General features: G+C 39.5%; 99 protein-coding genes, 2 tRNA genes and 1 pseudogene (2 of these 102 only partly in view). 65 read left to right on the plus strand and 37 right to left on the minus strand.

The features are described 5' to 3' along the window. From FLM47_RS06195 to FLM47_RS06240, 10 genes are all read right to left on the minus strand, one after another. Window positions 1-1,284, minus strand: the 5' portion of a protein-coding gene (locus FLM47_RS06195; protein ID WP_178955738.1) for an FAD-dependent oxidoreductase. 108 nt of this gene lie to the left of the window's left edge; the window shows 1,284 of its 1,392 coding nt (coding positions 1-1,284); its start codon is at window positions 1,282-1,284; its stop codon lies off the left edge, out of view. Then, the gene (phnX, locus tag FLM47_RS06200; protein ID WP_178955739.1) at window positions 1,284-2,093 is read right to left on the minus strand and encodes a phosphonoacetaldehyde hydrolase; all 810 of its coding nucleotides are present in this window, start codon (window positions 2,091-2,093) and stop codon (window positions 1,284-1,286) included. Before phnX ends, FLM47_RS06195 begins: the two co-directional genes overlap by 1 nt. Then, window positions 2,090-3,421, minus strand: a complete 1,332-nt coding sequence (locus FLM47_RS06205) for a DUF5690 family protein (protein WP_178955740.1) — start codon at window positions 3,419-3,421, stop codon at window positions 2,090-2,092. Before FLM47_RS06205 ends, phnX begins: the two co-directional genes overlap by 4 nt. 44 nt (window positions 3,422-3,465) lie before the next feature. Further along, a complete protein-coding gene (locus FLM47_RS06210; RefSeq protein ID WP_178955741.1) occupies window positions 3,466-6,282 on the minus strand; it encodes a TonB-dependent receptor in 2,817 nt (938 codons plus the stop codon). 169 nt (window positions 6,283-6,451) lie between these two features. Beyond that, a complete protein-coding gene (locus FLM47_RS06215) occupies window positions 6,452-6,895 on the minus strand; it encodes a PA2169 family four-helix-bundle protein (RefSeq protein WP_178955742.1) in 444 nt (147 codons plus the stop codon). Window positions 6,896-7,056: 161 nt separating this feature from the next. After that, window positions 7,057-7,995: a LysR family transcriptional regulator gene (locus FLM47_RS06220; protein ID WP_008468187.1), complete on the minus strand. Its 939-nt coding sequence runs from the start codon at window positions 7,993-7,995 to the stop codon at window positions 7,057-7,059. A gap of 16 nt (window positions 7,996-8,011) precedes the next feature. Continuing rightward, window positions 8,012-9,730, minus strand: coding sequence for a bifunctional isocitrate dehydrogenase kinase/phosphatase (aceK, locus tag FLM47_RS06225; RefSeq protein WP_178955743.1), 1,719 nt, complete (start codon window positions 9,728-9,730; stop codon window positions 8,012-8,014). A 183-nt stretch (window positions 9,731-9,913) separates the two neighbouring features. Next, the gene (locus tag FLM47_RS06230) at window positions 9,914-10,405 is read right to left on the minus strand and encodes a DUF4124 domain-containing protein (RefSeq protein WP_178955744.1); all 492 of its coding nucleotides are present in this window, start codon (window positions 10,403-10,405) and stop codon (window positions 9,914-9,916) included. A gap of 145 nt (window positions 10,406-10,550) precedes the next feature. Further along, on the minus strand, window positions 10,551-12,047 hold the full coding sequence (locus tag FLM47_RS06235) for a DUF3413 domain-containing protein (RefSeq protein WP_178955746.1): 1,497 nt from the start codon (window positions 12,045-12,047) through the stop codon (window positions 10,551-10,553). A 5-nt stretch (window positions 12,048-12,052) separates the two neighbouring features. Continuing rightward, window positions 12,053-12,265, minus strand: a complete 213-nt coding sequence (locus tag FLM47_RS06240; protein WP_008109847.1) for a DUF1414 domain-containing protein — start codon at window positions 12,263-12,265, stop codon at window positions 12,053-12,055. A gap of 63 nt (window positions 12,266-12,328) precedes the next feature. Between FLM47_RS06240 and yejK the strand changes: the two genes are divergently transcribed. After that, on the plus strand, window positions 12,329-13,345 hold the full coding sequence (gene yejK / locus FLM47_RS06245; protein WP_178955748.1) for a nucleoid-associated protein YejK: 1,017 nt from the start codon (window positions 12,329-12,331) through the stop codon (window positions 13,343-13,345). A gap of 374 nt (window positions 13,346-13,719) precedes the next feature. On the opposite strand, the gene rne is transcribed toward yejK, so the two are convergent. Then, complete coding sequence (rne, locus tag FLM47_RS06250) at window positions 13,720-16,842, minus strand: ribonuclease E (protein ID WP_178955750.1); 3,123 nt, start codon at window positions 16,840-16,842, stop codon at window positions 13,720-13,722. Between the two features lie 775 nt (window positions 16,843-17,617). Between rne and rluC the strand changes: the two genes are divergently transcribed. Together rluC and FLM47_RS06260 are read left to right on the plus strand one after the other, a co-directional pair. Then, entirely contained in the window at window positions 17,618-18,577 is a 960-nt protein-coding gene (rluC, locus tag FLM47_RS06255) for a 23S rRNA pseudouridine(955/2504/2580) synthase RluC (protein WP_054200702.1), read from the plus strand. Next, window positions 18,574-19,233: an HAD-IA family hydrolase gene (locus tag FLM47_RS06260; RefSeq protein WP_178955752.1), complete on the plus strand. Its 660-nt coding sequence runs from the start codon at window positions 18,574-18,576 to the stop codon at window positions 19,231-19,233. Before rluC ends, FLM47_RS06260 begins: the two co-directional genes overlap by 4 nt. Window positions 19,234-19,237: 4 nt before the next feature. On the opposite strand, the gene FLM47_RS06265 is transcribed toward FLM47_RS06260, so the two are convergent. After that, on the minus strand, window positions 19,238-19,843 hold the full coding sequence (locus FLM47_RS06265; RefSeq protein ID WP_178955753.1) for a nucleoside triphosphate pyrophosphatase: 606 nt from the start codon (window positions 19,841-19,843) through the stop codon (window positions 19,238-19,240). Between the two features lie 131 nt (window positions 19,844-19,974). Here FLM47_RS06265 and yceD point away from each other — a divergent pair, with 131 nt between their 5' ends. The 14 genes from yceD (at window position 19,975) to FLM47_RS06335 (ending at window position 31,864) form a co-directional block, all read left to right on the plus strand. Continuing rightward, on the plus strand, window positions 19,975-20,499 hold the full coding sequence (yceD, locus tag FLM47_RS06270) for a 23S rRNA accumulation protein YceD (RefSeq protein ID WP_008109862.1): 525 nt from the start codon (window positions 19,975-19,977) through the stop codon (window positions 20,497-20,499). A gap of 9 nt (window positions 20,500-20,508) precedes the next feature. After that, window positions 20,509-20,679, plus strand: coding sequence for a 50S ribosomal protein L32 (rpmF, locus tag FLM47_RS06275; RefSeq protein ID WP_008109865.1), 171 nt, complete (start codon window positions 20,509-20,511; stop codon window positions 20,677-20,679). Window positions 20,680-20,691: 12 nt separating this feature from the next. Next, the gene (gene plsX / locus FLM47_RS06280; protein WP_008467405.1) at window positions 20,692-21,729 is read left to right on the plus strand and encodes a phosphate acyltransferase PlsX; all 1,038 of its coding nucleotides are present in this window, start codon (window positions 20,692-20,694) and stop codon (window positions 21,727-21,729) included. 55 nt (window positions 21,730-21,784) lie between these two features. After that, the gene (gene fabD, locus FLM47_RS06285; RefSeq protein ID WP_178955755.1) at window positions 21,785-22,711 is read left to right on the plus strand and encodes an ACP S-malonyltransferase; all 927 of its coding nucleotides are present in this window, start codon (window positions 21,785-21,787) and stop codon (window positions 22,709-22,711) included. Window positions 22,712-22,722: 11 nt separating this feature from the next. Then, window positions 22,723-23,469, plus strand: coding sequence for a 3-oxoacyl-ACP reductase FabG (gene fabG, locus FLM47_RS06290; RefSeq protein ID WP_010389634.1), 747 nt, complete (start codon window positions 22,723-22,725; stop codon window positions 23,467-23,469). Window positions 23,470-23,719: 250 nt separating this feature from the next. After that, window positions 23,720-23,956: an acyl carrier protein gene (acpP, locus tag FLM47_RS06295; RefSeq protein WP_008109873.1), complete on the plus strand. Its 237-nt coding sequence runs from the start codon at window positions 23,720-23,722 to the stop codon at window positions 23,954-23,956. A gap of 269 nt (window positions 23,957-24,225) precedes the next feature. Further along, window positions 24,226-25,464 (plus strand): beta-ketoacyl-ACP synthase II, encoded by a 1,239-nt coding sequence (gene fabF, locus FLM47_RS06300; RefSeq protein ID WP_178955757.1) that lies wholly within the window; start codon window positions 24,226-24,228, stop codon window positions 25,462-25,464. Window positions 25,465-25,532: 68 nt separating this feature from the next. Then, window positions 25,533-26,330 carry an aminodeoxychorismate lyase gene (pabC, locus tag FLM47_RS06305; protein ID WP_178955759.1) on the plus strand — a complete coding sequence of 266 codons (798 nt, stop codon included), beginning with the start codon at window positions 25,533-25,535 and terminating at the stop codon, window positions 26,328-26,330. Then, window positions 26,330-27,316 (plus strand): endolytic transglycosylase MltG, encoded by a 987-nt coding sequence (mltG, locus tag FLM47_RS06310; protein WP_178955761.1) that lies wholly within the window; start codon window positions 26,330-26,332, stop codon window positions 27,314-27,316. The genes pabC and mltG overlap by 1 nt, the downstream gene beginning before the upstream one ends. Window positions 27,317-27,321: 5 nt before the next feature. Continuing rightward, complete coding sequence (gene tmk, locus FLM47_RS06315; protein WP_010389641.1) at window positions 27,322-27,948, plus strand: dTMP kinase; 627 nt, start codon at window positions 27,322-27,324, stop codon at window positions 27,946-27,948. Window position 27,949: 1 nt separating this feature from the next. After that, on the plus strand, window positions 27,950-28,864 hold the full coding sequence (locus FLM47_RS06320) for a DNA polymerase III subunit (RefSeq protein ID WP_178955763.1): 915 nt from the start codon (window positions 27,950-27,952) through the stop codon (window positions 28,862-28,864). 12 nt (window positions 28,865-28,876) lie between these two features. Beyond that, window positions 28,877-29,203, plus strand: coding sequence for a PilZ domain-containing protein (locus FLM47_RS06325; protein ID WP_010389644.1), 327 nt, complete (start codon window positions 28,877-28,879; stop codon window positions 29,201-29,203). Between the two features lie 17 nt (window positions 29,204-29,220). Further along, complete coding sequence (locus FLM47_RS06330) at window positions 29,221-30,000, plus strand: TatD family hydrolase (protein WP_178955765.1); 780 nt, start codon at window positions 29,221-29,223, stop codon at window positions 29,998-30,000. Window positions 30,001-30,004: 4 nt separating this feature from the next. After that, window positions 30,005-31,864, plus strand: a complete 1,860-nt coding sequence (locus tag FLM47_RS06335) for an alkaline phosphatase D family protein (protein WP_178955767.1) — start codon at window positions 30,005-30,007, stop codon at window positions 31,862-31,864. A 289-nt stretch (window positions 31,865-32,153) separates the two neighbouring features. On the opposite strand, the gene FLM47_RS06340 is transcribed toward FLM47_RS06335, so the two are convergent. The 4 genes from FLM47_RS06340 to FLM47_RS06355 all read right to left on the minus strand — a co-directional run bounded on the left by FLM47_RS06340 (window position 32,154) and on the right by FLM47_RS06355 (window position 36,790). Next, complete coding sequence (locus FLM47_RS06340) at window positions 32,154-33,470, minus strand: O-antigen ligase (RefSeq protein WP_178955768.1); 1,317 nt, start codon at window positions 33,468-33,470, stop codon at window positions 32,154-32,156. 64 nt (window positions 33,471-33,534) lie between these two features. Further along, window positions 33,535-34,080 carry a hypothetical protein gene (locus FLM47_RS06345; RefSeq protein ID WP_178955769.1) on the minus strand — a complete coding sequence of 182 codons (546 nt, stop codon included), beginning with the start codon at window positions 34,078-34,080 and terminating at the stop codon, window positions 33,535-33,537. A gap of 21 nt (window positions 34,081-34,101) precedes the next feature. Then, window positions 34,102-36,108, minus strand: a complete 2,007-nt coding sequence (locus tag FLM47_RS06350; protein ID WP_178955770.1) for an EAL domain-containing protein — start codon at window positions 36,106-36,108, stop codon at window positions 34,102-34,104. After that, the gene (locus tag FLM47_RS06355) at window positions 36,092-36,790 is read right to left on the minus strand and encodes a transglutaminase-like cysteine peptidase (RefSeq protein ID WP_178955771.1); all 699 of its coding nucleotides are present in this window, start codon (window positions 36,788-36,790) and stop codon (window positions 36,092-36,094) included. The genes FLM47_RS06350 and FLM47_RS06355 overlap by 17 nt, the downstream gene beginning before the upstream one ends. A 261-nt stretch (window positions 36,791-37,051) precedes the next feature. Between FLM47_RS06355 and galU the strand changes: the two genes are divergently transcribed. The 20 genes from galU to FLM47_RS06455 all read left to right on the plus strand — a co-directional run bounded on the left by galU (window position 37,052) and on the right by FLM47_RS06455 (window position 60,358). Continuing rightward, window positions 37,052-37,948 (plus strand): UTP--glucose-1-phosphate uridylyltransferase GalU, encoded by an 897-nt coding sequence (gene galU, locus FLM47_RS06360; protein WP_178955773.1) that lies wholly within the window; start codon window positions 37,052-37,054, stop codon window positions 37,946-37,948. A 40-nt stretch (window positions 37,949-37,988) separates the two neighbouring features. Beyond that, entirely contained in the window at window positions 37,989-39,122 is a 1,134-nt protein-coding gene (gene wecB / locus FLM47_RS06365) for a non-hydrolyzing UDP-N-acetylglucosamine 2-epimerase (protein WP_178955775.1), read from the plus strand. 33 nt (window positions 39,123-39,155) lie between these two features. Further along, window positions 39,156-40,406: a UDP-N-acetyl-D-mannosamine dehydrogenase gene (gene wecC / locus FLM47_RS06370; RefSeq protein WP_178955777.1), complete on the plus strand. Its 1,251-nt coding sequence runs from the start codon at window positions 39,156-39,158 to the stop codon at window positions 40,404-40,406. 27 nt (window positions 40,407-40,433) lie between these two features. Then, complete coding sequence (locus FLM47_RS06375; protein WP_256729675.1) at window positions 40,434-41,609, plus strand: VpsD family glycosyltransferase; 1,176 nt, start codon at window positions 40,434-40,436, stop codon at window positions 41,607-41,609. After that, a complete protein-coding gene (locus tag FLM47_RS06380) occupies window positions 41,609-43,018 on the plus strand; it encodes a lipopolysaccharide biosynthesis protein (protein ID WP_178955779.1) in 1,410 nt (469 codons plus the stop codon). The genes FLM47_RS06375 and FLM47_RS06380 overlap by 1 nt, the downstream gene beginning before the upstream one ends. Then, window positions 43,018-44,226 carry a VpsF family polysaccharide biosynthesis protein gene (locus FLM47_RS06385; RefSeq protein WP_178955781.1) on the plus strand — a complete coding sequence of 403 codons (1,209 nt, stop codon included), beginning with the start codon at window positions 43,018-43,020 and terminating at the stop codon, window positions 44,224-44,226. Before FLM47_RS06380 ends, FLM47_RS06385 begins: the two co-directional genes overlap by 1 nt. A 114-nt stretch (window positions 44,227-44,340) precedes the next feature. Further along, complete coding sequence (locus FLM47_RS06390) at window positions 44,341-44,868, plus strand: serine O-acetyltransferase (RefSeq protein ID WP_178955783.1); 528 nt, start codon at window positions 44,341-44,343, stop codon at window positions 44,866-44,868. A 68-nt stretch (window positions 44,869-44,936) separates the two neighbouring features. Then, on the plus strand, window positions 44,937-46,271 hold the full coding sequence (locus tag FLM47_RS06395) for a phenylacetate--CoA ligase family protein (RefSeq protein ID WP_178955785.1): 1,335 nt from the start codon (window positions 44,937-44,939) through the stop codon (window positions 46,269-46,271). 1 nt (window position 46,272) lies between these two features. Further along, entirely contained in the window at window positions 46,273-47,349 is a 1,077-nt protein-coding gene (locus FLM47_RS06400; protein ID WP_178955787.1) for a glycosyltransferase family 4 protein, read from the plus strand. Window positions 47,350-47,351: 2 nt separating this feature from the next. Next, complete coding sequence (locus tag FLM47_RS06405) at window positions 47,352-48,545, plus strand: aspartate-semialdehyde dehydrogenase (RefSeq protein ID WP_178955789.1); 1,194 nt, start codon at window positions 47,352-47,354, stop codon at window positions 48,543-48,545. Between the two features lie 14 nt (window positions 48,546-48,559). After that, window positions 48,560-49,318, plus strand: a complete 759-nt coding sequence (locus FLM47_RS06410; RefSeq protein ID WP_178955791.1) for a WecB/TagA/CpsF family glycosyltransferase — start codon at window positions 48,560-48,562, stop codon at window positions 49,316-49,318. Then, entirely contained in the window at window positions 49,306-50,304 is a 999-nt protein-coding gene (locus tag FLM47_RS06415; protein ID WP_178955793.1) for an acyltransferase family protein, read from the plus strand. The genes FLM47_RS06410 and FLM47_RS06415 overlap by 13 nt, the downstream gene beginning before the upstream one ends. Before the next feature lie 356 nt (window positions 50,305-50,660). Beyond that, entirely contained in the window at window positions 50,661-52,859 is a 2,199-nt protein-coding gene (locus tag FLM47_RS06420) for a choice-of-anchor A family protein (protein ID WP_178955794.1), read from the plus strand. A gap of 110 nt (window positions 52,860-52,969) precedes the next feature. Further along, window positions 52,970-53,368: a 3-phosphoshikimate 1-carboxyvinyltransferase gene (locus tag FLM47_RS06425; RefSeq protein ID WP_178955796.1), complete on the plus strand. Its 399-nt coding sequence runs from the start codon at window positions 52,970-52,972 to the stop codon at window positions 53,366-53,368. Window positions 53,369-53,559: 191 nt separating this feature from the next. Continuing rightward, window positions 53,560-54,963: an undecaprenyl-phosphate glucose phosphotransferase gene (locus tag FLM47_RS06430; protein ID WP_178955801.1), complete on the plus strand. Its 1,404-nt coding sequence runs from the start codon at window positions 53,560-53,562 to the stop codon at window positions 54,961-54,963. After that, complete coding sequence (locus FLM47_RS06435) at window positions 54,947-56,161, plus strand: outer membrane beta-barrel protein (protein WP_178955803.1); 1,215 nt, start codon at window positions 54,947-54,949, stop codon at window positions 56,159-56,161. The genes FLM47_RS06430 and FLM47_RS06435 overlap by 17 nt, the downstream gene beginning before the upstream one ends. Continuing rightward, window positions 56,158-56,679, plus strand: a complete 522-nt coding sequence (locus FLM47_RS06440) for a polysaccharide biosynthesis/export family protein (protein WP_178955805.1) — start codon at window positions 56,158-56,160, stop codon at window positions 56,677-56,679. The genes FLM47_RS06435 and FLM47_RS06440 overlap by 4 nt, the downstream gene beginning before the upstream one ends. Before the next feature lie 24 nt (window positions 56,680-56,703). Continuing rightward, complete coding sequence (locus FLM47_RS06445; RefSeq protein ID WP_178955806.1) at window positions 56,704-58,911, plus strand: polysaccharide biosynthesis tyrosine autokinase; 2,208 nt, start codon at window positions 56,704-56,706, stop codon at window positions 58,909-58,911. A 12-nt stretch (window positions 58,912-58,923) separates the two neighbouring features. Further along, window positions 58,924-59,652 (plus strand): tyrosine-protein phosphatase, encoded by a 729-nt coding sequence (locus FLM47_RS06450; protein ID WP_178955807.1) that lies wholly within the window; start codon window positions 58,924-58,926, stop codon window positions 59,650-59,652. Continuing rightward, window positions 59,645-60,358: a VpsP family polysaccharide biosynthesis protein gene (locus FLM47_RS06455; protein ID WP_178955809.1), complete on the plus strand. Its 714-nt coding sequence runs from the start codon at window positions 59,645-59,647 to the stop codon at window positions 60,356-60,358. Before FLM47_RS06450 ends, FLM47_RS06455 begins: the two co-directional genes overlap by 8 nt. A gap of 875 nt (window positions 60,359-61,233) precedes the next feature. Here FLM47_RS06455 and rsmF read toward each other — a convergent pair. Next, on the minus strand, window positions 61,234-62,673 hold the full coding sequence (rsmF, locus tag FLM47_RS06460; protein ID WP_178956848.1) for a 16S rRNA (cytosine(1407)-C(5))-methyltransferase RsmF: 1,440 nt from the start codon (window positions 62,671-62,673) through the stop codon (window positions 61,234-61,236). A gap of 265 nt (window positions 62,674-62,938) precedes the next feature. Here rsmF and FLM47_RS06465 point away from each other — a divergent pair, with 265 nt between their 5' ends. The 5 genes from FLM47_RS06465 to prpF all read left to right on the plus strand — a co-directional run bounded on the left by FLM47_RS06465 (window position 62,939) and on the right by prpF (window position 69,722). After that, window positions 62,939-63,652 carry a GntR family transcriptional regulator gene (locus FLM47_RS06465; protein ID WP_178955811.1) on the plus strand — a complete coding sequence of 238 codons (714 nt, stop codon included), beginning with the start codon at window positions 62,939-62,941 and terminating at the stop codon, window positions 63,650-63,652. Between the two features lie 119 nt (window positions 63,653-63,771). Continuing rightward, window positions 63,772-64,650 carry a methylisocitrate lyase gene (gene prpB / locus FLM47_RS06470; RefSeq protein WP_178955812.1) on the plus strand — a complete coding sequence of 293 codons (879 nt, stop codon included), beginning with the start codon at window positions 63,772-63,774 and terminating at the stop codon, window positions 64,648-64,650. A 24-nt stretch (window positions 64,651-64,674) separates the two neighbouring features. After that, window positions 64,675-65,799, plus strand: a complete 1,125-nt coding sequence (gene prpC, locus FLM47_RS06475; RefSeq protein WP_138609386.1) for a 2-methylcitrate synthase — start codon at window positions 64,675-64,677, stop codon at window positions 65,797-65,799. A gap of 128 nt (window positions 65,800-65,927) precedes the next feature. Further along, window positions 65,928-68,537 carry a Fe/S-dependent 2-methylisocitrate dehydratase AcnD gene (gene acnD / locus FLM47_RS06480; RefSeq protein WP_178955813.1) on the plus strand — a complete coding sequence of 870 codons (2,610 nt, stop codon included), beginning with the start codon at window positions 65,928-65,930 and terminating at the stop codon, window positions 68,535-68,537. A 12-nt stretch (window positions 68,538-68,549) separates the two neighbouring features. Continuing rightward, complete coding sequence (prpF, locus tag FLM47_RS06485) at window positions 68,550-69,722, plus strand: 2-methylaconitate cis-trans isomerase PrpF (protein WP_178955814.1); 1,173 nt, start codon at window positions 68,550-68,552, stop codon at window positions 69,720-69,722. A 73-nt stretch (window positions 69,723-69,795) separates the two neighbouring features. Here prpF and FLM47_RS06490 read toward each other — a convergent pair whose 3' ends face one another. Next, on the minus strand, window positions 69,796-70,695 hold the full coding sequence (locus tag FLM47_RS06490) for an ABC transporter substrate-binding protein (protein WP_178955815.1): 900 nt from the start codon (window positions 70,693-70,695) through the stop codon (window positions 69,796-69,798). A 345-nt stretch (window positions 70,696-71,040) separates the two neighbouring features. Between FLM47_RS06490 and FLM47_RS06495 the strand changes: the two genes are divergently transcribed. Further along, window positions 71,041-71,964, plus strand: a complete 924-nt coding sequence (locus FLM47_RS06495) for a hypothetical protein (RefSeq protein ID WP_178955816.1) — start codon at window positions 71,041-71,043, stop codon at window positions 71,962-71,964. Here the strand turns inward: FLM47_RS06495 and FLM47_RS06500 are convergent. Next, window positions 71,961-72,776, minus strand: coding sequence for an amino acid ABC transporter substrate-binding protein (locus FLM47_RS06500; protein WP_178955818.1), 816 nt, complete (start codon window positions 72,774-72,776; stop codon window positions 71,961-71,963). The genes FLM47_RS06495 and FLM47_RS06500 overlap by 4 nt on opposite strands. A 311-nt stretch (window positions 72,777-73,087) precedes the next feature. Between FLM47_RS06500 and FLM47_RS06505 the strand changes: the two genes are divergently transcribed. Further along, window positions 73,088-73,585: a transposase gene (locus tag FLM47_RS06505; protein WP_178955820.1), complete on the plus strand. Its 498-nt coding sequence runs from the start codon at window positions 73,088-73,090 to the stop codon at window positions 73,583-73,585. Window positions 73,586-74,002: 417 nt separating this feature from the next. Here FLM47_RS06505 and FLM47_RS06510 read toward each other — a convergent pair. The 4 genes from FLM47_RS06510 to FLM47_RS06525 all read right to left on the minus strand — a co-directional run bounded on the left by FLM47_RS06510 (window position 74,003) and on the right by FLM47_RS06525 (window position 77,134). Further along, window positions 74,003-74,079, minus strand: a tRNA-Val gene (locus FLM47_RS06510). A gap of 359 nt (window positions 74,080-74,438) precedes the next feature. Beyond that, window positions 74,439-74,515 (minus strand) — tRNA-Val (locus FLM47_RS06515). Window positions 74,516-74,751: 236 nt separating this feature from the next. Further along, the gene (locus FLM47_RS06520) at window positions 74,752-75,801 is read right to left on the minus strand and encodes a DUF3080 family protein (protein ID WP_178955822.1); all 1,050 of its coding nucleotides are present in this window, start codon (window positions 75,799-75,801) and stop codon (window positions 74,752-74,754) included. After that, window positions 75,779-77,134 (minus strand): MATE family efflux transporter, encoded by a 1,356-nt coding sequence (locus FLM47_RS06525; RefSeq protein ID WP_178955824.1) that lies wholly within the window; start codon window positions 77,132-77,134, stop codon window positions 75,779-75,781. The genes FLM47_RS06520 and FLM47_RS06525 overlap by 23 nt, the downstream gene beginning before the upstream one ends. Before the next feature lie 190 nt (window positions 77,135-77,324). On the opposite strand from FLM47_RS06525, the gene FLM47_RS06530 reads away from it, so the two are divergent. After that, on the plus strand, window positions 77,325-77,951 hold the full coding sequence (locus FLM47_RS06530; protein ID WP_054200746.1) for a riboflavin synthase: 627 nt from the start codon (window positions 77,325-77,327) through the stop codon (window positions 77,949-77,951). On the opposite strand, the gene FLM47_RS06535 is transcribed toward FLM47_RS06530, so the two are convergent. Next, complete coding sequence (locus FLM47_RS06535; protein WP_008464077.1) at window positions 77,948-78,151, minus strand: CPXCG motif-containing cysteine-rich protein; 204 nt, start codon at window positions 78,149-78,151, stop codon at window positions 77,948-77,950. The genes FLM47_RS06530 and FLM47_RS06535 overlap by 4 nt on opposite strands. A 108-nt stretch (window positions 78,152-78,259) precedes the next feature. Further along, window positions 78,260-79,129 carry a fructosamine kinase family protein gene (locus FLM47_RS06540; protein ID WP_138604918.1) on the minus strand — a complete coding sequence of 290 codons (870 nt, stop codon included), beginning with the start codon at window positions 79,127-79,129 and terminating at the stop codon, window positions 78,260-78,262. 121 nt (window positions 79,130-79,250) lie between these two features. Between FLM47_RS06540 and FLM47_RS06545 the strand changes: the two genes are divergently transcribed. Then, window positions 79,251-79,943 carry a DUF445 domain-containing protein gene (locus FLM47_RS06545; protein WP_178955826.1) on the plus strand — a complete coding sequence of 231 codons (693 nt, stop codon included), beginning with the start codon at window positions 79,251-79,253 and terminating at the stop codon, window positions 79,941-79,943. An 83-nt stretch (window positions 79,944-80,026) separates the two neighbouring features. On the opposite strand, the gene FLM47_RS06550 is transcribed toward FLM47_RS06545, so the two are convergent. Continuing rightward, complete coding sequence (locus FLM47_RS06550; RefSeq protein WP_178955828.1) at window positions 80,027-80,389, minus strand: DUF3718 domain-containing protein; 363 nt, start codon at window positions 80,387-80,389, stop codon at window positions 80,027-80,029. Window positions 80,390-80,832: 443 nt separating this feature from the next. On the opposite strand from FLM47_RS06550, the gene FLM47_RS06555 reads away from it, so the two are divergent. From FLM47_RS06555 to FLM47_RS06565, 3 genes are all read left to right on the plus strand, one after another. Then, window positions 80,833-81,618 (plus strand): hypothetical protein, encoded by a 786-nt coding sequence (locus tag FLM47_RS06555; RefSeq protein ID WP_178955830.1) that lies wholly within the window; start codon window positions 80,833-80,835, stop codon window positions 81,616-81,618. Between the two features lie 100 nt (window positions 81,619-81,718). Then, the gene (locus FLM47_RS06560; protein ID WP_178955832.1) at window positions 81,719-83,101 is read left to right on the plus strand and encodes an amidohydrolase; all 1,383 of its coding nucleotides are present in this window, start codon (window positions 81,719-81,721) and stop codon (window positions 83,099-83,101) included. 12 nt (window positions 83,102-83,113) lie between these two features. Next, complete coding sequence (locus FLM47_RS06565; RefSeq protein ID WP_178955842.1) at window positions 83,114-84,355, plus strand: amidohydrolase family protein; 1,242 nt, start codon at window positions 83,114-83,116, stop codon at window positions 84,353-84,355. 95 nt (window positions 84,356-84,450) lie between these two features. Here FLM47_RS06565 and FLM47_RS06570 read toward each other — a convergent pair whose 3' ends face one another. Continuing rightward, a complete protein-coding gene (locus FLM47_RS06570) occupies window positions 84,451-86,673 on the minus strand; it encodes an NADP-dependent isocitrate dehydrogenase (protein ID WP_178956849.1) in 2,223 nt (740 codons plus the stop codon). Window positions 86,674-87,126: 453 nt separating this feature from the next. Next, entirely contained in the window at window positions 87,127-87,345 is a 219-nt protein-coding gene (gene cspD, locus FLM47_RS06575) for a cold shock domain-containing protein CspD (protein ID WP_138604913.1), read from the minus strand. Window positions 87,346-87,554: 209 nt separating this feature from the next. Between cspD and clpS the strand changes: the two genes are divergently transcribed. Both clpS and clpA read left to right on the plus strand, forming a co-directional pair. Continuing rightward, window positions 87,555-87,863, plus strand: a complete 309-nt coding sequence (gene clpS, locus FLM47_RS06580) for an ATP-dependent Clp protease adapter ClpS (RefSeq protein WP_008110102.1) — start codon at window positions 87,555-87,557, stop codon at window positions 87,861-87,863. A 68-nt stretch (window positions 87,864-87,931) separates the two neighbouring features. After that, window positions 87,932-90,193, plus strand: coding sequence for an ATP-dependent Clp protease ATP-binding subunit ClpA (gene clpA, locus FLM47_RS06585; RefSeq protein WP_008110100.1), 2,262 nt, complete (start codon window positions 87,932-87,934; stop codon window positions 90,191-90,193). A gap of 200 nt (window positions 90,194-90,393) precedes the next feature. Here the strand turns inward: clpA and infA are convergent, their stop codons facing one another. The 5 genes from infA to trxB all read right to left on the minus strand — a co-directional run bounded on the left by infA (window position 90,394) and on the right by trxB (window position 96,366). Beyond that, window positions 90,394-90,612 (minus strand): translation initiation factor IF-1, encoded by a 219-nt coding sequence (infA, locus tag FLM47_RS06590; RefSeq protein WP_002962494.1) that lies wholly within the window; start codon window positions 90,610-90,612, stop codon window positions 90,394-90,396. 90 nt (window positions 90,613-90,702) lie between these two features. Then, window positions 90,703-91,407, minus strand: coding sequence for an arginyltransferase (locus FLM47_RS06595; RefSeq protein ID WP_178955844.1), 705 nt, complete (start codon window positions 91,405-91,407; stop codon window positions 90,703-90,705). After that, the gene (gene aat / locus FLM47_RS06600) at window positions 91,400-92,116 is read right to left on the minus strand and encodes a leucyl/phenylalanyl-tRNA--protein transferase (protein WP_178955846.1); all 717 of its coding nucleotides are present in this window, start codon (window positions 92,114-92,116) and stop codon (window positions 91,400-91,402) included. Before aat ends, FLM47_RS06595 begins: the two co-directional genes overlap by 8 nt. A 179-nt stretch (window positions 92,117-92,295) precedes the next feature. Further along, window positions 92,296-95,109, minus strand: a complete 2,814-nt coding sequence (locus FLM47_RS06605) for a bifunctional aconitate hydratase 2/2-methylisocitrate dehydratase (protein ID WP_178955848.1) — start codon at window positions 95,107-95,109, stop codon at window positions 92,296-92,298. Between the two features lie 306 nt (window positions 95,110-95,415). Then, complete coding sequence (trxB, locus tag FLM47_RS06610; protein ID WP_178955850.1) at window positions 95,416-96,366, minus strand: thioredoxin-disulfide reductase; 951 nt, start codon at window positions 96,364-96,366, stop codon at window positions 95,416-95,418. Window positions 96,367-96,642: 276 nt separating this feature from the next. Here trxB and pssA point away from each other — a divergent pair, with 276 nt between their 5' ends. Then, window positions 96,643-97,968 carry a CDP-diacylglycerol--serine O-phosphatidyltransferase gene (gene pssA, locus FLM47_RS06615; RefSeq protein ID WP_055011831.1) on the plus strand — a complete coding sequence of 442 codons (1,326 nt, stop codon included), beginning with the start codon at window positions 96,643-96,645 and terminating at the stop codon, window positions 97,966-97,968. Between the two features lie 118 nt (window positions 97,969-98,086). On the opposite strand, the gene ald is transcribed toward pssA, so the two are convergent. Further along, the gene (gene ald / locus FLM47_RS06620) at window positions 98,087-99,208 is read right to left on the minus strand and encodes an alanine dehydrogenase (RefSeq protein ID WP_054200757.1); all 1,122 of its coding nucleotides are present in this window, start codon (window positions 99,206-99,208) and stop codon (window positions 98,087-98,089) included. Window positions 99,209-99,347: 139 nt separating this feature from the next. On the opposite strand from ald, the gene lrp reads away from it, so the two are divergent. The 12 genes and pseudogenes from lrp to FLM47_RS06680 all read left to right on the plus strand — a co-directional run bounded on the left by lrp (window position 99,348) and on the right by FLM47_RS06680 (window position 111,712). Further along, window positions 99,348-99,827, plus strand: a complete 480-nt coding sequence (gene lrp / locus FLM47_RS06625) for a leucine-responsive transcriptional regulator Lrp (RefSeq protein WP_008110073.1) — start codon at window positions 99,348-99,350, stop codon at window positions 99,825-99,827. Window positions 99,828-100,023: 196 nt separating this feature from the next. Then, window positions 100,024-102,513, plus strand: coding sequence for a DNA translocase FtsK (locus FLM47_RS06630; protein WP_178955861.1), 2,490 nt, complete (start codon window positions 100,024-100,026; stop codon window positions 102,511-102,513). Continuing rightward, on the plus strand, window positions 102,513-103,139 hold the full coding sequence (gene lolA, locus FLM47_RS06635) for an outer membrane lipoprotein chaperone LolA (protein ID WP_055011834.1): 627 nt from the start codon (window positions 102,513-102,515) through the stop codon (window positions 103,137-103,139). The genes FLM47_RS06630 and lolA overlap by 1 nt, the downstream gene beginning before the upstream one ends. Continuing rightward, a complete protein-coding gene (locus tag FLM47_RS06640; RefSeq protein WP_178955863.1) occupies window positions 103,132-104,475 on the plus strand; it encodes a replication-associated recombination protein A in 1,344 nt (447 codons plus the stop codon). The genes lolA and FLM47_RS06640 overlap by 8 nt, the downstream gene beginning before the upstream one ends. Then, on the plus strand, window positions 104,468-104,848 hold the full coding sequence (gene crcB / locus FLM47_RS06645; protein ID WP_010389726.1) for a fluoride efflux transporter CrcB: 381 nt from the start codon (window positions 104,468-104,470) through the stop codon (window positions 104,846-104,848). Before FLM47_RS06640 ends, crcB begins: the two co-directional genes overlap by 8 nt. 9 nt (window positions 104,849-104,857) lie before the next feature. Further along, window positions 104,858-106,162: a serine--tRNA ligase gene (serS, locus tag FLM47_RS06650; RefSeq protein WP_024601694.1), complete on the plus strand. Its 1,305-nt coding sequence runs from the start codon at window positions 104,858-104,860 to the stop codon at window positions 106,160-106,162. A 499-nt stretch (window positions 106,163-106,661) separates the two neighbouring features. Further along, window positions 106,662-106,823 (plus strand): hypothetical protein, encoded by a 162-nt coding sequence (locus FLM47_RS18785; protein ID WP_218648495.1) that lies wholly within the window; start codon window positions 106,662-106,664, stop codon window positions 106,821-106,823. Window positions 106,824-107,205: 382 nt separating this feature from the next. After that, window positions 107,206-107,571, plus strand: a complete 366-nt coding sequence (locus FLM47_RS06660; RefSeq protein WP_178955865.1) for a hypothetical protein — start codon at window positions 107,206-107,208, stop codon at window positions 107,569-107,571. Between the two features lie 270 nt (window positions 107,572-107,841). Beyond that, window positions 107,842-107,988 (plus strand): transposase, encoded by a 147-nt coding sequence (locus FLM47_RS06665; RefSeq protein ID WP_256729678.1) that lies wholly within the window; start codon window positions 107,842-107,844, stop codon window positions 107,986-107,988. 87 nt (window positions 107,989-108,075) lie between these two features. After that, window positions 108,076-109,173, plus strand: a pseudogene (locus FLM47_RS06670) (transposase). Between the two features lie 489 nt (window positions 109,174-109,662). After that, window positions 109,663-111,030 carry a BNR-4 repeat-containing protein gene (locus FLM47_RS06675; protein ID WP_178955867.1) on the plus strand — a complete coding sequence of 456 codons (1,368 nt, stop codon included), beginning with the start codon at window positions 109,663-109,665 and terminating at the stop codon, window positions 111,028-111,030. A 172-nt stretch (window positions 111,031-111,202) separates the two neighbouring features. Continuing rightward, window positions 111,203-111,712 carry a hypothetical protein gene (locus FLM47_RS06680; protein WP_178955869.1) on the plus strand — a complete coding sequence of 170 codons (510 nt, stop codon included), beginning with the start codon at window positions 111,203-111,205 and terminating at the stop codon, window positions 111,710-111,712. Between the two features lie 746 nt (window positions 111,713-112,458). Here FLM47_RS06680 and FLM47_RS18830 read toward each other — a convergent pair. Together FLM47_RS18830 and FLM47_RS06685 are read right to left on the minus strand one after the other, a co-directional pair. Beyond that, a complete protein-coding gene (locus FLM47_RS18830) occupies window positions 112,459-112,788 on the minus strand; it encodes a transposase (RefSeq protein WP_256729680.1) in 330 nt (109 codons plus the stop codon). A gap of 11 nt (window positions 112,789-112,799) precedes the next feature. Then, window positions 112,800-113,477: a transposase gene (locus FLM47_RS06685; protein ID WP_256729681.1), complete on the minus strand. Its 678-nt coding sequence runs from the start codon at window positions 113,475-113,477 to the stop codon at window positions 112,800-112,802. Window positions 113,478-113,842: 365 nt separating this feature from the next. Between FLM47_RS06685 and FLM47_RS06690 the strand changes: the two genes are divergently transcribed. Then, on the plus strand, window positions 113,843-114,271 hold the full coding sequence (locus FLM47_RS06690; protein WP_178955871.1) for an aspartyl protease family protein: 429 nt from the start codon (window positions 113,843-113,845) through the stop codon (window positions 114,269-114,271). Window positions 114,272-114,643: 372 nt separating this feature from the next. Here FLM47_RS06690 and FLM47_RS06695 read toward each other — a convergent pair whose 3' ends face one another. After that, on the minus strand, window positions 114,644-115,343 hold the 3' portion of the coding sequence (locus FLM47_RS06695; RefSeq protein WP_256872130.1) for a response regulator. It continues 413 nt past the right edge of the window; only the last 700 of its 1,113 coding nucleotides appear in the window; its start codon lies off the right edge, out of view; the stop codon is at window positions 114,644-114,646.

A 115,343-nucleotide genomic window follows, 5' to 3' on the forward strand; every position in this document is an offset into this window, starting at 1 on the left:
ACGTACTAAATATGCACCTGCTGTTCGGATGGGTTCAATAGGAAACTGATTTAGTGATTGATTAACTAAGCCACAGTTTTGCCACTTAGGATCATTATTGAGTACCATTGCACAGAGAATTTTTGCACCCAAATAAGATTGTACAATGCCATTGCCAGAGTAGCCACCTGCGTAAAATACATTTTTTTGATTGTTAAGCTGACCAAAGAATGGAAAGCCAGAAACGCTGCGATCGGAAGCGCCCGTCCACGTTCGTTCTATGGGTAAGTGATGCCTTCCAAAGAAATAATTGAGTGATGATTTTAAAATATCATCATAGCTGCTCGGCAAATCAAACTTTGGATGCACCTTATTACAATAACTAAAAAAGTTTCCTCCTTTACCTAACATTAACCGCCCGTCACTGGTGGTCCGGTAGTAATTAACAAACAGACGAGAGTCAATAATAGCACTGCCGTGATTTAAATTTAGTTGCTCTAAAACTTCTGGGATTGGCTTAGTGATGACCATGTCACTAGAAACCAGTACAACAGAGCGAGAAAATACTTTATGTAAACTAGGTAGCCACGCATTAACCGCAAAAATAACTGTATTGGATAATAGGTTCCCCTGACTTGTATGTACGGTTATTTGTTGATCGCCAAAGTGTTGCATATATTCACATTGCTCTATTATTGTCACTCCAAGCTGTTGCGCGACTCGCTTTAACCCTCTGACGAGCTTCGCTGGTTGTACACTGCCACCATGTGCAGAAAAATGAGCAGTGAGGTTTTGCTTTGAACCGGTTTGTTGTAATTGTTGAGTGTCACAAGAATGCCACGAATTAATTTTAAATTTATCTAAGTAATCAAGCGCGTTACTTAGTCGCCCAATTTGACTCGTGTTGGAGGCTGTATAAAAGCATCCATCAATTCGACAATCACAATCAATAGCATAAGTTAGCGTAAAACGCTTAATATCATGGACGGTTTGCTCAGATTGTTGTACTAAAAAAAGGGCGTTTTCTAATCCTACTAATTTAATCAGACTGGGTAATTTAGTCGACCATGTTAACATCGCACCGCCATTACGGCCCGATGCGCCCTGACCACACAACCCTTGTTCAATAATAGTCACTTTTTTTTGGGGCTGCTGTTGCTTGATTTGAATGGCGGTCCAAAGTCCTGTAAACCCCCCACCGATAATACAAATATCGGTGTGATGATTTTCAGGAAGTTGAGGAAGAAGTCTATCGGCATTCTCCTCTTTTATGGCGTTATCAAACCAAAAAGGTTGATAATTCATTAAGGACGCTCTCCTCGAGCGAGTCTCGCTTCAATTTGCATTAAAACAGGTTCGATATCAGCTAAAGAGTCAATCACGAAATGAGCGCCGGCTTGATATAAATGCTGGTATGCTTCACGAGTTAAAACGGCTTGTTCATCGTTTGAGCACGCTGCCCATTCTTGTTCGGTTAAACCGACTGCATTACCACTTAGGGCAACACCAACAGTCCACATTCCTGCATTTAACCCTTCAGCGATGCCAGGTGCTGAATCGTCAACTTTTACACAGTTCGCAACACGTTGAATGCCTAGTGCATTCACGTTTTCAAGTGCCATCCATGGCCCTGGGCGAGAGCCAGCCGTTAGTTCATCACTACCAACGCTATGATCGGGTTGGTAACCATATTCAGCGGCAGCCACTTCAAGCACGTCCATCACTTGGCGAGGATAGCCTGAACAGCTGCCAATTTTAATACCTTGCTGTTTTAAACGCGCTATTACGGGTAATACGCCAGCAATAGGCATAGCACGATCTGCGACTTTAGCTTTTTGTAATGGCATAAAGGTATTGTAAATATGATCTATTTGCTCATTAGTCATTGAGCAGCCAAATTGTGCCTGCCAACGAGATTCAATTTCCGGTAATTTACCTAGGGTTGCAATATGGTCCCATTTTCCCATGCCCATCGGAATACGCGCTTGCGCCAGCGTAATATCAAAATCAAACGCGGCTTTAAATGCCTCCACAAAAATAGTGGTTGGCGCTACAGAGCCATGGTCTACAACTGTGCCGGCCCAGTCTAAAATGAGTGCTTCTAAATGTTTCATATTTCTTCTCTTATATATGTAGGTGTAGATACAGGGTGTAACCTGCGAACTTGTTTGAAAGGGGATAAGCGCATTACAAAGTAGCTTAGTGAGCACAATACCAAGAATGCAGCGATACAGCCGACCCAGTAACAGGCGTTTATAAAAAAGTTAAGCCAACTAATCTCAGGCATCACAAAGGTGCGATAGAGTAAGATACTCACCGAGCCCAAATAACCAGCTGAGTCTGCTAAGTAAATTAAAAACCCGGCATTAGCGGTTGAGCCAACAGCAGAAATCATACGGTCAAATAAGAAGCAATTGTAGGGGATGTAACTAATATAAAGGCCAGCCCCAAGGAGCACCATCCATGCCTTAGCGTTTAGTAATTGGCTTTCAAACGCAACAGTACTGCCTACGAACAAGCAGGCACCAAACAAAATGAATCCGTGGTTTACATAAAAAGCGGTTTTATTATTTTTTACTAACACCATTGCACCAAGTGCAATCAAGACTATAAATGCCATACGTATACCTGCATAGGCGAATATAGCTGGCTCTTGGCCATATCCCAGTGCTTGCCAAATTTCTGCGGCAAAGTTATCGCGAAAGTCACGAAAGCCAGTAAATAATAAGAAACTCAGAATTAAACAACTAATACCAAACCAGTATTGTTTGAAAAACTGCCAGCGGGCTCTACCATTCATAGGTAAGCGTTGTTGACGCGCCTGCTGATCCTCTGGTGTTGGATTGGGTAACAAGGTTAAACACTTAACACTAAGTAACAACAAGGGTAAAAATAACGCTCCGGTTGCGGCAGGCATCCACAGTTCCGGAACATTGAGATTATCTATCAGCCATTTACCGACACTGCGCACTAAACCTGACGCCAAAATAAAGGTGACACTGAGAATGGCACCGAGTATCTCAGAAGTTCGTCTGCCTTCTAAGAAACTAAATACAATACCCCAAATCATTCCCAACGATAAACCATTAAAAAATAGCCATACTACGTTGACTCCAACAGGGGTCACGGCAAATAAAATTAGCGATAATTCAGCTGCTGTAATCATACCAATGATGGCAAGACCCCGTTGTTGGTGCCGCATTTCTGCAATGACCTTAACACCAATAAATTTGGCGCATAAGTAGCCAAATACTTGTGCCAGTATGAGTGCTATTTTAAAGCTAATTTGCCAACTTGGATCGTCAAACTCTGTATAGCTGTTAGCTGTAAAGGGTTTACGAAATGCATACATACAAAAGTAAGTCATAAATGCAGCGCTTGCTGCAAATAGAACAAACCCAACACCTTGTGCACGATGTAGCCACTTTGGTTGCGTAAACATAGGGTTATCCTTCGCGAGGCTTTCGCCCCGCGTAATACAATAGATTAAAATTGATAATTAATACCGACCATGCCGCGAACACCATAATACTCAACTTGCAGTGGGCGATTTTCATCTCCCAAATAATATTTAAGCGGTTCGTTAGTTAGGTTATTTAATTCAAGATAAACTAATGCATTTTCGTTAAGCTGGTATGACGTAGTAAAATCAACACTAACATTTTCGCCATAATAGCTATCCGATTGCCGATCACTGCCATGCTCTTCGATGTACTCGCCTTTATAATTTAGGGCAACCCGCGCGGCAAAGAAGCTGTCATCGTAATATAAGGTAAAGTTATAGAGGTTATCGGCTTGACGCGGAATCGCTACTTTATCGCCACGATCTGGAATATTCATTTGTGAGTCCATAAAGGTCGCATTCACCATTACTCCAAAGCTATCTAGAGTCGGATTGATGAAGCCCAAATCGCGATTAAAGGCCATCTCAATACCTGCAAGCCATGCGCTGTCGCCATTTTCTGGGCGCACAATATTTACACCACTGTTATCATTAAACTGACCAATTGAGCTACTTTGAAAAATTGGGTCGCTAATGTCCTTGTAAAACAGGCCTGCAGAGACTAAACCAACACGTTCAAAGAAATGCTCAACCATCAAATCAACATTATTTGAGTAAGTGGGTTCGAGTTCGGGATTACCGGTAACAAGTTCGTTATCTGCTTCTAAGTAGGTTGCGCCTGGTGTTAAAGAGCCAAAGTCAGGACGTGAGAACGAGCGGGTTAATGCTAAGCGGTAGTTGGTTTGCTCGTCGCTGTGATAAGTAACATGTAATGCAGGTAACACCGATAGGTAATCATTTTTAGCATGACTTGGTGTAACTCTATCTTCATCAGCCAGGTATATATAACCATTCACCTCAGTATCAGTTTGAGTTAGGCGCAAACCACCTAGTATTTCCCAGTCGTTATTAATTGTATAGGTTGCCATACCATATAGTGAGGTGTGCTGCTCGTTAACATCAAAATTACGTCCTAACGCACCGCCATTTTCAATTAAGGCAGACTCACTTTTATCAAGTACAAATTTGTCTTTATTGGTATTCCAAAACTGCGCTAGATCGCCGGTATCAACAACTTGCGAAAATTGCTGTTGGTAATCAATAGCTAATTCATTTAAAAAATCATTGCGGCCTGGCTGATCTGCCAAAGTAAAGTCACTTAAGCTTGGCGCAGCGCCATAGTTTGCTTCATCCCACGCGTAAAATTCATCGCTAAAGCGGGCGACACGTTCTTTATCACGGTATTTGGCACCTATTTTTACAGTTAAGTTTGCATCTACTTGCCATTCGAAATCGGCACTCGCGACAATTTTATCTTTTTCATTAACGAATATTTTATATAACTCTACCCATGAAAGATTAGTATTAGCAGGATCGAATGAAAAATCACTAGGTAAATGGTTACTGATTGCATTCCATGGATCGCTGCCACCATCAATCGTATTATAAGCGTAATTTTTGCCTGTGCCCCTGTCTTCTAGTCCTTGAAAGCCAACCTGTTTTTGGTCAAATCTGACAACAAAATAACTGTTGTCTTCGCTATTTGGGGTATTGCCATAACGAAATTCATTCTCGTAACTTGATAACTTCCAACTAAGAGTTTTGTCATAACCAAAATAATGCTCAGCCTCTAACTCAAGCCCAGTCATTTCGGTAATTAATTCATTGCGGATATGTTGTACTTCAGCGCGATTTTTATCAAAGCGCATACGGTGCTTATAATGTGTTTCGTCATCAATTAAAGTCCCATACATGGCTGTGGCGCTAATTGTGCCTTGTTCAAGTTGATACTCAACAGCACCATTAAGTCCATAAGTTTCGCGCGTGCCGGTATAATCTCGTAACTCTAAGCGATAAATGCCTAAACCATCATTGCCACGGCGCGGCTCATAGTTATCAGTGGCCCAGTCACGTTGCCACGCAGTCGCATTGATCAAAAAACCTAATTTGTCGTCTAGTAAGCGGTCGCCGTAAAGTAAGTTTGCTGAATAATTAGTGCCATCGGCAAGCTCATTTTGACCAATTGCAAAATTAGTATTAAACACAAAATCATCGGGCGCTTTTTTAGTGATAAAATTAACATTACCGCCAATGGCGTCACCTTCAAGGTCAGGGGTTAGCGCTTTCGACACTTCGACAAATTCAATTAATTCACTAGGGAAAAAGTCAAAAGCTGTTGCTCGACTGGTGGTTTCTTCTTCAGCCGTTGGTAAACGATCGCCGTTGATACTCGCAGAGCTCCACTGTGCCGGTAGACCGCGCACAGCAACAAAACGACCTTCACCTTGGTCACGTTCAATCGACACACCTGGTATACGCTGTACAGCTTCAGCTGCATTTCTATCAGGTAGTTTTCCAATACCGTCAGCAGAAATAATATTTTTAATACTTTTGGCATTTTTTTGGTTATTAGCTGCCGCCATTTCACCGCGCTGAATTTGGCCGACAGCAATTATTTCTTCAATGGCGTTATTATTATTTGCAGCAAAAAGAGTGATTGGTTTTAGCTTTTTTATTTCGCCTTCACCAACAGTAATATCAACAAAATAAGGCTGATAGCCTAAATAAGTCACTTTAAGTTGGTGTTTACCTGGATTTAACTGCGGTAACTCAAATTGTCCCTGATAGTTTGTTACGGTACTTTTACCAGTACCAACTACTGTGATTAATGCGCCAGAGAGCAGTGATCTACTATCTTCTACAGTGCCTACAAATGTAGCGTTACCGGCAACGGCATCTTGGGCAATAAATAACGGGCTAGTACACAGTAATATAGCAGTGGCTATTGCATGTCGTTTCATTATTAGTTTTACCTTAAGTTTATTTTGGTCTAGACCAGATGTTTTAACTAATAATAGTGATGAATTTTTACAAACATGTGACGAAACTAATTTTTTTCACAGGAGGGGATTTTTTTAAGGTAACAAAAAGCCCAGCACTAAGGCTGGGCGGTTATTCTTTGTATTAAACTTAATGTTTTTGCATTTTACTCATTTCAGCATGGCAGCTCTGCATAGTAAGTAATACCTTTGATAACGCTGCTTCACAATCATGGGACTGAGGTTTTTTCAACGCTACTTTAATTTCTTCTAAGGTTTTATCTTCTACTTCCTCAAGCTCTTTAACGTAGGTTTGATCGTTATCGTTAGTAAATTTACTAATCAAAGTTGTGAATGCTCGGCGCGCTTCTACAACAAACGATGAGCCATCTTCGCGCTCACCCTGTTGATTAATTGCGTAAGGTTGTAAACTCTCCACACTGACTTTACGAGCGTCAATCATACGTTGAAATAGGGCACCTATTGCGGGGTCCTTTACTTTATCTTGTGCTGTTTGGTAAAAGTCGATGCCGCTATTCATTACTTGGATAATTTCTGTAATATGATTAATTTCTTGTCCTTGATGGGTGCTCATAATAATGACCTCTGTTAATTTAAAATACTGTCATTACTAAGCAAGCGCTATTCCAAGTAGGTTGTTTTTTTAAGTGTTTGTATTTTATGCTTTTTAATTGTTTAGTAGGCTTGCTAACTGAGCGTTAGCAAGCAAATTTTACATAAAAGTTTGTAAGAAGGTTATTTTAGCTCATCCGCTACTTCAGCTACTTTTTGGCGTAACCAAATATGACTAGCGTCTCTGTGTAATAAAGGGCTCCATATCATATCAAGTTCAAATGGCGGGATAGGAAAGGGGGGCTCCAGTATTTTAAGCCCAGGATCGTCTAAATAAATATTAGCCGCTTTTGAGGGCAAAGTCGCAACTAAATTTTTCTCTTTGGCTAAGTGAACAGCCACATGGTAGTTACGAGTAAAAGTGGCAATATTACGGTGTTTACCAAAATGAGCCAGTGCCTCATCAACCCAGCCCAGCTTTTGCACATCTTTAGGGTCCATCCCCACACCAACACCAAAGCCTGTTTTACTTACCCAAATATGGCGAGCTTTTAAATAGCTATCTAGGCTAAAGTTTTCAATAATGGGGTTATCTGATTTTACTAAACAACAAAAGCTGTCTTTCCAAATACGTTTATGATGAAACGATTGTGGTAAATTTTCAAAGCGGTTAATCGCCATATCAACTTTACCGTTTTCAACATCGTGAAAGGTAACATCACTAGGGGTTAAAATATCTAAGGTGGTGTCGGGCGCTTCTTCGTGTAGTTTCCCTAATAAACGCGGCGCCATGGTACTGGCCGCGTAATCACTGGCCATGATCCTAAACACTCGCTTACTTTGTTTAGCTTCAAACTCACGGTTAGGTGCCAGAGTTTCTTCAAGAGTCATCAAAATTCCACGAATTACTGGCTGCAACTCAATAGCACGCTCAGTCGGCACCATACCATCGCTGGTACGAACTAAAATAGGATCGTTAAAAAGGTTACGTAGGCGTTTAAGTCCGTTACTCATTGCCGGTTGAGTAATACTAAGCTGGTTTGCAGCACGAGTAACATTACATTCGCGCAGTAATGTATCGAGGTAAACCAGTAAATTTAAATCTATTTTACTTATATTCATTGTGTGTCCTTAACGTTTACCAATAATGGATAAAACGCTGTGCTGTAGGATAGGGATAAATGTGACTCACCTTTCCATTTTTTATATTTTGTTGTGCTTGTTTCCAAAAGTTAACATCAAGTAATTCAGGGTGCGTGCTAGTTAAAAATTGTTTATATGTTGGATTGGGCATAACAAAGGTACATAGCTGCTCTGGAAATACATCCTGAGGGGCAACCGAGTAACTTTGTTCATCCGTTAAATAATCGTCATAACTTTTTGCCTTAGGTAGTGCTCTAAAGTTCATGTCTGTTAAATATTGCACTTCATCGTAATCGTAAAAAATAATCCGTTTGTGCTTACTTACCCCAAAGTTTTTTAACAACATGTCGCCGGGGAAAATATTCACAGCAATCATTTCTTTGAGCGCTTGGCCATACTCTTCTATGGCATCGGCGGCACTTTTTTCATCTGCATTTTCTAAAAACAGATTCAGTGGCGTCATTCGCCTTTCAATATATAAATGTTTTATTATTAACCAGTTACCTTCAATGACCATTGATGATCCAATGGTTTTATACAACTGCGCTAACAAGTTACTATCAAAACGCGCTAAAGGAAATACGACGTTTGAATACTCTATGGTGTCGGCCATTCGCCCTACACGGTCGTGGCTTTTAACCAGTTGATAGCGTTTTAATACCGTATCACGACCAAATGGTTTACTTTCGCCAAATTTATCTTTAATAACTTTAAATACATAACCAAACGAGGGGAGGGTAAATACCATCATCACCATGCCGGGTGTACCAGGTGCAATGGTAAATTGGTCATTAGAATGAGTTAAATGATTCAAAAACTCACGGTAAAACTCAGTTTTTCCTTGTTTATGAAAACCAATGGCGTTGTAAAGCTCGGCTAAAGTTTTATTTGGCATGAGTTGGTTTAAAAACCGCACTAACGCTGAGGGGGCGTGAGTTTCTACCATAAAGTAAGCTCGTGCAAAGCCAAAAATAACCCGCATTTGCGATGACTTAGTCAGTAGGGCATCAAGATATAACCCTTTATCTTCATGATGAAGTACCGCAATGATAAAAGGTTGAACGCCGCTTTGCGATACGACACGTCCTACAATATACGCTGCTTTATTGCGGTAAAACGGCGTGTGTAATATATCAAAACGCATTTGCCAATGCTGGTGGTGAGTATCGGGAGCTTGCTTATAAAACGCTTTTACTAATAAACGAATATCACGCTCAAGGTTGACAAAATCGGCTTTAAAATCAAAGTGGTTAATAATACGTTTAATTGTTGGTTTTAAACCATCCACGACGGGGAAGTAACTTCTATATTCAGCCTCTACTGGCACTGAAGGCGCATCTTTGAGTGTCGCTTCAACGAAAATAAAGTCGTTATGAAAATAGCGGCGGTGGTACAAGCGGCAAAATACAGAATTATAAAATGTTTCGGCAAGCTCAGCCTGCGGGTGAAAACATAAAAAATGCTGGTAAATTTTCTTTACTTCAAGCCATAAACTTTCGTTTAGCTGGTCTGTTTGTTGGCGTTCACGTAAGGTTTTTGTGGTTTCGTTAACCCGATCATCGTAATAACTAATACGTAGGCGGCTAATATCATTAATTGCTTGCCAATCTCTTTTAGCAAACGCATGAGGCGCTTTTGCTGTTGTTCTTTGAAACAGCAGGTAATGTTTTTTAAATCCGGTTAATATTAACTCAGCAATTTGGCGTGGTTGCATCAGTACTCCTTAATTGACGCCTTTGGGTGTTTAGTAAAGTGCCGGTGGATACCATTTAATTTGTAAAAGCGGGTCAAAGGAAATTGCACCACTAAACACGCATTAGAGTTTGTACTCTATAGTTGTTAAGGGTATGTTATTTTATGTTTAAAACCAAGCAAATTAAGATGATATTTATTTAAGTTAGTTAGAGTCTGTTTGGTAGGCATCAATCTTTTTTTGTAATTTCTTAATTCGTTTTTCAATTAATTTTTTATCTTTTTTATATTGCTTATCTAAACTTTTTTGCGTTTTTTTAATATCTTTTCTAATTCGTTTTTTATCATCGGCACTTAATATATGATTCAAGCGTTGTTGTTGTTTAAAATCAGCACGGTCTTTTTCTCGTGAAAGTATAGCGAGTTTATTCTGGTTACTGCGCAGCTCTGCCTCTAAGTTAGTAATTATGGTGTCGCGCTCAAGCTCGTTTAACTGCTTAGTGTAGTTTATTTCTTCACCTGTTTGTTTTGGCTCAGTGGCAGTTATTTTATGCATGGTTGCATTGTTACTACAGGGCAATTGTGAAAAGGTAGTCCCTTTTGGGGTTACGCATTTGTAATAGGTAGTTTGGGCTAGTGCAAGAGAGCTAAAGCATAAAAGGCAGGCAGTAATGATCAGATTAATAACGTTGAACATAATGATGATCCTTTGCGCATTCTGATCGAGTTAAAATGTTTTAATCCTAAAAACTATAACTTAGCTGAGGGGGATAGCAAGTGCAAAGGAGCAATAACAGAAACCAAGCGAGTCAGTTTTAATGGCTCGCTCATATTATGAGGTGCTATTGAGAAAACGTTTTAAGCTTTTTAATACTGTGTACTAAAAACGGAATATCAAGTCCTTGCTCAATAGAAAACCCTTCAGCCGCGGAAATGTTTCTAAAGTTTCCATCACGATCAATCAGCGTAATTCTATCTTTTTTATAAGCAATTACGACACCTTGTGAGTAATTAACGCCAATATTATTGCTTTTACTGTATAAGTTTTCGCCTAGCATAGTTTGCTTAGCAAGCGCATTACAGTTTAAGTATTGGCCAAGGCTAGTAGCAATAATATCACTAGGTTGAATTAAGCCATTCACTTTAGAAATAAACTTATCTGAGCTATATAGCGTTGACGTGGTCACTATTTCATTGCTGTTTTGAGACACACTAAATGCAAAAAACTCAGTAGCATCATCACGAACCGTTGCATTTTCAGTCGCTTTAATCACCCTGATTGCACTGTCTTTGTGTGCTTGCTCGTTAATAAAGCTCAGCTCATCAATACCAAATACTTTTACACTTCGACGTTGGCTTTGCCAAACGGGTAAGGTTTGTTGCTCAATAATGTCGGTTTTATAAAATGCAGGCAGGCCATACACCAAACCAAATAGCATGTCGCTCTGATCGGTGGGTTGTAAAAATTGTTGGTTTTTATAAATGCTTTTTTTGCTAGCAACAAATTTTGTTAACTGCTCGTCATTATCAAAAACTAAAATATCAACTTTAGCCGCGTTGTAATCTTCACATTTTGCTAATGGGGTAGGTATTTGGTAATTAATACCTTGGTTATTAATTTTAACATTATGTGCCTGTTCGTAGCTTTCAACATCCAATAAGTCGTTTTTAGCGAGTAAACTTTTGGCTGTAGTAGGGTACGAAAGTGGCAGTACGTTGTCTTGCTTGGTGATATCAAACTTTAAATTTGCATCAGCCCAAATATGAATGCTGTGGCTTAATGCAAAACAAATCACTAAAAAAGAACCTGCATAACGCGCAAATTTAAATTGCTTTAAGCGTGCTAGATGGTGCCAAGTAAAGTTACTAACTGTAAGCTGAAAGCCTAAAATAAGTAATACAATACTTCCTGCTAGCAAGGTAGTGAGCGCCGGTGAATTTGTTAAGCGGTGCCACAACAGCGAAATAATTTCAGGCAGTGCTGAGGCATTTAAGTGATAGCCTAAGTTAAAATACACATAAGCGTCTAAAGTCAGTATTGAAGCACCTATTGTTGCTATCACTGCCGCCATGCCGCGAATATGCTGCGGATAGGGGAACACTAAACTTAAAGGAAAGACCGTCAGCACAAACGCTAAAAAGGCAATAAAGCTGGTGTGGCTTAGCCACGTAACCACCATATAAGTGATACCTATATTAGTGGTGGGTGGCGAGTCGGCAAATAAATAGCTTAAGCTAATTAAAAGCGCCAGACCAATATTGGCAAATGTAAACCAATGGCCCCAACTTAATAATTGACTTGCTTTCGATGAAAACTGGTTATGCTGCGATAAATTCATAGAGTTTATTTAACCGACTGAGCGAGTGCTTTTGCAAAGTTCTCAGTAACAGCTTGTCTTTTCCCTGTTGGTACATGCTCTTTTAAGATATGCGTGATAGAATTTCCTAAACACATAAGACTTAAATCAACCGGCGCATTGTGTTTTGATAAAACATCAATAAGCTGATCGACGATTTGTTCTACTTCTTCATTAGAGTATTTTGATAAGATTGGCATCAGTTGGTTCAATAAAAATAGTTATATTCCCGTATTTTAACACCAGAGGCGTGAAAAACAAAGATGGCAATAGATGTTAAAAAATTAGTCGTGCACTATGTAGACAAAAAAGATGACGACACCCAAATTCACCTTCGCAACGACGAAATGATGATCAACGACAAAGTTGCTGTATTCATTGAGCAATTACACCACGCCTACAACGGCAAGCCAGGCAAAGGTTTTTGTGCTTTTAGTGGTGAAAAAAACAGTATTGTAGCCTCTACTATGCAAAGCTATCGTAATAATGAGCTTGGCTTTTGGCATATGACCGAGCAGGCATCAACGGTATTAAAAGAAGAGTTAGATAAATACGCCTTTAATGAAACTGGCTACTTAGTATTTTGTCATTATCAGTACGTGGCTACTGATTATATGTTGATTGCCATGATCAACATTAAAGAGCACTACTCCATGACTTCAGAGCTTGATTTAGCCGCATCGCGCCATTTAGATATTTCGCGTATGCAATTGGCTGCTCGCATTGATTTAACCGCATGGGATACCCAAGCAGACGACAATCGTTATATTTCGTTTATTAAAGGTCGTGCAGGGCGAAAAGTGGCTGACTTCTTTTTAGATTTCTTAGGTTGTGAAGAGGGCATTGATCCTAAGCAACAAAGCCAAGTAATGCTAAGCGCGGTAGAAGACTACTTATCAGAGCAAGAATTTAATAAGTCTGAAAAAGACGATTTACGTAAACAAGTATTTGATTATTGTAACGACTGTGTCACCACAGGCGAAGAGGCTAATGTAAGTGAGCTTTCAGCAACGCTGACCAAAGGCGACGACAACCCGTTTGAGAGCTTTTGTAAAGAGCAAAGCTATGACCTAGAAGAGTCATTTCCAGTTGATAAGAAAACAGTAACAAGTATGGTTAAGTTTTCAGGCTTAGGTGGCGGTGTGAGTATTAGCTTTGAGCGTAAACATTTAGGTGAACGTGTAACATACAACGAAGCAACAGATACACTGGTAATAAAAGGCATTCCGCCAAACCTTAAAGACCAACTGCAACGTTTCATGGAACAAGAGCAAGATTAAACTCACGGCGAGCTGTGAGCTATGGGTTTCGGGCCCTGGCTCGTAACCCGATCCCCACAGCCCGTTAACCTTCGATTGTAACTTTACCCTCTAAAAGCGCAGCGTCTCTTAGCTCTCTTTGTGCATAATTTTCTTAAGATCTAATTGCACGGAGAGAAGAGAATGAGGATTAAATGAGAAGATAAAACAGGTATTAGCAGATAACTGGTAGACGTAGAGCTTGCTCACGTGTGAAGCGAAGCTTCAAATGTTTTAACCTTAACCCGCTCCTCGCAGCCCGAACCCCGTTGCCAGTTACATAAATATCAGGCAATAAAAAACCGCGTTAAAATCAATTAACGCGGTTTTTTTATGCTTTGAGCTAAACTTAGTGCTTATTCAGCATTAAGTGTTTTAGTCATTGCTGAGCTAGCACGACCTGCAGGTTTTACCGAGCCAGGGCGAAGGCCACTGTCAGGGATTAACTCACGTTTGTCATGTGCCATTGCAACTGATGTATGCTTGATTTCGCTATCAGCTACAGGTGTTGGCTGTGCCATTGGCGCACTTGCATGTCCAGCTGTAATCACTGTTTTAGCGTTAACATTAGTAGAGCTCGCTTGCGACACTGTCACAGGCTGACTTTCAACTACAGGCGCTTCTTTAGCTTCTACAGGTGTTTCAGTAGCACTAACCGGTGCAGTTTCTGCTTCAACAGCGACTTCTTCAGTTTGTACTGGCTCTTCAGATTTCACTGGTTCTTCAGTTTTCACTGGCTCTTCAGTTTTCACTGGTTCTTCAGTTTTAACTGGCTCTTCAGCTTTCACTGGTTCTTCAGCTTTCACTGGTTCTTCAGTTTTAACTGGCTCTTCAGTTTTAACTGGCTCTTCAGCTTTCACTGGTTCTTCAGCTTTCACTGGTTCTTCAGCTTTCACCGGCTCTTCCGCTTTTACTGGTTCTTCAGTTTTCGCTAATTCTTCTTCAACAATATTTTGCTCGACTGCATCAGAGGCATCAACAGCCGTTTTGTGTGCCTTTGCTTTTAGCTCTGCTTCATATTCAGCTGCAGCTTGATCAGCAACGGGTACAAACGCAGGCGCTTCATCAGAAGACTTTTCTTGCGCGTTTTCACCTTCAGGGCGACGACGACGCTGACCTGATGCACGAAGATGACGTGGTGAACGACGTGAACGAGTGCGTGTTTGCTCTTGTTCTTCATCTTGTGTTACTGCGTTATCGTTTGAATCAACAACAGCTTCTGCTTGTTCTTTAGCAGGTGCAGGTGCTTTTTCAACAACAGGCGTTTGCTTTTCAACAACAGGTGCTTGCTCTTTCACTTGTGGCTTTTCTTCTTTCCCCACAGGTTGCTCAACAGCTTGTTCTATTGTTTGAACTTGCTCAGCACTTTCGTCTTGTACGCGAACTTTTTTGCGTAAATTACGACGTTGACGACGTACCTTAGGCTTTTGCTCTTTTGGCTCAGCATTCTTATCAGATTTAGGCGCAGTATCCGCTTTTTGAGTTGCCTCTGCTTTTACTTGCGTTTTATCTTCTGTTTTATGCTCAGGACGTTTACGCGTATTTGAATTACGACGGCGCTTATTGCGGTTTTCATTCTTTTCTTGCGTATCGCTTACAGGTGCTGAGTCATTTTTAGTTTCAGACTCTGTATTACGTTCGTTGCGTGGTTTATTACGTGGGTTATTATTGCGACGACGTTGGTTGTTACGACGACGATTATCATTACCACGGTTGTTATTGGTACGCTCTTGAGATTTTTTATCTGTAGACTCTTGTGTTGTTTGTTCACTTTCGCTTGCAAATAACGACTTAATCCATTTACCAAGTGCAGTAAATAAGCCAATTTCAGCTTTTGCTTCTACTACCGGCGCTGCTTTTGCTGCTGCTTGTGGAGCAGGGCTAGAAGGCATAACGACACCTTTAAGCTTCGGCTCTTCACGTACAGGTGCTGCAGGCGATTTAGACATTTCAAATGCTTCAGGCTCAGGCGCAACAACTTGCTCATAACTTACTGTTTCAAGTGTTTCGTCTTTACGTAAACGCATAACTTCGTAATGTGGTGTTTCCATGTGTTGATTAGGAATAATCACTACATCACATTTATGATGCTTTTCAATGCGGTGAACGCTACGACGCTGCTCATTTAATAAATAAGCGGCAACGGCAACAGGCACTTGTGCGTTTACTTGTGCAGTGTTGTCTTTAATCGCTTCTTCTTCAATCAAGCGTAAAATTGATAGTGCAATTGACTCGTTTGAACGAATAGTACCTTGACCACTACAACGTGGACAAACACCTTGGCTTGCTTCACCTAGTGAAGGGCGTAAGCGCTGACGCGACATTTCAAGTAAACCAAAGCGCGAAATTTTGCCAATTTGTACACGAGCACGATCTGGGCGAGCAGCATCTTTTAAGCGGTTTTCTACTTCACGTTGATGACGTGGAGGTGTCATATCAATAAAGTCGATAACAATTAAACCACCCAAGTCACGTAAACGAAGTTGACGTGCAATTTCATCCGCTGCTTCTAGGTTGGTGTTAAGTGCTGTTTCTTCAATATCACCGCCTTTTGTTGCTTTAGACGAGTTGATATCAATAGAGGTAAGTGCTTCAGTAGGGTCAATAACAATTGAACCGCCTGACGGTAAACGCACTTCACGTTGGAACGCAGACTCAATTTGGCTTTCAATTTGGTAATGCGTAAATAATGGTGTGTCACCTTGATAAAGCTTAACGCGGCTCATAAAGTCAGGACGAAAACGCTCAATGTGCGCTTTAGCTTCTTCAAAAACACGTGGTTTATCAATTAAAATTTCGCCAATGTCACGACGTAAATAATCGCGAATAGCGCGGAAAATAACGTTACTTTCTTGGTGAATTAAGAATGGCGCTTTAGCACTGTCTGCCGCTTGTTGAATGGCTTCCCAGTGGACTAATAATGCTTTTAAATCGTAGTTTAGTTCTTCAAACGATTTACCAACACCCGCAGTACGTACAATTAAGCCCATACCTTTAGGTAGTTCTAAACGGCTTAGCGACTCTTTAAGTTCAGTACGCTCATCACCTTCGATACGGCGAGAAATACCGCCAGCACGAGGGTTGTTAGGCATAAGCACTAAGTAGCTGCCGGCAACACTGATAAAGGTAGTTAATGCTGCACCTTTTTGGCCGCGCTCTTCTTTATCAACTTGTACGATTACTTCTTGACCTTCTTTGATCACGTCGCGAATATTCGGACGACCATGGAAGGTGTAACCTTGCGGGAAGTAAGTACGAGCAATTTCTTTTAATGGAAGGAAACCATGACGATCAGCACCGTAGTCAACAAATGCTGCTTCTAAAGATGGTTCAATGCGTGTGATTTTGCCTTTATAAATATTGGCTTTTTTCTGTTCGTGACCTGGGCTTTCTATATCTAAATCATATAGGCGCTGGCCGTCAACCAGTGCTACGCGCATTTCTTCTTGCTGCGTTGCATTGATTAGCATACGTTTCATAATGTTACTCTACTAGTTTATGTCGCTGACATGACGATGTTTTTCTCGCCTGTTCAGGTGTTCCTATTTTTAGAATGTGCAGCCTCACGACTGGGTCTTTAACGGAACGGCTCTGTATTTTGGTACGCAGTATTTTAAATGCCGGCAAACAATAGGGTGTTATCACGCTATTAAATTCTAAAAGGATTCAAATGTGTCGGCTATTTAGCTCAATACACGTTTTATCCAGAAGTTGGCCTGTCATATCAATCTTATTAAATGCATTCATATTAGGTGCGTAGGGCTCTTTAGGTTCAAACCATAGTTTCGTTTTTAAAACTACCGTTATCTATTTTATGAGCAAAAATCGCTACCGATGTTAATGAACGCTTATTTATTAGATTTTTTTAGTTCTAAATAAGCTGCTGTACGTTACTACTACAATATTTGAGCGAATTCTGAACGGCGTGTTTTTACGCCGTCACTATCAGACAAATTATCTGTTCATTGCTTTTACTATCACATTAAAAATCAATTCATGTTCAAACTTAACCTGCAATATATTACGCGCATTGCCGTTAGTTGTGCGCACGTGTTAACTGGGTATGTATAAAAGCTTTGGAAAACTTAACTCGGATCTGTATGATCGGTTACCCAGAATGTGCATCACGAATGTTTTGTTGTGTTAAAAAGCACCGTTGTTATTTGCAAATACTAAATATTTGCGCTGCTGATTATCCCACTATTATAACCGTGTTAGCAACTAAATTATTTTACTTAAATCAGTGATTAGGCAATGTCAGAAAAAACCGGCTTACAAGTAACTTTTGTCACTATCAACGAAGACCACTTAGGTCAGCGTATTGATAACTTTCTTATTACCCATTTAAAAGGGGTGCCTAAAAGCGCAGTTTACAAAATTCTTCGTAAGGGTGAGGTGCGTGTAAATAAAAAACGTATTAAGCCTGTTTATAAATTGCAGCTAGACGACGTTATTCGTATACCGCCAATTAGAGTGTCAGAGCGTGAAGAGTTTGTACCGTCAAAACTCGATAAAGTAACGCGCCTCGAAGACGATATATTATTTGAAGATAAATACCTGATTGTTATTAATAAGCCCTCAGGCATGGCTGTTCATGGCGGTAGTGGCTTAAGCTACGGGCTTATTGAAGCATTACGCGTTTTACGCCCAGAAGAGCGTAGCCTTGAGCTTGTGCATCGGTTAGACCGCGATACCTCAGGTTGTTTACTTATTGCTAAGCGTCGCTCAGTGCTGACCGCTTTGCATGAGCAATTACGCGAAAAAACCATGGAAAAAAATTACTGGGCATTGGTAGAAGGCCAATGGGACTCGAAAACGAAAAATGTAACGGAAGGTTTGCGTAAAAATACCCTTAAATCGGGTGAGCGCGTAGTACGTGTTGATAACACGGAAGGCAAACCGTCGCATACCCGTTTTAAAGTGCTTGAGCGTTATAACGATTGTTCATTAGTACAAGCATCCCCTGTAACTGGTCGTACTCACCAAATTCGTGTGCACACTCAGTGCCAAGGTCATGCCATTGCCTGTGATGACAAATACGGCGACCAAGGATTTGACGAGTCAATGCGTAAACGTGGTTTAAACCGCTTATTTTTACACGCCCATGATTTAAGCTTCTATCATCCGAAAAACGAAACCACTATGCGAGTAGAAGCACCGCTTGATAAAGCACTATCAAGCTGTTTAGTTAAACTTAGAGCAGCAAAAGCGTGAATGTAACGCCGATTAAAAAATATAAACTGGTGATTTTTGATTGGGATGGCACCATTATGGATTCAATTAGCAAAATCGTTAATTGCATTCGCAAAAGTGCCCAATCGCTTAATATTGAGCCGCCAAGTGATACCGCCAGTAAAAATATTATTGGTTTATCGCTTGAAAACGCAATCGCAACCTTGTTTCCTGACCACCGAGAGCATCACGAAGCGCTTATTGCAGGATATAAACAGCAATATGCACTTGATACCACCCCAACACCGGTGTTTGATCATGTTGCACAGGTACTTACTGCGTTAAAAAGCCAAGGTGTAATTTTGGCCGTGGCTACAGGAAAAAGCCGAGTAGGGTTAGATCGTTTATTAGGTGAAAGTGAACTGAGTCACTTTTTTAGTGCTACGCGAACCAGTGACGACGCTAAATCAAAGCCTGCTCCCGATATGCTTTATCAATTGCTTGAAGAGCTAGGGGTAAGTGTTGATGAAGCGCTAATGATAGGCGACACCCAAATAGATATGGCAATGGCAAAAGCCGCTGGCATGGATAGAATAGGGGTAACCATGGGCGTGCACAACGCTGCGCAATTAAACGAATTAACCCCGATTGCAACCGTTGACAACTATCAGCAGTTGCAAAATATATTACTCGGTTAATCAGTTAATTTGCGCTAGGCATTTGCGCTGCTAATACATCAACACCAAACTCAGCCAATAATTGGCTGAGTTTAATCAGTGGTAAACCAATTAAGCTGTTTGGATCATCACCACTGAGTCTTTCAAATAAACAAATACCCAAGCCTTCACTTTTAAAACTTCCTGCACAGTTATAAGGTTGCTCTGCATCGCAATAAGCACTTATTTGCGCCGTTGTTAACGTTTTAAAGGTTACATTGAATGGCTCAACAATGGTTTTGCATTGCTTAGTATGAATATCGAACACACACAAGCCCGTTAAAAAAGTGACTGTTTGCCCGCTAAATAAGCTCAATTGCTTTATTGCGTTTTCTTTATTGTGCGGCTTACCTAATATTTGACCATCAAATACAGCAACCTGATCGGAGCCAATTGCGAGGCCTTGGTCAAAATGATCGACGGCTGCAGCGGCTTTTAATTCGCTGAGGCGCTTAACAAGCATGGTTGGTGTTTCGTTTTTATGCGGCGTTTCGTCAACATCGGGCGAAAACGTTTCAAACGGCAGATTAAATTTTTGTAATAAAGACTGCCTAAATGGCGAGCTTGAGGCTAATATAAGGGAGTGCTTCATGGCATGTTTTCCTAGCGTAAATCAGATTGAGTTAGGATAAATCAGATCCGTGAGTAAAACACGTGAAAAACAACGTAAAATTGGTTTTTTACTTTGACTAACTTACTAACTATCTATATGATGCAGCCCCTATGCAAAAGGTGAAAATTCCCATCACCCTTCATCCGGGCAAAGCAGCTCAGCATCGTTTAAAGTATGACGGCGTTGTACCGCTTGAGAAACTTCCTCGTTTACGAGGGGTTATCCAGGAAGAAGTAGGTGAAATAGCGGTAAAAATTCATTGCAAAAACGATGAGCAAGGTTTAGTTGTGATTAGTGGCAATTTGTCCACACACGTAACTGTCACTTGTCAACGTTGTAATGGTGATTTAGGGTTGGATTTGGATCAAGACTTTGTGTATTCGCCAGTCGGTTTGGATGCAGAGTCAGATGATCTTCCAGAAAGCTACGACGAAGTAGCACTTGATGAAAATGGTGAAATAGACGTATTTGAGTTAATCGAAGACGAACTTATTTTAGCAGTGCCATTAGTGCCTACCCACAACGAAGCTTCATGCAGTTATACAGCAGAGCCTGCCAGCTTTGGTGTTTTAAAGGCGGAAGATGATAAACCAAATCCATTTGATATTTTGAAACAACTTAAGAAAGATTCTTAGGAGAAGACTATGGCTGTACAAAAAAGCAAAAAGTCTCGTGCAAGACGCGGCATGCGCCGTTCACACGATGCGATCAGTGGTCCAACTTTAACTGTAGACCAAACATCTGGTGAGACTCATCGTCGTCACCATGTGACTGCAGATGGTTACTACAAAGGCGTTCAAGTAATTTCTAACTAAGAGATTGCTTATATGCTGACTAATCTAACCATAGCGTTAGATATGATGGGGGGCGATTATGGCCCCCGTTCATCTATCCCCGCAGCCGTTCGTGCGGTAAATGCTAATGCCAACTTAAAACTCATTTTATGTGGCAACGAGCAAGTAATAGCTAAACAACTAGAATCACTCGATTCACTTTCTCATCCCAGATTAATTATTCGCCATTGTAACGATGTTGTTACCAATGCCTGCGAACCCGCTGTTGCTGTTCGCTCAAAAAAAGATTCTTCCATGCGAGTTGCCCTTGATTTAGTTAAATCGGGTGAAGCGCAAGCCTGTGTTAGCTCTGGCAATACAGGAGCGCTATTTTTTATGGCGCATTACGTATTAAAAATGCTTCCAGGGGTGAAACGTCCCGCACTTATCTCTGCTGTACCTACTGAACGTAAAAATCCCGTTTACTTACTCGACTTAGGCGCTAATGTGCATTGTGATGCGCAAATGCTGTATCAGTTCGGCATTATGGGCTCTGTGGTTGCAGGCCAAGCACTTGGCTGCGATAACCCTAAAGTGAGTTTATTAAATATTGGTGCTGAAGATATAAAAGGCCATGAAGAAATTAAGCAAGCCGCACAATTAATGCAACAAAGCGAGCTGATTAATTATATTGGTTACAGTGAAGGCAGCGATATTTTTTCTGGCAAAGCCGATGTTATTGTCTGTGAAGGCTTTGTTGGTAATGTTGCACTTAAAACCTGTGAAGGCATTGCTAAACTTATCATGAAAAAGTTTACCCGTGCCCTCGAAAAGCACGTCGTTTACAAGTGTATGGCGTTTATGTTGGCGCCAATCATAAAAAAACTCTATAAAAGAGTGAACCCCGACCAGTATAACGGCGCTTCTCTGGTAGGATTGCGCGGTATTGTTGTTAAAAGCCATGGAAATGCCTCAGCTAAAGCATTTCATGCCGCAATCGACGAAGCAGTGAAAGAAGTAGAACGTCAACTTCCAGATAAAATAGCTGCTATTTTCGAAAAAACACATTCTAAAGACACGGCGGTTGAATAACAGTTAACGTGCCGTGTTACACATTATTTATTTTGTTTAATTATAAGAGCAAATTATGGCACAAAAAATTGCACTTCTTTTTCCAGGTCAAGGCTCGCAAACTGTGGGTATGTTACAAGAGCTACTAGCGAGTTCTGACATAGTAAAAGCTACATTTGCAGAAGCTTCAAGCGCACTTGGTTACGACCTAGCAGACCTTGTACTTAACGGTCCAGAAGAAAAACTAAATCAAACACACCGTACTCAGCCTGCACTATTAACTGCAAGCGTTGCTATTTATCGTCATTGGTTAGCTGCAAATCCAGATGCAGACGTCGTTATGGCAGGTCACAGCCTGGGTGAGTACTCAGCTTTAGTATGTAGCGATGTGATCAGTTTAAGCGAAGCCGTAAAATTGGTTGAAAACCGCGGTTTATACATGCAAGAGGCCGTACCTGCTGGTGTAGGTTCTATGGCCGCAATTATTGGTTTAGGCGACGATGAAATTAAAGCCGCTTGTGCAGCAGCGGCACAAGGTGAAGTGGTTTCTCCAGTAAACTATAACTCGCCAGGGCAAGTGGTTATTGCCGGTCATAAAGATGCAGTTGATAGAGCCTCTGTTGCTTGTAAAGAAGCCGGAGCAAAACGTGCACTGCCATTATCGGTAAGCGTACCGTCGCATTGTGAACTAATGAAACCAGCCGCAGAAAAATTAGCCGCCGATTTAGCCGCTTTAACATTTAATACACCTAAGTGTGATGTAATTAATAATGTTGATGTAAAAGCTGAAGGTTCAGCAGATGCAATTAAAGAGGCATTAGTGCGTCAGCTATATAGCCCAGTACGTTGGACCGAAACGGTACAAGCACTGGTTGCACAAGGTGTAACGCAAAGTTATGAATTTGGTCCTGGTAAAGTACTAACCGGGCTTGCAAAACGTATTGATAAAGCGATGGTGTGTGGTTCAGTTAACGACCTTGCATCAATCGATTCAGCTAAATAAGAGTATATAAAATGAGTAATTTATTTTCTTTAGAGGGCAAAGTTGTCCTGATCACTGGCGCTAGCCGTGGTATTGGTAAGGCCATTGCAAACACATTAGTAGCACAAGGTGCAAAAGTAGCGGGCACAGCAACAAGTGAGTCGGGTGCGGCTAAAATTAGTGACTACTTAGGTGATAACGGTAAGGGCTATGCGTTAAACGTAACGGATCCTGCATCGATTGAGGCGACATTAGCGGCAATTAAAGCCGATTTAGGTGATATTGATGTATTAGTAAATAATGCCGGTATTACGCGCGATAATTTATTAATGCGCATGAAAGAAAATGAGTGGGACGATATTATCGATACCAACTTAAGCTCTATCTTCCGTTTATCTAAGGCTGTACTTCGCCCAATGATGAAGAAAAAGAACGGCCGTATCATCAATATCGGCTCTGTAGTGGGTACTATGGGTAATGCGGGTCAAGCTAACTATGCGGCCGCTAAAGCGGGTGTTATCGGCTTTTCTAAGTCACTAGCGCGTGAGGTAGCCTCTCGTGGTATTACTGTAAATGTGGTTGCACCTGGTTTTATTCAAACAGACATGACCGATGATTTGACAGATGAGCAAAAAGCAGCAACGCTTGCAAACGTACCTGCGGGTCGTTTAGGTCAGCCAGATGAGATTGCAGCTGCAGTATGTTATTTAGCATCTGACGCCGCTGCGTATGTATCAGGTGAAACTTTGCATGTAAATGGTGCGATGTACATGGTTTAAGTTCGCAATGCGAATTAAATAAACTATAAATTGCATGCGGGTTTGCTAAAAAATATTGAATTTTTCGCAAACTTGCTTTAAACATACTTGAAATCGCTGTGAAAATAAGCGATAAAAGATAAAATAAACACTCAAGAGGTTTGACCAGCAAATTATTTATGGTCAAAAGATTGAATCAGAGAATTATCGGACGTAAACTACGCCGCAATCTGAAAATAACGCATTGGCGTTTTTAATAAAGGAAAGAAGAATGAGCGATATCCAAGAACGCGTAAAGAAAATTATCATCGAACAGCTAGGTGTTAAAGAAGAAGAAGTTAAAAACGAAGCTTCATTCGTTGATGACCTAGGTGCAGACTCTCTTGATACTGTTGAATTAGTAATGGCTCTTGAAGAAGAGTTCGACACTGAGATCCCAGATGAAGAAGCTGAAAAGATCACTACAGTACAATCTGCAATCGATTACGTTACAGCTCACGCTGAGTAATTAATCGCAAATTAAGGGCAGCATTCGCTGCCTTTAATCTTTATATCCAAACCACCTCAAAGTACATGATTCAATTCCAAACCCTCACTCATCATCAGCAATTAAATTGTTATTGCTCAGCGTTGGTTATTGGTTTGAGACTCGCACTTTGAGGTAGCTTGGGTATGATCATCCCCCATACTAATAACATAACTAGCAACAGCGTTAACGCTGAAATAAACTGAGCTAAGTTAATTGGTATAATAATAATTCCTTATTGGAGGCAAACCGTGGCTAAACGTCGTGTCGTCGTAACTGGCTTAGGAATGTTGACGCCGCTAGGCAATGATGTTCAATCAACCTGGCAAGGCTTATTAGATGCTAAAAGTGGTATTCAAAATATTACCCACTTTGATACATCAAAATTTGGTACTCACTTCGCTGGTTTAATCAATGGTTTTGATGCATCGGCTTATATGTCACCAAAAGATGCTAAAAAAATGGATTTATTTATCCAGTATGGCATTGCAGCGGGTGTTCAAGCTTTTCAAGATTCTGGCCTCGAAGTCACTGAACAAAACGCAACACGCATAGGTGTAGCGGTGGGTTCAGGCATTGGTGGCTTAACTCTCATTGAAGAAAACCACATAAAATTATTAAACAGCGGCCCACGTAAGTTATCGCCGTTTTATGTACCGTCTACCATTATTAATATGATCTCGGGTCATTTATCTATAATGCACGGCTTACGTGGTCCTAATATTTCAATTGTAACGGCATGTACTACAGGCCTGCACAACATTGGCCATGCCGCTCGTATGATTGCCTACGGCGATGCCGATGCAATGGTTGCCGGTGGCGCAGAAAAAGCCTGTACACCAATTGGAATGGGTGGCTTTAACGCCGCACGTGCGCTTTCAACGCGTAATGACGATCCACAAGCAGCGTCTCGCCCGTGGGATAAAGACCGTGATGGTTTTGTACTTTCTGATGGTGCCGGTGTGGTGGTTGTTGAAGAATACGAACACGCGAAGGCACGTGGCGCTAAAATTTATGCAGAACTTGTTGGTTTTGGTATGAGTGGTGATGCGTACCACATGACCTCACCACCAGAAGATGGCGCAGGTGCAGCTCTGGCTATGGAAAACGCATTAAATGATGCGCAAGTAAATGCAGAGCAAGTTGGCTACATCAATGCACATGGTACGTCTACTCATGCGGGCGACAAAGCAGAAACGTCAGCGGTTAAAACTATTTTTGGTGATTCAGCTAAAGATGTAATGGTAAGTTCATCTAAATCTATGATGGGTCACTTACTTGGAGCGGCGGGCTCTGTTGAGTCGATAGTATCTATTTTATCGTTGACCGAGCAAAAAGTGACGCCAACGATTAACTTAGATAACCCAGATGAAGGCTGTGATTTAGATTACGTACCGCATACAGCACGTGATGCTAAACTTGATTACGCTTTGTGTAACTCATTTGGGTTTGGTGGTACTAATGGCTCGTTACTGTTTAAAAAGGTATAATCTTTTTTAACAACGAACGACAATAAGAACCCAGTTGTTTAACTGGGTTTTTTTATGTGTAAAAAAATATGCAAACAATAATAACAGCAAGTGAAACCAGTAATATAAGCACCCGTGATAGGGGCTTAAATTATGGCGATGGCTTTTTTACCACTGCAATGGTTACTGATGGACAAGTTGAGCATTGGGCTTATCATAAAGCACGTTTAATTGAATGTGCGCAGCGTTTGGGCTTTCCTGCACTTGAATTTAATGCACTAGAGTCGCACATTACTCAGCAAGTAGCATCACAGGCGCAAGCGGTTGTTAAAATTGTGGTAACACGCGGCGAGGGCGGGCGAGGCTATGCGCCACCAAGCGAATGTAATTTAAATATTATTGTGAGTGTTTTACCTTATCCAGATCATTATAACAGTTTAACAGATGCAGGCATTAGTTTAGCTATTAGCCCGATTAAGCTGGCCGTTCAACCTCATTTAGCTGGACTTAAAACTTTAAATAGGCTTGAACAAGTACTGATCAAAAATGCCCTACAAACTCAGCACAGCGATGATGCGTTAGTCCTTGATTACAACAACAATGTAATTGAAACTTCAGCGGCTAATATTTTTGCAATAAAAAATAATAAAGTATTTAGCCCAAGGCTCGATGAATGCGGTATTAAAGGTGTTTTTCTGCAATCTTTATGTGATAAATTAACCGTTGAATTTAAAACTGTCAGCGTTGATGACCTTACCCAAGCAGACGCCGTATTTTTATGTAACAGCTTAATGAAAATTGTGCCCGTAAAAAGTATAGGCGAGCACTGTTTTGATATTGTGCACAGCCAATCATTACTAAACGAGTTACTAGCCAAGGAGGCTTAGTGTTAAAAGTTATATTATCAGTATTACTACTGGCTTTTTTTAGCTCTGTGATTGGCTACCAGCAATTACAAGCAACCATTCAAACGCCATTAAAGGTAGCCACTAACACCCAATTTAAAGTTGAAAAAGGCACCGGTTTTAATAAGTTATGTCGTCAGTGGCAACAGCAGCAGTGGCTTGAAGATTGCTGGCGGTTTCAAATATTAGCTAAACTCGACCCAACCTTGACCGATTTAAAAGCGGGTTTGTATGAGTTGAGCGTAGATAGCGTAATAAACAACATAAAAAAAATAAACCAAGGTGAGCAAATTAGTTTTAGCTTTACCATTATTGAAGGTCAAGCACTTAGAGATGTATTAAATACGGTAAAAATTGCTCCACATTTACAAAACGATTTAAAACTCGAACAGCTTGGCGAGCAAATAATCGGCAAGCAAACTCACCTTGAAGGATGGTTGTTTCCCGATACCTATCATTATCATAGTAACGACAGCGCGAGTAGTTTATTAAAGCGTGCAGCGCAAAAAATGCAGCAAACACTGGCAGATGCATGGCAGCAACGGGCAAGTGATTTACCTTACAATACCGCCTATGAGGCCCTGATAATGGCTTCTATTATCGAAAAAGAAACCGCGCTTGCCAGCGAACGCCCGTTAATTGCTTCGGCGTTTATTAACCGCTTAAATACCAATATGCGCTTACAGACCGATCCTACCGTAATATATGGACTAGGCGAAGATTTTGACGGCGATATTAAACGTAAAGACTTAAGAAATTACACCCCGTATAATACCTATCGTATTAACGGATTACCGCCCACACCGATTGCCATGCCCTCCAAAGAAGCCATTTTAGCGGCGGTAAACCCGCCCAAAAGCGAGTATGTTTACTTTGTAGCCAAAGGCGATGGTAGCCATCAGTTTTCAACCACATTAAAACAACATAATGCGGCGGTTAACCAGTATATTTTAAATAAAAAGAATTAGTGTTTATGAAACCAAAATTTATAGTTATAGAAGGCCTAGAGGGCGCGGGTAAATCTACCGCCATTGCCCTGTGCCAAGACTTTTTAAATCATCACCATGTTGATTTTATCAATGTGCGCGAACCCGGTGGAACACCACTGGCTGAATCGTTACGTACTTTAGTAAAAGCAGAACACCAAGAAGAAATAGCTTTTGAAACTGAGCTGCTAATTATGTATGCCGCGCGTTCACAACTAATGCATAATGTGATCAACCCAGCGCTTGAACAAGGCCAGTGGGTATTGGCTGATCGTCACGATTTATCGTCACAGGCGTATCAAGGCGGTGGGCGAGGAATTAGTGCAAACACGTTAGCGTCGTTATCGTCTATGGTGTTAAAAGGTTTAAAACCCGATTTAACTATTTACTTAGATATAGACCCTGTTATTGGCCTTGAACGTGCAAAAGGCCGTGGTGAGCTAGATAGAATTGAGCAAGAAGCCATTGAGTTTTTTCAGCGCACCCGTATGCGTTACATTGAGCTTGCAAATGATGACGACAGCATAAAAACAGTTGATGCCAACCAAAGTATTGATAAAGTTCACCGTGATATTACCAATGTACTACGCACGTTTTTTTCAGGGTTAAAATAATATGGCATTGCCGTGGCTTAATGAGGTAGAGCAACGCTTAACTCAAAGCTATAAAGCGCAACGTTTTCATCATGCGCAACTGTTTTGTGGGCCCATTGGGGTTGGCAAATTTGAACTAAGTGAGCAACTCGCAAACAGTTTGCTATGCCAAAATACGCAAGTACAGTTAAGTAGCCCCACTAGCGTACTAAGACCTTGTGGGCAATGTAAAAGTTGTTCATTAAACTTAGCGGGTACACACCCAGACAAACGCATTACCCGAGTAGAAGGGCAAAGCATAGGTGTTGATGATATTCGCGGCATAAGCGATTTTATGCACCAGTCAGCTGCGCAAAATGGCAATAAAGTAGCGATTATTCAAAACTGCGAAAAAATGACCACCGCAGCCGCTAATGCGTTATTAAAAACCCTTGAAGAGCCAAGTAATAGTCGGTTTTTAATCCTGACAACCAGCCAAGTGGCGCAGTTACCAGCGACTATTTTAAGCCGTTGTGCTAAAACCGAGGTTAAAGTAACTAATAACCAATTAGCACAACAATGGTTAAGTAGTTTGGATGTGCCTAACTATACCTGGTTGTCGTTATTTTATAGCCAACCATTGCAAGTAAAGCAGTGGCAACAGCAAAATCAGCTAGAAAATATTGATACGCTTTATAAATTTGCAACTGAGTTTAAACAAAGCCATAATTTCAATGCGTTAGTCGATATAATAAATAAACAGCCCGAGCTTGTTCGTATTTTTACTTTATTTTTAAGTGAGCAGCTCAAACAACAGCTTTTAAATGGCATGAGTTTTGACTCTTATCAAGTTGCTCAGCAAGCACTGAATGATTTTTTACAGAATAACATACAAATACTTGGGTTAAATTTACCGCTTGCGGTATCACGACTAGCGTATACATTACGTAACCAATAAAAAGGACTAGATATGCAAGAGCTATTAGTAGATATAGACGACCTTGATGAACTATATCGCTGTTACATGCCTTTTTTAAAAAAAGGTGGGTTATTTGTACGCACCAATATGCGTTATGAACCTGGGTATTCACTTGCCTTACGCGTTACCTTGCCTGACGCGCTAGAAGATGACGTGGTAACCGGAAAGGTTACGTGGGTCACTCCACAAGGCGCTCAGAGCTCAAATCCACCGGGGATCGGTATTAGCTTTTTAGATGACAAAACCAATCTAAACGCGAAGATCGAAAAACTGCTGGGGACTATGTTAAACTCCGGCAATCCAACTTATACCATGTAGTAAAAACAGGCCTTATTTTGATTGTAGATTCTCATTGCCATTTAGACCGTCTTGATTTTGATAAACTCGATTTAAACCTAGACCAAGTACTTGATAACGCCCGCGCTAAAAAAGTAGAACATTTTTTATGTGTCAGCGTCACACTTGATCAGTTTCCCGATATGCTAGAGCAAATTAAGCATTACGATGACGTGTCTGCGTCATGTGGCGTGCATCCACTCGATCAAAAAGACGCACTCAACAAACAGCAATTAATTGACTTAGCCTCACACGACAAAGTAGTAGCCATAGGTGAAACTGGGCTTGATTATTACTATGCAAAAGACACTCATGCAGTGCAACAAGCGAGTTTTGTTGGCCATATTGAGGTAGCTAATGAATTACAAAAGCCACTTATTATTCATACCCGTGATGCCCGTGCCGATACCATTAATTTAATGCGTGAGCACAAAGCAGAAAATTGCGGTGGGGTACTTCACTGTTTCACCGAAGATTGGGATATGGCCAAAAAAGCCATTGATATGGGCTTTTATATCTCTATTTCAGGCATTGTGACCTTTAAAAATGCGGTAGAGCTTAAAGAGGTAGTAAAGCAAATTCCTCTCGATCGACTGCTTATTGAAACCGACTCGCCTTACTTAGCGCCAGTACCATATCGTGGTAAAACTAATCAGCCAGCGTATGTTGAAGACGTGGCTTATTACATTAGTGAACTCAAAGGCATTAGCTTTAACGAGTTGGCAAAAGCCACTACTGATAACTTTTACTCTTTATTTAAATTAGCAGCTAAAGGCTAACCTCATGACGATTCTCTCGGTGCAACACCCGCTGATAATTATGGGGCCCATGGTGCGCCGAGCAGAAAAAGCTTCAGTTTGTATTCAGTTTGCTACTTCAAAGCCAGTAAATTGCCGTGTAGAGCTAATTGGCTTCGAGTGCTATAGCGAACAAGACACCATAAGGCTAGGTGAATATTTATTCTTACAGTTTGTGGTAATTAAACCTATAAACAGTCAGTTCCCGCGCGATACATTATTATCATACCAACTATTTTTTGATGACACCCCTGTTGATTTATCAGCATTTAGCTTTAACAATCAGCCATTACCTGAATTTGTGATCCCCAAAAAACTAACGCAAATATTACATGGCTCGTGCCGCAATGCGCATCATCCTGCAAAAGACAGCCTAGTAAGTTCAAGCCATTGGCAAGCCGTTCAGCGAAGTAATGAACAGCAGGGGGCACAGTTATTATTGCTTTCGGGCGATCAAATTTATGCTGACGATGTAGCTGGCCCCATGTTATTAGCGATACATCAGCTAATTAAGCACTTGGGTATTTATAAAGAGCAGCCACTTGATTTAGATTTACCCGCTGACATTGCAGAACAGTTGTATGGTCGCCATTACTTGTTGCCAACTACCTCATGGAAAAACCGCTCAAAACTAGGTATTGGCTATTGGTTAAAAAAGGACGAACCGCATTTTTCTAGTGTAAAAGCGTATAATCATCTGATTCATTTTGAAGAGTTCGTAGCACTGTATTTACTCAATTTTAGTAGCCAAGCATGGCAATACATTGACCTAAATAACTTAAGTTACTCAGGTGGTAACGGAAAAAATCAAGCGCTATTTAATGCAGAAAAAACCGCATTAATCGACTATGCACAAGGTTTAGCAGAGGTAGATCGATTGTTTGCCAATGTATCTACCTTAATGATGTTTGATGACCATGATGTAACCGACGATTGGAACCTCACCGCAGGGTGGGAGCAAGCCATTAATCAAAACCGCAGCAGCAAGCGTATTGTAAATAATGGCTTAGCGAGCTATTGGCTGTTTCAAGGAATGGGCAACGACGCACTGCAAAAAACCGGATCGTTACTTGGCCCTTTTAACGACTGTTTAGCCGGCGATATGCAATGGCAATTTAAAGCGTTTGATAAGCACCTTAACGATTTTAACCATTGGCATTACGAGCTAATGACCATTCCTAAAGTGGTGGTGCTCGATACTCGTACGCATCGTTGGCGTAATGAGCAAAACTTTAACGAACCTTCAGGTTTACTTGATTGGGAACGTCTCACAGAGCTTGAAGAAAGCCTATTAAGCCATGACCAAGTCATTATTGTATCGCCTGCTCCCGTGTTTGGGGTTAAATCGATAGAGGCAATTCAAGCGGTGTTTAATATGTGTGGGCAACCACTGATGGTTGATGTAGAAAACTGGATGGCCCACGAAGGCTCAGCCAAAAAGTTACTCAACACCTTTAGGCGCACCGACACCCCAAACGAAACGCTGATTTTATCGGGCGATGTACACTATTCGTTTTGTTTTTCAGTGCAAAAGCGTTTTGGCGATCATCCCAACAGAATTTGGCAACTGACAGCCAGTGGCATTAAAAATGAGTTTCCGCGCAAGCTAATAAATATACTCGACAAGCTCGACTCTATTTTATACGGTCCCAAAAGCCCACTTAACTTTTTTACCAAACGCTGGCATATGGAAGTAGACAAACACCAAACTAAAGGCAAAGGGCAAAAGTACTTAGTAAGCGATTCTGCCATTAGTTTGGTTACGCTTGAAGCGGGTAATTTAGCCAGGTATCAGCTAATCCACGGCGACGGCCACACCACCGAATTTGATTTAGAAGAGCAGTGATTTAATACAAGAATTAGGTCGATATTATTGCCAACTTGTAGCAGCGGCTTCATGTCGCGTCATTTTATAATGTCGTTAGCGACGGGCGACGGGCGATGAGCGACGAGTTACGGGGTAAATATCCAAAAGCGCAGCGTCTCTTAACTCTCTTTGTTAATAATTTCTTTGCGCGGCATAAAGCCCCGCCTACAATAAACAGCTATGTTACCCTTATTCGTAGGCGGGAGTTTACCTCGCGCATGTTTAAAGTATGAGGGTATTAGGCCCGTAACCTGACCCCCGCAGCCCGTTAACTTCGTCGTTTTTTAATCCGCTTTGGTGCCGGTAACTTATTGGTTAATATCGCTAAACATAACACCACTATAAACAGCATTGAGTTTGCGCCGGCTTGTAAGGAGTAATCAACCGACGAATGTAGCATCATGGCTACTATGGCCGTAGCACAACCAAACGCCCCCCCCTGATAAAGCGCCGTCTTACGCGTTCGCATAGTATTAATACATAACCACAAACAATAAAGCACTAGCAGTCCTAATAACGCTGTGGCAGGAATACCTAGCTCAACTGCAAATTGTACATAATCGTTATGCGCGTTGTCGTAGTAGCCAGAGTAGGGCTCAGATTGATACGCAGGAAACGCAGTATAAAAAGTACCGCCACCAGAGCCCAATAATGGGTTATCTAAAATCAGTGGAATTGAGTCACGTACAACTTCATCTCGTGTTTCTGATTGCAAGCTGGTTTCGCTAATACGTTGTTTTACTTTTTCTACATCGAAAATAGCACCAATAATAATTAAATCGATAATAAAAAAGCTCACAATCAGCAATTTAAATGCTTTAGGCTTTTGCTTATAAACAAACAGCGCTAGTAAGCTTACTATTATTAAAGCGATAAAAAAGGCCGAGTTACCCATACGGCTGCGAGTTAAAATAAGCGCCACAATAATAATAATTAACGAAATGCGTAAAATTATTTTAGAACTCAATAATATTTCGGCCCAAGCGCGTAGTGTTTGTTTTACAGTGGGCTGATAACCGCTGTTAGAGCGTTTTAGTTCACTGATTAAAACACCAATGCCTAAACATAAACATAAAGCTAAGTAATTAGCTAAAAAGTTAGAATAGGTAAAAGTACCAATTGCACGATCTGTATGTTTGTAACCAAATAAAGGACTAACAATATCGGGAGATAAGTTTAAATAACTAGCGTACAACGCCTGAAATACACCGGCACAAATAACAGCATAAATTAACTTTTTAATTCGCTCTGCACTATTGCAGTAGTTAAATATTAACCAGCTCAGCATAATTAAAAAACAGGTTTTTAATAACATTTGTTTGGTTTGAAATGCATCAACACTCACGCCAAACAGCTGTATACCACAAACTAAAATAACTGCACTTAGAGTAAAAAATAGTGGCCAAGAATAGCGAGGCGGAAATAGCGCTTGGTTGTTATTTAACACACTGTGGGTAAGATGGGTAATAAAGGTAAAGCTAGTTAAAATGCCAATAGCTAAAATTGCCCAAGGTCGGTAACTACCTAAAGGAAGAGGAAGTAAAAATAGGATCAAACAAATTAAAAAAAATATAAAACGATTCAAAATAAACTCAAACAAAGTAAAAACGCAGCCAATAGGCTGCGTTTAAATATACTTATGGTAAAAACTAGTTACCGACTTCAGATATACCGTTATCACCACCTGTACCACCAGAGCCTGGAGGTGTTGGTAATGTTGGTAAACTGCCTACTGGCGGAGCAGGTTGACCTACACCAGGGCCTGCAGCGGTCGCTTCAGAAGCGGTGGTTGCATCAACACCTGCAGTAATTGCAGCAAGTGTAATTGCATCAGAGTCTAAACCTGCAGCCGTAAGTGCAGCTAAAAAGTCAGAAATTAACGGATTGTCTGCACCAAATTGGGCAACAACAGCTGCAACCATCGCATCAATGTCTGCAGCGCTACACGCAGCATTTAGTAATTTCTCTTCTAATTCAACTTTTTCTTTGTTTTTACAAATACGTTTAATAGCTTCTACTAAATCTTCGCGTAATTGCTCTGGTGAAGTATCTGCAGTAACGTTATTAAGAATATCAATTATGTTATTTATGCTCACTTCTTGAACCACAGCATCGTTATCCGTTTGTGCATGGGTTGGAAGAGCAGTAAGAGCTGTTGCGCTAGCTACTAAGCCAGCTAAAAGTAATTTTTTCATTTCTCGTCCCTAGGTTGAGCTTTAATTGCAAAATTTTAGCGCATCGGCGCAAAAAGTAAACTCTTTATTTACGCCATTTTCATTAGATTTAATAATTTTTGATGGTGACAGTATTAAATTACCTTGTACCCCGTCACATCCCAATGATTCGAGTATCTCTAACGTTTCAGTCTTTTCAATTAAACAGGCTAAAACTTTAATACCAAAGCCATGACAAATATTATTAACTGTTTGAATATAAAATTGGCTTTGTGGGTTAGTTACTAAATCTTGAATATAACTACCATCAATTTTTACATACTCAATATCAAGACCTTGTAAATACCTGAACGACGTTAAGCTAGTACCAAAGTGTTCAATACATACATTAATACCCAGCTCTTTAATTGCATCTATGTGTAACGAAGCTACGTGCACATTATAGAGCAAACCAATTTCATGTAGTTCGAATACAAGATTTGTTTTAATAACGGGTTTAGTGTGCGAATAAAGGGTGAGCCATTGTATAAAGTCAGTTGAGTACAACGATGCCTTGCTAATATTAAGTGCAAATACATCATTAGGGTAATGTTCTTTTATATCTACAAAGCTTCGTATAATTTTTTTATCGAGTTCTTCGGTTAAATTTAACTTTTCAGCCATGGCGAATAAGTGGCCATTATTTACTTTTTCACCCTCATGAATAAAGTGGGCAAATACTTCAAAATAACATTGAGAATCAGTTTTATTAGCTTGCTTTACGGGCTGCACTGAAAAGCTCACTTCACCCGCATTAATAATCGACTTAATTAAAGTACGCCATTGGTTAACACTAAATAATGACTCTTTATCGGTATTGTCTAATGTAGCATCTTCGCCAATAGTGCAACTAGTATCAAGTAACGACAACACTTCACCCAAGGCAGCGCCTTGATCAATCCCAACTATGGCTAAATTAGCGTAACCATTAATGTGTGAGCTATTTTCTTTTTGACTTAACTTATCACTCACATCTAAGCGAGCTTTACTTAAAAATAAAACATCATACGGGGCCAATAAAACGAACGTTCCCCCGTTGAGCCTAAATAAAGATGAATTTGGTAACTCATTAGCAAGCTGTTTAAGTATTTTTGCAGCATCAAGCACATGCTGATCGCCATCTTGATAGCTTACAACTTGGTTAATATTATTTAACGAGGGCAGGGTAAGCATCATTGCAGTAATGGGTGTATCGTCAGTAATATTATTAACAACTGAATTAAAGTGGTTCTCAAACGACTTGCGGTTACCTAACCCTGTTAACGAGTCTATGTATACCTCTTCGGTAAGTGCTTGAGTTTGTTTTGTTAGTGAGTCAAACGTACTTTGTAGGTTTAAAACCATGTTATTAATGGCTTGTGTAACAGTGCGCAGTTCTCGAGCAACCGGTATTTCTTTATTTAAGGTAAAACGCTTTCGTGTTACTAGCATAGCTTGGTTTTCTACTGCTTGTAGTGGCTTAAATACCGCACGTAATATTAAAAATGCAATTGCCAGTGACGCTGCTAATAGTAAAAACGAACTATATAAGCTGCGCAAGGTGTGCTGCCACAAGGTTAAATACGATTGCCCAGTATGGCTGGTTACATCAAGGGTGCCGGCCATCATCCAGCCATTGTTAATTTCAGAATGCATAGTTGGTGCACTTAGTTCAACAGCACCTATAAACCAGCTAGGAACTGATTCAACGCGTTTAGGATTTTGTAATTCAAAAACGATGTTGTTTTGCACATCAGTAAACTTAATTTGGCTATAATAACCAGAGTCAAAAATAGCGGTTGCCATCGTCTCGGCAATCATTAGGCTGTCGTCTTCTAAATAAGGAGAGATAGAAAGGCCTAAACTGGTAGCGGTATCTTGCGCGTGGCTAGCCATTTGCGTTTGTAAGTAATTACGGGTTGTATCAACGTCGGTAATAACGCGTACACAAAACGAAATTATCGAAATTAAAATTATCAAGCCATATACTTGAGTCTTTAAACTCAATCCATATTTAAAGAGTCGAGACATAACTACTAGTTCCTTTATTGTTATCGTTGGCAGGCGCAAGCTCACCTTGTTCAATTCGCTCAAGCATGGTGTTCCAAGCAGAAACACCACGACTATTTTTAACTTTATTACCTAACCCTTTCGACTTGGCTAACCATAAACCTTGGCCATTAAAACTATATATAGGTTTTAAATCGCCACGGTTACTAGCAGGTACCAATTTTGTATTGAAATTATCAAGCACTAGCGGTATTTGATTAGGTTGTTCAAAGTATATAAGTACCATGTGAGGTTGATTAACCGTACGCTGGCGTACATACATAAAGCGTATTTTATCTTCAGGGATTCCTAAGGCTATTAAAGTAAAATACTTTGCAATAACATAATCTTCACAGTCACCCATACCCACCCCCAAGCTTTCTAGTGGCGTGGCCCAATAATCTTTTTTTTGCCAAAGCTCGTCATCGGTTTTGTACTTTATATGCTTATTAAAAAAGTCATTAACTAAATGAATTTTTTGCCATTCGCTTTTGTCGGCAGAGTCATCTATAAAACTCAGCCAGTTTTTTATTCTTTGGTGGCCAGCATCACCATAAAACTGTTTGGCACGGGTAATTATATCGCTATTACGCAAATGTAAAAGCATGTCTTGTGCACAAGCAAAAAAAGACACTAATATAATGATGCAAATTCCTACCCGCACAAAGCCCATCCCTAAAAAATTAACGCGGTAATTATATTCCCATTGAAACTAAAATGATAGGTTATAAAAAGTGCACCCACCCTTAAGTTAACAATCTGTTAACTTAAAACAATCTAAAAGGCTGCTTTTTGTATTGAGCGAATTTATCTGGTGTGTATAATACCCGCCCATATGGACAGTAGCACTTAAAACACATGCTTAAATTTAGCAACGGCATCAATAAGTTTCTACGAAAATAAAAAAACGATAAAAGGAATTGAAGTGAAAGTATTAAAAGCAGTCTTGCCTGTTGCAGGTTTGGGTACGCGCATGCTGCCAGCGACCAAAGCAATGCCAAAGGAAATGCTTCCGCTAGTCGATAAACCTCTCATCCAGTATGTTGTAAACGAAGCAGTTAAAGCCGGTATTAAAGAAGTTGTTCTGGTTACCCATGCCTCCAAAAACGCAATAGAAAATCACTTTGATACTAGCTTTGAGCTAGAAGCGACCCTAGAGGCCCGCGTAAAACGTAGCTTGCTAGAAGAAATTCGTTCAATAATTCCGCGAGATGTCAGCATTATTTCGGTTCGTCAATCAGCGCCGTTAGGCTTGGGCCACGCAATACTTGAAACTCGCCCAATCATTGGTAATAACCCATTCGCTATTTTGTTGCCTGACGTCATTATCGATCAATATAAGTCGAGCCTAAAGGTTGATAACTTAACGCAAATGATCGGCCGATTTGAGCGCACCCAGCATAACCAAATTATGGTTGAGCCCGTCCCACATCAAGAAGTGCACAACTATGGTGTAGTTGATTTAGCGGGTAAAAATATTGCCCCAGGCGAAAATGCAGCCATTACCAACATGGTTGAAAAACCAAATAATGACGAAGCGCCAAGTAATTTAGCCATAACAGGACGTTATGTTGTATCACCTGCTATTTGGGATTTGCTTGAATATACGCCACCAGGTGCTGGCGGCGAAATTCAATTAACAGATGCATTACTGCAGTTACGTCACCTTGAAACAATTGAAGCGTACCATTTAAAAGGTAAGTCGCACGACTGTGGCTCAAAACTAGGTTATATGCTTGCAAATGTAGAGTATGCAATGCAATCAAACCTAATGGGTGAAGAATTTACAAAACGTGTTAAGCAATTAATGGCAAATGCATAAAGCTATACAAAACCGGTTAGTAAAAAATTAAAGGGAAATCATGGCTATTAAAGTATTAAGTATTTTTGGTACGAGACCTGAAGCAATAAAAATGGCACCGCTAGTTAAAGCACTCAATGCCGCAGAAGGTATTGACGCAAAAGTGTGTGTTACTGCTCAGCATCGCGAAATGCTTGACCAAGTTTTAGACCTTTTTGAGATTGTACCCGAGTACGACTTGAACATTATGAAGCCGGGTCAAAGTTTATACGATGTAACAACAAATATCTTGTTAGGGCTAAAACCTATTCTTGAAGAATTTAAACCAGATTTAGTGCTTGTTCATGGCGATACCAGCACTACTTTATCTGCAAGTTTAGCGGCTTTTTATCAGCAAATTCCAGTGGGGCATGTAGAAGCAGGGTTACGTACAGGTAATTTAAGTTCGCCATGGCCTGAAGAGGGTAACCGCAAGCTTACTGGTGCTATTACAAAGCTGCATTTTGCACCAACGCAAACATCGCAGCAAAACTTACTCAATGAAGCGGTAAGTGCTGACGATATCGTAATTACTGGTAACACCGTTATTGACGCATTATTACAAGTGGTTGATAAAGTAAAAACCGACAGCGCTTTAATTTCAACTCTAAAAGCTAAATTTCCAGAACTCGATGAAACTAAAAAGCTTATTTTAGTTACAGGGCACCGCCGTGAGAGCTTTGGTGGCGGTTTTGAGCGAATTTGTGAGGCACTGGTCGAAATTGCAACTGCACACCCAGATACACAAATTTTATACCCAATGCATTTAAATCCTAATGTACGCGAACCAGTAAATCGCATATTAAAAAATGTTGATAATGTGCATTTAATCGAGCCGCAAGACTACCTACCATTTGTGTACTTAATGAATCAAGCTCACATAATCGTAACCGACTCAGGTGGTGTTCAAGAAGAAGCGCCAAGCCTAGGCAAACCTGTACTTGTTATGCGTGACACCACAGAACGCCCAGAAGCGGTAGAAGCAGGTACAGTTAAACTAGTAGGCACAGATAAAGCTCGCATAGTGAATGAAGTTAATAACTTACTCACTAACGATCAAGAATATCAGTCAATGAGCCGTGCACATAACCCTTATGGTGATGGTAAAGCGTGTGAGCGTATTGTGGCTAAAATTAAGCAACATTTTAAAGATTAAAATAAAGTTTAAAACTTTTTCAAGGATTTAGTAATGACAATTAAAACAGTTTCAGTTGTTGGTTTAGGCTACATAGGTTTACCAACTGCGGCGGTTATTGCATCGCGCGGTATGAAAGTAATTGGTTTAGACGTAAGCGAAAAAGCAGTTAATACCATTAATGCCGGTGAAATACACATAGTAGAGCCTGATCTCGACATAATAGTTCGTGGCGTAGTATCTACTGGTAACTTAAGAGCGACTACAACGCCAGAAAAAGCCGATGCGTTTATGGTAGCTGTACCTACACCATTTATTCACAGCGAAAGTGGTAACCACAGTGCAGACTTAAGCTATATTGAATCGGCTGCAAAAATGATTGCCCCAGTGCTTGAAAAAGGTAACTTAGTTATTTTAGAAAGCACCTCACCTGTAGGGGCAACGGAGCAACTAGCCGCTTGGTTAAGTGAAGCGCGCCCTGATTTAACGTTCCCACAAGATAAAGGTGATGCCGCCGACATCAATGTTGCTCATTGCCCTGAGCGTGTATTACCTGGTTATGTATTACAAGAGCTAGTGTCAAACGACCGTGTAATAGGCGGTATGAGTAAAGCATGTAGTGAAAAAGCTGTTAAGTTATACGAAACTTTCGTGCGCGGCGAGTGTATTATTACCAATGCTCGTACTGCTGAAATGGCTAAGTTAACCGAAAACTCATTTCGCGATGTAAACATTGCCTTTGCCAATGAATTATCGGTAATTTGTGACAAATTAAAAATTAATGTGTGGGAGCTTATTAAGCTTGCTAATCGTCACCCGCGTGTAAATATTTTAAACCCAGGCCCAGGTGTTGGCGGCCACTGTATTGCGGTTGATCCTTGGTTTATTGTTGCAAGTTGCCCAGACGAAGCAAAAATAATTAAACAAGCACGCTTAACTAACGACGCAAAACCATTCTACGTAATTGAAAAAGTAGCAAAAGCCGCTGATGAATTTAAACGTCCAGTTATTGCATGCCTAGGCCTTTCATTTAAAGCCGATATCGACGATCTTCGTGAGAGCCCGGCATTAAATATTGTTGAAGAGTTAGCAGCAAAAAATATAGGTGAAATACTTGCGGTAGAGCCAAACATTGCAGAACTTCCAGCTAACCTAGCAGATAAAAATGTTAGCTTAGTATCACTTGAAAGCGCACTAGAGCAAGCAAATGTCGTTGTAGTATTAGTTGATCATAAACAATTTAAAGCTGCAGACAAAACAGAGTTTGCATCAAAAGTTGTTATTGATACTCGCGGTATTCTTTAATTTTGTACTATTTATAAAGATTTTTTAATGTGTATTAATAAAATATCAATAATGCCTAAAAAACATATTGCTTTAATTATGCCCCTCTCTACTTACGACTGGGGTAGTAATAATTGTGGCGGCGTAGATAGCGTATGCCAGATGCTTGCAGAATATATGGTTAACCATGATGACGCTAACTATAGGTTTACCATTATCGGTCTTGACCCGCAAAGTAAAACCCCTTTCACAGGGGATGTTATTCATTTATCGGATAACGTTGATTTTATCTGGTTGCCTGCATCAAGCAAGCAATCAAAATTTAAAATCCCTGGCATTATTTGGCAAAATTGGCATGTACGAAAATTATTAAAGATCTTAAACCCTGACTTAGTTCACACCCACCTTTGGAGTTTATTGGTAGGTAGTTGCTACGAAGGTAAAACACTTGTCACCGTTCATAGTTATAAAAAAATAGCCCGCCGTAATGTGGGTTTAGTTAATGATTTTTTATATGAAAAAATTATTCCTTCAATTACTGCAAGGCGAAATGATAATGTTGTTGTTGTTGGTAAACAGTTGCAAAGTGCAATTATTGCAGATGGGTTTAAATCTGAAGTAGTCCATAACCCTATAAATCAAGAATACTTTGAAGCTAATTACGCCAAACATAACCGAAAAGAAGTAAAACTGGTTACGTGTGCGTTATTAACGCCAAGGAAAAAGGTTGAAGACTCCGTTGCTTTATTAGCCAAGTTAGTTAGTGATGGCTTCGACTCTTCGTTAGCTATCATTGGACCTGCTACAGATAAAGAATATACGCAACGGATTAAAAAACAGGTTGTTTCTCTAGGGTTAGAGAATAATGTGACTTTTTTTGGTAAGTTAAATAAAGCTCAGATCATACAGCAGTATACTAATGCTGACTTAGGTGTATTTACTTCTGGTGAAGAGACATTCGGCTTAGTGCCTCTAGAAATGTTAGCTGTTGGTTTACCTCTAATTACAACTAAGGTTGGAATACTTGAAGATGAAAGGCTTTTTTTTGAAGGAATAGGGGTTCAATACTTTACTAATACATTGACGTCAGAAAGTGTGAACAATTTAATTAAGAATCATGATGTGAATAAATCTAAAAGTACACTTGAAACGAAATTTAATATTGCATGTGTTTTTGAACAGTACCTCGACCTCTACTCTAAAACTATAGACGAAGTTGAATAATGTTTGGTTCATTGCTTAAGTACGCCCCAGTACAAATATTTGCTGCAATTAGTATTTTTACGTTAATTAGCATACATACTAAGTTGTTGACTACAGCTGAATATGGGATGCTGGCATTAATGCTGCTAACCGTCGAAGTTGTAAGAGCAGTAGCTGCCCAGTGGATTAACGCTAGCATGCTGCGTTTACTTCCAAGTAAAAAAACAGAGGAACATGAACATTTTGCAGCGATTGCCAACTCGATTATTTTTTGCTGCACATTGCCAGCCTTGGTATTAGTTAGTTTGGGGTTATATTTAACAGGTTTATTAACCTTATCTACGTTTTTAGCTACCTTTTTAGTTTTTTTAACTAAAGCTCTCTATCAGTTCTATCTTGAATTAGCTCGTATAATGGAGCGTTTAAATCAATATAGAATTGCCGTACTTACTCAATCTATTATGGCTATAGCAATTACAGGCAGCTTGCTAGCTTACTCTCCTAATATCCTTTCTGCGTTATCAGCCCTTGCTTTGAGCTACATAGCTGCAGGTTTAGTTGTTTTTAAACCGCTTAAAATTAGTTTTAATAAACTTAAAACTGCAGATGCTAAGGCTATTTTCTCTTATGGTTTGCCACTTATGGCCAGTGGTTTAGTTGCAGCAATATCAAGCCGATTGGATCGCTACTTTATTGCCGACTCATTAGATTTAGCACAAACAGGTATATACGCCGCTATATCAAACATTTTATTAGGAATAGGCGCACTTATTTTTATGGTTGTTGCTTTGCCAAGCTATCCTGAATTAACCAAAAAAATAAACGATAAAGCTGCTTTGTACAAAGCGCATGGTGAATATTTAATTTTATTATGTTTAATTGCAATGCCTGCTCTAGTTGGGTTTTGCATTTTAGCTGAGCCGATAACGCACCTATTGCTTAGTGAAGAATATTTATCACAAGGTTCTACTGTTATTTATATTTTATGTGCGGGGGTGTTTGTTTTAAATTTGAAGGCTCATTATATAGACCATGGTTTACAGTTCTCTTTAAACACTAAATACCTGCCCAAAATCAGTGTTTTTTCATTAATATTAAACCTTTCATTATTAGTTACTTTGATTCCTCCTTTTGGTTTGATAGGGGCGGCGAGTGCTTTTTTAATTGCTAATATTATCGCATTGGTTATGAGCCTATGGCTATCGCTAAAAAAAGGATATAAATACGCTGTACCGTTGCAGGTATATAAAATTATACTTTCAACTGTGTGTATGGCCATATTCCTGCAAGAATTACGAGTTCATCACTTTGTGATAATTAATATGCCCATAGTCAATATTGCTCTTGATATGATTACTGGCGTTATTATATTTTCATCTGTACTTGCCTTACTAAATTATAAAAAATGCAAGGCATGGGTAATAAGTTAATGAAAAATGAAAATATTTACAAAGTAATGGTGTTAACTTTTTTTACTGCTTTTATTTTTGGCGGCTATTTACTAGAGAACGTAGGTATAAAATACGTATCAGAAGGCGGAAATCCGTTAGTTAAAATACATATTTCAACATATATATTAATGCTAACCTTTGCTATCTTTACGCTCAGAAAAGGAATTCAAACACCTATAATTAATCTTAAAGAGCTAAGTTCAGCATGGCTAATTAGCTTACTGAGTATAATTCTTGTAATATTTTATGGTTTATATACCTCGGGTATGTCAGGTATAGCTTATTTGGTCAATACCATGATCTCACCACTTTTAGCTGTTTATTTATTATGTCAGTTAAGCACACATCATAAAGGTAAACTATTAAGCTTACTTGCTTATCTTTTATTTTTTAATGCCATGATTGCTATACTGGAATTTACGATAGGCAAAACAATGGTTAGTGTTGAGTTTGCAAGCTTTAGCTTTTTTCGGTCAACTGCACTCTTGGGTTTCCCTCTCAATAATGCATTAATCACAGCTGCGTTAGCCCCTATACTAATGAGTTATACTCGAATTCCTTATTTAATCTATTTTACCGTTGTAACTTTAGCTTTATTTGCTTTTGGAGGGCGAGCTGCCACTGCTATATTCATTTTCGGAATGTTGTTTTTAATTATGCCAAAGATACCTAGATTTATAAAATCAGGGTTTCATACATCAAAAATGCGTTTTGCTATAATCCAAGCGCTCGCTTTTTTTGCGTTCATTTTTACAACATTAATAATTACTTTAACTCCAATTGGTGCTCGAATCCTCAGTAAGTTGCATATTGATAAGAGTGCTGAAGCACGTTTTAACGTATATATTTTGTTAGATGAATTAACCCCTATTGAATGGGTATTTGGAGCATCGTCTGCATTTAAGCAAAATATTGATTTCTACATTGGAATAAATGTGATTGAAAATTATATCATTGGTTGGGTTGTTAATTTTGGACTTATTGGCACGTTTTTACTTGTTTTCACTTGCTATAGCATACCATCAAAATTGATGACAAGAAGTAATATAAAATTAAATGTTGCCTTAATTGTATTTATTTTAGTATCAGTGACCAACAATGCATTAACGACTAAAACGCCAGCTTTGTTATTTTTATTTAGCGTAATGTACCTTTCCAGAGCAATAGAAAGTAAGACCAAAATATAGCTCAGTATAAAATACAGGATGTCATTGTTAGCTAAAGTGGAAATATAAAGATAAGAGATATTTAAAGCAAAATTTTTTAGAAATTTATACAATTTAAAATGATGAGGTTAAATAATGCCCAATGCAATACTGTTATATAGAGTCTCCAGGTGGCTTTATTTAAGAAAAGTCCCTTTATTACCAAAGCTTATACAGTTAATGATTTTCCTGTTTTATAATTCTAAATTACCTGCTAGTGCGGATATCGGGAAAGGTTCTTTTCTTGTGGTTAAAGGTATTGGGGTAGTAATTATTGATAACGCCAGAATAGGAGAACGTTGCAGGATTGGTATTGGTTGCAAAGTCGTTGGTAAGGGACCTTATAAGCGTGTTCCTAGTATTGGAGATGATGTTTTTCTTGGTCCAGGCTCTGTAATCGTAGGACCAGTAATAATTGGTAACAAAGTAATAGTCGCTCCAAATTCTGTAGTTACAAAAAGTGTACCTAATGGATGCATAGTTGGTGGAGTTCCTGCAAAAATTATCGGGAATATAGACGAATTGAATTATGACATATTAAAAAACGAGAGTTATTTAGATGATGTAGCTCCATATATGGTAAAAAATAAAACAAGACTTTGTCAAGTAGACAGTCATGTTTAATCTTATGTAATTTAATTGTATTTTGCGATCTCTAGCAATTAAACCTGATATTTAAAGGAATAGTATTGATGTTTACTAGTAAGGCATATACAAAAAGCCCTATATTCGTTCAAAATATTTTATTAAGTAGTCGCGCATTTATACGTAAAAAACTTAGGGAAAATACAAACTGCGAAAGGCTGACTCAAAAACTACAAACTCACGAGTTTAACTATGAGTTATTAAAACAGTATAGTCATAAAGCGCTCAGTGCTGTAGTTACAAGTGCAAATGATGCTATTGATTATTATAAGGGAACTGGTCCTGATATAAACAATTACCCCTATATCGATAAACCAACAGTTAACAACCATAAAGACCAGTTTTTATCGCCTCAAAAAAAAGGCGCTGTAATTAATGGTGCAACAAGTGGTACAACAGGTGCGCCACTAGTTATCCCGCAGAGTATGAAGTCAGTTATAACCGAGCAAGCTTTTGTTAACCGAGGGCTTACTTGGGCAGGTTTTGAAAAAGGCGATAAACGAGCATGGATCCGTGGTGATATGATAGTACCGCTCGAACAAAAACAGGCGCCATTTTGGCGTTATTCTTATTTTGAAAATATGATTGTGCTTTCATCGTTTCATATGGCGCCTAAAAATTTACATTCATATATCAATGCAATGGTTGATTTTGGTGTACAAGTTATTCAGGCCTACCCTTCATCTATTGTTACGTTAGCTAAGTATTTAGAAATTAATAATGAATATTACCCAGGTGAAATAAAGTCGGTTGTTACTTCATCTGAATCACTAACTAAGGAAGATAAACACCTCATTGAAACGCGATTTAAATGTACGGTGTTTGATTGGTATGGATTATTTGAACGTGTAGCTGCTATTGCAAGTTGTGAGTACAGTCGTTATCACATATTAACAGATTACGCTCATGTTGAATTATTGCCAGCTGGTAAAACAGAGGATGGTCGTGATAGGGCTGAAATTGTCGGGACTAATTTTAATAACTCCCTTTATCCTTTAATACGTTATAAAACGGGTGATCACGTTATATTGTCAGAGGAAAAACATTGCCCCTGTGGCCGAGTATTTCCACTTGTTGATTCTATAGAGGGTAGAACAGGAGATTACCTAGTTGCTGAAGATCGGCAAAATGTGCATATATTAAATCATATACCAAAAGGTGTTGAAGGGTTATTGGGTGCACAATTTGTACAGAAAAAAGATCTGAGTATTGATGTTTGGGTCGTAGTAGATAAAACATTATTTAAAAAAGATCAAGAAGATAAATTAATATTAAACACAAAAGAAAGATTGGGTGCGTCTATTAAAGTTAGTGTAAAAACAGTTGATGCGATTCCAAGGACTAAAAACGGCAAAGTAAAGCAGGCTATAAGAGAGTTTTAACGTGAAAAAAACAATAAATTTAACAATAGCCACAGATAAAAACGGTCAAGGTGGTATTGCCACTGTATTAAATGTTTACGACAGTGAAGGCTTTTTTAATGACACAAATTCAGAGCTTTTAGCAAGCCATTCAACAAATACAGGTTTTGGCATGGCAGGCCAACTATTTAATTACTTACTTTGCATTATTAAGTTAGTTGCTAAATTAATAATTTATGATGTTGGGGTAGTGCATATTCATATGGCTTCTAGAGGGAGTTATGCTAGAAAATCAAAGCTAATAAAGCTGATTAAGTATTTTAATACAAAAGTAATTTTGCACTTACATGGTGCTGAGTTTAGAGATTTTTACAAAAATGAATGCTGTGAATCTAAAAAAGCACAAATAAGGTCAACTTTTAACTCTGTAGATAAAGTTATTGTTTTATCTACTCAGTGGCTAGACTGGCTTGATACTATACTTGATGATCCAAAAAAAGGGATAGTAGTTTATAACGCAGTGCCTAAATTAGAATTAGAAAAAGAAAAAACTAATAACTTTAATTTTGTATTTTTAGGCCGTTTAGGTGAGCGTAAGGGTGTATCTGACTTAATACATGCTTTTAAATATGTCGTTAAAGACCATCCAAACTCGAGGCTATTACTTGGAGGAGATGGTGAAATTAAAAAGTATCAAACTATGGTTAACGAACTTGAAATTAGTGAGTATGTTGACCTACTTGGTTGGGTTGCTGGCGATACAAAGATGAATACTTTAAAGAAAGCAGATGCATATGTTTTACCAAGTTATAATGAAGGTTTCCCAATGGGAGTGCTAGAAGCAATGTCATGTAACATACCTGTTATTGCCTCTACTGCAGGTGGGATTCCAGATGCTATTACAAATAACATTGATGGCTTACTTATTGACCCCGGTGATGTTGAAGCCTTAAAGATAGCAATGAATAGGTTAATTGAGTTCCCTATAGAAACAAAAAGAATGGAAAATGCTGCAAAGGAAAAATTTTTAAATAACTTTAGCCCTTCAGTAATTATTCCAAAGCTAAAATGTATTTATAAAGAGCTGGGAGCAATTTAGTAATGTTAGATAGTAACTATTGCAAAAAGCTATTACTTAATAAGGCAAAAATAGGAAGTTATGCTGGGCAAGATCCATTTGATGGACTCAATAGTAGATTATTTGAATTAATTCCCCGATTTAAACAAGGCATTGTAGGCCTTGCTTGGATTCAATTGCATAAACGTTTAGCAATTAACTTACGGCCAATATGTGGGGTGCCCAAAAAGCGCAACCCAAAGGGTATTGGTTTATTTATTTTAGGTTTATTGGAAGACTATAATGCAACCAATGAGCAAACTTATTTAAATGAAGCGATAAAGCTAGCTGATTGGTTATTGACCCAGCAAAGTGATAAATCTATTTGGCAGCATTGTTGTTGGGGTTATCACTTTGATTGGAATGCTCGTGCTTTTTTTGTACCTAAAGGTAAGCCAAACGTAATTACTACTATTTATGTTGCTCAAGCTTTATATGCGTTAAGTGAAATCACTAAAGACAAAAAATACTCAGAACCTGCAATTGATAGTGCACATTTTATTGTAAAAACATTATATAAAGAATGTGATGGTAGGCAGTTTTTTGGTTACATACCGGGTGAGACTGCATTTGTACATAATGCCAGTCTTTGGGGCGCTGCATGGGTTGCAAAAGTTGCCGTGCTGACTAACAACCAACATTACAAACAGCTTGCTTTAAATGCTGCAAGGCAGTCGGTAAGCGAACAGGGACTTGATGGCTCATGGGTATATGGTGCTCGCCATCATCATCAGTTTATTGATGGCTTTCATACCGGTTATAACCTAGAGGCATTGCGCTTACTGAGTGATGAATTACAAACCGATGAGTTTGAATCGGCAATTGCACAAGGCTTTACCTATTATAAAGCACATTTGTTTGAGCAAGATGGCACCGCAAAATATTACAATAATAATCGCTATCCACTCGATATGCACAGTGTATCGCAAGCTGTTTTTACACTATTAAAAGTAGGTAAAACCCCAGATGACTTTGCGATGGCCGAAAAAATAATTAACCGTGCTATTCAAACTTTATATATGCCTAAAAAGCAGCGTTTTATTTATCAAAAAAATAAGTACTTTACCAATAAAGTTGACTATGTGCGTTGGACACAAGCATGGGTATATTACTCGTTTGCTTATTTTAATCGACAAAAATCGAAAAACGCTAAAAATGCAGTTATTAAACAACTTTAAAAACGGACTCAACAATGAAACGTATTGAATTTTTAAAAGCACCAATGGATATTGCCACCATGCAAGAGACGGTGTCTTTTATTGAAAACAGAATTGAGCAAAAGCAATTTTTACAGCATGTTGTGGTTAATGTAGCCAAAATAGTTAATATGCAAAAAGATCCTGTTTTAGCTGAGTCGGTTAAAGCGTGTGAGGTAATTAATATTGATGGTATGGGTGTAGTGTTTGGTGCGCGCTTTTTAGGCCACGATATCCCAGAGCGTGTAGCGGGTGTTGACCTTTTTCATGAATTATTAGCTATGAGTGCCAAGCGTGACTTTCCTGTATTTTTACTCGGTGCTACCGATGAGGTAGTTAGCAAAACAGTAAGTAAAGTCAAAGCACAAAACCCTAATTTAAATATTGCTGGTTATCATGATGGTTATTTCTTTGGAAATAAAGAGGGGGATGATGAAGAAGCCGTGGTCACTAAAATACGCGAATCGGGCGCTAAGTTATTATTTGTTGCTATAACCTCGCCTAAAAAAGAAAATTTTATTAATAAGTGGCAAGACAAGCTTGGTGTTGACTTTGTAATGGGTGTTGGCGGTACGTTCGATGTTGTAGCAGGTAAAGTAAAGCGTGCACCACAGTGGATGCAAAAGGCCGGATTAGAGTGGTTATATAGGGTATTACAAGAGCCAGGTAGAATGTGGAAACGTTATTTAGTAACAAACTCAAAGTTTGCATATCTTTTGATTCAAGACAAGTTCTTTAAATTATGGCACGTATAAACTACATTGATAACATGAAAGCAATAGGAATTACGCTAGTTGTACTTGGTCATGCAGCTTGGTTAAATGGGGATTTTTATACTTTAATATACTCATTTCATATGCCTTTATTCTTTTTTTTATCAGGGTATTTGGCATCATCCAAACGAGAGGTTAAACTGTCATTAGTTAAACTATTCCAGCGCCTAATATTACCTTTTACTTTCTTTTTTCTTATTTCCTATTTATTTTGGTTACCACTGAACATTTTTAGTGATGGCCAAGCAAGTAAAATGGAATGGTTTGACCCTTTAAATCGTTTAGTGACATCTAAGGCTGATAGTTTTCATATTAATGGTGTTCTTTGGTTTTTTCCCTGTTTAATCATTATTTCATTAGCACAGATTATATTTTTTTCTGCATTGAAGCCAATATATAATTTCGTAATCACTTCAGGAATGCTTGTAATAATGTTGTTATTCAATGAGCTTATTTCGGAAAGATGGTTTTGGTCGATAGATTCTGCTGTTGTTGGTATGTTTTTTTATCAATTAGGTGTTCTAGTTAAAAGGGTTAACTTTTTAAGTTATGCAATGTTTAACAATGAATTTAAAATTTACTTAATTTTGTTATTTACCATTCCAATTTTTTATTATTTAGCGCTATTAAATGGCCGTGTAGATATAAGAGAGTTAAAGTTTGGTGTTTTCCCTATTTTGTTCCCTCTAATTGCTTGTTTAGGAATATTTATATTATTTTTGATTAGTAAAAAACTCAAACCTAGACCCACCTACCAATGGCTGGCAATTTCTTCAATAGTGATATTTCCGCTTCATTTAATTGTTTTTAGGTTTTTACATAAGATCGAGGTTAGGATCATCCCTAATACTTGGCATTTGTTTGATTTACTTCCTTATGTGAATACTTTAATAGCTATTTTCTTTTTAGTTTTTGTTTTTAGATTCATAAAATCTCAGGCGCCAAAACTTATAGGTTTATCAAATTAATTTAGTTGGGAGTTTAACAGCAGTAGTTTTATTCCCACCTCTATCCTTTAAAAAGAGTGAAGTATTTTCTCTTGGCGCATTCATCCTGCATGCAAGTCTGTTAACCTTATATTTACATTTATTAGTTATTAAATATCAATGTTTGCTTTTTTTTAAATTTTAATTTCTGTAAGTTATTGATTTTAACTTTTGTTCTTTCTTTGGAGTTACATAATTAGTACTTTTGTAGTGTTTTTTATTCCTTTTGATTTTGTTTGTGTATATAATGCTCACCAAGAGCTTGATGAATTAAATTTCGTTAAACAAATGACTTAAATTTGGTGCCTTTAATGCACTTTTTCATTTTGAGGGAAAAAATGACTAACTCACTACTAAAAACTAAAAAATTAAGTGCAGTGATCGCACTTGCTTTAGCCAGCTCTTCAACACTGGCTGCAGACTTAGGCGTAGCTAATAACTTTTCAGCATTTGTTTTTGACGATTTTAAATCGAACGTTGGCCGCGCTGACGGCGCTATAGCAGCTGGTAAAATCGATATAAAAGCATATAGCGTAGGCTTTTTACGCCCGTCTAATCCAAATGAATACTACTTAATCAGTGAATCAAGTATCGATTATAAAATAGGGCGCCAATTTGTTGGTAGCATGGTAGCCGGTGGTGGAACTGATGTTAGTTGGAGTGTTCAATGGGGCATGGAGCGAAACTCTAAAATAATGTCTAATCAAAACGAATCGGCCATGCCGTTCGACTTTGATGAACAAGAGCAATATTACAAAGATTTAAGCGCTGAGTTAGGTAAGCTTGATACTACTGGAACAGTACAAAGTAAATGGGGTGGCCTTTACTTAGAAGGCGACGGTCGCTCAGACACGCAAGTATTTAATTTAGATGCGCGCCAATTTGCTAAAGCTCACACTTTTAAAGTGTGGGGCATTCCTGCTGATGCAACTGTAATTTTTAATATTACAGGCGACGACAATATTAATGTTAAAGGCAAAAGTTTTTGGCGTTTGCGCAATCATGCAACTAAAACAGTATTTAACTTTACTAATGCAGAAAAACTCAATATTAAAGGTAATCGCTGGCAAGGAGTTGTATTAGCTCCTTACGCTGACATTAGAGGTGTTTATGGTACAGCCAAAATGCCTGTTATTGGCCAAAGCTTTTATGGTTCAATGGCGTTACTAGCCGGCGAGTTTAACGGTAATTTACCTGATTTAGCCGAGATTGCTACTCCATTTGAGATGGCGGAGAAATGGCACTGGAATTCTAGTGACTTTATGCCTGAATATAATCAAGTAATTTCCACGCCAGCAGTTGCTCAATTGAATGACGATAATGGCGATCGTGTCATTGATAGCAACGATATTGCTGATGTTATAGTGGTGGCATTTAAGAGAAGCGTAAATGCTCCAGGTTTAGTGCGTGCATTAAGTGGTGTCGATGGTTCAGAGTTATGGTCCTACGAGAATGGAGGAGTCTTCAGTGACTCGCGTAATTCAATTGCAGCGGCTGATTTAGATGGTGATGGTGTTGTTGAAATTGTTTTAAATGATTTCTCATCAGAGGTTGTCCAGGTTGTTAATAATTTAGGTTTTGTTAAGAAGGAGCTGACCAAGTCAGGTAAGCCTCTAGGTGCAGTTACTTTAAGTGATATTAATAACGATGGAGTAGTTGAAATTGTAACAGGTAATAATGTATTAAGTTACGAAACCGGTTTGCTCTACACAACTAATTGGTCGGCTGCTTCAATAACTTTTGACGCTGATAATAATAGCAGTCAAGAAGTTTTTGCTGGTGGTGGCTTGTATGATTCTTATGGTGCTCAATTATGGCAATATGGAGAGCCAGGAGCTGTATGGTTTAATTCAGTTGCCAATTTAGATGATGATTTAGATCCTGAAATAGTAACTAGTAACCCAAGCACTAACCTTGAAACCAGTGTTTTAGCTGTATTAGAGCATAATGGTAATGTTAAGTGGCAAATAACTAACCCTAATAACTTTGGCGGTGGGGTACAAGCTGTATCAACATTCCTCGGTGCCGACTCATTAGGAATTGTTTACGCAGGTTACACAGCAGTTGATATGTATAACACAAATGGTGATTTAGTTTGGACTGTTGCTAATGATGATGAATGGAGCGGTAAATTAGGTGTGAGTGCCTATGACTTTAATGGTGATGGTATCGATGAAGTTATTATACAAGACCACTATAAAGTAAGAGTGCTAAATGGCCTTAATGGCGAGGTGTTATCAACTGTCGCAAACTCTACAGCGTCACTTTGGGAATACCCAATTGTGGTTGATCTAGAGGGCGATGATAATGCAGAGCTGGTAGTTGTATCAAATAACACGGATGAAAGGTATAACATTAACAATGGTGTAACTGTGTATGGTGCTGCTGATAGTAGCAAGCCTTGGAAAAATGCAACACGTATCTGGAACCAACATTCTTATCACCAAACTAATATTAACCAAAATGGAACTGTACCAACGGTTGAATTGCCAAGCTGGTTAAACAACAATAGCTATCGCTCTAGTACGCTTAAATAAAAAGTATTTTGGGCAAATAAAAAGCCAATTATTTATAATTGGCTTTTTATTATAGGGTAGTTGTTTAAAATAACTGAAAATGTATTATTCACGCTTTATTTGAGGCTTTTTTGTCAAACCTACAGAATGATCCTGCTATTAGAAGCTTGCTAGAGCGAATGCCTAAAAGCATTCAAACGACCTTTACCGATGAACAATTAGCCCATTTAAAGATAGCCATTGGCGCTAGGCAGTGGGGTAACCACGCTGTTGACTGCAGAGGTGTAGTTAAACTTTTTAAATACCGATATTACTATGTTTTTTTGGCGGGTCGAAATAGGCGTGAACTAAGTGTAAAAGAGCAAAAAATAGCGAGGTTTACTCAAGCTATTATCTTAAGTTTGGCAGTTACGTTTACTATTTTACTTACATTGCTGGTTTTATATTTGATTAAATCGGCATTGGGTATTGATATTTTTGAAGGATACTCGTTTGGAGTTTGGAGTTGGTTTAAGGGCTTATTTAATTAAGCCTAAGTAAAGTGTGTGTATTCTCTTTAATACATATATTGGCAAAGCAATAGTTAGCTAAAAGACATAAACATGAATTTTAGTACTTTTGTCGTAATCAGCAATTGAACAAAATTAGCTAATACTATATCATCCCCGTGGATTTTGTGAGGTGCTACTCACACTGAATTAGCTATAAGGAATTAAGCGAAATGACATCTCCAAGGACTTTTAAACCTTCAGGTTCCTCTGATGCCAATTTTTACCGATTATTTGATATATTTGCATTGTTTTTAGCGTTTCAGTGCGCAGCCCTACTTTACAATTTTAAGCTCACTCCTATTTATGCCGCTTCTGCGCTTACGGTTGCGCTCAGCTATTTATATAGTGCTGAGCTCTTTTCTACCTATCGCTCTTGGCGCGCTGGCAAATTTAAACATATGGTGTTGTGTGCATGGGGCAGTGTGCTTATTGCATTCGCATTTTTACTGGTTGTTTCCTTTTTATTTAAGTTTAGCGAGTCGCTCTCTCGAGTGGGAATAGCTATTTGGTTTACGCTAAGTGTTACGTATTTATATATTTGGCGCTTGGGAGTGTACTTATATAAACGTAGTCGCCGTAAATTAGGCTTATCTCAACGTAATGTTGCCATTATTGGCGCAACCGAATCGGCCGCTTATTTGCATGCTGAGATTGTTAAACACGATGAGTTAGGCTTTAACTTTAAAGGTTTTTACGACGATAGAAATCCTGAACGCCTATTTGAACAACTGGAACATCAAGGTGTTGAAGGAACAATACAAAGCGCTGTTGATGCTGCTCGCAATGGTGAAATAGATATACTTTATATTGCACTGCCTATGAAAGCGCAAAAACGCATAGCTGATATTTTATTGCAGCTAGGTAATACCACGGTAGATGTGCACGTAGTGCCCGATTTTTTACTCTCAAACTTAATACACGCCCGTATTGAACATGTGGGTGATGTAGACACACTAAGTGTGTTTGAAGCACCATGTATTGGCGCCCATGAGTTTATAAAACGCACAGAAGATATAGTGGTTTCAGCTATTATTGTTACCTTAATTACCCCGGTTTTATTAGCGATTGCAGCCGCCATCAAGCTGACATCTAAGGGGCCTATTATTTTTAAGCAAGACCGCTACGGTTTAGATGGGCAAAAAATAAAAGTGTGGAAGTTTCGCTCTATGACAGTGACCGAAAACAGCGATGTGGTCACTCAGGCAACAAAAAACGATGCTCGCATAACACCGTTAGGTGGCTTTTTACGCCGTACTAGCCTTGATGAACTACCACAGTTTATAAATGTTTTAAAAGGCGACATGTCTATTGTTGGCCCTCGGCCTCATGCGGTGGCGCACAATGAAGAGTACCGCCAAAAAGTAGAATTTTATATGTTTAGGCATAAAACTAAACCGGGTATTACCGGTTGGGCACAAATTAATGGTTGGCGCGGCGAAACCGATACTTTGGATAAAATGGCCAAGCGAGTTGAATACGACTTACATTACATTAAACATTGGTCTTTATGGTTTGATGTGAAAATAATTTTTATGACAATTTTTAAGGGATTTAAAAGTGAAAATGCGTACTAATACAATTACCGCTTTACTTGTTGCGTTAGGGGTTTCTGCACCCTTATCGGCAGTAGAACTACAGCCTGGCAGTGTAATGACTAAAGATGGCGCAGAAATTACGCCAATGCTGCAGCTTGGTGTAAGTAGTAACGACAACTTTTTTATGACGCCGTCGGCCACACAAACACGTTTAATATGGAATATAGCGCCCAGTTTAAACGCATTAATTGAAAATGGCCCGGATAGTTATAAATTTGATATAGCATCAAGCACGTCGTTTCATAATAAAGACACTACAGATAATTTTACTCAAGTTAATCTAGGTGCTGGTGTGCATAAAGAGTTTACTAGCCAACACCGATTAGATATAACTGGTGACGCCGATTGGTTATATGAGCCTCGTGGTGGCGGATTAACTGAAGGGCAGGGCAGTGCGTTAGATGAGCTTGTAAATTATCAACAACAAAACCTAACGGCTCGCTATGAGTATGGCGCACAAAGCTCTAAAGCAATGCTTGCTATAACCGCAGGTTATTATAATAAAAATTACCAAAACTTTACGGCCATATCCCAATTTCGTGATTACGACAAACCAATGCTCTCAGTTACTGGTTACTATAATACCCAAGCTGGTACCCGTGCCTTTTTAGAGGTTAAGCAAGAAAACTACCAGTACGATGTAATTGATTCAAACGGTATTTCCCGTGATTCAAATGACGTTAAAGTATTATTAGGTATGGAGTGGGAAGCAACAGCGGTTACTACTGGTTCGTTTAAAGTGGGTTACCAAAATAAAGACTTTGAGTCGAACTTGCGTGATAACTTTAGTGGCTTAAGTTGGGAAGCGGCTGCAGTTTGGAAGCCATTGACTTATTCAACCTTGCAACTAGTTACTAGCCGCGCGGCTAAAGATCCACTACTTTCAGGCGATTACATTCGCGAAAGTGTTTACGGTGCAACCTGGCAACATGACTGGAGAGAATATTTAAGCTCGGTAGTAAGCGCTAATTACGTTGAACAACAGTACTCAGGTAACTTTAACCGTAAAGACAAAGTTAAAAATGTTCGCTTAGGCTTAAATTATTTAGCCAATAGCTTTGGCGTGGTAACCGGGTATGTTGATTTTATTGATCGTAATTCAACTCAAGCTGATATTGAATTTGACCGTGTTATTGTTGGCCTTAACTTTACATTTGCATTAAAGGGTAATGAATGAAGGTTAAAATTTTAGTTTGCCTAATATTATTATTCAGCTTTGGTAGTTTTGCGAGTGACTCGCAAAACTACATATTAGGCGCAGGCGACAAAATAGAAATTAAAGTGTTTGGTCAGCCTGATTTAGACGTAACCTCACTGCTTGGTAATAGCGGTGAGATTAACTACCCGTTTTTAGGAAAGGTTAAGCTTGTTGGGTTAAGCGTTTCGCAAGTTGAACAAACAATAATTAGTGGTTTACAGCCTGATTATTTAGTTAACCCTAATGTGTACGCGCAAGTGGTAGAATACCGCCCTTTTTACATACATGGTGAAGTTAAAAAGCCAGGTGGTTACCCTTACCAGCCAGCTATGACGGTAAACCAAGCGATAGCTCTTGCCGGTGGATTAACCGAGCGCGCCTCAGTTGATAAAATATTTATTTTTAAAGAGCAAACCAAACAGCAGCAACAAAAAGGTAGTTTAAATAGCCAAATTGCAGCGGGTGACACCATAAAAATAGAGCAACGCTTGTTTTAAGCGGTTTAAGGCAGTAATAACAAAATGAATACACACTCTGAAAAAACTAGCAACAACGAGGAAGTTATTGATTTAGGTGCTTATCTTAATGTTATTAAGCAAAGTAAATGGAAAATTTTAGGTTTTGCTATTGTAGTTACATTACTAACTATAATGGTTGCTTTAACTTTGGTGCCTAAGTATGTAGCCACAGCTACTTTATTAATTGAGTCGGAGCAAACCAAGGCTGTAAGCTTTGATGAAATATATGGCTTAGACTCTACAAAAAAAGAATATTACTTAACCCAGTTTGAAGTAATTAAGTCAAACAGCATTGCTCGTGAGGTAATTACTAAGCTTAATTTAAAAGAACACACTGACTTTATTGCTAAACCTTCGCTTACAGGTGAGTTAAAAGGTATGGTTAAGCAGCTGTTACCTTTTTTAAATAAAAAAGAAGGCTCTGTTCTTAGCGAAGAAGAGCAAGCAGAGCGAGAAATGCTAGGTCTGCTTGCTGCATTCAAATCGCGTTTGAGTGTCTCTCCTATAATGAAAACGCAATTAGTGCGTGTAAGTTTTGAGTCGAGCGACCCTAAGTTAGCAGCTTTAGTGGCAAATACGGTCGGTGAAGTTTACATAGAAAGCCAAATGCGCGCTAAAATGGGAATAACCCAGCAGGCATCTAGCTGGTTAAACACGCGTTTATCTGAATTGCGTATACAACTAGATAGCTCTGAAGTGCGTTTACAAGCTTACCGAGAAGCGCAAAAGCTGGTTGATATAGAGGGTATTGCTGGGCTTGTTACTCAAGAGCTTGAGCAAATTTCAAAGCAGTTAGTTGATGCTCGTGCGACTAAAAATAATCTTGAAAGCATTAACCGTGTAATTAACGAATATGGCAACGATAACATAGAGCTACTTGGTAGCATGCCCGAAATTACATCACACCGTGTTGTACAAGATGTTAAACGCGAAGTTGTATTGGTTGAGCGAAAAGTAAGTGAGCTTGGTGAGATTTACGGCCCTAAACACCCAAAAATGATTTCAGCTAAATCTGAACTTGCTACAGTTAAAACTAACCTTAACAAGCAAATTAAAGGCTTAATTACCGGTATTGAAAAAGAGCTAAATAGAACAACGCGAACTGTAAATGCGCTTGAGCGCGATTTAGCTAAAATTCGTGCTGAATATCAAGATATTACCCGTAAAGAAACCCAATATAACCAACTAAAGCGTGAAGTTGAGACAAACCGTAATATTTTTAATACCTTTTTGTCACGCTCTAAAGAAACCGAAGTAACTAGTGACTTTAGCTCAGCTGCAGCTCGTTTTACAGACCGTGCTTATGCTCCAAAAGACCCAAGCAAACCTAACAAAAAGCTAATTGTTATTTTAGCCTTTGTTGCTAGTTTTGGTTTTGCAGTAGTAATGACTTTTGTTTTTGATGCCTTAAACGACACAGTTAAAAATAAAAATGATGTAGAAAATAAACTCGCTCAACGTATGTTAGGGTTATTACCGCATGTTGCGGTACCTAAAAAGAGCTATTTTCCGATCCATGCTTATTTAGAGGATACCTATCGTCGTTTTGCCGAATCGGTACGCACCTTCCGCACTAGTTTGTTGTTAACTCATCTTGACCGAGCGCATCAAGTTATTGCTGTTACCTCTACTTCACCAGGAGAGGGTAAAACGACCACCTCTGCTAATTTAGCGATGTCGTTGGCACAAATGGGTAAGGTATTATTAATTGATGCAGATTTACGTAAACCAACGTTAGCTAAACGATTTGATATACCGGTATTTCACCCAGGTTTAAGTAATTTAATGATAGGCACTGAACAATTAGCGGAGTGTGTTCATGTTGATACGCAATCGGGTGTTACAATTATGCCGAGCGGACAAATACCGTCGAATCCACTTGAGCTATTATCAAATCCACGCTTTGCTGAGTTACTGAGCGATTTAAAAGCGCAGTACGACCATATTATTGTTGATACACCGCCTACACAAGCTGTGAGCGATGCATTGGTAATTGCGCAAAGTGTAGATTCGGTAGTTTATGTTGTTAAATCTGATATTACCCGTATTAAACCAATTACAGCGGGCCTTGAACGTTTATTTGAAGTAAAAGCGCACGTTGCCGGTGTGGTACTTAATAAGGTCGATATGAGTAAATCTAAAGATGAGCATAGCCATGGCTACTATGATTATTACGATTACTCACAGCAACCTGAAAAGCCACAAGCGTAACTAAGTTAGTTTATGATTGATATTCATACGCATATTTTGCCGAGTATTGATGATGGCGCTAAAGATTTAACAGAGTCTTTAGCGCTTTTAAAATTGGCTGAAAACGATGGTATTACGCATATGGTAGCAACGCCGCATATACATGTAGGCCGCTTTAATAATTCGATTTCTGTTATTAATGATAATTTGGCAAACTTACAACAAAATGCAAAAAATGAAGGGATTAATGTAAAATTAGCTGCCGCTGCTGAAGTACGTTTAGACGTAGAACTTATGGCAATGGTGATGGCTAATAAATTGCCTTTTATTGGTGAAATAGTAGGCAAAAATGTGCTGTTATTAGAGTTACCGCATTCACATATGCCGCAAGGCTACGATAAGTTTATTCAGTGGCTCGCCAAACAAAATATACGCGTTATTATTCCGCACCCAGAGCGTAATCGCGATATTCAGTCAAACCTTTATTACATTGAACACTTAAAGCAGTTAGGCTGCGACTTTCAGTTAACGGCATCGAGTATTGAAGGTGAGTGGGGAGAAAGCGCACAAACTATAGCGTTACAAATGTTAAAAGATGGGTTAGTAAACTATGTTGCCTCTGATGCTCATTCAGTAAAACGTCGACCGCCTATTTTAAGCCAAGCTAGAAAAACAGTAGCGCAATTATTAGGTGAAGAGCAGGCCACAACGCTTTTTGTAACTAACCCGCTGCAACTAACCGAGTGTTTATTTAATGACTAAATTAAACATGTTCAAGGTAGTGCCTGCTGTTATTTTAGCCATGATAGTACTTGTTATTGCTTATACAAGTATGCAAAGTATGCGCGCAAATGCGTGGTACTTTAATGCCCTAAATATTGTGCAAGAGTCCGGTGGCGCTTTGTCTGGCTCATCGCTTCAGGCAGCAGAAAATGCGATTACCTTGGCTACTAATATGGACCCTGAGCATCCTCATTATTGGCACTTTTTAGCCCATATAAAAATGCTAGGTTTAGCCGGTATTGATACAACATCAATTGAGCAAACCGAACATACTCAGCAAACATATCAACAAGCTGAGCAAGCGTTGTTAAAGTCGGTTGAGTTAAGGCAAACTTGGGCACTAACCTGGATAAGCTTGGCGCAAGTTGTCAGCTATCAAGAGGGGCCTACCGAGCGGGTATATAATTATATTCAGCAAGCTAAAAAAGTTGGCCCATATAAGTTAGATGTTCACTTAGGTATTATTCAAATTGTGTTAATGCACTGGAATGAACTACCCCCCATCTACAAAGCCCTTTATGTGAACGAGCTTAAATTAGCCTCTAAATATGGTTATAAATTTAATAAAATTTTTAGCATGGCTAAAGAAATGAACCGTTTACCAATTGTGTGTTTATCGCTTCAATTTGGAACTCATTTTGAGGCGGTTAGAGGCAGTTGGATGTTTAATAAATACTGTGGTTAAAAAAATAAAGGGGCTAGGGATTAGGTGGTAGGTTTTAGGCTTATCCTCGAAACCCGACTACCAAAACATGAAGTTTAACTTCTGTAATCACAGCACTTCTTAGTTTTCTTTGTACATAATTTCCTGAAAATCTTATTGCACTGAGAGAAGCGAATGAGGAGTAAATGAGAAAACATTAACGATTAAGACCCTTATTAATGAAAGCTTTCTGTTTTTATCACTTCCTCTAAAGCGCAGCGTCTCTTAGCCCTCTCTGTGCATAAATTCTTTAATGATCTAATTGCACTGAGAGAAGCGAATGAGGAGTAAATGAGGAAACATTAACGATTAAGCCCCTTATTAATGAAAGCTTTCTGTTTTTATCACTTCCTCTAAAGCGCAGCGTCTCTTAGCCCTCTTTGTGTATAATTTTCTTAAAGATCTAATTGAACTGAGAGAAGGGAATGAGAAATAAATGAGAAAATAAAGCCACTAACCTAAGTGATTAATTTTTTTTCACCACTTCCCAAAGCGTAGCGTCTCATTGCTAAAACCTAAAACCTAAAACCTAAAACCTAAAACCTAAAACCTAAAACCTAAAACCTAAAACCTAAAACCTAAAACCTAAAACCTAAAACCTAAAACCTAAAACCTAAAACCTAAAACCTAAAACCTGTTTTAAAGACAAAAAAAGACCCAGAGCTATAAGGAACTCTGGGTTATAGAGGGGCTCATATGTGAGCCCTGCGCTAACTAAAGACACTTTCAGATTCTTAGGGAGAAGAAGAAAGTTATTTAAGTATAGTCAAAAGCTTCAAAAATACACATTTTTGCTCATTTTTTATACTGTAATAATTACAGTGGGTTACAATTGTTATGCACACTTAAGTTAGAGTTTACTCCCAGTTTATTAACTGCGTGTTTTGCACCAAATCTCTAGGTAGTGAGTTTTTAACCTTATTTTTTTGCCATTTTCCTAAACCAATAGGGCAACCACATAAGGTTAGGATCACTTCGCCAGTTGCCTTAACAACTTCATCCAAACGAATGTCTTTGCCATTAAAGTAATCACTGGCCTGCTGATTGTTTAGTTCCAGTACATTGCTTTTACATTGCTTACCAAATACGGTGGCAAATTCATGGGCGAGGCGCACGCCATTTTTATGAATAGCGCCTATCTGAATACCTAACCGCGCGTATTTTATTTTGTTTTGTATTGCTTCAAATTCATCTGGGAACAGCCAAAGCTCTTTGTCGCGTTGCATTAAAGTGCCTGGTAGACTCGTTAAACCAAATTGCTTTTTGAGAGAGCTCATAAACGCACTTTGCTGTTTACTATCAAAATCAGTAAAGGGGAATGCGCCTTTTTTAACTTTTAGATTTTGGTTTTCGCAGCTGCTGTGTTTTTTAAATTTAGCAATAAAAAAGCCTTCACTGTCGAAGGTTTGCGGCCAAACATGTAAGTAACCCTCGTCTGTAGTGGCTTTTTCGGCGCCAGGGAAAAGGTCATTTAAAGGCTCTGGCGCGATGTATTCGCCAAATTCTTCTAGCAATGCATCACACACTTGCTGGTTTTCGAGTGGGGTTAATGTACAGGTTGAATACACCAGCGTGCCGCCAGGTTTAAGTGCATAAAATGCACTTTTAATCAGCTCTTTTTGTACTTGGGCAATGGTAATGTTTGATTCGATAGACCAATTTTTTAGTGCATCGCTGTCTTTACGAACTGTGCCTTCACCCGAGCAGGGCGCATCAAGCAAAATACTATCAAAGCATTCAAACATATAATTACCAAATACCACGCCATCAAAATGCGATAACGCACAATTACCAACACCCATGCGCTTTAGCGTGGCACTAAGTACTTTTAAGCGCGATGACGACAGCTCATTTGCAACCAATACACCTTGATTGTTCATTAGTGCAGCTAGTTGTGATGTTTTAGAACCCGGCGCAGAGGCCATATCGAGTACTGTGCTACTAGTTTGCAGGCTGTGCTTTAGTGCCATTGGCGGCAACATTGAGCTTGCTTCTTGTACGTACATTGCGCCGCTTAAGTGTAAGTCGGTATTACCTAGCGCTAAATTTTGCTCTTCATCGTTTGGGCGCACTAGCCAAAAACCTTCATCGCACCAGGGTATGGCAGTGAGTTGCCAATTTTTTTGAGCTGCGTGGCGTTTAAATTCTTCAACACTCATTTTTAATGTATTAACGCGAACAGACTTACGTAAAGGTCGACGACAGGCATTTAAAAAATCATCTAAGGTAAGGTGCTCAGGCAGATAAGTTTTTACGTCATCAATAAATTGCTCTGGAATATAAGTGTTAGCGTCCACGATTTGGCTCATACAATAAAATTTAAAGCCGGATAATAGCATTTTTGACGATTTTTTTCAGTGTTAAAGCCGAAATAGTAGCACTTTGAAAGTGTCGACACCTTATTATGAAAAACGCATTTAATACTAAAAATTATTATACTTTTAGCTAATGCTGTCGACAATTTGATGGTTTTTTACTCATTCTTAGTGCTTTTAGGGTTGACACTGTTAGCTAATAAGCACATAGTTAACCCATAAATTGTCGACAATATAAAAATACTTTATGACACAGCACTTTTTAAACGACACTGCAGTTACAACCGCTTCCGATAAAGTGTTTGTAGATATGCGCCGCGAAATTGTAGAAGGCAGCATTGCACAAGGCAGTAAAATATCAGAGCCAGAGCTTGCAAAGCGTTATGGTGTAAGCCGTGCAACCCTCAGAGAGGCATTAAACCGTTTAGAAAGTTGTTACTTAGTCGAGCGCAAAGCCAATATAGGTTGTCGTGTTGTGGCATTAACCGCAGAGCGTTTAATTGAGGTGTATCAAGTGCGCAGTGCCCTTGAAGGACTTGCATGTAGGTTAGCTGCCGACAATATGGAACCAGATGAAGTTCAAGGTTTGAAACAATTACTGAATCAGCATTTGCATACTCAGCGTGTTAAAGAGGGTGAGTCGTACTATCAAGAAGCAGGCGACTTAGACTTTCATTATCGCATAATCAAAGGCAGTAAAAACGCTCACTTAATTCATTTGTTATGCCACGACCTATACCAGTTAATAAGAATGTACCGTGTGCAAATGGGCATGGTTGGGCCACGCGTATCGAAAGCGTTTGACGAACATTTAGCGATTATGAACGCCATAGAAAATCATGATGGGGAGCTGGCCGAAATGCTAATGAAGCGCCATATCAGTGCTTCCCAAGCAAATATACAAACAAAATTTGATGGATATCAATCAGTACAAGCTACTCAAAATGAAATGGCTAACTAGATTCTGTTGATCTTTGCGGATTAAATTTTGAAAGGTCAATAGACCCTAATACAGATGTAACATTATTAAAAAATACTAAGCTGCCAAAGAGCAGCCCCGTTCAAAGTTAGGAGAAGGTAATGTCAGCAGGATTAAAATTTAAACAGGCAATTGCAAATAACCACCCGTTACAAGTTGTGGGTACTATTAACGCGTATACCGCAATGATGGCTGAAAAAATGGGCCATCAGGCTATTTACTTATCGGGTGCAGGTGTGGCTAATGCCTCATTTGGTATGCCAGATTTAGGCATGACTAGCCTTGATAATGTGCTTGAAGATATTCGCCGTATTACCGGTGCTAGCGATTTACCATTATTAGTTGATGCCGATACAGGCTGGGGCGGAGCATTTAATATTGCCCGTACCGTTAAAGAAATGACCAAAGCGGGTGCAGCAGGCTTTCATATTGAAGACCAAGTAGCACAAAAGCGTTGTGGTCACCGTCCTAATAAAGAAATAGTTACCCAAGCTGAAATGGTTGACCGCATTAAAGCCGCAGTAGATGCCAAAACTGATAGCGATTTTTACATTATGGCGCGTACTGATGCATTTCAAAAAGAAGGCTTAAATGCAGCAATAGACCGTGCAGCTGCCTGTGTTGAGGCGGGAGCCGATGCCATTTTTGCAGAAGCCGTTCACGACCTTGCTGATTACCACGCATTTAGCAAAGCGATTAATGTGCCGATTTTAGCCAACATTACCGAGTTTGGCCAAACCCCAATTTATACCAAAGAGCAGTTGAGCGATGTGGGTGTAGAAATGGTGCTTTACCCACTAAGTGCATTTAGAGCTATGAATAAAGCGGCACTCAATGTTTACTCGGCTATTTTGAATGAAGGGTCGCAACAAAGCCAAATTGAAAACATGCAAACGCGTGCAGAGCTTTATGACTTTTTAGATTATCACTCGTACGAAAACACGCTAGATAACCTTTTTTCAGCAAAATCTGACAAATAATAAAAATCCAACAGGAGACAAATCATGGTAGATAAAGCATTAGGTGGCGCAGGCTTACGTGGCCAAGTAGCAGGACAAACAGCATTATGTACAGTAGGGCAAACAGGCTCAGGTTTAACTTACTGTGGTTACGACATTAGCGAACTGGCTGAAAAAGCGCAGTTTGAAGAAGTGTCGTTTTTACTTTCTCGCGGCGAGTTACCAACCACAACAGAGCTGGCAGAGTACAAAGCTAAACTTAAAAGCTTACGCGGTTTACCTGAAGCACTAAAAACAGTGCTTGAGAACATTCCTAAAGACGCACACCCAATGGATGTAATGCGTACCGGTTGTTCTATGCTAGGTAACCTTGAAATGGAAAATGATTTTAGCGAAGCAAACGATGCGATTGACCGCATGGTGGCAATTTTCCCAAGTATTATTTGTTACTGGTATCGTTTTACTCATGACGGTGTTCGTATTGAAACACAAACTGATGATGACTCAGTAGGCGCACACTTTTTAACGCTATTACATGATAAAGCACCAAGCGAGTTATTTGCACAAGTGATGAATGTTTCACTAATTTTGTACGCAGAGCATGAGTTTAATGCATCTACCTTTACCGGTCGTGTGTGTGCATCAACGCTTTCTGATATTCACTCATGTGTTACTGGTGCAATTGGTACCTTACGTGGCCCACTGCATGGTGGTGCAAACGAAGCCGCAATGGATATGATTGAAAGTTTTACTAGTGCTGATCAAGCTGAAGACGCGCTAATGGGCATGCTTGAGCGTAAAGATAAAATTATGGGCTTTGGTCACGCTATTTACCGTGAGTCGGATCCGCGTAATGTAATTATTAAAAAATGGTCTGAAAAATTAGCCGCAGAAGTGGGTGACGATGTGCTTTACCCAGTATCAGTTCGCTGTGAAGAAGTAATGTGGCGTGAGAAGAAGTTATTCTGTAATGCCGATTTCTTCCATGCATCGGCGTACCACTTTATGGGTATTCCTACTAAGTTGTTCACGCCTATCTTTGTAATGAGCCGAGTAACCGGTTGGACAGCACACGTAAAAGAGCAACGTGCAAATAACCGTATAATTCGCCCAAGTGCCGATTACACAGGGCCAGATGCGCGCAGCTACACGCCAATTGAATCAAGATAAACATATAGTCCATACAAAAGGTGAGTTACCAACTCACCTTTTACGGCTTTAGCAAATTATGCAAACAATATACCTTCAAATCTAAAGCCTGTCTTGATTAACCCCGTCACCAAATTAGCGAATTTATTATGACCATTATTAATAACACTCAATACCGTAAGCCATTACCAGGCTCAAATGTAGATTACTACGATACCCAGGCCGCAGTAGATGCCATTAAACCAGGTGCTTACGCCACACTGCCTTACAGTTCGCGGGTATTTGCCGAAAACTTAGTACGCCGTTGTGAACCCGATATGCTAACCGATGCGCTTAGCCAAATTATTGAGCGCAAGCAAGACCTAGATTTCCCATGGTATCCGGCACGCGTTGTATGTCACGATATTTTAGGGCAAACCGCTTTAGTTGATTTAGCGGGTCTGCGCGACGCTATTGCTGCAAAAGGCGGCGATCCTGCAAAAGTAAATCCGGTTGTGCCAACACAATTAATTGTCGATCACTCGTTAGCGGTAGAGCATGCAGGCTTTGACCCTGAAGCATTTGAGAAAAACCGCGCGATTGAAGATAGACGTAACGATGATCGTTTTCATTTTATAAACTGGACAAAAACTGCGTTTAAAAATATTGATGTGATCCCGCCGGGCAATGGCATCATGCATCAAATTAACCTTGAAAAAATGTCGCCGGTTATTCAAAATCGTGATGGTATTGCATTCCCAGACACGCTAGTAGGTACCGACAGCCATACACCGCATGTTGATGCATTAGGTGTTATTGCTGTTGGTGTGGGCGGCCTTGAAGCCGAAAGTGTAATGCTTGGGCGCGCATCGTACATTCGTTTACCCGATATTGTTGGCGTAGAGCTTACCGGTAAACGCCAACCGGGCATTACTGCAACCGATATTGTATTGGCTATTACCGAATTTTTACGCGAGCAACGTGTGGTATCGACTTACCTCGAGTTTTACGGTGAGGGTGCTGATGCACTAACCCTTGGTGATAGAGCGACTATTTCGAACATGACCCCAGAATTTGGCGCAACCGCGGCTATGTTCTACATTGACGATAAAACTATTGATTACTTACGTTTAACAGGTCGCGACGAAGAGCAAATTGCACTAGTAGAAAACTACGCTAAAACAGCAGGGCTATGGAGCGACAGCTTAAAAACAGCACATTACGACCGTGTGCTTAAATTTGATTTATCGAGCGTAGGGCGCAACATTGCAGGGCCTTCAAATCCGCACCGTCGTGTATCTACTAGCGACTTAGCTAAAGAAGGTATTTCGGGCGTTGTTGAAAACGAAGAAGGCTTAATGCCAGATGGCGCGTGTATTATTGCCGCTATTACTAGTTGTACTAATACCAGTAACCCACGTAATGTAATTGCTGCAGGTTTATTGGCGCGTAACGCCAATGCAAAAGGTTTAATGCGTAAACCTTGGGTTAAAACCTCATTGGCACCGGGTTCTAAAGCAGTGCAATCGTACCTTGAAGATGCAAACTTATTACCAGAGCTAGAGCAACTTGGTTTTGGTATTGTTGGTTTTGCCTGTACCACCTGTAACGGGATGAGTGGTGCACTAGATCCTAAAATTCAACAAGAAGTAATTGATCGCGATTTATACGCAACAGCGGTGCTTTCGGGTAATCGTAACTTTGATGGTCGTATTCATCCGTATGCTAAGCAAGCATTTTTAGCGTCTCCACCGCTTGTGGTTGCTTATGCAATTGCCGGTACCATCCGTTTTGATATAGAAAAAGATATCCTCGGTAAAGATCAGCAAGGTAACGATGTAACCTTAAAAGATTTATGGCCATCTGATGAAGAAATAGATGCAGTGATCAAGCAAAGTGTTAAGCCTGAGCAGTTTAGAAAAGTATACGAGCCAATGTTTAACTTAACCGTTGATTACGGCGAAGATAACGACCCATTATACGATTGGCGCCCTGAAAGTACGTATATTCGTCGCCCTCCTTATTGGGAAGGTGCATTAGCAGGCGAGCGCAGTATGAGTGGTATGCGTGCATTAGCGGTACTTGGCGATAACATTACCACCGATCATTTATCACCCTCTAATGCGATTATGGCAAGCAGCGCTGCAGGTGAATACTTAACTAAAATGAACGTGCCAGAAGAAGATTTTAACTCGTACGCAACGCACCGAGGCGATCACTTAACCGCACAACGAGCCACGTTTGCAAACCCTAAACTATTGAATGAAATGGTATTGGATGAAAACGGTGAAGTGAAGCAAGGATCGTACGCGCGCATAGAGCCAGAAGGTGAAAACACGCGTATGTGGGAAGCCATCGAAACCTACATGCAACGTAAGCAACCGCTTATAATTGTTGCCGGTGCTGACTATGGCCAAGGTTCGTCGCGCGATTGGGCGGCAAAAGGTGTTAGGCTTGCTGGTGTTCAGGTTATTGCAGCTGAAGGGTTTGAGCGTATTCACCGTACTAACCTTATTGGTATGGGTGTGCTACCACTGGAGTTTGCTGCAGGTACAACCCGCAAAACACTTAGCCTAGATGGTAGCGAAAGCTATGATGTTAAGGGCGAACCAGCACCAGGGGCAACTTTAGAATTAGTGATTACCCGTAAAAATGGTGAAGTAGTCACTGTGCCAATGAAATGCCGATTAGATACGCAAGAAGAGCTCTCTATATATGCTGCGGGTGGTGTGTTACAACGCTTTGCGCAAGACTTTTTAGAAGCCACGCAAGCATCATAAGGACGCATTTTTATGTTTAAACCACAAATTAAAGTGCCAGCGACTTACATGCGCGGCGGCACCAGTAAAGGCGTGTTTTTTAATTTAACTGACTTACCTGCACCTGCCCAAGTGGCAGGTGAGGCGCGCGATAGCTTATTATTGCGCGTTATTGGTAGCCCCGATCCTTATGGTAAACAAACTGATGGTATGGGTGGCGCAACCTCAAGCACCAGTAAAACCGTTATTTTAAGTAAAAGTGAGCAACCCGATCACGATGTTGATTACTTATTTGGTCAAGTCGCGATTGATAAAGCGTTTGTAGATTGGAGCGGTAACTGCGGTAATTTAACCTCTGCTGTAGGCGCGTTTGCCATCAGCAATGGTTTAGTCGATAAAGGTAGAGTGCCTGATAATGGCATTGCTATTGTGCGTGTATGGCAGGCAAACATTAAAAAAAGCATTTTAGTGCATGTACCCATGACCAATGGTGAAGTACAAGAAACCGGTGACTTTGAGTTAGATGGTGTTACCTTTCCTGCTGCTGAAGTAAAGCTGGAATTTATTGACCCTGCTGATGGTGATGGTGCGTTATTCCCGACAGGTAATGTGGTTGATGATTTAGAAGTTCCAGGCGTAGGCACGTTAAAAGCAACCATGATCAATGCTGGTATTCCGACTATTTTTATAAATGCAGCGGATATTGGTTACACCGGTACAGAGTTGCAAGGTGATATTAATAGCGATAATGCGGCGTTAACTATGTTAGAAAGCATTCGTGCCCATGGTGCAGTGAAAATGGGCTTAATTAATAATATTAATGAAGCACAAGCACGTCAACACACACCTAAAGTGGCATTTGTTGCTCCAGCAAAAGACTATACAGCCTCAAGTGGTAAGCACATAAATGCCAGCGACATAAGTATATTGGTTCGCGCGATGTCGATGGGCAAGTTACATCATGCAATGATGGGTACAGCAGCCGTTGCTATTGGCACAGCAGCCGCGATAAAAGGCACCTTAGTTAATGTAGCCGCTGGTGGTGGAGCTATTAATGAAGTTAACTTTGGACATCCTTCGGGCACATTAAAAGTGGGTGCAGAGGCGATTTTGACAGATGGCCAATGGCAGGTTAGCAAAGCAAGTATGAGCCGCAGTGCCCGTGTGTTAATGGAAGGCTGGGTAAGAGCGCCATTTGATTTTTAAACATTGTTTAATAGCTGATGGCTTTGAGAGCATCAGCTTTATAGTTACCATGTAGTTTAAAATAAATCGTTAATTACCCTAAGTTATAGCATTGTTGTTTTTTATGAGCGATAAAACGTTCAAAAGTATTGTTTTTACGCATAATGGCAATTTCATCGTTGATGTCAGCTAAAATAGATTGCCAATTAGATGTATCTTTACTTACTGAAAAATGCAGATTTTTGTACTCAATACTTGGTGATAATGCAACGAGTGCATTTAGCATCACTTTTTTATCTCTATTTGATAAAGGTGACTTGTAAACGCTGGCTTTAAGTACTTCTAAATCGGCAACAATAAGCTCGACGCGACCGTTTAAAAGCAAGTGAATGAGTTGATACTCACTGTTTGCAACAATGGTTTTTACTTTGCCTTGGCTAATCAGTTCATCGAGTTCGTCACTATTTTTATATGAGCGAACTACGCCCATAACCCGATTTTTTACAGAGTTAATACTGCCATCGTAGTCAATGGTGTGATCTTTAAGTGCAACAAACGATAAATCGCCACCTGGAATAGGTTCTGATAGCGCTAATAACTGATTGCGTGTTTTGGTTAAAATATTTTCAGATATGACGTCGTCGGCAATATAGTACTCAGGGAATAATATATCGGCTTTGCCTAGCTCTGCTTCACGAACTGCACGCGCCCAAGGGTAAAACTCAATATGAACGCCATAACCACGCTTAACCAGCATGCTAACTGTAAGCTGGTAAAGCCAGCCTTTATTGCATAGGTTATCGTCTATATAAGGAGGCCAGTTGAGTGTAACTAAACGAAGTACGGTATCAGCATTTAGATTATAGCCATAACCACTTTTATATTTTTTACCTGGAAGAGTAATATTTTTATCGTCAACATTGTAGGTTACAGGCGCAGGATCTGCGTAAGTAAAGAAGGATAAAAGTAAGGCAACGACTAAAAATATTCTCATAAGGATAATGCATTTTTATATGTGCACTTAAGTTTAGTGGGTTATCTGGAATAAACAACTTAAATGTTCTCAGTATTCAAACAATATAAGTATAGCCTTAAAAAGCGATAGCTATTAATATACAAAAATAAGTAACTTAACTTAAATATGACACAATACCGATTTTTAAAAATGATCATTCTATCGTATTAAATGGCACACTTACTGCGTAAAGTTATTTATATAGAATAACTATATGTTATAGCTTTCGTCTTGTTATTACGTTATTTTCAGGCGCCATAATAGAACACTAATTTAATGCAATTGGTATGATAATTATAGGTGTTTTTACTAGAGGGAACTTTTATGGCTAATAAGCCAATAAGTGAAGATAATCCGTTTGCTAATTTATCTGATGTGCAGTGTGAGCACATCCAAAATTGGTATCAAAAACATATTTCTTTAACTTTAACCAACTTGCTAAAAGGTAGTAAGTCTGGCCAAGTAATAGACAGTAAATTAGAGCAGGCGTTAAACGAAGCATTAATAAACAGTAAACAAACCATAACCTATACAGGTGATGATAGTTCGCCTATAAAATTACAAAATGCCAGTGTATTGGCAGAGCTCAAAGATACACGTAATTTGTTTCATGGTGCGCAAGTCAAAATAAATAAATTAGAACAAAAAATAACAACAAGTGCTGACGAAATACAATTACTAGAGGCTCAAAAAAGCGAACTTCAATTAGAAGTACGCAGTTTAAAGCAACGATTAAACCATGTTTTATCGAGATTAGAATCACAAGGCGTCTCGTTTCAAAAAAGCCATTATGTTGGTCGTATATTGGTGCATGCTTTACGAGCAAGCTTTGAAAATTGGCAACAAACGCCCTCTGGTGAGTCTTTCAAAAATCATGACTTTTACAAGCTGTTTCCTCGGGTTTTGTACTCAAGTTTACTAAAAGAGATAGAAAAACTGCTAGGTGGGCATGATTATAATGAAATAGAACGCTCGTTGAGTGATTTTGTATTTCAACAAAAGGGTTCTCCAGTTGAGAATTGGCCGGATGAAGACCCGATATACGAGACACGATTAATTAACCAAAAACAGTCAGAACTATTAATTAAGCTACAAAGCCAACATCAGCAGAGAAAGAACTTTACCGCCTATTTAGAAAAACGTCTTGCTAATACTGGGTTTACTCATAAGCACAGTGATTTACTGATGACTTTAGTTGAGTTTGCGACAAATGATGAGAATAGTAAGTTTTCTAGTTACTGCCATTAATTAGCAGTATTTGTTTGGCTAGTCTGCAGTAAAGGTGTAATTAGAGGTGAATGTTGAAGCCCAAGTTGCTTTAGCCTAGCTGCAATATTGCCTTGCGTGAGTGCTTGCTTTACCCATTTATACAAGGTGCTTATATCTAGCGTGTGGTTTGGGCGAAGTAATAACTGATGATTATAGGTTTGTGCCACTCTCTCAGACACAAGTAGCAAACGCTTGCTTTTTGGATACTTGCTAAAGTATTGATTTAGGTAAGAACGAGTAACAATAGCGCTATCGCTGCGTTTTTTTAATACTAATTCAATACTTCTTTTATGGCTGCTTAATAAAGTCATTTTATATTCGTTTTCAAGAACTGAGGGGCTACTTTCGTAATTAGCTAACGGATAATGGTAGCCTAAAATACCCACCAAGGTTTTATCTGCTAAGTTATCAAACCAGGCTTGAGACTTGGCAAATTGCTTTAAAGCAATAAATACTTCTGTATCTATGGCTACAACAGGGGAGTTACTAATTACATTGTTTCCCTGTAGCCATCCCCAATCTGGGTTCTCAAAAAAAATCGAATCGAATAGGCCATTTTGGTAATCTTTAAAGCGACGAATGGGTGTGGTTAGTACTAATTCAAAATGATAAGAAGGCTGTATTTTATTTAGCTCGCTTATTAATTCAACGGTAAGACCAGAAGCACGCCCATCAACAATTTCTATATAAGGAGGGAACTCATAGCCACCTACTTTTACCACAGTTTTTGCATGAGCTTCTTCAACTGAAAAACCAAGTAAGGCTAGTAAAATGAGCGTAACAAACTTCATAGTTAAATCCTTCCTTAGCGTGCTTTTGATATATTAATTTATAAGATAGTCTATTTGTTAACATAGTATGAATTATCAAGCAATAAATTCTAACTTTGCAGGGTGATTAAATGGATGTTACTTGATATTTATTAAGCAAGTGTAGATCGAGTGCGCTTTTTTGGAGTGTTTTTGATATTGGGGGATTACCCAATGTCGGGTGGCGTGGCTTTGCCACTTAACCGACCTACGTTCCCAACAATTAACGTAGGTTGGATAAGCCGGAGGCGTCATCCGACGATGTTTAGTCGTTTATTATAAGGAGATTTTTTGTGAGATATCGTCGAAATTATCAACCAGGAGGAACGTATTTTTTTACGGTTAATTTGCAGGATCGTAAAAAATCATTACTGGTTGAGCATATTGATTTATTGCGTGAGGCTGTGCGCTGGGTAAAAATGCATAAACCATTTTATATTGATGCGTGGGTAGTGTTGCCTGATCATATGCATGCAGTGTTAACCTTACCCAAAGGTGATAGTTATTACTCTGGACGTTGGCGCGAAATTAAAAAACGTTTTTCTAAAGGCTTGCCTAAAAACGAACATTTATCACTCGCACGCGTTAATAAAAATGAACGAGGGATTTGGCAACGCCGCTTTTGGGAGCATACTATTGTTGATGAACGTGATTATTGGCACCACGTAAATTATGTGCATTTTAACCCGCTTAAACATGGTTTGGTTGAACGGGTTATTGATTGGCCTCATTCAAGCTTTCATAAAGCGGTCGCATCAGGAATGTACAGCCGCAATTGGTGTGGGGAATAATTAATACCTTATATGTGGGTGTTTCCCATACGTCCCCAATAATTAACGTAGGTTGGATAAGCCAGAGGCGTCATCCGACAATGTTGGATAATTCGAAGGCGTCATCCGACGATGTTGGATATTAATCAATATCGGTGCAGGTTTTGCTTTATGTTGGGTGATGTTTGGGGTCGGGGGTCACCAATGTCGGGTGGCGTGGCTTCGCCACTTAACCGACCTACGTTCTTTTTTTGAATTGGTACGACTGAGTGGATTCGAACCACTGACCTCTGGACCAGGTGATCAAGAGTAGGTAGTGCTTTTTCTTTTTTGATAGTGTAGATATGGAGATTGGTACGACTGAGTGGATTCGAACCACCGACCTTGGAGCGGGTGATTAAGAGTAGGTAGTGCTTTTTCTTGAGATGTTTTTTGAATTGGTACGACTGAGTGGATTCGAACCACCGACCCCTACCATGTCAAGGTAGTGCTCTAACCAACTGAGCTACAGTCGTACAATTTTAAATTCTTAAATTAAATATACTTTTAGGGGTGAAGTATATTTGGTACGACTGAGTGGATTCGAACCACCGACCTCTGGACCAGGTGATCAAGAGTGGGTAGTGCTATTTCCTTCAACGTACTTTAAATACATTATTTACTAATTTTGGTACGACTGAGTGGATTCGAACCACCGACCTCTGGATCGGGTGATCAAGAGTAGGTAGTGCTCTTTCCTTCAACGTACTTTAAATACATTATTTACTAATTTTGGTACGACTGAGTGGATTCGAACCACCGACCTCTGGACCGGGTGATCAAGAGTAGGTAGTGCTATTTCCTTCAACGTACTTTAAATACATTTTACTAATTTTGGTACGACTGAGTGGATTCGAACCACCGACCCCTACCATGTCAAGGTAGTGCTCTAACCAACTGAGCTACAGTCGTACTATAAGTCTACATACTATTTAATTCGTCCATGAAGCTTCATCCTGTCGGCGTCCTGCCTCCACCTCGTTCGGCTGCGAAGCTTCGCTTCGGTCCAATCTCGCCCAACTGAGCTACAGTCGTATTGCATGTATTTAAGAGTTGTTAATTGCTTAACAACGGTCGCTAATATATAGCGTGATGGGGAGTGAATCAAGCATGTTTATGCTATTTGAGTTTATTTGCCGTTTTTTTATTCATATTGGACTGATTTCACACGTTTTATAAAATTTTTGCCACCATATAACATGCTCTTTTGCTGACGATTTTAGCTGAGCGAGTAAGTTTTTAGCGTTTGGGTCAAGAAGAGCATTTATCTCTTCACTGCTTACTGCTTGATTAAACCACAGCTGCACATACAGCGGCTGCAATGTTTCTAAATAACCACTAAGCTGCGCTTGATAAGGCTGAATTTGTTTTAAATAATATTTATTGAATATATTACTGACAATTTTAGCTTGCTGCTTGTTTTTACCCTTTGGGCATATATCTTCTAGCGTTAAAGTATTTACAAACTGGGTGGCCGCATGATTTAAGCTAATTTGTTCACGCGCGGCATGAATAAGTTGTTGGTTAAACTCGTATTTGTTAAGCGGCTCAAGCGCTGACAAAATATCATCACTGTTTATTGCCATACTATTTTGGTTTTCTATTAGCTGTTTTATGGTAGTTAGCTTTTTAAGCCCCTCAACTGTGTCGCTAAACCCAGCTGGTTGAGTGCTGAGCTCTTGGCCGGTTAATTGCCAACTGCTGTTGAGCTCGGGTTCACTAAATAACATATTGTTGAAAAACTGAGTGAGCTGAGCTTGTTTTTGAGTTTTTGCCGCAGCAATTTTGTTGTAAATCTTGCTTTGTTTATCCAAGCTATTTAAACAGTTTTGCGCGCTTTGAATAAAATCTATTTGGTACTTCAATTGACTAGCGGCGGTGGCCGTTTTACCTAACTGATTATTATGCTCACTTATTAAAACGTTCAGTTTACATTGGCTAATACCAGCAAGTTCAGTTATACCAATTTTAATTGCGGGCTGAAAGGTATTTTTAGGCGCGACTAACGTGAGTTGTTGCAGTGGATTTCTCTTTGGCTCGGGAACTTGAAAGGTACTACTTAAGCGAGACAAATAAGTTTTATTTGCCTCACTGGGCTGCTCTGAGCAGCCAAAAAGAAATACACAACACACTGCCAGTAACCAACTAAGTGGCAGTGTGTTATTTATAGATTGTTTAAGAGAGAATAAATGGTTCACGTTTAAATCGCCTATGCACTGTCAGCATCAGTAGTACAGCTGCAACTGATAATCCAACGATAATGCCTATCCAAAAACCATGCGGGCCCATTGCTGGCACTATTAAGTCTGTTCTTGCTAATACGTAGCCTAAACTAAAGCCGATTAACCAATAAGAGATAAAAGTAATATAAGAAATAGGCGCGGTATGCTTTAACCCTCTCAATATACCATTTGCAGCTACTTGTAATGCATCAGGAAGTTGATAAATACAGGCTAAAATCATAATTGATGAAGCAAGTGCGAGTACCGCAGGGCTATCGCTATAAAGCTGGCTAATCACATCGCGACCTATAAAAGTAATAAAAGCGATAAATAGGGCGATAATTGCCGCTAAAATATAACTTGTAGACACGGCTACTTTTAATTGGTCTAAATGATTTTGCCCAAATAAATTACCAATTCGTATGCTAATTGCAATTGAGAGGCTAAGAGGCATCATAAATAATAGTGCCGTGACACTGGCTGCAATTTGATGGCCAGACACAGCCACCGCACCTAAGTGCGCAATAAATAAAGGTATACAGGCAAACAATGTTACTTCAAAAAAAGTGGCTAGTGATATAGGAATACCGAGTTTGGTAATAATACCTATGGTTTTAAAGTTAGGTTTTTCAAAGCCCGCTAATAAGCCTTTGGCGTCTACTTTTTTGCTGAGCTGGCAATAAGTCACCTGCGCAATGGCCATAACAGTAAATACGAGTGCGGTAGCGATACCACAACCGGCTCCGCCAAAAGCTGGTAGGCCAAATAAGCCATTGATAAAAATATAATTGAGTGGAATGTTTACCGCAAGCCCTAGTAGGCTAATATAAAATGCAGGCTTGGTCATCCCCATGCCTTCGGTCATATTTCTATAAACGGTAAAAATTAAAAAGCCAAACACACCCCACTTAACAAAATGAATGTAGTCAAAGGCAAGTCCAGCAATTGCTGGGGTGGTGTTTAGCTGTAAAATAACAGTATTGGCAAGCTGCGCCGCACTAAAACCAGCAATACTTAAAAGGAGTGTTAAATAAAGGGCTTGCTGAAAATAATGGCTGATGCCGTTACGATCTTTAGCACCAGCGAATTGGGCAATAACGCCCGTTAATGCTAATAAAACCCCTTGTATTGCTAATAAAATTGGGTTCCATATCCCCGTTGCAATTGATAGTGCAGCTAAATCGGTAGGGCTCACTTGTCCGGCCATAATGGTGTCAACCACAGACATTAGTACTAAAGTTACTTGTGCTAAAAAAACGGGAACGGCAAGAGAAAGTAAACGTTTGGCTTCCCAACTACAAAAAGTCATAAAAAACAGCTATTCAGAAAAACATAGTCGCATTGTAATCTATTGTGATCAGCCAAGCTATGCTGGTGGTCGGTGTTTGTATTTAATTCATCTTGGTGGTGAAAATAACCATGAATAAGTGCTATTAAGTGAATGATTTTGTCTTTTGATACGTTAAACTAGTACTTTGTAAGAAATAGAAGCGATTTTTATGTTTACCGGTATTATTCAAACTCAAGCAACGGTAGTTTCTAAAACCCATGCACAGGGCGTATTGCGTCTGGTAGTTTCTGTCAATGAGCAATACGTGAAGCATTTAGACTTAGGTGCCAGCATCGCTATAAATGGTTGCTGTTTGACTGTGGTAAAAGTAGAGCTAAGTAATCACGATGTGGTTGCTCAAGTGCATTTTGATGTTATTGACGAAACTCTGCAGCTAACTAATCTTGGGCAACTGGAATTGGGTAGTTTAGTTAATTACGAGCGTTCAGTGTCATTTGGTACTGAGTTGGGTGGGCATATTGTATCTGGACATATTCATTGCACCGCAAAAATTGCGCAAATAGTGAAGTTAGAAAACAACTACAAAATACAGCTCAGCCTGCCACAAAAATGGCAAAAATATGTGTTATACAAAGGATTTGTATCTGTTAATGGTGCAAGTTTAACGGTGGGTAATATTGATGAGTTTGGCTTTTGGTTGCATCTAATACCAGAAACACTCGATATAACTAATTTAGGTGAAGCCGTTGTGGGTGATGAGTTTAATATTGAAGTCGACCAGCAAACCTACACAATTATAAACACCGTTGAAAACTACATGCGCCAACATAGCTAAAATATTTGTTCGTCATCGCTGTCCACATGTAACTCTAACTTGTTACGTGCATAGTCTATATGCATGTTCAAGTGTATAAGGTTACAACAGGCACTACATTCTTCATAGTAGTCTTGATCGCCCATACTGGCATCGAGATCTAAATGAATATGGTGTCCACAATGTGGACAGGCGATGCGTTGTGATAAAAAGTCTTTCATAATAACACCTCATAAAAACTAAGTTTTTTTACGTGGGTAGCACACAACGGGCTTACACTAAATATAGTGCTTATATCTTGTTTACTGCATTTATTTTAGTTTACGAGTTTAGTCTAGTAAGTTTATTAGTTTATCAACGTGCTCTTTAGCCTGATTTAGATAATGACCCGCAAAAATGTTAGCGTTGTTTAAAACAGGGTAAAGCTGATAAACAAGCTTACGTTGCTCATAACCCTGTGCTAAAGGGTAGTGGTGCTTGTAGGTATCATAAAAATCCTCTGGAAGGGGAGCATAGAGCTCGCTCATAGCAATATCGACTTCCCGATCACCGTAATAGCAGGCGGGGTCAAACAAGGTCGGAATGTTATTTACAAAGCCCAGGTTACCACGCCAAAAATCGCCATGTAATAATGAGGGTAAAACATGATGATTATGCAGTGTCTCTTTTACTAAATTTATTAGTTGTTCGGGGTCTGAAAGTACAATGTCTTTTTCAGCTAATAGTTGTAATTGCCAACCAATACGTTCTTCTGCAAAAAATACATCCCATTTTTTATGCCACTGATTAGGCTGAAGCGTTGAGCTTAAATAATTGTCGGTATCAAAACCAAACATCGCTTGCTGGTGTTTTTGATGTAACATGGCAAGATGCTCCCCCATAGTTGACCAATGAGTGTGGGGAAGCTCGTCAAATGTAAGCCATTCTAATACAATGAAGGCGTATTCTATATTGGCCCCAGTTATAATACAGTCTGGCACCATAAATACACTGTTTTGAGTAAGCTGTTTTAAGCCTTGAGCTTGAGCCTCAAAGCGCTCTAGCTCATGTTTTTGCCCAACTTTAACTAAGTAATTGTGCTTGCCATCGCTTAAATGAAACAACTTATCGGTGGATGTGTTTTGCAACTGACGTTTATGGGTGTGTTTAAAATCATAATGGATAGCCTGGCTGATCTCTTGATTGATTGTTTTCCACATAACAATAGTCACCTTTTAAACCTATAAATAAACTATGGCAAAAAGGGATTAAATAAACAAATTAATCGGTGTAAAATTAATACTATCAATTTCTGATACAAATCACTGAAATGGAATAAAAATGAATAAAAGTTTTATCACTAACTTATTAGCAGCGTGTTGTGTTGTTATTGGTTTTGTATTTGAACAAACCATTGTACTTTCTGTGGGCTTATTTGCACTCTCCGGTGCAGTTACAAACTTACTCGCTATTCATATGCTGTTTGAAAAAGTGCCGTTTTTATATGGTTCGGGTGTGATTGCACTTAAGTTTGAAAGTTTTAAAGTGGCTATAAGAAACTTAATACTTACGGAGTTCTTTTCTGAGCATAAAATAGACAAGCTTCTAAGCAAGGCTCAACCAACGATAGACTTTGAGTCAGTTATTTATAAGGTGGATTTAAATCCCGCATTCGATAATTTGTTAGTGGTTATTGAGCAATCACAATTTGGTAGCATGCTTGCAATGTTTGGCGGCACTGAAGCCGTTGAGCCAATGCGAGAAAAGTTTATTGAAAAAATGCAATCATCACTGGTGCAAATAAGCGACACCGACGATTTTAAAACACTATTAAGCGATATGTTAACCCAAGGTAATAACGCGGAAAGTTTGCATAATACGGTGCTTAAGTTAGTGGATGAACGCTTAGATGAACTCACCCCTAAAATGGTGAAAGAAATAATTCAAACCATGATCCGCGAACACTTAGGTTGGCTCGTTGTATGGGGTGGGGTGTTTGGTGGCTTATTTGGTTTGTTGGCAGCGCTTATTTAATAATAAATATACGTTAAGCAGGTACTAAGCCCTGCTTAACGTGTTTGACTCGAGTAAATTAAACGCATTTAAAACCTGTAATATTATTTAGACCCCGCCATAATAACCACAAGCGGTTTGTTTGCTTTTGCTAAATCTCTTATTGACGTACTAGTAGATGCTTCAATATTTAAAAAGCGTGCTGATTTATTTAAATCATACAGCGTTACAAAGTCACCCACTGATAAATCATTACAGAGTAATTTTTTGCTAATTACATGTTTATCTATACGTAGATCTTTCATTGTTCTGAGCAGTGTCAGTCTTTTGTTAGATGCAACGGCCATGCAAGCTTGGGTACCGGGTGATGAATCAGCGGCAACAAAAGTGGCCGCCATTACAGGAGCTGTTAATGTTGCTGCGCCCAATAATACAGTTGAATATAGAGTTGCTTTGAAAGAAATCATAGTATTTGCCTCTTTGTTTATATGCAACTTAAGTATTGCTTAATGTAGCCGAAATGTTGTTAACTGAATGGGGTAAGCTGTAAGAAGATGTGTATATAAATTGTGCAATTTTGTAGGTGTATGAAAAGTTGTTCATAAGTAACCTGAATTATGGATAATAAATCTATCTCAAGCAGCTATTTTCAGCGCTAACTGCGTTGAATTTACTTGCAATAGGCTCGCTATTGACGCGAAAATTCGCCTTGTTTTCACTGTAAATTTCTGGCTGGAGAAAACAAACCAAATTATTAATATAATTCAATATTTTAGTAAATCTCTTAACCAGAGTTCAGGTTAAGTAATTTATTTTTGACACACTTTAGCGTTTTCCTACTGAAATATTTTTTCAGGCTGTTATTATCGCGCCCTAAATTTGTGGCATTTTATATTTTTGGAGCGCAATTGTGAATAAAACGTTAGCAAGTTACTACCAGCAAGCTTATGCGTGTGAGCAACAGCATTTTAACCAATGTTTTTATTGCGGCTGTGAGGCAACAGAGCGCGATCATTGCCCGCCATTGCATATGCTACAAAGTATTATTGATCTAGGTGAAGAAGCTGACTTTGTTGCCATTGCAGCCTGTTACGAATGCCATGCATTACTTCACAATGAGCGATTAATGACCATTGATGAGCGATTTAGCAAACTTAAAAAGAAATTATCTAATAAGTATGCAAAACCTCTGCGTGTTTACAACATGTGGGAAGAAAACGAACTCGCTGATATGAGTGATGAATTTGCGCATAGTATTCAAGCAGGTATGAAGCTAGGTAAAGAAGCGGCTGAGCGACTAGCCTTTACGGGCTTTAGTTATGCCACTGAGGAAGCACGTGTCACAGTGCGTGAAAAAACTAAAGAGTTTGATGTTGAAGGCACTGTATTTACCGATTTCAAAGAAGCGCTTAACTATTGCATTACTGTATTAAAAGTACAAAAAAGTGACTTTTATAAAATTTTAGTGGAAGACTATCAAGGTGATTTTAATAAGGCATTGAGTCAATACAGACATCGTCATGATAAAGTTACAGCCGCAAAAGATGGTAATACATTGATTAAAGATTTTTCAAAATTACATAAGCAAAATTCGGATTTTGTAACACGAACGGTTAAACACTTTATAAGTAAAGATCCATCGCTCACCACCGAAGGAGCTCTGGATAAGCTTTATAACAATTATATAAAAAAATAATTACAGAAATTCACCTTAAATAACCGCCTTTTCACCTGTTTTTTTAGCTTTATGCGTTTGCTTTCGCTAAAGTAGTAAAAAAACAGGAGAACCTAAAAACATGCAAAAATTTGCTCCCTCATTGTTAGCTGTTGGTTTAGCAGCAGCACTTGTTGGTTGCCAAGAAAGCGGCCCACAAGATGACAAAGTAACCATTAATAAAAACCCATACCCAAGTACTTACCAACCGGTAGCGACATCAAGCACGTTAATCACCAATGCGACTGTATTAACAGGGACGGGTGAGCGTTTAGATGAAGCTGATGTATTAATTGTCGACGGTAAAGTGCAGCAAATTGGTAAAGATTTAACCGCTGATGCAGATACCACCATCGACGCACAAGGTAAATGGGTAACACCAGGCATTATTGACGTTCATTCACATTTAGGTGCTTATCCAAATCCATCGGTTGAGTCTCATCAAGATGGTAACGAAATGACCAGTCCAAATACTGCAGAAGTATGGGTTGAGCATTCAATTTGGCCACAAGATCCAGGTTTTAATCGCGCACGTGAAGGCGGTATTACGTCATTACAAATTTTACCGGGTTCGGCTAATTTATTCGGTGGACGTGGCGTTACCCTTAAAAATGTACCGGCTCACACCATGCAAGGAATGAAATTTCCTGATGCGCCATACGGTTTAAAAATGGCATGTGGTGAAAATCCTAAACGTGTTTACGGTCGTAAAGGCGTATTACCGATGACACGTATGGGTAATATGGCAGGATATCGCACAGCATGGATTGGCGCTCAAGAATATAAGCGTGAGTGGGATAAATACGATGCTGATTACGCTGCGGGTAAAAACCCAGAAGCTCCACATCGTGATATTAAATACGATACATTACGTGGTGTTTTAGAAGGTGAAGTTCGTATTCACAATCACTGCTACAAAGCAGAAGAAATGGCGATGATGATCGACCTTTCTAAAGAGTTTAATTACCATGCCGGCACATTCCACCACGGAATTGAAGCCTATAAAATTGCTGATTTATTAGCTGAAAATGGCTCGTGTGCAGCACTTTGGCCAGACTGGTGGGGCTTTAAAATGGAAGCCTACGATATGGTGCAAGAGAACGTAGCTATTGTTGATGCAGTTAAAAACTCATGTGCTGTTGTGCACTCAGATTCTGATACGACGATTCAACGCTTAAACCAAGAAGCCGCAAAAGTAATGTACAGTGCAAACCAAAATGGGTTTGATATTTCTGAGCAACACGCGATTAAATGGATCACGTCTAACGCCGCTAAATCATTAGGCATTGAAGATAAAACAGGTTCACTTGAAACAGGTAAACAAGCTGATGTTGTTATTTGGAATCAAAGCCCGTTTAGTGTTTATGCAAAAGCAGAGCAAGTGTTTGTTGATGGTGCAAAAGTTTACGATAGAAACGATAGCGCATTCCAAGCACAAAGTGATTTTATGTTAGGTCAACAATAAGGAGCACCCAGAATGAAAAAATTATCACGTTCGTTTTCGCTTTCTCTGGTTGCTGCAGGGCTACTAGCATCGGGTGCCGTGAGCGCCAAGTCATTAGCAATCATTAATGCAACTTTGCATACATCTTCAGAACAAGGTGTATTAGAAGGAGCTAGCATTGTAATGAATGAAGGCAAAATCACTGCCATTAACCCTAGCGATGTTAAAGCTGACAAAGTTATTGATGCTAAAGGTCAAATAGTGACGGCTGGTTTTATCGCCAGTGTAAATCAGCTTGGCTTAGTTGAAGTAGGTGCAGTTGCCGGTTCTCGCGATGCAGGAGAAGACAAAGCAGGTATCGATTTTGATGCAAGCTTAGCATTCAATCCTCGTTCAAGCTTAATTCCTTATGCACGTAAAGGCGGTATCACTCGCGATTTGATCACCCCATACGGTGGTGACAGCATATTTGCAGGCCTAGCAAGTGTTGTTGATTTAAGTGGTAGCTTTGAAAGCGTAGATAAAAAGCAAGCTGCACTAGTGGTTCATTTAGGTGAGCGTAGTAAAGGTTCTCGTGCATTTACCTTGCAAACGCTTATTAAAAAATTAGATGAGCATCAAACCAAAGCAAGTAAAGACGCTAAAAAAGACGACGCTAAGCCAAGTGCTGAAGACACGGTAATGGCTAAAGTACTAAAAGGCGATATACCATTACTAATTAGTGTGTCGCGTGCATCAGATATTGTTGAACTAATAAAAGTGAAACAGCAGTTTGGCGTAAACATTGTCCTTAATGGCGCTCAAGATGCCGTTGTAGTTAAAGATCGCATCGCTAAAGCAGGCATTCCTGTGATCATTAGTGCAATGGATAACTTACCAGGTAGCTTTGATTCGTTGCATGCGAGCTTGAATAATGCCGGCATACTAGAAAAAGCCGGTGTTAAAGTGCTACTAACTGTGGGTGGTGACGCAAGTCACAATGTTTACCAGCTTCGCTACGATGCCGGTAACGCAGTGTCTTACGGTATGAGCCAACAAGGCGCATTAAAGGCCATGACTTCGAATGTGGCTGATGTATTTGGTATTAACGCGGGTAGCCTAGAAGTAGGTAAAGCCGCTGATGTTGTTATGTGGAGTAACGACCCGTTTGAGCTGAGCAGCCACGTGAATAAAATGTTTATCAATGGTGTTGAGGTTAGTACTGAATCTCGCCAAGATAAACTGCGTGAGCGCTATACAACAGAGTCGAACATGCCACGCGCATACACAAAATAAACGTTTAAAGTTGAATTGAAAAGGCCGCATTAGCGGCCTTTTTCTTAGGCACAAAAAAGGCGCTCTGTGAGCGCCTTTTCATTCATTTAATCGATTTATACTAGTTTAGATAAAATCTCGTTAAATGTCGTGCTTGGACGCATTGCTTTGAAGGCTGCATCGTCATTTGGCTGGAAGTAACCGCCAATGTTCATTGCAGGACCCTGTGCATCGTTTAGCTCGTTAACAATTTGCTCTTTGTTGGTTTCAAGGTCGCTAGCAATTTGTGTAAATTGCGCTTTAAGCTCGCTATCTTCATTTTGCTTAGCAAGTTCTTGAGCCCAGAATAAAGATAAGAAGAAATGAGAACCACGGTTATCAATCTCTTTAACTTTGCGTGAAGGTGACTTGTTTTCAGCTAGGAATGTGCCCGTTGCTTTATCAAGCGTATCAGCAAGTACTTGTGCCTTGTTGTTACCTGTTGTTGTGCTTAGGTGTTCAAGTGACGCAGCAAGTGCTAAGAACTCACCTAAAGAATCCCAACGTAAGTGGTTTTCTTTTTCAAACTGTTGAACGTGCTTAGGAGCAGAACCACCGGCACCTGTTTCAAATAAACCACCGCCATTCATCAGTGGCACAATTGAAAGCATTTTAGCACTAGTACCCAATTCTAAAATTGGGAATAAATCTGTTAGGTAATCACGTAATACGTTACCTGTTACAGAAATCGTATCTTTACCTTCTTTGATGCGTGCTAGTGAGAATAAGGTTGCATCCATTGGCGATAAAATTTGAATATCTAGGCCAGCAGTATCATGATCTGGCAAGTATTTGTTCACTTTTTTGATTAGCTCAGCATCGTGTGCACGTTCTGCATCTAACCAGAAAATAGCCGGATTACCAGTTGCGCGAGCGCGGTTTACTGCAAGTTTAACCCAATCTTGAATTGGTGCATCTTTAACCTGACACATACGCCAGATATCGCCTTGCTCAACACTGTGCTCAAGTAGGGTGTTGCCGTTTGTGTCAACAACACGAATAGTACCGTCAGCTTTTGCTTCAAATGTTTTGTCATGTGAGCCGTATTCTTCCGCTTTTTGAGCCATAAGGCCAACGTTTGGTACGCTACCCATAGTTGTAGGATCAAAAGCACCGTGCTGTTTACAAAAATCAATTGTTGCTTGGTAAACGCCAGAGTAACAACGATCTGGAATTACAAAGCTTGTGTCTTGTAATTTATCGTCTTTATTCCACATTTGACCGCTTGAACGAATTGCAGCAGGCATAGAAGCATCGATGATCACATCACTTGGTACGTGTAAGTTTGTAATACCACGATGAGAATCAACCATGGCGATAGCAGGGCGGTTAGCGTAAACCGCTTGAATGTCTGCTTCAATTTCTTCGCGCTTAGCGTCATCTAATGTTTGAATTTTAGAGTACACATCGCCTAAACCGTTATTTACATCAACACCTAGCTCTTCAAAAAGTGCACCGTGTTTTGCAAAAACGTCTTTGTAGAATACTTTTACAGCGTGACCAAAGATGATTGGATCAGATACTTTCATCATGGTTGCTTTCATATGAAGCGAAAATAACACGCCTTTTTCTTTAGCTGCATTGATTTCAGCTTCTAGGAATGCTTGTAATTTTGCTGCACTGATACGTGATGCATCAATTACTTCACCAGCAAGTAATGGCGTGCTTTGCTTAAGTACAGTGATATCGCCATTAGCCGCTACGTGTTCGATACGAACATCCGTTGCTTCATCAACAGTTAGTGATTGCTCGGAACCAAAGAAGTCACCTTCTTCCATGCTTGCAACGTATGATTGTGAATCTTTGCTCCACGCGCCCATTGAATGTGGGTTATTACGTGCATACTCTTTCACTGAACCTGGTGCACGACGGTCAGAGTTACCTTCACGAAGTACAGGGTTTACTGCGCTGCCTTTAATTTTATCGTAGGCTGCTTGAATCGCTTTCTCTTCATCGTTTTTAGGTTCAACCGGGTATTCTGGAAGTGCATAACCTTTTTCTTGAAGCTCTTTAATTACAGCGCGAAGTTGTGGAACTGATGCACTAATGTTCGGTAATTTAATGATGTTAGCTTCTGGTGTTTTTGCCATTTCGCCAAGTTCTGCAAGTGCATCACCAATGCGTTGTTCTTCTGTTAGGTAATCCGGGAAGCTCGCAATTACACGACCAGCTAATGAGATGTCGCGTGTTTCAACTTCAACACCTGCCGCATTTGTGTATGCTTGGATAATAGGTAACAACGAATAAGTTGCTAGTGCCGGAGCTTCGTCCGTTTTTGTATAGATAATTTTTGATGTCATCATCATTCCTAGATAGTAGGCCGCATTGGCCAAATTCAACAATGCAAAGAAATCATCGCCTAATACTTTTAAATTAAGCATTAGTACATGCAATGAGTAGTCTGTTAGGTGTTGGTACTCGTATAACCTAAACAAGGTGAGAATAATCACACCTGACGGACTAGTGTCTTTTATAACTAAAATTTATGTAAATACAAACTAGCCATTAGGCTAAAGTAATTACGTTTTACAGGATAAAGAGTGTAACAAGCTTGGCTAAAAAGGGCTAGGATTACACGCCAGACGCCAGCAGTTAAACTTCTAATACTGAAATTATTGGGGTAGATAAAATAAAATCAAGGAGTGGGGTTGAATTAACAAACAATGAGGCAATTTATATTGGGGTGGTTAGGGATTTTTAAGAAATTAAGCGAGGATCTAAACAGGTCACTCGCTTTAGTCTCATAATTACAATCACCCTATAATATCGCCATTAGGCGCTATATTAGTAGCGTGTAGACCTTTAGGGCCCTGTTGTAATTCGAAGGTAACATCTTGACCAGCTTTAAGTGTCTTGTATCCGTCCATTACAATTGTGGAGTAATGAGCAAAAATGTCGTTCTCGCAACCGTCTTCTACGATGAAACCAAAACCTTTGGCGTTGTTGAACCATTTGACTTTACCACAAGCCATACTTCTACATCCTTCTATAAGTTGACTAATTTAGTTATCCTAAACTGTATTGTTTGCTAGACTGACTAAGGTTTAATCAATCACCATTTGACTGTAGTTTATTTAAGCAACCAGTCAAGTGTTTTAGGTTATTTTTTAACATTTTATTTATTTTTTTATTCAAGTTTGCTTGAGTTACAAAGACAAGACTATATTTAATTATGAGTGGTATGAAAGATTCTGGTGTTATCGACACCGTTCGCGATAGTGAAAAGCAAAAGTTGCAGCCACCGCGAAAATATAAAGTTGTGTTAAACAACGATGATTACACGCCGATGGATTTTGTAATAGAGATCTTAATGACGTTTTTTAATATGGATAGCGATAGAGCAACTGATGTGATGCTGCAAATACATCAGCAAGGTAAGGGTATATGTGGTGTTTATAGCGCCGACGTAGCACATACTAAGGCTGAGCAAGTTAACCGCTACTCAAGGGATAACGAGCATCCACTGCTATGTAGTTGTGAGCAGGAATAAATACCATAAAGGTGAACTTTCATCTTTGAAGTGCGGTATAAAATTATTATCTCTGTAAGGGGTTGCCAATGCTAAATAAAGACTTAGAACTAACTTTGAACACTGCGTTTCGTGAAGCGCGTACACGTCGTCATGAGTTTATGACCGTAGAGCACCTTTTATTAGCTCTACTCGACAACCCATCAGCTGGAGAAGCGCTTAATGCGTGTGGTGTTGACGTTTCTGGATTAAAAACAGAGTTACTTGAATTTATTGATGAAACCACACCGGTTATTCCTGATTTAGAAGAAGAGCGCGAAACTCAACCAACACTTGGTTTTCAGCGAGTATTACAGCGCGCGGTATTTCATGTGCAATCTTCTGGCAAAAATGAAGTGACAGGCGTTAATGTGCTGGTCGCTATTTTTTCTGAGCAAGAAAGCCAAGCCGTGTACTTACTTAAAAAGAATGATATTTCTCGACTTGATATTGTTAACTTTATTTCTCATGGTATCGCCAAAGGTGACGACGAATTAGGCGATGATACCGACGATATTCATGAAGAGGTGCAAGAAGTAGCAAGCGAAGAAGCGAGTAAGCTCGACAGCTTTACAACTAACCTTAATATACACGCTAAAGAGGGTAATATTGACCCGCTTGTTGGCCGTGATAGTGAAGTAGAGCGCACAGTGCAAGTGCTGTGTCGTCGTAAAAAGAATAACCCATTACTGGTTGGTGAAGCCGGCGTAGGTAAAACTGCTATTGCCGAGGGCTTAGCCTATCGTATTGTTAACGAACAAGTGCCTGAAGTCATTGCTGATGCGGTTGTGTACTCCTTAGATATGGGCGCGTTACTTGCCGGTACCAAATACCGAGGCGATTTTGAAAAACGCTTTAAAAGTTTATTAAAAGAGTTACAAGCAAAACCAGGTTCAATCTTATTTATTGATGAAATTCACACCATTATTGGTGCAGGTGCTGCCTCAGGTGGGGTAATGGATGCCTCAAACTTAATTAAGCCGTTACTCTCAAGTGGGCAATTACGTTGTATGGGTTCTACCACTTACGGTGAGTACAAGAATATTTTTGAAAAAGATCGCGCCCTTGTCCGTCGCTTTCAAAAAATTGATGTGCTTGAACCTAGCGTTGAAGATACCACTAAAATTCTTAACGGCTTAAAAGATCGTTACGAAGCACACCATGGTATTCGTTATACGCAAAAAGCGTTAAAAGCAGCCGCTGAGCTAAGTGCCAAGTATATTAATGAGCGTCACTTACCTGATAAAGCGATTGACGTTATTGATGAAGCAGGCGCAAGCCAACGGCTACTGCCTACGTCCAAGCGTAAAAAAACCATTGGTGTATCTGATATTGAGATGATTGTGTCTAAAATGGCGCGTATTCCGCCTCAAAATGTGTCGTCGTCTGATAAAGAAACGCTGAAAAACTTAGACCGTAATTTAAAAATGTTGGTGTTTGGACAAGATCAATCCATTGATGCATTAACTTCTGCTATTCGCTTATCGCGCTCAGGTTTAGCAAACGAGAACAAACCGGTTGGTTCGTTCTTATTTGCAGGCCCAACAGGGGTAGGTAAAACAGAGGTTACCAAGCAATTAGCTAAATGCATGGGTGTTGAGTTTATTCGTTTTGATATGTCTGAATACGTTGAGCGCCATGCGGTGAGCCGTTTAATCGGTGCGCCTCCGGGTTATGTAGGTTTTGAACAAGGCGGCTTATTAACAGAAGCGGTGATCAAAAACCCACATGCAGTGGTATTGCTGGATGAAATTGAAAAAGCGCATCCTGATATCTACAACATTTTATTACAAGTTATGGATCACGGTACGCTAACAGATAATAACGGCCGAAAAGCTGACTTTAGAAACGTAGTAGTGGTGATGACCACCAATGCCGGCGTACAAGAAACCACGCGTAAGTCGATTGGTTTTAGTGAGCAAGATCACACACACGATGCAATGGGTGAAATTAACAAAGTATTTTCACCTGAATTTAGAAACCGCTTAGATAACATTATTTGGTTTAATCACCTCGAGAAAGAGGTTATTTTGCAAGTGGTTGATAAATTTGTTGTTGAGTTACAAGCGCAACTGGATAAGAAGTCAGTTAACCTTGAGCTTACTTCTAAAGCACGTGAATGGTTGGCTGATAAAGGCTATGACAAAGCAATGGGCGCGCGTCCTATGGCGCGTGTTATCCAAGAAGATCTTAAAAAGCAATTGGCTAACGAAATACTGTTTGGTGAGCTAATTTCTGGCGGTACGGTAAAAGTATCGGTTAAAGATAAAAAACTGCGTTTTGATTACGAGAGTGACTTAACGCCAGCCTAACCTAAAAAAGTTAGCAATTTAAAAAGCCTGCTTTATGCAGGCTTTTTTATTTGCCAAAGAAATAGGCAACAAAAAACCCAGCAAAGGCTGGGTTTTTTGTTTATTAAATGTAATTACTGGCTACTACCATTAATTACATTTAATAAACGCTTAAAGCTAGTTTTCACTAGCCAAAAACTAAATCTCGTTTACGCACTTACTTAGCGAGCACGGAATACGATACGACCTTTCGATAAATCGTAAGGAGTCATTTCTACCGTTACTTTATCGCCGGTTAAAATACGGATATAGTTTTTGCGCATTTTACCTGAAATATGAGCCACAACTACGTGACCATTTTCTAGCTCAACTCGGAACATTGTATTTGGTAAAGTATCAAGGACTGTCCCTTGCATTTCGATTACGTCTTCTTTCGCCATGTTTAGCGTAACACCTCTTTAATAGTTAAACGCTGCAGATTTTGCCCAAAATACGCCAATAAGTAAAGGCGCAGGGGCTATTTTTGTAAATTAAATAGCCACCCACTGGTCATTGAGCTGTTTTTGGGCGGGTAAAAACTGGGTTTTATACTTCATTTTGTCACATTCATCTATTTGATAGCCTAAATAAACAAACTGTTTGCGCTGCTGTTTAGCAAATTTAAGCTGCTGTAATATCATTACAGTGCCTAAACTAAAGTGTTCGTAGTCAGGGTCAAAAAATGTATAAATAGCCGAAATAGCGTTGTCCATACAATCAGTTACAGCAACGGCCACTAAGTTTTCTTGATCCCAAAGCTCTATAAAGGTGATGGTTAACCAGCTACAAAACAAAAAGCTTTGAAATTGTGATTTATCAGGTGGATACATAGAACCGTCTTGATGACGTAAACTAATGTATTTACTGTAAAGTGGATAGTATTGTTCGCGTTCAACTTGAGAATATTTTACCTCAAAGCGGTTTTTTGCTTTGTTAAGTTTACGTTTTTGCGATTTTGTAGGGATAAACTCATCAGCTAAAACGCGCACAGAACTACACGCGCTGCAAATAGGGCAGTGCGGACGGTAAATTTGGTTACCACTGCGACGAAAGCCCAATCCTAATAACGACTCAAACTTATTGCTGCTATAACAACTTGGATCGAGTATCACCAGCAGTTGCTCTTGGCGATCTGGCAAGTAACTGCATTCAAATGGTTGGCTTAGGCCTATACGAGCTGGAAGTTGTTCATTCATATATCGCGATTAGCTCCTGTGGCTGCCACATACTGGCAGCTGGGGTGTAACACTGTGCTTTATTAAGTTTAGTTAAAAATTCTTCACGTGGAATCACGCTGGCACCTAACGACATTAAATAAGGATTTTCTAATTGGCAATCAATAAAATGCGCATTATGGCGTTTAAGCCAATTAACCAGCGCCCACATAGCCAGTTTGGAGCAATTTGTTTGATGATGAAACATTGATTCACCACAAAAAACACCTGTTTGCATAATCCCATATAAGCCGCCTGCAAGCTCTCCCTCGCGCCATACCTCTAAACTATGGGCCAAGCCATTGTGATGGGCATTAATGTACGCCTGTTGCATTTGCGGGGTTATCCAAGTGCCATCAGTATCAATGCGTTGATCGCGGCACGCTTCTATCACTTCTTCAAAGGCATGGTTAATAGTTACGGTGACCGGGTGCTTTTTTAAATGTTTTCGTAAGCTTTTACTAACATGAAAGTCATTAAGCTCAACAATACCGCGCTCACTCGGTGACCACCACATAATTGGCTCGTGTTCACTAAACCACGGAAAAATACCAGATAAATAGGCATTTTTTAACCGCGTTACCGATAAACATCCACCAATGGCAAGCAAACCATCTGGATCATCTAATGCATGGCTGGGATCAGGAAAAGCAAAGTGGCTTTGAGCGAGTTGATAAAGTTGTTTAGTCATAACACCGATTGAATAACTGCATGGTCAAGACAAAGTGTAACCTGTTGCTTTAAAATCACAAACCACAAATTATTGTGTTCTCTATAGGGTTGAGCAGGGCTTAAATTGCTGTTAGGTAAATTTTAGGCATAAAAAAGCGCGTTAAAAAACGCGCTTAATTAAATGGTAAACTAATCGAATTAGCTAACCACTTTTACTGGTACAGCTTCACCTGCGTTGAACTTAGTTGTCATTGCTTCTTCAACAGGTGTAAACGATGTAAGGTCAATACCTTCAACCGCAGACTTATACTCTTCCATAGTCGGGAAACGACCAAGAACAGAAGATAGAACTACAACTGGCGTAGAACCTAGTAGTGATTCACCTTTTTTCTCAGATGTATCGGCTACTACACGGCCTTGGAAAAGACGTGTTGATGTTGCGATAACAGTATCACCTGGTTCTGCTTTTTCTTGGTTACCCATACATAGGTTACAACCAGGGCGTTCTAGGTATAAGATATTTTCATACTTAGTACGTGCAGCCGTTTTTGGTTTTGCATCGTCAAATTCAAAACCTGCGTATTTAGCAAGAATATCCCAATCGCCTTCCGCTTTAAGCTCATCAACAATGTTGTATGTTGGTGGCGCAACAACCAATGGCGCTTTGAATGAGATAGAACCGTTTTTCTTCTCAAGGTTACGTAGCATGTGAGCAATAATTTTCATATCGCCTTTGTGAACCATACACGAACCAACAAAACCTAAATCAACAGGCTTGTCGTTGTAAAAAGAAACAGGGCGGATCACATCGTGAGTATAACGCTTAGAAACATCATCGTTATTAACGTCTGGATCGGCAATCATTGGCTCAACGATTTGGTCTAAATCAACCACAACTTCTGCATGGTATTTAGCGTTGTCGTCTGGAGAAAGTGCTGGCTCTTCACCAGATTGAATACCTGCAATACGCTTGTCGGCTAAATCGATTAGACCTTGTAGCGTTTGTGCTTCGTTTTCCATACCTTTGTTGATCATGATTTGGATACGTGACTTAGCAAGTTCAATTGACTTAATTAACGTTTCATCATTTGAAATACAGATTGACGCTTTCGCTTTCATTTCTGCAGTCCAGTCAGTGAAGGTAAAAGCTTGGTCAGCCATTAGGGTACCAATATGAACTTCAATGATACGACCTTGGAATACGTTTTCGCCGCCAAATTGCTTAAGCATTTGCGCTTGCGTTGCATGTACAACATCGCGGAAATCCATATGCTTAGCCATTTTGCCTTTAAACGTTACTTTAACTGAATCAGGAATCGGCATCGCAGATTCACCGGTTGCAAGTGCAACAGCAACAGTACCTGAATCGGCACCAAAGGCAACGCCTTTAGACATACGTGTATGCGAGTCACCACCAATGATGATAGCGCGATCATCAATTGTAATGTCGTTCAATACTTTGTGAATAACGTCAGTCATTGCATGGTAAACGCCTTTCGGGTCACGTGCAGTGATCAAACCAAACTTATTCATAAACGCCATTAGTTTAGGAATGTTTGCTTGTGCTTTGCTATCCCATACTGATGCTGTATGACAACCAGATTGATAGGCACCATCAACAAGAGGAGAAATCGTTGAAGCAGCCATTGCTTCTAATTCTTGTGCAGTCATTGGACCGGTTGTATCTTGCGAACCAACGATGTTCACTTTAACACGAACATTTGAGCCAGCGTGAAGTGGCGTATCTGATAGTACACCTACCGCGTTACGGTTAAAGATTTTTTCAACCGCTGTTAAGCCTTGGCCTTCGTGTGAAATTTCTTTTGAAGGTGCATAAACAAGCGGCGTTTCAATGCCAAGAGTTTCAGCAGCAAACGTTTGTAGTTTTTTACCGAATACAACTGCGTAAGAACCGCCAGCTCTCATGAATTCAACTTTTTGCGGTGTGAATGCTGATGAAATATCAACAAGCTCTTTATCACCGTTATAAAGCTTCTTCTCTTTAGTATTGATTGTTAGCACAGTACCAGTAGCAACAGAGTAGGCTTCTTCAAGCACAGCGTCACCATTTGCATCAGTTACTGTATTGCCGTCTGCATCTACTTTTTTAACCCAGTTTTTAAGGTCAAGACCAATACCGCCAGTTACATCAACCGTTGTTAAGAAGATTGGTGCAATACCGTTAGTACCTGCAACAACAGGTGCAATGTTGATGAAAGGAACGTATGGACTTGCTTGTTTACCAGCCCAAAGTGCTACGTTATTCACACCAGACATACGTGATGAACCAACGCCCATGGTGCCTTTTTCAGCAATAAGCATTACTTTAGCGTTAGGGTGTTTCTTTTGAAGGGCAACAATTTCTTGTTGTGCTTCTTCAGTGATCATGCACTTACCGTGTAATTCACGGTCAGCACGTGAGTGTGCTTGGTTACCTGGAGAAAGTAAATCAGTTGAAATGTCGCCTTCACCAGCAATGTAAGTTACTACTTCGATTTTTTCTTCGATGTCAGGTAATTTTGTAAAGAATTCAGCTTTTGAGAAGCTCTCTAGTAATTCTTTAGCAATTGGGTTACCTGCTTCGTAGGCCGCTTTAATGCGCTCCATATCTGCATCGTATAAGAATACCTGAGTTTTCAGTACTTCTGCAGCTTGTGCTGCGATTTTTGCGTCATCAGCAAAGGCTAAATCAATTAGCATTTCAATCGATGGGCCGCCTTTCATGTGTGAAAGTAGTTCGAATGCAAATTCTGGAGTGATCTCTGCAACGTGCTCTTCACCTAAAATGATTTCTTTTAGAAACTGTGCTTTAACGCCCGCAGCACTGGTTGTTCCAGGTAAAGTATTAAAAATAAAGAAATGCAGTGAATCTTTACGGTGCTCGTTATTAGTATCTTTAATTTGATTAATTATTTCTGATACTAGTTCAGCGCTATCGATTGGTTGTGGGCTTAATCCAAGCTCCGTTTTACGGGTTTGGATTTCTTCCATATATTTTGTATACAAACTCATAGAAAACTCTCGGTAATTTACTTGATATGAAGTTAAGCATTTTAACTGATTTTACAGTTTCTAGTAATGCCTAAATGAATAAAGCTTTTATTCCTGACGATAATTATAGCTAGTTTTACTTATATAATTTGACGGTATTTGTTGCTCACCCTTAGATCCTATCGTACCTGAGCCATTAATTGTATAAATAAGACTAATTTCAACTATAAGCCTAGTGAATGTTGGTGCGGGTACAATTATCTCGGGCGTAATAATTGGGCACAAAAAAGGGCTGAAAATTCAGCCCCAAAAGTATGCTATGTATGCTTATAGGTTATCTAAAAAGCGTTCTGCATCAAGTGCAGCCATACAGCCAGTACCGGCAGAGGTGATAGCTTGACGGTAAATATGATCAGACACATCACCGGCAGCAAATACGCCTGGCACACTTGTTTGAGTTGCATTACCGTTAAGACCAGATTCAACCACTAGGTAGCCGTCTTTCATTTCTAGCTGACCTTCAAACATATCGGTGTTTGGCTTATGGCCAATGGCAATAAACACACCCGCTAAATCAAGTTCTTCAGTAGCATCTGACGCCACATCTTTAATGCGAACGCCGGTCACACCCATTTGGTCACCAAGCACTTCATCAAGTGTACGGTTGAAGTGCATTACAACATTACCGTTTGCTGCTTTTTCAGCAAGGCGGTCAGCAAGAATTTTTTCACTACGGAAACTGTCACGACGGTGAATAACATGAACTTCATCAGCAATGTTAGACAGGTATAACGCTTCTTCAACAGCCGTGTTACCACCACCAACAACCGCTACTTTTTGGCCTTTATAGAAAAACCCGTCACAGGTTGCACAAGCAGAAACACCACGACCTTGGAAATTAGTCTCAGACTCTAAGCCTAAATATTTCGCAGAGGCACCGGTTGCAATAATTAAAGCATCACATGTGTAAGTACCTTGGTCACCGGTTAGTGTGAAAGGGCGCTTAGATACGTCAACTTTGTTGATGTGGTCGAACACAATTTCAGTTTCAAAGCGTTCTGCATGCTCTTTCATACGATCCATTAATGCAGGGCCGGTTAAACCGTGTGCATCGCCAGGCCAGTTTTCAACTTCAGTAGTGGTTGTTAGCTGGCCACCTTGTTGAATACCTGTAATTAAAACAGGATTTAAATTAGCACGTGCAGCGTAAACTGCGGCTGTGTAGCCAGCAGGGCCCGAACCTAAAATAAGTAACTTACAATGTTTTGCTTCAGTCATGATCTTTTCCTAAACGTTTAATACGGTTTTAATGCGCCCGATTCTAAGAAAAACAAGCAGGAAGTAAATAAAAGATGAGATTATTTTTTTTCGCAAATTCGGAAGCTGTTCATTAATGTGTACTAGCAAATGACTTACAAGCAGTGCTCGACTAATAAATAGACTGTTAGCCAATAAAACGACGTTAATTCATGACCAGCCTGATTTTTTTTGTTATCTTTTAACTAATTTTGATTTGTCACTGCTTAATTATGTGACCTAAGTGAATAGGCAACTATGTTATTTTGGCAAGAGAAACCCGCATTTGGGTTGACTTCAAAAGACGTTAACGTCTTAACCAATGCGCAAGAATACCGTACGCAATTGTTAGATTTAATTGCCAACGCAAAAAAACGAATTTATATCACCACACTTTACTTACAAGATGATGAAGCGGGTCGTGAAATATTAGCCGCACTACACAGTGCATCGTTAGCTAACCCTTCGCTTGAAATAAAAGTATTGGTTGATTTTCATCGCGCACAGCGTGGTTTAATTGGTGCAGAAAAGTCAGAGGGCAATGCAAGCTTATATTGCGACAGCTTAGAGAAGTTTAATTCAAACGTTCAAGTGTATGGTGTTCCCGTAAAGGCAAAAGAACTGTTTGGGGTATTGCATTTAAAAGGCTTTGTTATAGACGACACATTGCTATATAGCGGTGCCAGTTTAAATAATGTGTATTTGCAATATAGCGACCGATACCGACTTGATCGATACTTTTTAGTCTCGCAAAGCGAGTTATGTGACTCAGTAGTCGATTTTATCGAATCAACCTTATTGAGCTCTGAAGCGGTTCCAAGAATTGATCAACGACCGCTTAAACGCATGGCTGACTTTAAACTTGAACAAAAGCAACTTATGCGTGAGCTTAAATCGGCAAGCTATAAAAGTGCGCAACAATTGAATACTCATGCAATGGGCATTCGTTTGTTTTTGGGTTTAGGCCGTCGTAATAACGAACTTAATCGCTTAATCAAAGCGCTGTTTGATACTACCGAGCAAGAGTTGGTGTTATACACGCCGTATTTTAATTTTCCGGCTCCTTTAATGCGCTCTTTGCGTCGCTTATTAAAGCAAGGTAAACAAGTCACTATTGTGGTGGGCGATAAAACCGCAAACGATTTTTATCTGCCACCTAGTGAGCCGTTTAGTAAAATTGGTGCATTACCGTATTTATACGAAACTATTTTGCATAAATTTGTAAAATCGCAAAAACGCCACATAGATAATGGCAACTTAAACGTTTACCTGTGGAAACACGAGAGTAACTCGTTTCATTTAAAAGGGATTTGTTGTGACCGTAAAGTGCATTTACTTAGCGGGCATAATTTAAATCCGCGTGCATGGGGGCTAGATATCGAAAATGGTATTCTGATAGAAGACCCTGAGCAAACGATAATGCGCGACATTGATAATGAACGCCAAGAAATTTTAAAGCATTGTCGTCGTTTAACCGGTCCAGATGATTTAGAAACCATGAGCGATTACCCGCAGCCAGTGAAAAAGCTACTTGGTCAAGCTAAGCGCGTAAAAGTCGACTTTATTATTAAACGATTTATATAACATTTGGGTCTGTTGACCGCAGACTCTAAGATTTAGACACAAAAAAAGCAGCTAATTAGCTGCTTTTTTAATGCTTATACCTAAATGATGGCTTAGGTATAAGCGGTAACAATAATAGTTACGCGTTTTCTACTGCAGTGCGTGGGTCAACATATTCCATGTTGAACGCTTCAGCTACTTCTTTGTAAGTTACTTGGCCTTTAAGTACGTTTAAGCCTTTTAAGAAGTGAGCGTCATCTAGTAGTGCCTTTTTGTAACCTTTGTTTGCAAGGTTAATGATAAACGGTAATGTTGCATTGTTAAGTGCAAACGTAGATGTACGTGGAACAGCACCTGGCATGTTAGCAACACAGTAGTGAACAACTTCATCAACGATGAAAGTAGGATCAGCGTGCGTAGTTGCTTTAGACGTAGCAATACAACCACCTTGGTCGATTGCAACGTCAACAATTGCAGCGCCAGGCTTCATTGCTTTAATGTGTTCAGCAGTTACTAGTTTAGGTGCAGCAGCACCTGGGATAAGTACACCACCAATTACTAGGTCAGCTTCAAGTACGTGCTTCTCAAGCGCATCAGCTGTTGAGTAAATAGCTTTAACTTTGTTACCAAACTGTGCGTCTAGTGCACGTAATACGTCGATGTTACGGTCAAGTACAACAACCTCAGCACCTAAGCCAACGGCCATTTGTGCAGCGCTACGACCAACCATGCCGCCGCCAATAACAACTACTTTAGCTGGCTCAACACCGGGTACACCACCTAGTAACATACCACGACCGTGGTTAGCTTTTTCTAGCGCTTGTGCACCTGCTTGAATAGACATACGACCAGCAACTTCACTCATTGGCGCTAAAAGTGGTAAACCACCGCGTGAATCAGTTACTGTTTCATACGCAATACAGATTGCTTTACTTTTAACAAGGTCTTCAGTTTGTGGAAGATCCGGTGCAAGGTGAAGGTAAGTGAAAAGAATTTGGTCTTCACGTAACATTGCACGCTCAACAGCTTGAGGCTCTTTTACCTTGATGATCATTTCTGCTTTTGCAAAAACGTCAGCAGCTGTTTCTAAAATTTCAGCGCCTGCTTGAACATAATCATCATTTGTAAAACCAATGCCCATACCAGCATTCGTTTCAACAATCACTTGGTGGCCGTGATTTACAAGTTCGCGAACACTCGCAGGAACCATACCTACACGGTACTCGTGGTTTTTAATTTCTTTAGGTACACCAATAATCATAATTTTGCCTTGTTAGAACGGGATAAAAATTTTCCACTATTATATTCATGCCAGGGTAGTGTGTCTCACCTTTTTTTAAGCCCTTTGTAGTGTTAGTATCTGTAAAATTAATTTTATTAGAATAAAAAACTAAAAAGCCATGCATAACTTATTAGACCGTATTGATCGCAAAATTTTAGTCGAATTACAACTTGATGGCCGCCTGTCAAATGTTGAACTGGCCCGACGAGTTGGCCTAAGCGCCACGCCCTGTCTAGAGCGAGTGAAAAAGCTAGAGCGAGAAGGGTATATTTTAGGCTATAAAGCCGTGGTTGATCCTGCCAAGCTTGGTCAAGGGCTTTCTGTGTATGTGGAAGTAACCATTACCAAAACATCGCCCGACGTGTTTGAAGAGTTCAGTGCTGCTGTTAGAAAGCACGAAGAAATTATAGAATGTCATTTGGTTTCTGGTAATTTCGACTTTTTATTAAAAACCCGGGTTAACGATATGTCAGAATACCGAGGGGTACTTGGTGATATATTATTAAAGCTGCCCAATGTGAGTGAAAGTCGTACCTACGTAGTAATGGAAGAAGTAAAAGGTGAAGAAGGCGTTGTTATTCGTCCTTTTGTTGCTTAATGATAAAGTAACAGCCTTTAATATACTTTTATCGTTGCAGCCAACTTTGCTTTTTTAATGAGTGTACGACTAAATAATAAAAACTTGTTCATAATCAGGCCATCATGGTTAAGATAAAGTGCATCAAAATACATTTCCTGCTAAGGTATTCTATTGCCAAGTGAGTGTAAAAAATAATAATGAGGGATAGGTAATTATGCGCCTAAACGGTGTACAAAGACTATTAGAAACGGGGCTCATCGTCAGCACCTTTGCAGCGGTATTTATTTTATGTGCTTTAATTAGTTTTCATCCTGCCGATCCTGCTTGGTCGCAAACGGGTGAGTTTACCAATGTACAAAATATCACAGGTACGGCGGGCGCGTGGGTGGCCGACATTTTACTTCTTACCTTTGGTTGGCTTGCCTATTTTGTGCCAGCGGCTATTCAGCTGCTTGGCTATTTAGTGTTTAAGCAGCCACACCGTATTTTGCAACTCGATTACACCACACTTGGATTACGTATTATTGGCTTTGCGCTGTTTATTACCTCAGCCACCGCTATCAGCAGTATTAATTTTGACGATATTTATAATTTTTCATCCGGTGGGGTAGTGGGCGATGTGATTGCATCGGCGATGATGCCTGCGTTTAATTTTACCGGTACCTCTATTTTACTGCTGTGTTTCTTTTTTGCAGGATTAACCCTATTAACGGGTGTTTCGTGGGTACAATTTGTTGATTACTTGGGTGATTTAATTGTTAGGTTATACCGCTTTTTGGTTACCTATGCTCGCGGTTGGATGCAACGCGAACGCATTGCAGGTAAAGTTCAAGACGAGCAACCCGATGCCTATTTTGAAGATGACACACGCCAACAAGAACCTGAGCTTGCTAATAAAACAGCAGACAAACCAAAAGCACTCGACAAACCAACAACTAAAGTAAACGCGCCGCAAGACGACGAGTTTATGCCGTTTGACGAGCTTGACCAAATACTCGATCAAGAAATTAGCTTTAGCGCCATAGACGATGAACCTATGGACACAGAGGCAGCACTTAATGCGCTTGATCAAAGCCCAGTGGTTGAACCTGAAAAACCAGCTACAACAGTGGTTTCACCAGCAAGGCCAATTAACAAGCCAAAATCAGGGTTTCAACCGCCGCCAACTGCCAAAGAGAAGTTTGAGCAATTATTAGAGCAAGAGCCACCTCCGGGGCCATTGCCATCATTAGATTTACTCGACAGACCCGACAAAGCAAAAAATCCAATTTCGCAAGAAGAGCTTGATAGTGTATCGCGCCTTGTAGAAACAAAACTACTCGATTTTAACGTGCAAGCAACCGTGGTTGGAGTTTACCCTGGGCCTGTTGTTACCCGTTTTGAGCTTGATTTAGCACCGGGTATTAAGGTGTCTAAAATTACTGGGCTGTCAAAAGATTTAGCGCGCTCGCTATCGGCAATTAGTGTGCGAGTGGTTGAAGTTATTCCGGGTAAAACCTATATCGGTATTGAGCTGCCTAATAAATACCGTGAAATTGTACGTTTATCAGAAGTCATAAACGCACCTAAGTTTGAGCAAAACCCATCGCCATTAACCATGGTGCTTGGTAAAGATATTGCAGGGCAACCTGTGTGTGCTGACCTAGGTAAAATGCCACATTTATTAGTTGCCGGTACAACGGGTTCAGGTAAGTCAGTGGGCGTTAATGTAATGATATTAAGCTTACTGTATAAATCGGGCCCAGAAGATGTTCGTATGATCATGATTGACCCGAAAATGCTTGAGCTTTCTGTTTACGAAGGTATTCCGCATTTATTGTGTGAAGTTGTGACCGACATGAAAGAAGCCGCTAACGCGCTGCGTTGGTGTGTAGGTGAAATGGAACGCCGCTATAAGCTGATGTCGGCTTTAGGTGTACGTAACTTAAAAGGTTACAACCAAAAAGTAATGGAAGCTAAAGAAGCGGGCTACCCAATAATGGATCCATTATTTAAAGACACCGACGGCATGAAAGACGGCCCTGATGAACTGGACAAATTACCTAGCATAGTGGTGGTTATTGACGAATTTGCCGACATGATGATGATTGTAGGTAAAAAAGTTGAAGAGTTAATTGCCCGTATAGCGCAAAAAGCGCGTGCTGCGGGTATTCATTTAATTTTGGCAACACAGCGTCCGTCGGTTGATGTAATAACCGGTTTAATTAAAGCGAACATACCTACACGTATGGCGTTTCAGGTATCAAGTAAAATAGATTCGCGCACCATACTGGATCAACAAGGCGCAGAAAACTTATTAGGCATGGGTGACATGCTTTATTTACCGCCAGGCACCAGTGTGCCAGAGCGTGTGCATGGCGCGTTTGTAGACGACCATGAAGTACATGCCGTGGTAAACGATTGGAAAGCCCGTGCTAAACCAAATTACATAGACGAAATTTTAAATGGCGATGCCACTGAAGATATTTTATTACCAGGGGAAGCCAGCGAGAATGGCGATGAAGAGTCAGATCCGTTATACGACGAAGCGGTCGCCTTTGTAATAGAAACCGGAAAAGTATCGGTATCATCAGTGCAACGTAAATTACGTGTAGGCTATAACCGTGCTGCACGTTTAGTAGAACAAATGGAAACATCAGGTATCGTGAGTGCACCAGGACATAACGGCGCTCGCGATGTATTAGTACCTAATGGAGCAAATTAATGAAAAAATTAAGTAGTTTATTATTGGTATTGGGCAGTTTAGTTGCTATGCCAAGTTTTGCTGACGACAGCCAAGCATTACAAGATAAGTTATCGACCTTAAAAAGCTTTAAAGCACAATTTAAACAAAACGTAACCGACGGTGAAGGCCAACTGGTAATGCAAGGCCAAGGCAATATTGCGCTGCAACAGCCATTGATGATTCGCTGGCAGCAAACTAACCCAGACGACACGTTATTTGTGTCAAACGGCGATAAAACCTATTACTTTGATAGCTTTGCTGAGCAAGTAACCATCATGAAAACCAGCGGTTTAATTGACTCTACACCGTTTATATTGCTCACCTCTAAAGACCCTGCGCAATGGGAAAAATACAGCGTGCTTGCCACCGATTTAGGCTTTAGCATTACCCCAAATAAAGGCGTTGAAAGCCAAGTAGAGCAGCTTGATATTACTTTTGCTGATAACGAGCAGGGGCTTGCAAAACTGGTGGTTAAAGATAACTCAGGCCAGCTATCTGCGTTTACATTTAGCAATGCACAGGTTAATACTGAGCTTGATAAAACAACTTTTGAATTTACCCCGCCAGCGGGTGTAGAAATAGACGATCAGAGTAACGGTGAGTAATTTAGGTTTTAACTTTGGGCCCGATGTACGCCCACTCGCTGCGCGTATGCGCCCTTTATCGCTAAACGATTACATAGGGCAGCAGCATTTACTAAGTAGCGATAAACCGCTGCATCAAGCCATTGTTGCAGGGCGTTGCCATAGTTTAATTTTATGGGGGCCGCCAGGGGTGGGTAAAACTACGCTCGCGCAAATTATTGCCAATCATGCCGATGCTGAACTAATTCAAATGTCGGCAGTAACGGCGGGCGTAAAAGATATACGCGATAGCGTAACCCAAGCGCGCGATAACTTACAAAGCCGCGGCCAGCGTACTCTAATGTTTGTTGACGAAGTTCACCGCTTTAATAAATCTCAGCAAGATGCGTTTTTACCGCATATTGAAGATGGCACTTTTATATTTGTAGGCGCGACCACCGAAAACCCCTCGTTTGCGCTTAATAATGCGATTTTGTCTCGTGCAAGGGTATATGTTTTAAAATCCTTGCAGGAAAGCGATTTATACACGGTAATTGAGCGTGCACTTAAACAAGATGAGCAATTAAGCCAAAAACACATCGTGATTGCAGATAACGCCAAACAGGCGCTATGCCAAGCAAGTGGTGGCGATGCTCGTAAAGTGCTTAATTTACTCGAGCAAGCAGTCGATTTAACCACTGAGCAAAACGGCCAATTTCATGTTGACGAACAGGTACTCAGCCAAGTACTCCCTTCGCATTTAGCGAAATACGATAAAGGCGGCGATGAATTTTACGATTTAATTTCGGCGTTTCATAAATCAGTGCGAGGCAGTTCACCCGATGGTGCGCTTTATTGGTACTGCCGTATTTTAGCCGGTGGCGGCGACCCGCTTTATGTTGCAAGGCGCTTATTAGCGATTGCCACTGAAGATATTGGCAACGCCGATCCGCGCGCGATGGAAGTGGCTTTAAACGCATGGGATATTTTTCAGCGTGTTGGCCCCAGTGAAGGCGAGCGCGCAATTGCACAGGCCACCTTGTATTTAGCCAGCGCACCTAAAAGCAATGCGGTTTATATGGCGTTTAACCAAGCTAAAGACGATGCTAAAAATCAGCCAAGCTACCCAGTGCCAGAGCATTTACGCAATGCCCCCACTAATTTAATGAAAGACTTAGGTTATGGCGCAGAGTATCGATATGCGCATAATGAAGAAGGCGCATTTGCTGCTGGCGAAAAATACCTACCGCCAGAAATGGATGGCAAACAATACTACCAGCCAAGTGATCGTGGACTTGAGCAAAAAATTAAACAAAAGCTCGATTATTTAAAAGAGCGCGACGCGCAAAGCCCAGTAAAACGTTATGAGCATGATTAAACTTTACATGATGATAGCTCTTGGCGGAGCCTCAGGAGCCTGTTTACGGTTTTTTATTAGCGAAACCATGCTAAAACTCCTCGGTAGGGGATTCCCTTTTGGTACGTTGACGGTTAATATTCTGGGTTCATTGTTGATGGGCATTTTGTACGGTTTAATCGATAAGCAGGTTATTGCCGTTAGTCCCGCTAAAACCCTCATCGGAATTGGCTTTTTAGGTGCGTTAACCACCTTTTCAACATTCTCAATGGATTCGTTGTTGTTATTACAACAAGGTCACTTTATTAAAATGGCCCTCAATATCATCTTAAACGTGATGGTGTGTATTTTTATGGCTTGGCTGGGCCTTCAGCTAGTAATGCAAAAAGGTTAAAAAACTAACATGTTAGATTCTAAATATTTACGTCAAGATGTCGAACAAACTGCAGCACGTTTAGCCGCACGTGGTTATGAACTAGATGTAGCGGTAGTGACTGAACTTGAAGAAAAACGCAAAACATTACAAGTAAAAACGCAAGAACTTCAAAGTCAACGTAACGCCAGTGCGAAAGCCATTGGTCAAGCAAAAGCAAAAGGCGAAGATGCGCAGCCATTGCTAGACGCAGTTGCTAACTTAGGCAGCGAATTAGACGCAGCTAAAGCTGAGCAAGATGAAGTGTTAGAAGCAATTAAACAAATTGCCTTAGCAATTCCAAATTTACCTGATGAATCGGTACCAGAAGGTGCTGACGAAGACGACAACGTAGAAATTTTAACGTGGGGCACCCCTAAAAAGTACGATTTTGAAGTTAAAGACCACGTTGATGTAGGGCAAGACCTAAACGGCCTAGACTTTGAAATGGGCGTTAAAATTAGTGGCGCACGTTTTACCGTAATGCGCGGCCAAGTAGCGCGTATGCACCGTGCACTTACCCAATACATGCTAGACACCCACACAGATAAAAACGGCTACACAGAAATGTATGTACCGTACTTAGTTAATAGCGCAAGCCTTTACGGCACCAGCCAATTACCTAAGTTTGCCGGCGATTTATTCCACACGTTAGGCCTAGTAAACGATGATGGCGAGCAGCAAGCTGGCTTTAGCTTAATTCCTACGGCAGAAGTACCGCTTACTAATAGCGCACGCGACGAAATTTACGAAGAAAGCGATTTACCGATTCGCTTAACTGCGCACACACCGTGTTTTAGAAGTGAAGCGGGCAGCTATGGTCGCGATACACGCGGCTTAATTCGCCAGCACCAGTTTGATAAAGTTGAACTAGTACAACTAGTAAAACCAGAAGATTCTATGCAAGCGCTTGAAGAGCTAACAGGCCACGCAGAGCAAATTTTACAAGCACTAGAACTACCATACCGAAAAGTGATTTTATGTATGGGCGACATGGGCTTTGGCGCAGCTAAAACCTACGACTTAGAAGTATGGTTACCAGCGCAAGACACGTACCGCGAAATTTCATCATGTTCAAACATGGTCGATTTCCAAGCACGTCGTATGCAAGCTCGTTTTCGTCGTGAAGGCGCTAAAAAACCAGAGCTTTTACACACACTAAACGGCTCAGGTTTAGCGGTTGGCCGTACACTTGTAGCAATACTAGAAAACTACCAACAAGCCGACGGCTCTGTAGTAGTACCAGAAGTATTACGCCCATACATGGGTGGACTTGAAGTGATTGGTAAAGCTTAAAGTACTAGCTGTCAGTTTTTAGCTATAAGCTTTAAGAAAGAAAGCCGCTGTTTTAACAAACAGCGGCTTTTTTATGGGTAAAAGGTTCGAGGTTAAAGGTAAAAGTATAGAAATAAAGAGTTGTGAGATTAATTCGGTGTGAAACTCACCGCGTAGGAATAGGCTTTAGCGCGTTCAATCTGTCTGTTCTTATTATCGGTTTACAGAAATCATAGCTAAAAAAGGTGATCTCACAGCGTAAATTTACAAAAACAAACACTGTATATAGACCTGTTTTGTATTTTGTCTAATATTACTGATCTCTACCATTATTGTGTATTTTTGCATTTGTAAAACATCAGACTAAGTCAACTAATTCTTTACACCTGTTTATTTGAGGGCTAAGGTGAATGTATTGTGATACATGGACATTTTTGGTTTATAAAGCGACAAATGTTGTATACAAATTGTTCTGCTTTCAATGTGCAATATTTGTATAAAATATCAAAAGGAGTTATTGATGAATAAAAATAAAGTAGGTATGCGCTACTCTTTACCGAAAAATTCGAGTGAAGCTATGAGGAAGTTAGCTGAAATATTAAAGGTACCAACACATAAATTAATTGGGGATAAAGACCAAATAGTAATGACTATGAGTGGACCATTTTGTACCGACAATTAAATCGTTTAGATAAAATGTCAGTAATGAGGATGATTCAAGATTTATCTTATCCACAATTACAATATGAGCTTAGAGTTAAATGTTTAGACTCAGTAGTTAAACCACAATGGGCTGAGTGATACTTAACAAATGAAGAGTTAAAAGAAGTTTTAGATTTTCACAGCCAACTCAATAGGTGGTCAAGCTTGCTGGGGGAAAATCCTGGAGCGTATGGTGTCGGCGGTTCTGTATGGAGTATCGCTAAACAGGGGGCATCAACTGGGAATGTAACTGTTTTAATAGCTTCGCTGATACTTATCGGTGCCCATGAGTTTTCTTATAGCGAGACCCAGAAGTACTCTAATGAATTAGAGCGACGTAAAGTTTTAAATTAAGGAAGAACATGAATCATATTAAAACTTGCAGCTTCTTTGCAATTCTTTACACAATGCTAATATTTTTTGGTGTATTTATTCATTCTATTTTAAAGATAACACCTGAAGTAGGTTTAAATATTGTAGCGTTAATTGCTACAACTTATGTGGTTATTAAGCTTAAATATATAAACTTTTTTGAAAGTAAATTACAACTTCTTTTCTCTATATTTGGTGGAGGGTTGACAATTATAACTGCTTACCTGTTGGCTGTTATATTTAATAGTTTTACTCAGCCGACCATAAATGAAGGGGTTGTGCTTTTTGTTTTCAATACATTAGTTATTTATCTAACCATTCAAGTAGTGATCAAAAAAAACATAATAAGGCAATAAAGTCGGATTTGTAACAGTTTGCTCGGTTTCACTTCGATTAACATTTTAGCAAACTGTTACTCACCTCTTATTGCGGCGTTGAGGCTGAAGAATTACTCTTTCTAGGTACGTATCTTACTACATTTAATTGATTGTTTTTTAAATTTAAATTCATTTGTTAGCTGTGATCTAATAGGTATTATTCACCTACGGTAAACCGTTATGGCTAACCACTAGCCTGACTTACCCTGTCAAAATGAATTCATTCCTATCAATTTCGATGAGCAAATTTTGTCTGACATATTAGAATATGCACTTTGTTATATTATCGAAAATAAACTCGACTTGTCGGGCTTTGACGCGTGGTATAACAACGATAAAACGGGTGCAGCGGCGTATCCGCCCACGGTGATGTTAAAGATTATTTTACTCGGTTAAGAATAAACTAGACACCCACTCTAATTTTTGCAGTTTGGCGAACTAAGTACTAGGCCTTCATCAGTGTGAAAACAAGCTTGGTGTCTTATAGCAATCGCAAGAAAGCGTCAAGTAAGCTTGGTTGATACAAAGTACTACCACTGTATATCACGTTGTGTTCGGCGTGCTTTTTTGTGCGGTGAAGACCATTTTACTGGTCACTCTTTTGAGCATCGCAGAGGGTGGGTTGAAGACAAATTCCTTGAGTTAGCCAAAATATTTTGTATTGACGTCTGTGCTTATGCCGTTATGAGTAACCAGCAAAATGTTGGAACATTTTACAACAGCGCAGTTGGCCCGGAGGGCGGAAGGCAGGATGCCTGAAGTACATGCATTTAGTGTTGTATGTAGATGACAAAAAAGCGAACAGACTGAATGATAAAGCGATTGTTATTCGCTGGCACAAGCTGTGTAAAGGTACTGTCCTTACGCAAAAGTACATACAGGGTGAGAAGCTAAGTAAAGCTGAACTTATCTTTTTTAATAAAACAGTAAAGGAATATCGAGAGCGCCTATCAAGTCTTAGCTGGTTTATGCGGTTGTTAAATGAAGACATTGCGCGCAGGGCAAATAAAGAAGATAACTGCACAGGTAGGTTTTATTCGCTGCCATCCATGGCTCTCACCCTTCGGGCTGCCTAACGGCATTCAAATTTATTCCCTATAAATATATGGGAAGGGCGGTTTAGGTCACAAGCACTTCTTGATGAAGCCGCACTTTCGGCCTGCATGGCGTATGTCGACTTAAACCCAATCAGAGCTAAAATGGCTAACACCCCAGAAGAATCTGACCATACCAGCGCCCAACTACGCTTAACATGTGCAAAGAAAACAACCAAAACAACTGCTCCGATTTGCAGGTATGTCACGTCAAGTTATGCCAAAAGGGATGCCGTTTGAGTTAAAGTCGTACCTTGAACTTGTTGAGCTAACTGGACGAATAATTCGAGAAGATAAACACGGCCATATTGATAACACCCAACTTCCTTTACTGGAAAGACTCAATATATCTCCTGAAAACTGGTTAAAACTCACCACACAATTTACACGCGTATTTCACGGCGCAGTTGGCAGGGGGACCTCGCAAGCTAGTTATTGTGAAAATTTGAAACTGCATCATGCGATTATTTTTATGCGTGGAATTTAGATTTAAGAGTAATAATTGCTTATTTACTGGGTGAAATAAAATTAACGTAGCCGTAAAGCATTAATAATTGACCTAAAAAGTAAATCTAATAATACAGCTTTGCTTGTTAAATTAGAGTTGGTGTGAATTTAGTTGGTTTTCTAACAGCTCTTGAACCACCTTTCTTTTAAATTCCTCTGTAAGTTTACGAAACACTTTTTACTTTCATTACATCTTACTCCTAAATATATGTCTACTTTTATGGAGTCAGATCACCACTACAGTGCTGGGATCAAATTTGAACCAAAGCGGAAAGCCTTGGTGTGAGAAGATTTACTTTTATTGAATTATTTATTGTAACTGTATAAGATATAATTATTTAATATTTAAGGATATTTAATGAAAGTATGAACTCGGGCCTGTAGAGTATATTATACCTCACAGTATTGAAATAGGGGCTATGGATAGCGATAACCTTTGAGAAGAAGGTGAGTCACTCTGTTTGTATTTTTGGTTAAATTTGAACATAATTATATGATTTTTTTTTTAAGTACACTGATTTCACTTGTCTTTTTTAGTTTTACTCACCCTTGTTACAGTAAAGAAATTACAAATATGGGGGGCGGAAGAAACCCTTGGCACCCTAGCCATATCATAGGTAACGCAGGAATGTATTATGACGGTGTTACATACTTTGTATTTCAGTCAGGAGGATCTCAGAATTGGCTTGACCCTGCAATAATGTCTTTTTCACATAAAAATAACACAATAAGTGGACCTTATAAAATAGGAGATAATAAGTTAGCTAAACTAAATGATATGCATGGTTCTCCAGCATTAACAATAGATAGTGGGGGCTATCTCCATGTTGTATACGGTGGGCATGGCTTTGTAAATAATGGTGAGATGGTTCATGCAATTTCAAAACGTCCTAAAGATCCAAGAGAGTGGAGATATATAAAAAATATTGATCCAAACACAACCTATCCAAACCTAAATAAAATTAATGATGGGACAATTATTTATAGTTATCGTTCTGGAGGACATAGAGATTCTTGGTTAGTGTCATACTCAATAAACCAAGGAGAGACTTTCGAAAACACAGAAGAGGTACTGAGCTCAGGGAAAATAAGGTTTGATGAGAAATATTTTCTTAAGGAGAACAATCTATCTTTCTGGAAATCTATTAATCAATCATACTATTATGACAGTTGGTATGCTTCCTTTTTTTCTGGAAGTAACGACTCAGTCCACATGCTTTTTAGGTATCACGCTTGCGCGAATGATTTTGGTACAGATTATCATAATGAGAGAAGAGTTAATTTATATTATGCTCGGCGTGATAAAGATGGGCACTGGTATAATATTTCAGGAAAGAAGCTATCTTTACCCATAAGCAGAGAGTATGCAAATAGAAATAATATTATTTGGAAGTCTGAAGTTATTAAGGGTAAAGGTAAATTACAAGGCGCTGTATTTTCACATTTAACAACGGATATCTCAGGGAATCCTTATATTAGTTTAATGTCAGGTACTGCTCAGTGGAGAAAAGAATTAGAGAATAAATATGTTGGTATTGGTAACTTAGAGGTTGGGAAGTTTGTTTTTAAAATGGCACCAGACATAGGTGTGATTAAAGTACTAGGCAAGAACACTTTAGAGTTACAGTCAGATGATGGGAAATATATTACTACATCGCAAGGAGACGAATGGTCTACGGGTATAAGAAACATTAGCTTGCCCATTAAAAGGTTAACTGAAATCAAAGATTCTCAGTCTGATGCTCGCTTTTTGGCACTAGAAAAAAAACCTTCTAAAGACTTAGAAAACGTAAAAATTTACCTATTAGGTGAGAATGGATTTATTTTCAAAAATTAGTTCTTATGATGAGATCTGCTAGATTTTACTAGAGATCTAAAAAGTTTTTTTCATTTGAAATTAGGATGATTGGCATATGTTCGAATGGAGTTAAAATATGTTTTATTAGTATGATATACCTAATAAATTAAAGGAATTTCTGATGTACTGATTATTTATAGTCCTAGCATTAATGTTAAGCTTTTCAAGTTCTGCAATTGAAAATGTTATATTTAATAAATACTATTTTCCAATTAACGATAGTTGGGAAACGATGAGAGTTTTAGAGAAAGATGAAGGTTTTGCCCTAGTCAATAGTCAAATGCAAACTTTGAGCATTAGAAAATTTGATAACAATGACTCATTGATCACTTTAGAAGATGGAAGTACAATTCCTCTAGTTGATATACATTTAGACAGCCTAACAAATTCAAATTCGGACATAGAAAGTAAAGTTTATAAGGAAATCAAGAATAGCTTCTCTAGAGTAAAAGAGATTCAAAACAAAACTAACTCCCTTACCTTATTCGTCGAAGTCAAGCCAGATTTAATTTATACACAAATTGCCTATTTATATTCAAAAGAAAATGGAATTTTTATTGGGATTACCTCAACAATACCTGAGAGAGATTTTTTAAAATTTTTAAAATCAATCCACGAAAAAAATAAGGAAGTTAAATGTCAAATCCTATCGAGCAACTAGATAAATAAGATCAAGAAAACCTACAATTTATATTACAAAAAAACGTATCCTGAAAGTAGTGTCTTTAAAGAAAACAAGCCTTCGATTGAAACTCAAAAGTCTATATGCAAGCTCTTAAGACTAATACTTTTTGTAACAAAGCAAGGACAGCGCTTACTACTGAATTAGCTACAGTAGAACAGATATACAGGGGTAAGTTTAAAATGGTCGTCAATAAGGTTCTAAAAGAAATAAAAGGTCATTATAAAGAAAATAACCTTAACTTTTTTATTTGCAATCAGGTAATAAAGTATAAAACCAAAGGGGTTACCCATTAGAAAGTTCCGATCAAGCAGGCAGCTGTGTTTCCTTGATCTTTTTATTCAAAAACCAAGTGTTCTTATTATTTAAACTCAATTTAAATATGACTACGCACCTAGTAATGACGTCGATTGGTGTGAATACGCACCAGTCACCCATATGAATTTAGGCAGTATAATTAAGCATTATTGATGATTAATTAATGCCCTTGGCTTTCGCCTCAGTCATCGTTTAGTACCGATGTCAGTCCAGTTTCTGCTGTGTTTACACACTGCGCTGTAACAATCCGGTGGTTTATGCTTGAACATAACCAACCCTTTGTGGCTCAAACATTGGGCATATCCAGTATTTAAAATATGAGCGGTTAACGTGCAGGCTCAATCAAATCTAGTGGTTTTACCAACCCCATTACTAGCTCAACACATTAACCTAATTTTTTATAGTCGCTAAGTAAACGCCTTGTGTTCATCAAATGGGACATTATCTTTAAGCACGTGATAACAGGCTCTTGCGAGCTTATGCGCAACCGTTTTAATTGCGATAACTTGGTTCGTTTTAGCCAGTTTTCGTTGATAATATTTTTTGATTGTCGGGTTGTACCGAATGGCAAAATTAGCGGCCTCAGTAAACGCCCACGCTAAATAACGATTACCATTCTTCTGATTCGTAGCGCCTTTCTTCTTCCCATTGCTGTATTTTGCACTTTTAACGCAGCGACAATAGGAGGAGAAATTACCTGGACTATCAAAACGTTTAATAGTGCCTGTCTCTAACATAATGGTCAGTGCTAAGGCATTCCCAATCCCATAAACTCAGGGGAGAGCGATGTTTGTTGTAAAATAGCGCTCTCTATTGCATTAATTTGCTGTTGGGCACAGCGTATTAATGAGAGGTTAGAAATGACTGACAGTGCAGTATTCATTGAGGTAAAGTCTGCGTGTACCTGCTCAGTATTAACGCCTTTTCTGATAGCGGCCATTTGTTTTATTTTGTTGCTACTGAGCTTGTATCCAAGATGACGCATGTAACAACTTTGCACTGATAATAAGTTTTTTGTGGACTGTTGAACAATGTCCATTCGTTTACGCATTAAGTCTCGAACAGCCCTGAGCTCTCGAGGATAAATATAGCCCACAGGTAGAATGTTTAAACGTAGCATTTCAGCTAACCAACACGCATCACTGTGATCGTCTGCATATTTTAAGCATGAGTATTGTTGAATTGCCGCAGGGTTCGCTAAGTGAAGTGTAAACCCTTCATCCATTAAAGCATCGACTAACCAATACCAATTAAATGTTGATTCGACAACAAGCCTTATCAACTTATCTTTATAAGGACTTAGAAAAGATAAAATGACAGAAATGTCATTATTTAAACGCTTAACGGTAAGTGTTTCACCATGTTCATTAATGATAGCAATAACACAATTATTTGAATGCAAGTCAATTCCACTACATAGTTTCATACCAAGCTCCTCGAAATACAGTTTATGTTTTGGTCAACACAACTGTACCGAAAAACTCGAGGAGCTTTCTATATGATTATCAAATCTTGACTTCAGACATTAGAACTAAAATTTCTCAAAGCGGCTTGATTTAAGCCGTTATTTTTCTCTAAAAGCACAGCGTCTCGTATTCTCTTTGTGAAATAATGTTGCTTTGCCAACATAAGTTTTGTGCGTTTGGGGGGAGTTATTTTTAGCATATTATAATTATGATATAGGCGTTGGTGAAAAGCCATTTGTTTACTTATTTATAAGGTGGATTGTTTTCATAAGTGTTTGTAATATAGTGTCTATTAATCAACCTAAATATAGAATAAGGAACATTCATGGAATTAGTCAAAACCACAAGTTTGAAATTTGATGTAACAGAAACTGGTCATCAAATAATACAAGCTAAAATAAACGGACATAAAGTAAATTTAATTTTAGATACAGCGGCGGGTGCATCTGTTTTAGATAGGGCATGTATTAAAAAGCTTGGAATACAAGAGAAACTAAGTGAAGAAAATGCCGCAGGTTTAGGTACAGCCGACCACGAAATGGGCTTATTAGACGTTTTAAAATTTGAATTAGCAGGTCAGTTGTATGAAAGTACAGAGTTTGTTTCACTTAACCTAGACCATGTTCAGCCCGCTGGTGGTGACAAAATAATACATGGGTTATTAGGCTCTCCATTTTTTAGAAAATACCAAGTTGTGTTAGATTTTGGTACTGATACACTGACAATTAGTGAGCCATTAGCTGATTGTGAGTAATTAAAGTGGCTTTTTTAAGCCGATATTTTGCATATCTAGCACAGCGTGATAAGTCGGGTTGCCCCAAGTGAATTAATCATTTTTGTAGGATGGCGCAGCTTCGCCACTTATCCGACCTACGTTAAAAGGTAGGTTGGTTAAGCCAAAGGCGCGACCCAACAGAGTTCTAATTTAGGTGTCACAAGTTGGTTAATGTAGTTACTTAATTTGTGTGTTTATAACACTATAAAAGCAGCGAATTTGCATGAGTTTCATTAGTAACACTATAATAATCACTTACTCTTGAGCTTAATTGCAAAAGAGCTAATCAAGCTTTAAATTGCAACGCCATGACTCTATATCCTATTCTATAGATTGTTCGCTGTGCTTAATTTATTCAACTGCTTTTAAGCGTTTTGTTATGGCTTGTAATTTTTCTTCTAGTGTAAAAGACAGGACTAAGGTTTCTTCTACAATTTCTTTCGTTTCGTCAACTAATCCTACTAGCTCCGACTCTTGCTCTTCATCCAAACCTAGAGTGATCATTTTTGATTGTATAGCTTGAGATAAATCATTAACGAGTATTTTTACTTGCTTATCTTGCTCTGAGCATAGTTTATTTATAGCACTAAAATCATCAGCAAGTTGGCTCTTGAGGGTGTTTAAAGCTTGTTGACGTATCGTCGCTTTTTCTAATTGCTGTTCAATAAATTCCATTCGGCTTTCTATAATAGTAAGTAAAATAGCAAAATTATCTCGAAGTCGTCCGAGTAAGCCTTCGTCTTTTGCATTTATTCCTTTTACAAGTATTGAGCAAGCAGGCGCGTTAAATAATAGGTTAGAGCTAAATGGCACTATTCGTTTTGCTCTTCTGCCTAGTTCAAGAATTTCTTTTTCCAGTTCAGAAATAGTTTGTTTTGGAAATTGGTGATATTGGTTTGCTACCCTAAACTCTACACAGCAGCTAGCGCCTGCATTGGTAAAGTACTGCTGTACGTTAGCAAATAATGCATCTAAATCGGTTACGTCAAGGTTGTCAGTAAAGAATGAAACTAACTCTCCGAGTTCACTCGCTTGTTGCATTGAGGTAAAA

The sequence above is a fragment of the Pseudoalteromonas sp. Scap06 genome (assembly GCF_013394165.1).
Lineage (GTDB): Bacteria > Pseudomonadota > Gammaproteobacteria > Enterobacterales > Alteromonadaceae > Pseudoalteromonas.

Bases quoted from the DNA above. Each gene is read 5' to 3' on its own strand.
- lolA (WP_055011834.1), top strand. From the start codon at position 102,513: ATGAAAAAATTAAGTAGTTTATTATTGGTATTGGGCAGTTTAGTTGCT.
- FLM47_RS06410 (WP_178955791.1), top strand. From the start codon at position 48,560: ATGAAACGTATTGAATTTTTAAAAGCACCAATGGATATTGCCACCATG.
- FLM47_RS06320 (WP_178955763.1), top strand. From the start codon at position 27,950: ATGGCATTGCCGTGGCTTAATGAGGTAGAGCAACGCTTAACTCAAAGC.
- FLM47_RS06605 (WP_178955848.1), bottom strand. From the start codon at position 95,109: ATGAGTTTGTATACAAAATATATGGAAGAAATCCAAACCCGTAAAACG.
- phnX (WP_178955739.1), bottom strand. From the start codon at position 2,093: ATGAAACATTTAGAAGCACTCATTTTAGACTGGGCCGGCACAGTTGTA.
- rne (WP_178955750.1), bottom strand. From the start codon at position 16,842: ATGAAACGTATGCTAATCAATGCAACGCAGCAAGAAGAAATGCGCGTA.
- wecB (WP_178955775.1), top strand. From the start codon at position 37,989: ATGGCTATTAAAGTATTAAGTATTTTTGGTACGAGACCTGAAGCAATA.
- yejK (WP_178955748.1), top strand. From the start codon at position 12,329: ATGGCAATAGATGTTAAAAAATTAGTCGTGCACTATGTAGACAAAAAA.
- FLM47_RS06325 (WP_010389644.1), top strand. From the start codon at position 28,877: ATGCAAGAGCTATTAGTAGATATAGACGACCTTGATGAACTATATCGC.
- FLM47_RS18785 (WP_218648495.1), top strand. From the start codon at position 106,662: ATGAATAAAAATAAAGTAGGTATGCGCTACTCTTTACCGAAAAATTCG.
- FLM47_RS06380 (WP_178955779.1), top strand. From the start codon at position 41,609: ATGTTTGGTTCATTGCTTAAGTACGCCCCAGTACAAATATTTGCTGCA.
- plsX (WP_008467405.1), top strand. From the start codon at position 20,692: ATGCTGACTAATCTAACCATAGCGTTAGATATGATGGGGGGCGATTAT.
- pssA (WP_055011831.1), top strand. From the start codon at position 96,643: ATGTTATTTTGGCAAGAGAAACCCGCATTTGGGTTGACTTCAAAAGAC.
- aceK (WP_178955743.1), bottom strand. From the start codon at position 9,730: ATGCAACCACGCCAAATTGCTGAGTTAATATTAACCGGATTTAAAAAA.
- FLM47_RS06335 (WP_178955767.1), top strand. From the start codon at position 30,005: ATGACGATTCTCTCGGTGCAACACCCGCTGATAATTATGGGGCCCATG.
- FLM47_RS06350 (WP_178955770.1), bottom strand. From the start codon at position 36,108: ATGTCTCGACTCTTTAAATATGGATTGAGTTTAAAGACTCAAGTATAT.
- prpF (WP_178955814.1), top strand. From the start codon at position 68,550: ATGTTTAAACCACAAATTAAAGTGCCAGCGACTTACATGCGCGGCGGC.
- FLM47_RS06495 (WP_178955816.1), top strand. From the start codon at position 71,041: ATGGCTAATAAGCCAATAAGTGAAGATAATCCGTTTGCTAATTTATCT.
- FLM47_RS06415 (WP_178955793.1), top strand. From the start codon at position 49,306: ATGGCACGTATAAACTACATTGATAACATGAAAGCAATAGGAATTACG.
- serS (WP_024601694.1), top strand. From the start codon at position 104,858: ATGTTAGATTCTAAATATTTACGTCAAGATGTCGAACAAACTGCAGCA.
- FLM47_RS06405 (WP_178955789.1), top strand. From the start codon at position 47,352: ATGTTAGATAGTAACTATTGCAAAAAGCTATTACTTAATAAGGCAAAA.
- FLM47_RS06680 (WP_178955869.1), top strand. From the start codon at position 111,203: ATGTTAAGCTTTTCAAGTTCTGCAATTGAAAATGTTATATTTAATAAA.
- pabC (WP_178955759.1), top strand. From the start codon at position 25,533: ATGCAAACAATAATAACAGCAAGTGAAACCAGTAATATAAGCACCCGT.
- FLM47_RS06345 (WP_178955769.1), bottom strand. From the start codon at position 34,080: ATGAAAAAATTACTTTTAGCTGGCTTAGTAGCTAGCGCAACAGCTCTT.
- FLM47_RS18830 (WP_256729680.1), bottom strand. From the start codon at position 112,788: ATGTTAGAGACAGGCACTATTAAACGTTTTGATAGTCCAGGTAATTTC.
- trxB (WP_178955850.1), bottom strand. From the start codon at position 96,366: ATGACTGAAGCAAAACATTGTAAGTTACTTATTTTAGGTTCGGGCCCT.
- clpS (WP_008110102.1), top strand. From the start codon at position 87,555: ATGAAAGATTCTGGTGTTATCGACACCGTTCGCGATAGTGAAAAGCAA.
- FLM47_RS06235 (WP_178955746.1), bottom strand. From the start codon at position 12,047: ATGAATTTATCGCAGCATAACCAGTTTTCATCGAAAGCAAGTCAATTA.
- FLM47_RS06440 (WP_178955805.1), top strand. From the start codon at position 56,158: ATGAAGGTTAAAATTTTAGTTTGCCTAATATTATTATTCAGCTTTGGT.
- FLM47_RS06535 (WP_008464077.1), bottom strand. From the start codon at position 78,151: ATGAAAGACTTTTTATCACAACGCATCGCCTGTCCACATTGTGGACAC.
- FLM47_RS06525 (WP_178955824.1), bottom strand. From the start codon at position 77,134: ATGACTTTTTGTAGTTGGGAAGCCAAACGTTTACTTTCTCTTGCCGTT.
- FLM47_RS06690 (WP_178955871.1), top strand. From the start codon at position 113,843: ATGGAATTAGTCAAAACCACAAGTTTGAAATTTGATGTAACAGAAACT.
- FLM47_RS06560 (WP_178955832.1), top strand. From the start codon at position 81,719: ATGCAAAAATTTGCTCCCTCATTGTTAGCTGTTGGTTTAGCAGCAGCA.
- FLM47_RS06540 (WP_138604918.1), bottom strand. From the start codon at position 79,129: ATGTGGAAAACAATCAATCAAGAGATCAGCCAGGCTATCCATTATGAT.
- FLM47_RS06545 (WP_178955826.1), top strand. From the start codon at position 79,251: ATGAATAAAAGTTTTATCACTAACTTATTAGCAGCGTGTTGTGTTGTT.
- FLM47_RS06630 (WP_178955861.1), top strand. From the start codon at position 100,024: ATGCGCCTAAACGGTGTACAAAGACTATTAGAAACGGGGCTCATCGTC.
- FLM47_RS06685 (WP_256729681.1), bottom strand. From the start codon at position 113,477: ATGAAACTATGTAGTGGAATTGACTTGCATTCAAATAATTGTGTTATT.
- FLM47_RS06390 (WP_178955783.1), top strand. From the start codon at position 44,341: ATGCCCAATGCAATACTGTTATATAGAGTCTCCAGGTGGCTTTATTTA.
- FLM47_RS06220 (WP_008468187.1), bottom strand. From the start codon at position 7,995: ATGAATATAAGTAAAATAGATTTAAATTTACTGGTTTACCTCGATACA.
- FLM47_RS06450 (WP_178955807.1), top strand. From the start codon at position 58,924: ATGATTGATATTCATACGCATATTTTGCCGAGTATTGATGATGGCGCT.
- lrp (WP_008110073.1), top strand. From the start codon at position 99,348: ATGCATAACTTATTAGACCGTATTGATCGCAAAATTTTAGTCGAATTA.
- FLM47_RS06500 (WP_178955818.1), bottom strand. From the start codon at position 72,776: ATGAAGTTTGTTACGCTCATTTTACTAGCCTTACTTGGTTTTTCAGTT.
- FLM47_RS06395 (WP_178955785.1), top strand. From the start codon at position 44,937: ATGTTTACTAGTAAGGCATATACAAAAAGCCCTATATTCGTTCAAAAT.
- prpC (WP_138609386.1), top strand. From the start codon at position 64,675: ATGGTAGATAAAGCATTAGGTGGCGCAGGCTTACGTGGCCAAGTAGCA.
- infA (WP_002962494.1), bottom strand. From the start codon at position 90,612: ATGGCGAAAGAAGACGTAATCGAAATGCAAGGGACAGTCCTTGATACT.
- FLM47_RS06215 (WP_178955742.1), bottom strand. From the start codon at position 6,895: ATGAGCACCCATCAAGGACAAGAAATTAATCATATTACAGAAATTATC.
- FLM47_RS06550 (WP_178955828.1), bottom strand. From the start codon at position 80,389: ATGATTTCTTTCAAAGCAACTCTATATTCAACTGTATTATTGGGCGCA.
- FLM47_RS06565 (WP_178955842.1), top strand. From the start codon at position 83,114: ATGAAAAAATTATCACGTTCGTTTTCGCTTTCTCTGGTTGCTGCAGGG.
- FLM47_RS06385 (WP_178955781.1), top strand. From the start codon at position 43,018: ATGAAAAATGAAAATATTTACAAAGTAATGGTGTTAACTTTTTTTACT.
- acpP (WP_008109873.1), top strand. From the start codon at position 23,720: ATGAGCGATATCCAAGAACGCGTAAAGAAAATTATCATCGAACAGCTA.
- FLM47_RS06660 (WP_178955865.1), top strand. From the start codon at position 107,206: ATGAATCATATTAAAACTTGCAGCTTCTTTGCAATTCTTTACACAATG.
- FLM47_RS06210 (WP_178955741.1), bottom strand. From the start codon at position 6,282: ATGAAACGACATGCAATAGCCACTGCTATATTACTGTGTACTAGCCCG.
- clpA (WP_008110100.1), top strand. From the start codon at position 87,932: ATGCTAAATAAAGACTTAGAACTAACTTTGAACACTGCGTTTCGTGAA.
- rpmF (WP_008109865.1), top strand. From the start codon at position 20,509: ATGGCTGTACAAAAAAGCAAAAAGTCTCGTGCAAGACGCGGCATGCGC.
- FLM47_RS06240 (WP_008109847.1), bottom strand. From the start codon at position 12,265: ATGCCAATCTTATCAAAATACTCTAATGAAGAAGTAGAACAAATCGTC.
- FLM47_RS06465 (WP_178955811.1), top strand. From the start codon at position 62,939: ATGACACAGCACTTTTTAAACGACACTGCAGTTACAACCGCTTCCGAT.
- FLM47_RS06265 (WP_178955753.1), bottom strand. From the start codon at position 19,843: ATGAAGCACTCCCTTATATTAGCCTCAAGCTCGCCATTTAGGCAGTCT.
- FLM47_RS06455 (WP_178955809.1), top strand. From the start codon at position 59,645: ATGACTAAATTAAACATGTTCAAGGTAGTGCCTGCTGTTATTTTAGCC.
- ald (WP_054200757.1), bottom strand. From the start codon at position 99,208: ATGATTATTGGTGTACCTAAAGAAATTAAAAACCACGAGTACCGTGTA.
- acnD (WP_178955813.1), top strand. From the start codon at position 65,928: ATGACCATTATTAATAACACTCAATACCGTAAGCCATTACCAGGCTCA.
- rluC (WP_054200702.1), top strand. From the start codon at position 17,618: ATGTCAGAAAAAACCGGCTTACAAGTAACTTTTGTCACTATCAACGAA.
- crcB (WP_010389726.1), top strand. From the start codon at position 104,468: ATGATTAAACTTTACATGATGATAGCTCTTGGCGGAGCCTCAGGAGCC.
- aat (WP_178955846.1), bottom strand. From the start codon at position 92,116: ATGACTAAACAACTTTATCAACTCGCTCAAAGCCACTTTGCTTTTCCT.
- FLM47_RS06420 (WP_178955794.1), top strand. From the start codon at position 50,661: ATGACTAACTCACTACTAAAAACTAAAAAATTAAGTGCAGTGATCGCA.
- FLM47_RS06230 (WP_178955744.1), bottom strand. From the start codon at position 10,405: ATGTTCAACGTTATTAATCTGATCATTACTGCCTGCCTTTTATGCTTT.
- FLM47_RS06445 (WP_178955806.1), top strand. From the start codon at position 56,704: ATGAATACACACTCTGAAAAAACTAGCAACAACGAGGAAGTTATTGAT.
- FLM47_RS06490 (WP_178955815.1), bottom strand. From the start codon at position 70,695: ATGAGAATATTTTTAGTCGTTGCCTTACTTTTATCCTTCTTTACTTAC.
- fabD (WP_178955755.1), top strand. From the start codon at position 21,785: ATGGCACAAAAAATTGCACTTCTTTTTCCAGGTCAAGGCTCGCAAACT.
- FLM47_RS06530 (WP_054200746.1), top strand. From the start codon at position 77,325: ATGTTTACCGGTATTATTCAAACTCAAGCAACGGTAGTTTCTAAAACC.
- wecC (WP_178955777.1), top strand. From the start codon at position 39,156: ATGACAATTAAAACAGTTTCAGTTGTTGGTTTAGGCTACATAGGTTTA.
- yceD (WP_008109862.1), top strand. From the start codon at position 19,975: ATGCAAAAGGTGAAAATTCCCATCACCCTTCATCCGGGCAAAGCAGCT.
- fabG (WP_010389634.1), top strand. From the start codon at position 22,723: ATGAGTAATTTATTTTCTTTAGAGGGCAAAGTTGTCCTGATCACTGGC.
- prpB (WP_178955812.1), top strand. From the start codon at position 63,772: ATGTCAGCAGGATTAAAATTTAAACAGGCAATTGCAAATAACCACCCG.
- FLM47_RS06205 (WP_178955740.1), bottom strand. From the start codon at position 3,421: ATGTTTACGCAACCAAAGTGGCTACATCGTGCACAAGGTGTTGGGTTT.
- tmk (WP_010389641.1), top strand. From the start codon at position 27,322: ATGAAACCAAAATTTATAGTTATAGAAGGCCTAGAGGGCGCGGGTAAA.
- FLM47_RS06570 (WP_178956849.1), bottom strand. From the start codon at position 86,673: ATGACATCAAAAATTATCTATACAAAAACGGACGAAGCTCCGGCACTA.
- FLM47_RS06375 (WP_256729675.1), top strand. From the start codon at position 40,434: ATGTGTATTAATAAAATATCAATAATGCCTAAAAAACATATTGCTTTA.
- cspD (WP_138604913.1), bottom strand. From the start codon at position 87,345: ATGGCTTGTGGTAAAGTCAAATGGTTCAACAACGCCAAAGGTTTTGGT.
- FLM47_RS06595 (WP_178955844.1), bottom strand. From the start codon at position 91,407: ATGAATGAACAACTTCCAGCTCGTATAGGCCTAAGCCAACCATTTGAA.
- FLM47_RS06430 (WP_178955801.1), top strand. From the start codon at position 53,560: ATGACATCTCCAAGGACTTTTAAACCTTCAGGTTCCTCTGATGCCAAT.